This is a genomic window from Cupriavidus consociatus (genome assembly GCF_017814975.1).
Classification (GTDB): Bacteria; Pseudomonadota; Gammaproteobacteria; order Burkholderiales; family Burkholderiaceae; genus Cupriavidus; species Cupriavidus consociatus.
Genome location: NZ_JAGIQA010000001.1, coordinates 57,672 through 172,609, shown reverse-complemented (window position 1 = coordinate 172,609; position 114,938 = coordinate 57,672). Strand labels below are relative to the sequence as shown.

Sequence of the window (114,938 nt, the reverse complement as noted above, 5' to 3'; positions counted from 1 at the left end):
GGGTGGCCAATGTGCGGGATATCCTGCCGCAGCTGCCTGTGCCGCCGGCTTATATCACCGCGGCGGCAGGCGGCGAAGGGTTCGCGGAAATGGCGCAGCGGCTGGTGCAGGCGCGCGGCTGAGCACCACCCAAGGCAGAACGCAAAAAGCGCAAGAAGGCAAGACGGCCGGGCATTGCCCGGCCGTCTTGTTGTTGCCTTTCGGCCGCTCAGTCGAATCCCAATTCCTGCAGCTTGCGGGTAATGGTATTGCGCCCGATGCCCAGCCGGGTCGCGGCCTCGACCCGGCGCCCGCGCGTGACACCGAGCGCGGCCTCCAGCACCGCCTTCTCGAACCGGCGCGTCAGCACATCCATGACCTCCGGCTGCCCGGCCTCGAGCATGGCGCGCGCTTCGCCGGCCAGCAGGTGTTCCCAGCCGGCGGTGGTGCCGGCCGGCGCGGCGCTGACAGCCGGCGCCGGCCGCACCACGGTCGCCGTATCCGCCTCCGCCACCGGCATCGCAAAGCCGCCGTAGTCGGCCAGCTCATGACCCGTTTCGTACTCGGCGGCACGCGTCTCGACCACGCGCTCGGGCCGCGGCGCATTGATCGGCTCGCTGGTGCCGGCCTCCAGCATCTCGCGCGGCAGGTCCTTGACCTCGATGGTCTGCGCCGGCGCCATCACCGTGAGCCAGTTGCACAGGTTCTCGAGCTGGCGCACGTTGCCGGGGAACGGCAGCGTGCTGACATAGGCCAGCGCTTCGTCCGACATGCGCTTGGGCTCGACACCCAGCTCCTTGGCGCTCTTCTGCAGGAAATGGCGCGCCAGCAGCGTGATGTCCTCGGGCCGCTCGCGCAGCGGCGGCAGGCGCAGCCGGATCACGTTCAGGCGGTGGAACAAGTCCTCGCGGAACAGGCCTTCCTTGACGCGCAGCTCCAGGTTCTGGTGCGTGGCGGCGATGACCCGCACATTGGCGCGCAACGGGTTGTGGCCGCCGACGCGATAGAAGTTGCCGTCGGACAGCACGCGCAGCAGGCGGGTCTGCAGGTCGAACGGCATGTCGCCGATTTCGTCGAGGAACAGCGTGCCGCCCTCGGCCTGCTCGAAGCGGCCGCGGCGCATGGTCTGCGCGCCGGTGAAGGCGCCGCGCTCGTGGCCGAACAGTTCGGACTCGAGCAGGTCCTTGGGAATGGCCGCGGTGTTGAGCGCGATGAACGGGCCGTTGGCACGCGGGCTGTGCTTGTGCAGCGCACACGCCACCAGCTCCTTGCCGGTGCCGGACTCGCCGGTGATCATCACCGTCACGTTCGACTGCGACAGCCGGCCGATGGCGCGGAACACGTCCTGCATCGCCGGCGCCTGGCCGAGGATCTCCGGTGCGTCGACCAGCCGGTCGTCCATCTCCTCTTCGCGCAGGCTTTCTTCCAGCGCGCGGCGGATCAGCTCGACCGCCTTGTCGACATCGAACGGCTTGGCCAGGTATTCGAAGGCACCGCCCTGGAACGCCGCCACCGCGCTGTCCAGGTCCGAGTAAGCCGTCATCACGATGACCGGCAAACCCGGATGCCGCGCCTTGATGGCCTGCAGCAGGTCCAGCCCGGAACCGCCGGGCATGCGGATATCGGAAATCAGCACCTGCGGCTGGTCTTCCTCCAGCGCGGCCAGCACGTCTCGCACATTGGTGAAGCTGCGCGAGAGCAGGCTTTCACGGGCAAGGGCCTTTTCCAGGACCCAGCGGATTGATTGATCGTCGTCGACTATCCAGATCGGCTTCATGTGCGTCGCTTGTCTGCTCGGTGTCATTTGGTCTTCCGCATGCCCGGCACTGCAGCGCGATCGCTCGCGGACAGCTAGTGCAATGGCAGCAGGATGCGGAAGTCGGTACAGCCCGGCCGGCTCTCGCATTCGATCAAGCCCTCGTGCTGCTGCACGAAGGTTTGAGCGAGTGTGAGACCGAGACCGCTGCCGCCATCCCTACCCGATACCAGCGGATAGAAGATGCGCTCGCGAATGTCTTCGGGGATTCCCGGGCCGTTGTCGATCACATGCAAGTCCAATGCCAGCTTGAACAGGCGCTTGGCGATGGTGACCTGGCGCGCCACGCGCGTGCGCAGCACGATCTGCGCATCGCCGCGCGCAATGCGATCGGCCAGCGCCTGCGCGGCGTTGTGCACGATGTTGAGCACCGCCTGGATCAGTTGCTCCATGTCGCCTTGCAGCTCGGGCAGGCTGGCGTCGTAGTCGCGCACGATCTCCAGGCCGTTGGGAAACTCGGCCAGCACCACCGAGCGCACGCGCTCGAGCACCTCGTGGATATTCAGGCTCGACACGATATGCGGATGGCGGTGCGGCTCGAGCAGCCGATCCACCAGCGTCTGCAGCCGGTCCGACTCCTTGATGATGACCTGCGTGTATTCGCGCAGCGAACGCTCCGGCAGCTCGAACTCCAGCAGCTGCGCGGCGCCGCGGATGCCGCCGAGCGGGTTCTTGATCTCGTGCGCCAGGTTGCGGATCAGTTCCTTGTTGGCCGAGGTCAGGTCGAGGATGCGCTCCTCGCGGTCGCTGCGCACCTTCTGCTCGTTGGGGAGGATCTCCACCACGACAGTGTCGCCGGACGCGTCCAATGCAGCAATCACTACGTGCGCATGGATGGGTTCCTGCAGCGGCGGCTGCAGCACCAGGTCCTGCCGGCGCACGTCGAACTGGCGCGCGACCACGGTGTCGAGCATGTTGTGCAGCTCGTCCGAGTGGCCGAACAGGTCCGGCAGCGACAGCTCCACCATGCCCCGGCGCGACACACCGAAGGTCGCCTCGGCGGCGGGATTGGCGTAGACCACGCGCAGGCCGGGCTGCCGCACCAGCAGCACCGGGTTGGCGACCACGTCGAGACCGGCATGGCAGCCCACCACACCCATGGGCAACACCTGGGCGCCGCCGCCCGATTGCACGAGGTCCGGTGCGGAGGTCTCGCCACGGTCACTGTCGGCACCGCCGACCTTGCGCGACACACCGCGAATCAGGCGACGCATAAGACTTAGTCCTTCAGGTTGCCAAGCTCGCGCCGCAGCGATGCCGCGTTGGCCTCGCTGCGCGCGATGTCGTCGCGCAGCGCCGCGGTGCGATCGAGGTATTTCTGATAGTTGCGCTCGTTGCCCTGGCGCTCGGGCTGACCGTTGTTGTATTCGGCGCGCAGCGCCTGCAGCTTGGCCTCTTCGGCCTGCAGTTCCTGCGTGAGCACGGTCCGGCGCTCGCTGTCGCGGCTGCGCTGCGTGGCACTGTCCACGCGCGGGAAGCTGGTGTTGCTGGCCGTTGCCGCACCGCCCTTGGCCGGCGCCGGTGCGATACGTCCGCCAGGCACGGTCACCACGTCCGGCAGGTTGAGCTTCTTGCACCCCTTGCCGGCATTGCCATTGCGATATTCGGGAACGCCGTTGGGTCCGGTGCAAACGTAGACGTCGGAAGACGACTGCGCCTGCGACGGCACGACCCAGGCACCCAGCGTCAATGCCACGGCACTCACCAGAACAGGGAAGCGAACACGAAATTGGTGCAGCGGCGCGGCCTGGCTGGCCTTGCGCGAAGAAGCGTCCATGGACATGGCGTCAGGTGTGAACAGGGATGGATCGGGATGGAATCGGATTCCCCATTCTAGCGAGCAAAGCAAAAAGGGACAGCCGAAGCCGCCCCTTTCTGGTGCAACTGTTGCCCGGTCACAACCTGCGTCATTTCCGGGCAAGGGCCGCTTACAGCGAGTAGTACATTTCGAACTCGACCGGGTGCGTGGTCATGCGGAAACGCGTGACTTCTTCCATCTTCAGTTCGATGTACGCATCGATCATCGAGTTCGAGAACACGCCGCCGCGGGTCAGGAACTCGCGGTCGTTGTCCAGGTACTCCAGCGACTGATCCAGGCTCGAGCAGACGGTCGGGATCTTTGCATCCTCTTCCGGCGGCAGGTCATACAGGTTCTTGTCGGCAGCTTCGCCCGGGTGGATCTTGTTCATCACGCCGTCCAGGCCGGCCATCAGCAGCGCCGAGAAGCCCAGGTACGGGTTCATCAGCGGATCCGGGAAGCGGGTCTCGATGCGGCGGCCCTTCGGGTTGGCCACATACGGGATACGGATCGAAGCCGAACGGTTGCGGGCCGAGTAGGCCAGCTTGACCGGAGCCTCAAAGCCCGGCACCAGGCGCTTGTACGAGTTCGTGCCCGGGTTGGTGATGGCATTCAGCGCGCGGGCGTGCTTGATGATGCCGCCGATGTAGTACAGCGCGAATTCCGACAGGCCGGCATAGCCGTTGCCAGCGAACAGGTTCTGGCCGTCCTTCCACACGGACTGGTGCACGTGCATGCCCGAGCCGTTGTCGCCAACGACCGGCTTCGGCATGAACGTAGCGGTCTTGCCGTAGGTGTGGGCAACGTTCTGGATCACGTACTTCTGCAACTGGGTCCAGTCGGCGCGCTGCACCAGCGTGCTGAACTTGGTGCCGATTTCGTTCTGGCCCTGGCCAGCCACTTCGTGGTGGTGGACTTCAACGGGAATGCCCAGCGATTCCAGGATCAGGCACATTTCCGAACGCATGTCCTGGAAGGTGTCGATCGGGGCAACCGGGAAATAGCCGCCCTTCTTGCCCGGACGGTGGCCGGCGTTGCCGTGCTCGAACTCCTTGCCCGACGACCACGGGGCTTCTTCGGAATGGATCTTCACGAAGCAGCCTTGCATGTCGACGTTCCAGGTCACGCCGTCGAAGATGAAGAATTCGGGTTCCGGACCGAAGAAGGCGGTGTCGCCCAGGCCGGTGCTCTTCAGGTAGGCTTCGGCGCGCTTGGCGATCGAACGCGGGTCGCGGTCATAGCCCTTGCCATCCGACGGCTCGATCACGTCGCACGACAGCACCAGCGTCGGCTCTTCATAGAACGGGTCGATGTGAGCCGTGTTCGAATCCGGCATCAGCAGCATGTCCGAAGCTTCGATACCCTTCCAGCCGGCGATCGACGAGCCGTCGAAAGCGTGGCCGCTTTCGAACTTGTCTTCATCGAAGTGCGACACGGGCACGGACACGTGTTGCTCCTTGCCTTTGGTATCGGTGAAACGGAAGTCGACGAACTTGACGTCGTTTTCCTTCACCAGCTTCATCACGTCTGCAACGCTGTGGGCCATGCCAATCTCCTGGGTATTCGGCAAATGTCTGAGAAAGCCAATTCTTGGGCCTGTCGCCGGCGGCGCCGCTGCATGTCGCCGCGCTTGCCGACCTCGCCACGAAAGGACGGAGGAATGTTAGCAGAAAGCGTGCCAAGCAAACGCCCCACTGCTTCCCCCGGCCCGAAAAATGTGCAACTCCGGCGAACCGCGCACCGTCGCGGGGTGGGCGCGATCCGGATCGTCGCGCCACAGCGAGCCCGAGTGGCGCACCATAGACATGCACGTTCACAGACTGCCCACCAATAAAACACCACAATGGTGCAATGAGCAAGCAATCGCACCGCATTAGTGCGTCAGCACCAAAAACGGTCCTTTCTTGCCCGGGCGTGGCGCCAACCAGCCAGCGCTGGCGCGTGTTGCGGCCGCCGGGTTGCCGTGGCGCTATAGAATACCGGGTTACGGCCTTTGCGCCCCTATTTCACCCATTTCATTTGTCACGCAGATGACCACCCGAGACGATCTCCTCCAGGCCGCCCAGCAGCGCCAGCAACAGAACCAGCTCCCGTACTTCGGTGCGCTGTCGCCGCAGGAAGCCTTTGCCCTGCTGCAGAACGATCCCGCGGCGGTGCTGGTCGACGTGCGCACGCAGGCCGAGCTGGACTGGGTCGGCGGCGTCGATGTGCCCGACGCGCAGTTCGCCCATGTCGAATGGATGTCCTATCCCGGCGGCGCGCAGAACGCCCGCTTCATCGAGGAACTGAAGGCGCGCGTGCCGGCCGATGTGCCGGTGCTGTTCCTGTGCCGCAGCGCGGCCCGCTCCAAGCACGCCGCGCGCGTGGCGACCGATGCCGGCTACCACTTCGCCATGGACGTGCTGGAAGGCTTCGAGGGCAACCGCGACGAGCATCATCACCGCAAGACGGTCGAGGGCTGGTGCGTGCGCGGACTGCCGTGGCACGGCGCCTGAGCGTCGCCGCGCCAGCATGACGAAGGGGCAGCCTGGCTGCCCCTTTTTGCTTGTGTACTGCCGCCGCGAACGCTCAGGCCTGCGCGGACTCCCGCGCCGGCTGCTCGACAACCTCAAACCCCATCGCGCGCACCCCCTCCAGCAGCATGGCGTAGGCGGGAGCTACCAGATCGGCCGGGCCCTTGACGCCCAGGTCGATATGCCGGCGTGCAAAGCGGTCGCCGCGCTGCACGTCGCCGACCGAAGGCAGGCTGAACACGCGGATACCGTCAAAGGCGGCTTCGACCTTCTCCATCAGCGGGGTCAGCGTGGACTCGGGTGCCTCGAACACATAGAAGGCGCGTTCCTGATGCTGCACCTGGTGGAACAGGTGCGCATACTCATGGTCGAGCACCCACTCCATCATCGGCCATGCCATCACCGGGAAGCCGGGCATGAAGTGGTGATGCCCCACGGAAAAGCCCGGGATGCGGTTGTAGCTGTTGGGGATGATGCGCGCGCCTTCGGGGAACTCGCCCATCTTGAATCGGTGCTGGTTTTCCGGCTGGTTCAGGTCGGCCTTGACGGGATCGCCGCCTGCGGTCTCGGCAATGCGCAGTGCGATCTGCTCGCGCGCCTCGGGATGCAGTTGCAGCGGCACGCCGAGCGCCGCGGCCGCGCACTGGCGTGTATGGTCGTCGGGCGTTGCACCGATGCCTCCGGTGCAGAACACCACGTCTGTTCCGGCAAAGGTGCGCTTGAGCGTGGCGGTGATGCGGCCGCGGTCGTCGCCGACATACTGCGCCCAGTCCAGCGCAAGGCCGCGCGTGCCCAGCAGTTCAATGGTGCGGCGCAGATGCTTGTCTTCGCGTCGCCCCGACAGAATCTCGTCGCCAATGATGATCAGGCCGAAACCCATGTTGCCCTCGCTTCAGGAATGTTCGATGCGCCGCACATCGGAGGGCGCCAGGTCGATGATGTCGCCACCCGCGGACGGGCCGGCTGGCTGCGGTGCCGGCGGTGGTGCGGCACGCTCGGCGCGCAGCTGCGCCAGCGCGCGCAGGCAGAAGTGGCCGAACCACAGCGCCGAAAAGATAAAGATCAGCACATACAGCCACAGCGTGCCTGCCAGCACGAACGGGAACAGGAAGATCACCGCCGCGGACGACACCCACAGCAGAGTCGGCGCCGAGCCCAGCAGGCCGACCGCCACGCCGATCACCAGCAGCGGCGTGCGGTGGCGCCGCATCAGCGTCTTGCGCTCTTCCGCGCTGGCATGGTCGGACAGCGCGTCATAGGTCATCACCCTGTAGGTGAGCCAGCCCCACAGCACCGGGGGGATCAGTGCGAAGAACGGCGGCACCAGCCACAGCGGCAGTGTCACCAGCACCAGCAACAGGAACACGACAGTGCTGCCCAGGGACTGGAACACGCTGCCGAGCACGCTGCCGCCGTGGGCCTTGGACAAGTCCGGGTAGTTGCGCTCCAGGTGGCGCACCACGGCCGGCACCGAGAACACGCCGATAAACATCAGCATCGATGCGATCACCAGCGGCACCGCCAGCGCGGCGACGAACAGCGGCGCCACCACGGCCCGCATCGACTGCAGGCTGAGCCAGTCCAGTGCGCTGTAGATCCAGCTGGTCAGCACCGAGGTCTCGAGAAAACCGCGCGTGGCGGTCATGATGGGATCCCAGCCCCACCAGAGCAGCCCGCCCCAGAAGAGCGTGGCCAGGACGAAAGGCAGCACGGTCAGCAGCAGCATGCGGGGATGCAGCTGGCTGACGAGCGCGCGGCCAAACGAGCGGAAGATATCGTTCATGCAGCGTGGGTCCGAGCGTGGACTCGGCGGTTATGCGGTGGAAGGCGATTACAGCCGGCGTTGAAGCCGGCGCCGGCGGCAAACCGGAACACTAGCATACGCCACTTGCCGCCGCCCGCGGGCCGCGGCGCCACGCGGTAGGGCTTCGCTTCAGCGCAGCCGCAGCAGGCGCTTGATGCCGTACCACTGGTGGGCGAGAAAGCCGGAGCCGTAGTCGTGGCCCTTGCCCAGCGGCGGCGGCAGCTGGTCGCGGATACCAGTGGGGTGGTAGGACTCGGTGAAGACCGCGGTGCCGAACAGCATGTCCCACCAGGGAAAGATCACGCCGTAGTTGCAGCCGCCCAGCCGCGCCGGGGCGCCGTCGGCTTCATGGCCGATGCCGACGGCATGGTGGGTGCGGTGGAAGCGCGGCGAGATCAGCAGGCGTTCGCCGAGGGTGCCGAAATGCAACCGCACGTTGGCATGCTGCAGGCTTTGCAGCAATTGCGACAGGGCCACCAGCAGCACATATTGCGATGGCTCGACGCCCACGCCCAGCGCCACCAGCGCAAACACCAGGTCGCGCAGCATGTCGTCCAGCAGGTGATTGCGGTTGTCGCTCCACAGCGTCATCTGGCGCTGGCTGTGGTGCACCGCGTGCAAGTGCCACCACCAGCGGAACGTATGCGACAGGCGGTGGTACCAGTAGTCCAGCAGGTCGAACAGCAGCAGGTAGACGAAGAAGCTGACCAGCGGCACCGAGGTCACGCCCGGCCACCAGTCCTCGACATTGATCCGCTGCCAGCCCATCAGGTGCAGATGTCCTTCGAGCGAGTCCGTCAGCGGCGCCAGCAGGAAGAACATGGCGAGGCGGAACAGCCCGAGGCGATGGATCGCCGTATAGAGCATGTCGGTGCGGATCGCCGCGCGGTCGGCCACCGGCTCGACCGGACGCCATTTTTCCAGCGGCCCCAGGATCAGGAACATCACCGCGATCTGCACCAGCCCTACCAGCAGCCACTCGGTGCCGGTGAAGGCCTCTTCGGCATAGCGGCCAAACCCGAGGTCATAGACCACCGGCAGCACCACGTCCTGGAACAGCGCGCCTTCGATCTGTCCGATCCAGCCGTTGAGCGTATCAAACATTACCGCCTGCCCTCCTGTTGTCCGATGGCATGCCGGGCGATCCAGTCGCGGTAGGCCGGATGCTCGCGCAGCGTCGCGAAGCAGAAGCCCTTGCGCTCCAGCCCGGACAGCAGCGGCTCCAGCACGCCCGGCGCCCACGGGTCCTTGCGCGACCAGATGCCCAGGTGCGCCATGGTGATGTCGCCATCGCGCAGCTTGTCGAGCGCGCGCTCCAGCAGCATCGCATTCGGGTAGCGATCCGACGCCAACTCATCGCCCAGGAAGCCGGCCGGCGTCCAGCCGACGTGGCGGAAGCCGCACTGCTCGGCCCATTGCAGCGTCTGCGGCGCGGTGCGGCCGCCCGGGGCGCGCCAGAGCGGCACCATCTCGGCACCGGTCATGCCGCGGAAGGCGTCGGCGCTGCGGCGCAGTTCGCGGCAGAAGCCGGCAGCATCCATCACCGTGTCCTTGCCGGCCTGCGCGCCGAACTGCGGCCGCATGGTTACCTGGCCGGCGCGCACGCCGCGCAGGTAGACATGGTCGAAGGTATGCGTGCCGAAGGCATGGCCATCAGCGGCCAACGTCTTCCAGTACGGCGCCCAGGACGGGTCGAGCGAGCTGTCCTGCCGCACCGTGGGTTCATTGGCCAGGAAGAAGGTCGCGCGGATCCTGTGGCGGCGCAGCATGTCGGCGATCAGCTGGGCCTGGCTCATGCTGCCGGTATCGAAGGTCAGGTAGAGCGTGCCGGCCGGGCAGGCTTTTGCCGCGACCGGGGTTGGATCGGCCGCTTGCAGCGCGGAGGGCAAGGCGCATGCAAGCGCGGCCCCCACCAGCATCCTGCCGAATCGTCCGAATCGTCCGAATCGTCTGGAAAGTGTAGCCTTGGTACCGCGCATGATCCTGCCCCGACCCGTTTAATACAGCGGCGCGCGCGTGCGGAAGTAGATGCCGTGCGGCGAGCGGCCGACGCGCACGGTCTTGACCAGCTTGCGGCTCGGCACGTCGATCAGCCCGACCGAGCGCGCCCAGCGGAACGTCACCCACAACGTCTTGCCGTCGGCGGTCAGCTCCATGTCGTCCGGCCCGGGCGGCAGGCCCGTGATGTCGCCGATCTTGGCGAGCGTCTGCTGGTCGATGATGCTGATGCTTCCGGTCACGCGATTGCTCAGGAACAGGTGGCGCTTGTCTCCCACCGCGCGGAAGTTATGCGCGCCCTTGCCGGTCTGGATCTGCTTGACCACGGTGCGGGTGCGCCAGTCGATCACGGCAATATAGTCCGCCCCCGTCATGCCGACCAGCAGGTATTTCTGGTCCGGCGTCACCCAGATGCCGGCCGGCGCGGAGCCGGCCTCCATGCGCCACAACACGTTCTGCGTGATCAGGTCGATCGCGGTGACCTCATTGGAGTCCTGCAGCGTGATAAAGGCGATGCGGCTGTCTGCGGTAAAGGCGATATGGCTGGGCGTCTTGGCCAGCGGATATTGCTTGGCCAATTTCAGCGCCTTGCCGTCCCAGCGGTAGACATCGACGCGGTCAAGCCGGTTGCCGGTGGCGACGAACCACTTCTGGTCGGGCGAGAAGCCGATCTGGTAAGGGTCGTCGATATTGGGAACGCGCTGCTGCACCTTGCCGGTGACCGGGTCCAGGAACACGAGGTCGTTGCCGACCGCGTTGGCGACGATCAGCGACTTGTCGTCGGGGGTCGCGATGAGGTGGTGCGGCTCCTTCCCGATCGGGAAAGTCTCAAGCACCTTTTGCGTGTCCTTGTCGATCAGCGTGACGGTTGCATCACCCGAATTGAGGATCACCACCACTTCCGCCGATGCCGGCGCGGCCATCAGGCCCAGCGCGAGCGCGCCCACCGTAATCCCACCAGTCACCGACCGACGCACCCACCGACGCAATGCGAACATAAGACCCGCTACAAGAAGAACTGAATCGGCGATTCTAACGTTTGGCCGGCTAATTCCGCTGACGTCTCGGCTTACGGCGGACAAGAATTTGGCAGATTGTTGCGCCGGCACGACCATTTGCGGCCGTCCCGGCGCCCCAGCCTCAGCGCTGCATCGATTCCCACACCTTCTGCAGCCGCTTCACCGACATCGGCACGGGCGTGCGCAGCTCCTGCGCGAACAGCGCAATGCGCAGTTCTTCCAGCATCCAGCGGAACTCTTCCAGCCGCGCATCCTCGCCGCCACGGCCTTGCGTGCGCAATTGCTTTTCGGCGCGCTGCCATTGCTGCAGCAGCGGCGCCATCTCCTGAATGCGCTGGGTATCGCGCGCCGGGTCGCCCTTGAGCTTGTCGATGCGCATGGCGATGCCCTTCAGGTAGCGCGGGAAGTGGACCAGCTGCGTGTATGGGGTCTCGTCGATAAAGCGCTTGCCCATCAGCCTGCCGAGCTGGGCTTCCATGTCGGCGTAGGCTGCGGCGAACGGCTTGGCCTGCAGCAGCTTGCGCGGCAGCCCGGCATATTCGGCAAGGATCGCGCCGGCCAGCCGTGCGATCTCCTGCGCCAGCAGCGACAGCCGCGTGCGGCCTTCGTCCTTGCGGGCGTTGAACTCGGCCTCGTTGCGCGGCAGCGGCGGCTGCATGCAGGCGCGTTCCAGCGCCAGCATCACGATCTGGTCGCGCAGCATTTCCTGCGTACCAAGCGTCATGTACTGCATTGCCATCTGCTGCAGGCCGGCTATGTTCTTTTCGATGAACTTGACCTGCTCGCGCAGTTGCAGCGCGAACAGCCGGCGCAGCCCGAGGTGGTGGATGCGCGCGGCTTCCTGCGGATCGTCGAAGACCTCGACGTCGCAGTGCGTGCCGCGGTCGACCAGCGCCGGGTAGCCGAACAGCGTCTGGCTGCCCTTGCGGATCTCCAGCAGCTCGGGCAGTTCGCCGAAGGTCCAGCCAGTCAGGTTTTCGTACTGGCCGGGCTCGGCGGCTGGCAATTGCGCGGCCTGGTCCGGCGACCCGGCCTGCGCGGCCGCCTGCGCGGCAACGCGCTGGAACGACTGCTGCGCCTGGCCGCCCAGCTCGGCGCGCAGTTGCGCCAGGTTGCGGCCCATGTCGAGCTGGCGGCCGTGCTCGTCGATGACCTTGAAGTTCATGGCATGGTGCGCCGGCAGCGTTTCCAGCTTGAAGTCGGCGCGCTTGACCATGGTGCCGGTCTCTGCGCGGATATCGGCGATCAGCACGTCCAGCAGTTCGCCCTCGCCGAACGGCTGGCGCGAGACAAAGCCGGCGGCGAAGTCCGGCAACGGCACGCAATGGCGGCGCAGCTTCTGCGGCAGCGACTTCAGCAGCAGGTGAACCTTTTCCTTGATCATGCCCGGCACCAGCCAGTCGGCACGTTCCTGTCGCACCTGGTTGAGCGCGTACAGCGGCACGGTCAGCGTCACGCCGTCGCGGTGGCTGCCCGGCTCGAAGTGGTAGGTCAGCCCCATCTCCACCCCGGCCACGTTCATGGTCTTGGGGAACAGGTCCGTGGTGATGCCGGCCGCCTCGTGCCGCATCAGCTCATCGCGGTTGAGGTAGAGCAGCTTGCGGTCCTTGGCGCTGTCGGCCTGGTACCACTGCTCGAAGGTGGTCTGCTGGTTGATCTCCGCCGGGATGGCGCGATCGTAAAAAGCGTAGATCAGCTCGTCGTCGACCAGCACGTCCTGCCGGCGCGACTTGTGCTCCAGGTTTTCGATTTCCCGCACCAGGCGCTGGTTGTGCGCGAAGAACGGCAGGCGCGTATCGAATTCGCCCTCGACCAGCGCGCGCCGGATAAAGAGCTCGCGCGCTTCCTGCGGGTTCATCGGACCGTAGTGGACGCGGCGGTGCTGGTAGACCACCAGGCCGTACAGCGTGGCCCGCTCGAGCGCCAGCACCTGGCCGGCCTTCTTTTCCCAGTGCGGATCGCTCCAGCTCACCTTGAGCAGGTGGCCGCCGATCTGCTCCAGCCACTCCGGCTCGATCCGCGCCAGCGTGCGCGCGAACAGGCGGCTGGTCTCGACCAGCTCGGCCGCCACGATCCAGCGGCCGACCTTGCGCGCGATCAGCGAGCCCGGCCACAGGTGGAACTTGATGCCGCGCGCGCCCAGGTACTCGCGGCCCTTGCCGTCGCCATCCTCGATGCGCACGCCGACGTTGCCGAGCAGGCCTGTCAGCAGCGCCTTGTGTACCTGCTCGTAGGTCGGCTCGCTCTCGTTCAGGCGCCAGCCTTGCTCGGCCACCGTGGTCAGCAGCTGCGAATGGACGTCGCGCCATTCGCGCAGGCGCAGGTGCGACAGGAAGCTGGCGCGGCACTGGTCCTGCAACTGGCGGTTCGACTTCTTGTGCGCGACCGCGTCCTCGAACCACTTCCACAGCTTGACCCAGCCCAGGAACTCGGACCTCTCGTCCATGAACTTGCGGTGCGCCTGGTCTGCGGCCTCCTGCGCCTCCTGCGGGCGGTCGCGCGGGTCCTGCACCGACAGCGCGCTGGCGATGATCAGCACCTCGCGCAGGCACTGGTGCTCGCGCGCGGCCAGGATCATGCGGCCCACGCGCGGGTCGAGCGGCAGCTTGGACAGCTGCCGCCCCGTCGGCGTGAGCTGGTTGGCGTCGTCGACCGCGCCCAGCTCCTGCAGCAACTGGTAGCCGTCGGCAACGGCGCGGCCCAGCGGCGGCTCGATAAACGGGAACGATTCGATATCGGTCAGGCGCAGCGCCTTCATGCGCAGGATCACCGCCGCCAGCGACGAGCGCAGGATTTCCGGATCGGTGAAGCGCGGCCGACCGGTGAAATCCGACTCTTCGTATAGCCGGATGCACACGCCATTGGCCACGCGGCCGCAACGGCCGGCGCGCTGGTTGGCCGCGGCCTGCGAGATCGACTCGACCTGCAACTGCTCGACCTTGTTGCGGTACGAGTAGCGCTTGACGCGCGCCATCCCGGTATCGACCACGTAGCGGATGCCCGGCACCGTCAGCGAGGTCTCGGCGACGTTGGTCGCCAGCACGATGCGGCGGGTGTTGGACGGCTTGAACACCCGCTCCTGCTCCTGCACCGACAGCCGCGCGAACAGCGGCAGGATCTCGGTATGCGGCGGATGGTGCTTGCGCAGCGCCTCGGCGGCCTCGCGGATCTCGCGCTCGCCCGGCAGGAACACCAGCACGTCGCCCGGGCCCACGCGGCACAACTCATCGACGGCATCGACGATGCCGTCGTACAGGTCGCGCTCGCGCGCCTGCGCGCTGCGTGGCGCGGCGCCCGGTGGCGCGTCATCGGTGATCGGGCGGTAGCGCACTTCCACCGGGTACAGCCGGCCGCTGACCTCGATTACCGGCGCGGGCTTGCCGTTGAGCGTGAAATGCGCGGCAAAGCGCTGCGCATCGATGGTGGCCGAGGTGATGATCACCTTCAGGTCGGGCCGCTTCGGCAGGATCTGGCGCAGGTAGCCGATCAGGAAGTCGATGTTCAGGCTGCGCTCGTGCGCCTCGTCGATAATGAGGGTGTCGTAGGCGCGCAGCAGCGGGTCGTTCTGCGTCTCGGCCAGCAGGATGCCGTCGGTCATCAGCTTGACCGACGCGCCCGCCGACATGGTGTCATTGAAGCGCACCTGATAGCCGACATGCTCGCCCACCGGCGACCCCAGCTCCTGCGCGATGCGCTTGGCGGTGGAGGTGGCGGCAATGCGGCGCGGCTGGGTGTGGCCGATCAGCCCCCCGCCCTCGCGGCCCGGGCCGCGCCCGATCGTCAGGCAGATCTTGGGCAGCTGCGTGGTCTTGCCCGAGCCGGTCTCGCCCGACACGATCACCACCTGGCTGGCCAGCAGCGCCGCGGCGATCTCGTCGCGGCGGGCCGAGACCGGCAGCGCCTCGGGGAACGTGATCGGCGGCAGCGGATTGACCGCCCGTGGCGGCCGCGGCGGGCGCTCCTGGCGCGGACCTCGCGGCGGGCGCTGGCCGGATTCGCCGGCTGGACGGGCGACCGCGGGCTCCGGGCGTCCGGCGGGCGGCCGGGCCGGACGCTGGGCCTGTCCTCGGGTCTGCCCCGGGGCCTGGCCCGGGGTCTGCCCTTTGGGCGGCCGGGACGGATGGGATGGCGTGGACTGGCCGGCACCGGCCGGCGTCTGCGGGGCGGCGGGTTGACCTGGCCTGACGGGCTTTGCAGCCTTGAAGGGGCGTTGTTCTGACATTGGCCGGGATTATAATCCGCGGGATGAACGCCAGAACCGATACGCCCCAGCCGGCAACCACTACCGACACGGCCGCAGCCGCCGCGGCGGAGCCGCCCGCCACGGCTGAACTCCCTCCGCCTGCCCCGACTTCCATCGAGCCTGCGACCGCGCCGGGGCCGGCAGCCGCCGATGCCATCGAACGCGGCGGCCCCGACCACCAGCAGTTCGTCGACTGGCTGCGCATGGTGGCGCCGTATATCCACGCCTTCCGCGGCAAGACCTTCGTGATCGCGTTCGCGGGCGAACTGGTCAAGTCGGGCGTGCTCAATGCGCTGGTCAATGACGTGGCGCTGCTGCATGCGATGGGCATGCAGATCGTGCTGGTGCACGGTTCGCGCCCGCAGGTGGAAGAGCAACTGGCGCTGCGCCATGTCGAGTCGCAATTCGTCGACGGCGTGCGCATTACCGACAACGCCGCGCTCGAATGCGCCAAGGAAGCCGCCGGCGAACTGCGCCTGGACATCGAGGCCGCATTCAGCCAGGGACTGCCCAATACGCCGATGGCCGGCGCGCAGCTGTCAGTGATTTCCGGCAACTTCGTCACTGCGCGCCCGGTCGGCATCGTCAACGGCACCGACTACCAGCACACCGGGCTGGTGCGCAAGATCGATGCCGAGTCGGTGCGCATGTCGCTGTCGCACGGCAAGGTGGTGCTGCTGTCGCCGCTGGGCTTCTCGCCGACCGGCCAGGCCTTCAACCTGTCGATGGAAGACGTGGCCAGCGCCACCGCCACCGCGCTCAAGGCCGACAAGCTGATCTTCATTACCGAAGTGCCGGGCGTGCCTGACCCGGTCGGCAAGCTGATGCCGGAAATGTCGCTGCGCACGGCCGTGGAGCGCCTGCAGAACAATCACCTGCCGCATGACGTGGCGGACTACCTGCACCACCTGGTGAAGGCGCTCAAGGGCGGCGTGCCGCGTGCGCACCTGATCCCCTATGCGCTGGACGGGTCGGTATTGCTGGAACTGTTCCTGCACGATGGCGTCGGCACCATGCTGTCCGACACCGACCTCGAAAGCCTGCGCGAGGCCACGCTGGACGACGTCGGCGGCATCCTGCAACTGATCGCGCCGCTTGAAGCCGACGGCACGCTGGTGCCGCGCGGACGCCACCTGATCGAGCGCGATATCGCCAATTTCTCGGTGATCGAGCACGATGGCGTGCTGTTCGGCTGCGCCGCGCTCTATGACTACCCGCGCGAGAACATGGGCGAAATGGCCTGCCTGACGGTCTCCGCTGAAGCTCAGGGTACCGGCGACGGCGAACGCCTGCTCAAGCGCATCGAGCGCCGCGCCCGCGCGCTCGGCCTGGAGCGCCTGTTCGTGCTCACCACGCGCACCGAGCACTGGTTCCTCAAGCGCGGCTTCGTCCACGCCAACGTGGACGACCTCCCGGAAGACAAGCGCAAACTCTATAACTGGCAGCGCAAGTCGATGGTGCTGATGAAAAAGCTGTGACGGCGTAGGGTCAATGGCCGCCGCGCCGCGGCCTGCCGCCCTGCTTGGCTACAATAGCGCCAGCGCCCTGAGCCCAGTCTAACGAACGAACAAGGAGTCCCCCATGGCCCGCATGGTCCATTGCATCAAGCTGAACAAGGAAGCCGAAGGCCTCGACTTCCCGCCGCTGCCCGGCGAACTGGGCAAGAAGATCTGGCAGAGCGTGTCGAAGGAAGCATGGGCCGGCTGGCTCAAGCACCAGACCATGCTGATCAACGAGAACCGCCTGAATATGGCCGACGCGCGCGCGCGCCAGTACCTGATCAAGCAGACCGAAAAGTACTTCTTCGGGGAAGGCGCCGACCAGGCGCAGGGCTACGTGCCGCCGCAGTCCTGATCCCGGACCGCGTCCCATCGAAAAAGGGGTGCCCGAGGCACCCCTTTTTGCTACCGGCCGATTAACGGCGGATTGACGACCGATTAACGACCGATGCGTCGGATCAGTAGTCCGTGCGCTGCACACCGTCACCGGTGCCAAGCAGCAGCACGTCCGCGCCACGCAGCGCGAACAGGCCCACGGTCACCACGCCCGGCACCTGGTTGACGGTTTGCTCCAGCCCGCGCGGGTCGTCGATCTTCAGGCCGGCGACATCCAGGATCACATTGCCGTTGTCGGTCTTGTAGATGCCGCCTTCCTTGGTCATGCGCAGCTTCGGCTGGCCGCCCAGCGCCTGCAGCTTGCGCGCGACCGCTGCGCGTGCCATCGGGATCACCTCGACCGGCAGCGGGAAGGCGCCCATGGTGCCGACCAGCTTGCTGCCGTCGGCGATGCAGACAAAGCGCTTCGCCACCGAGGCAACGATCTTCTCGCGCGTCAGCGCGCCGCCGCCGCCCTTGATCATGGCGCCGCTGGCATCGATCTCGTCGGCGCCATCGACGTACACCGGAATCTCGTCGACTTCGTTCAGGTCCAGCACCTTGAACCCGTGCTGCTGCAGGCGGCGCGTGGAAGCCTCGGAGCTGGACACGGCACCCGCGAAGCGCTCCTTGAACGCCGCCACGGCATCAATGAAGAGGTTGGCGGTGGAGCCGGTGCCCACGCCCAGCACGGCGCCTTCGGGAACTTCCTGCTTCACATAGTCGGCGGCGGCCTGCGCCACCAACGCCTTGAGTTCATCCTGAGTCATGACAACAGCCAGATTGCGTTGGGGGAAACGCATAGTGTAGCGGATTGAGCGGCATACCCCGCCACCGGCGGTACAATGGATCGGCCGGGCCGGCGCTTGCCGCCCCGCCACCGCAAACCGAATCGCCAACGATTCAGCGCCAATTCAGCGCCAACGACTAAGCGACATGAACCAGCTCGAACAACTCAGGCAGTTCACCACGGTAGTGGCCGATACCGGCGACTTCCAGCTGATGAAGCAATACACCCCGCAGGACGCGACCACCAACCCCTCGCTGATCCTGAAGGCCGTGCAGAAGCCCGAATACCGGCACCTGCTGGAGAAGGCGGTGCAGGATCACCATGGCAACGGCGGCGTCGATGCGGTGATGGACGAAGTGCTGATCGCCTTCGGCTGCGAGATCCTGGCGATCGTGCCGGGCCGCGTCTCGACCGAAGTCGACGCGCGCCTGTCCTTTGACACCACCGCCACCGTCAACAAGGCCCGCCACCTGATCCAGCTGTATGAGCAGCGCGGCATCGCGCGCGAGCGCGTGCTGATCAAGATTGCGTCGACCTGGGAAGGCATCCGCGCGGCGGAGATCCTCCAGCGCGACGGCATCCGCTGCAATATGACGCTGCTGTTCTCGCTGGTGCAGGCAGTGGCGTGCGCCGAAGCCGGCGCGCAGCTGATCTCGCCCTTCGTCGGCCGCATCTTCGACTGGTACAAGAAGCAGGCCGGCGAGCAGTGGGACCCCGTCGCCAACGGCGGCGACAACGATCCTGGCGTGCGCTCGGTGCGCCAGATCTATGACTACTACAAGAAATTCGGCTATCCGACCGAGGTGATGGGCGCCAGCTTCCGCAGCACCGCGCAGATCCTGTCGCTGGCCGGCTGCGACCTGCTGACCATCAGTCCCGAGCTGCTGGAGCAACTGGCCGCCGGCCAGGGTACGTCCGAGCGCAAGCTGTCGGTCGACCAGGCCCAGGCCGCCAATATCGCCCGCATCACGGCGGACGAGCCGGCATTCCGCTGGCAGCTGAATGAAGACGCGATGGCCACCGAAAAGCTGGCCGAAGGCATCCGCCTGTTCGCGGCGGATGCAGTCAAACTGGAAAAGCTGATCGGCGAGATCGCCAGATAGGCGCCAGATCAAAGCCAGATAAGCGCCAAGTAAGCCGGCAGTGCCGGCTTATCTGGCTCAGTCTGGCTCGACGCCCGGCTGCGGCCACAGCAGCGGCAGGCAGGCGCCTGCTGCTGCCTTCACCACGAGGTCCGCGGTCTGGTCCAGCGCGGACGGCAGCGGGTTGATCACGATGACGGGCGCGCCGTGCTCCTTTGCCAGCCCCGGCAGCGCCGCAGCGGGATAGACCAATCCCGATGTCCCCACCACCAGGCACAAGTCGGAAGTCTCCGCCGCATGCTCGGCGCGAAAGCGCGCCACGCGTGGCAGGTCTTCACCGAACCACACCACGCCAGGACGCATCAGCGCCCCGCACAAATGGCAGCGCGGCGGCATGCCGGGCAGCGCGCTGGCTTCCTCGCAGCGCCCGCAGCCATCCAGCCATTTGTTGGCGAACAGATTGCCATGCAGTTCGATCACATGCTGGCTGCCGGCACGCTGGTGCAGGCCGTCGACGTTCTGCGTCACCAGGGCGACGGTCTTCTGCGCGGCCAGCGCCACCAGCGCGTGGTGCGCGGGATTGGGATGGGCGGCCGCGACCAGCGCGCGCCGGTGCAGGTACCATTCCCACACCAGTTCTGGCTGGCGCCGGTAAGCCTCTTCGCTGGCCAGCTCCTCCGGATTGAACCGTTCCCACAGGCCCGTCATCGCATCGCGGAAGGTCGGCACGCCCGACTCGGCCGATATGCCGGCACCGGTCAGCACGAAGATGCTGCGCGCCTGCACGATCAGCCGACGCGCCTCTTCCATCCCGGGCCAGGGCTCAGAGGTGGGGCGTAGCGGATCGGCCACCATGGCGTCAGCGCGGCAGGCGCCGCTGGCGCACCGCTTCGTACAGGCAGACGCCGCTGGCCACCGAGACGTTGAGGCTCTCGACACCGCCGGCCATCGGGATGCCGACCAGTTCGTCACAGGTCTCGCGCGTCAGGCGGCGCATGCCCTCGCCTTCGGCGCCCATCACGATCGCGGTCGGGCCCTTGAAGTCGATGTCGTAGAGGGACTTCTCGGTACCGTCGGCGGTGCCGATCACCCAGATGCCACGTTCCTGCAGCTCGCGCAGCGTGCGCGCCAGGTTGGTCACGGTGATATACGGCACGGTCTCGGCCGCGCCGCTGGCCACCTTGGCCACGGTTGCATTGAGGCCGACGCTGCGGTCCTTGGGCGCGATCACCGCGTGCGCGCCGGCGCCGTCGGCCACGCGCAGGCAGGCACCCAGGTTGTGGGGATCGGTGACGCCGTCGAGCACCAGCAGCAGCGGCGTGCCTTCGATGCCATCCAGCAGCTCGTCCAGGTTCAGCGCGAGGGCAACGTCTTCGGCCCGTGCCACCACGCCCTGGTGCCGGTCGGTGCCGGCCATGCCGCGCAGGCGCTCGGCGTCGACCGGATGCAGGCGCACGCCCAGGCTTTCGGCCAGGCGGACGAAGTCTTGCATGCGCCGGTCGCGGCGGGCGGATTCGATGTAGATATCCGACACGCCCTTGGGATCTTGCCGCAGGCGCGCGGTCACGGCGTGAAAGCCGATCAGGAGTTTTTGTTTAGCCATGGGCGCGATTGTACTCGCCCGGGCGCCGCCCCCGCGCAGGCGGGGACGGCGGCTGGCCTTGGCGTGCCTTGATAACGCGCCTTAACTCGCCTTAGCGCTTGCGCGGGGTGCGCTTGGCAGCAGACTTGCCGGCCGTCTTGGCAGGACGCGGCTTCGGGGCCGGCTTGCGCGGCTTCTCCAGGTGCGCGGGCTTGGGCTTGGCCGCGCGCTTGGCCGGCTTGCCGCCGGTCCTGACGTGCGGCTTGAGCGGCGTGATCACCGCTTCGAACACCGGCTGCTCCTCGATCACGCGGTCGAGCGTCTCGTCGAATGACTCTTCCGGCTTGGAGGAACCGCCCAGCAGCGCCGCCAGCTGGCGCCCCTTCTTGCGTGCCGGCACCGCGTGGGCTGCCGGGACGCGCGGCTGCGTGTCGGTGCCGGTTGCGCGCGCGCGCAATGTCCTCGCCGACGGTTCCTGCACCAGGCGGAAGTCGATCTTGCGTGCATCGAGGTCCACACGCGAGACCTGCACGCGCACGCGGTCAGTCAGGCGATAGCGGATGCCGGTGCGCTCGCCGCGCAGTTCGTTGCGGGCCTCGTCATACTGGAAGTAATCGCTGCCCAGTTCGGTCACGTGCACCAGCCCTTCGACATACAGTTCGTCGAGCTGCACGAAGATGCCGAACGACGTCACGGCGCTGACGGTGCCGGCAAAATCGCTGCCCAGCTTGTCGCGCATGAAGTAGCACTTGAGCCAGGCTTCGACATCGCGCGACGCCTCGTCGGCACGGCGCTCGTTGGCCGAGCAATGCAGGCCAAGCTCGTCCCAGATCGCCTCGTTGCGCTTTGCGCGCGCGGCCGCCAGCTCCGCCTTCTGCTCGGCGTCCTTGGCCTGCAGGCGGCGCGCCTTGGGCGAGATCGCGGTGTTCAGCTCGGTGCCGTGGGCGAATGCGGGCTGGTACTTGGTATGCGCCAGCACCGCCTTGATCGCGCGGTGCACCAGCAAGTCGGGATAGCGGCGGATCGGGCTGGTGAAATGCGCGTAGGCACCGTACGCCAGGCCAAAGTGGCCGATATTGTCGGGGCTGTACACCGCCTGCTGCATCGAGCGCAGCAGCATGGTCTGCAGCATCGGCGCATCGGGGCGGGACTTGATCTTGTCCATCACCTCGGCATAGTCGGACGCCTGCGGCTTGTCGCCGCCGCCCAGCGACAGGCCGGCGGTCTTCAGGAACTCGCGCAGGTTCTTCAGCTTTTCTTCGCTGGGGCCGGCGTGGATGCGGTACAGCGCCGGGTGCTTGAAGCGCTCGAGGAAATCCGCCGCGCACACGTTGGCGGTCAGCATGCATTCCTCGATCAGCCGGTGAGCATCGTTGCGGGTGCGCGGCAGGATCTGTTCGATCTTGCCCTGCGCATTGCAGACGATATAGGTCTCGGTGGTGTCGAAGTCGATCGCGCCGCGCTCGCGCCGCGCCTTCAGCAGGACCTGGAACAGCTCGTACAGGTTCTGCAGGTGCGGCACCAGCTCGGCGCGCTTGTGCGCCTCGGGACCCTTGGTGTTGGACAGGACCGACCAGACCTCGTTGTAGGTCAGGCGCGCGGTCGAGTGCATTACCGCGGGATAGAACTGGTAGCCCTTGAGTTCGCCCTTGGCGGTGAGCACCGCATCGCAGACCATGCACAGCCGGTCGACGCTGGGATTGAGCGAGCACAGTCCGTTGGACAGCTTCTCCGGCAGCATCGGAATCACGCGGCGGGGGAAGTAGACAGAAGTGGCGCGGTCCAGCGCATCGGCATCCAGCGGCGTGCCGGGGCGCACGTAATGCGATACATCGGCGATCGCCACGATCAGGCGCCAGCCTTTGGCACGCCCGATCTTGACCGGCTCGCAGTAAACCGCATCGTCGAAGTCGCGCGCGTCTTCGCCGTCGATGGTCACCAGCGGGATGTCGCGCAGGTCGATACGGTGGTCCAGGTCGGCCTGACGCACCTCGTCCGGCAAGGCGGCGGCTTCCTTGGCCGCCGCCGGGGAGAAGGCATGCGGCACGCCATACTTGCGCACCGCAATCTCGATCTCCATGCCGGGATCGTCGATCTCGCCGAGGATCTCCACCACGCGGCCCACCGGCTGCACATAGCGGTCGGGATACTCGATCAGCTCCACGCTGACCACCTGCCCCACGCGCGCCGTGCCCTGCGCCTTGGGCGGGATCAGGATGTCCTGGCTGATGCGCTTGTCTTCGGGCGCGACCACCAGCACGCCGCCCTCGCTGAGCAGCCGCCCGATCACGAAGCGGTTGGCGCGCTCGATGATCTCGACGATCTGGCCCTCGGGCCGGCCGCGGCGGTCGTAGCCCACCACGCGCACTTGCGCGCGGTCGTTGTGCATGGCCTTTTGCAGCTCGCGCTCGGGCAGGAAGATATCGTCTTCGCCATCGTCGCGAATCAGGAAGCCGAAGCCGTCGCGGTGGCCCTGCACGCGGCCGGTGACGAAGTTGGGCTGGTGGGCCAGTTCATAGCGGCCCTTGCGGTTCAGTTCGATCTGGCCGTCGCGTTCCATCGCCGCCAGGCGCTTCTGGAAGCCGTCATGCTCCTTGCGCGTGACCGACAGGGCCTTGGCGATATCGCCTGCCGACTGTGGAGATCCCGACGTTCTCAGCACGCCCAGGATTTCTTCCCGGCTGGGGATCGGATAGTTGTTCTGATTCAATTTTTTCTGGAAACTATTTGACAAAATTCTCGCGCTCTCTATAATGAGCGCTTCGGTTGTTTCGACACCTGCCCAGGTGGCGGAATTGGTAGACGCACTAGGTTCAGGTCCTAGCGGTGGCAACACTGTGGAGGTTCGAGTCCTCTCCTGGGCACCAGATCACCGAGAAACCCGCAGCGCTTTCGAGCCCTGCGGGTTTTTTGTTTTCGGCGCTTTGTTGGCGTACCAGATCCGGCAACTTCCACTCCTTGGTTGGCGGCAACCTGCCGCGGTGTCATACGTGAGCGTACGGGGTTTTTCCCGTCCTTGAAACCGCAGGCAATGCCTTGCGCGGCAACCAAACCACATTGGCCCGGCAATGTCGAGGAGTGTAACAGCTTCAGTGGCGATTCCGGCATTCCGACGACCACCATATCGCGGCCCCCGCCCCTGCCATCGCGTTCTGCGTTGACAGCAGCCATCATATGTAACTATCATGGTTTCATATTATCCCCGACACCATGAGCACGAGCAGCCGGTTCGCCGTAGCGGTCCACATCCTTACCCTGCTGGCCAGTTCCGAGGAACCGGTGCCGTCATCGATGATCGCCGGCAGCGTCGGCACCAACCCCGCCCTGATCCGGCGGCTGGTGGGCCAGCTTGCCGAAGCGGGCCTGGTCAGCACCACCATGGGCAGCACCGGCGGCGCCGCGCTGGCACGCCCGGCGACATCGATCACGCTGCTTGAAGTGTTCCGCGCCGTGGAAACCACTGCGCTGATCACGCTGCACCAGAGCGCGCCGAACCCGGCCTGCATGGTCGGCCGCGAAATCACCGGCGCGCTGCGCAAGGTTGCCGACCGCGCCCAGGCGGCCATGGATGATACGCTGACCGGCATCACCATTGCCGGGATGCTTGCCGATGTCAAAGGCGCCGCGGCAGGTGCCGCTCAGCGCCGCAAGCGCTGCAAGCGCTGATTTTTTTAACCCAATATGTAACCAATCTGGTTTCATATCGAATCTCTGCCACCCAGTAAAGAAGGAGTGACCATGCATATCGCAATCATCGGCGCCACCGGGCGCGTCGGCACGCGCCTGATCGACGAAGCCTTGCGCCGCGGCCACCAGGTGACCGCCATCTCGCGCCAGGCGAGCGGGCTGCCGGCTCGCGCCGGCCTGACCACCAAGGACGTGGATGGCACAGATAGTGCCGCGCTCGCGGCGGCGCTGGCAGGCAATGACGTCGTCATCAGCACGGCACGCTTCGCGCAACTGAACGCGCAGCAGGTCACCTCGGCGGTGCGCCAGGCCGGCGTGCCTCGCCTGCTGGTGGTGGGCGGCGCCGGCAGCCTCCATGTCGCACCGGATGTGCAACTGGTGGATACGCCGACCTTTCCCGAGGCGTACAAGACCGAAGCCCTGTCGGGCCGCGACTTCCTCAATGCGCTGCGTGGCGAGCAACAGATCGACTGGACCTTCCTGTCGCCGTCGGCGCTGTTCGAGCCGGGCGAGCGCACCGGCAAATTCCGTATCGGCGAGGAAACCCTGCTGAGCGATGCCGCGGGCAAGAGCTGGATCTCGATGGAGGACTACGCGATTGCGATGCTCGACGAGATCGAAAAGCCGGCACATTCGCGCCAGCGTTACACGGTCGGCTACTGAGGCCATCCGTGCCAGTGCCGCGCGGCGGGTGCCGCCGGCACAGGTGCTGCCGAGCCGCGCTCAGGCGCTCGCGTCGTCGTCGAGCAGGCTGGCGCGCTTGCCGCGCTTGAGCCAGGCGCCCAGGTTGTGCGGGCGCAGCGTGTCGTACTCTTCGAACGGCTGGTGGATCCAGGGGTTCGACGGCAGGAAGGTCACGTGATAGTCCGGCTCGACCTTCGAGCAGGCCTTGTACCACAGCACCGCCGAGCGCACCTCGGTCACCGCCGGGTAGCGTTCCTTCAGGTGGCGGCCCACGCGTTCCAGCGTGATGCCCGAATCGACCAGGTCGTCGACCAGCAGGATCTTGCCCGACAGCTCGCCGCGCGTCATGGTGATGTACTGCGCGATGTCCAGGTCGCCCTGCTGCGTGCCGGCCGCTTCTCGATAGCTGCTGGTGGCCAGGATCGCCAGGGGCACGTCGAAGATGCGCGACATCTGGTCGCCCACGCGCAGGCCGCCGCGCGCCAGGCACAGGATCTTGTCGAACTTCCAGCCCGACTCATGCACGTTCAGCGACAGGCGTGCGATCAGGCGGTGGTATTCGTCCCACGAGACCCACAGGTTCTCTTCATCGTTGGTTGGCAGGTTCATCGTTTTGCTGTGGTTATCTTCGTGGCCGGTTGGCCCGGATGGCCAATAAGGATCGGCCCGCTTGTGCGGGCCGATGGTCTGTTGCAGGCCGCGGCGTTCGTGGCGCCGCGGCACTACGTCGTGCTTGTGCTTGCCGGGTCAGGCCTTGTACGGGTGACGCAGCAGGATGGTCTCGTCGCGGTCCGGACCGGTCGAGATCATGTCGATCGGGATGCCGACCACTTCTTCCACGCGCTTCAGGTAGACGCGGGCCGCCTCGGGCAGCGCGTCCCACGACTTCACTCCGAAGGTCGACTCGTTCCAGCCCGGGAACTCTTCATAGACCGGCTCGCACCGCGCCACGGCATCGGAGCCGCGCGGCAGGATATCGACCGTCGTGCCGTCGAGCGTGTAGCCAACGCACAGCTTGATGCTGTCCAGGCCATCCAGCACATCCAGCTTGGTCAGGCACAGGCCCGACACGCCATTGATCTGCACCGAGCGCTTGAGCGCGGCGGCATCGAGCCAGCCGGTGCGGCGCGGACGGCCGGTGACCGAACCAAATTCCTTGCCGACGTTGGCCAGGCGCACGCCGACCTGGTCCTGGCGCTGCGGGTTGTCGTTGTCGTACAGCTCGCTCGGGAACGGGCCCGAGCCCACGCGCGTGCAGTAAGCCTTGGTGATGCCCAGGATGTAGTTCAGACGGCCCGGACCGACGCCGGCACCCGCGGCGGCCGCACCGGCCACGCAGTTGCTCGAGGTCACGAACGGATAGGTGCCGTGGTCGACGTCGAGCAGCGTGCCTTGCGCGCCTTCGAACATCAGGTTGCCACCGGCGGCGTTGACCGCGTACAGCTCGGCCGAGACGTCGGCCACCATCGGGGCCAGGCGCGGCGCGAACGCCAGCGCGTCGTCCAGCGTCTGCTGAAAATCCACGGCTTCCGCGCCCAGGTACTGGGTCAGCATGAAGTTGTGGTAGTCCAGGTTCTCGCGCAGGCGCTCGGCAAACAGCTCGGGATCAAACAGGTCTTGCACGCGCAGCGCGCGGCGGGCAACCTTGTCTTCATACGCCGGGCCAATGCCGCGGCCGGTGGTGCCGATCTTGGCCGCGCCGCGACGGGCTTCGCGCGCCTTGTCGATGGCAACGTGGTACGGCAGGATCAGCGTCGCCGCCTCGGAAATGCGCAGGCGGCTCTGCACCTGCAGGCCGGCGGCTTCGAGTTCTTCGATTTCACGGAACAGCGCCTCGGGCGACAGCACCACACCGTTGCCGATGTAGCAGATCGTGCCTTCGCGCATGATGCCCGACGGGATCAGGCGGAGAATGGTCTTCTTGCCGCCGATGATCAGGGTGTGGCCGGCGTTGTGGCCACCCTGGAACCGCACCACGCCCTTTGCATGGTCGGTAAGCCAATCGACGATTTTTCCCTTGCCTTCGTCACCCCACTGGGTGCCGATCACGACGACATTGCGTCCCTGGCCTACTGCGGATGCGGACATATTGCTTTGGTCAATAGGTTAAAAACGTATTCTACTCTTGTTGCAGGGCGATTCCCGATTTTTGGCCGGGATTGCTCGCCCGGCGTCAGCGCGGCACCACGGCCCAGCCGGAATCCTCGCGCACCAGCTGGCGATCGCAGTTGAATTCGTCCAGCTCGTGGGTATGGCCAGGCAACGACTGGATCACGATCTCACCGGCGGCGCGCAGTGCGGAAATCGCGGCGCGCAGTGCCGGGTCCGCATCCCAGGGCGCGAAAATCGCCTGGGCGCGCACTTCCACCGGTGACAGCGACGCCACTTCGCGCAGGTCGAGCGAAAAACCCGTTGCCGGACGGGCGCGGCCGAAGGCTTCGCCCACCTTGTCGTAACGTCCGCCGCGGGCCACGTAGTTGGGCAGGCCCGCCACGTAGGCGGCGAACATCACGCCACTGTGATAGTGATAACCGCGCAGGTCCGACAGGTCGATGTTGACGCTGGCGCCGCGCACCTGCACCGCCAGCGCGGCCAGTTCGTCCAGCGCGCGGCCGATCGCCGGGCTCGCCGGCAGCGTGGCGCGGGCGCGCTCCAGCACTTCCACCCCGCCGTACAGCGTCGGCAGCGCGAGCAGGGCATCGCGTTCGGTCTGCGGCATGCCCACGGTCAGCTCGCGCAGCGCCGGCACGTCCTTGGTCTCGAGCGCGGCAAAGAGCGCGTCCTCGATCTTGCGGATCGACGGCAGCCCGGCAAGCAGCGCTTCCAGGATGCCGGCGTGGCACAGGTCGATGCGGATCTCCGACAGCCCTGCGGCCTGCAGCGCAGCCAGCATCAGCTCCTGGATCTCGACGTCGGCTTCGAGGCCGGCGTGGCCGTAGATTTCGGCGCCGATCTGGATCGGCTCGCGCGTGGCATGGAAGCCGGCCGGCCGCGCATGCAGCACGTTGCCGGCATAGCACAGGCGCGTCACGCCGGGCCGGTTCAGCAGGTGGGCGTCGATGCGCGCGACCTGCGGCGTGATATCGGCGCGCAGGCCCATGGTGCGGCCGGACAACTGGTCCACCAGCTTGAGCGTGCGCAGGTCCAGGTCATGGCCGGTGCCGGTCAGCAGCGACTCCAGGTATTCCAGCATCGGCGGCATCACCAGCTCGTAGCCGTAGGTGCGGAACAGGTCCAGCATGCGGCGGCGCAGTTCTTCGATCTTGCGCGCTTCCGACGGCAGCACGTCGGCAATGTTTTCTGGCAGCAGCCAATGGTTGGACATGGTGAATCTCTTCTCGGTCATTCGGTTACCCCGCGGGCTCGGCGCCCGCGGTGCCGGGCCACGCCCGGCACATTATTGCCGCGGTCTTGCCTCCCCGCGCGCCCGGTCCATCACTCGGCAATGATGGCTCCAGCCGGACAAAACCCCGGCAAGCCGGGGTTTCGTCAATTCGCCACGCGGACAAGCGGACGTTCTAGCGCTTGCCTCCGGACCCGCCGGACGCGGCCGCCGCGGCGCCGCCGCTGGAACGCATATAGCGGAAAAACTCGGAATTGGGCTCCAGCACCAGCACGTCCCGCTTGTCGCGGAAGGTGTTGCGATACGCTTCCATGCTGCGCCAGAACTGCGCGAACTGCGGGTCGCGGCCAAAGGCATCGCCATAGATCTGCGACGCCTTGGCATCGCCATTGCCCTTGATCACCTGGGCATCGCGATAGGCCTCGGCCAGCACCACTTCTCGCTGGCGGTCGGCGTCGGCGCGGATCTTTTCGCCCTCGGCTGCGCCGGTCGAGCGCAGTTCGTTGGCCACGCGCTTGCGCTCGGCCTCCATGCGGCGGTACACCGATTCGCTGATCGCAGGCAGCAGGTCGACGCGCTTCAGGCGCACGTCCAGGATCTCTACGCCCACCGATTTGGCGTATTCGACCATGCCGTTGCGGATAGCCTGCATCACCTGTTCGCGCTCGCCCGCGACCACATCGGCCACGGTGCGCCTGCCGAACTCCTCGCGTGCCACGGCGTCGATACGCTGGGTCATGCGGTCCTGGGCGCCGCGCAGGTTGCCGCCGAAGGCGACGAAGAACTTGCGCGGATCGGTGATGCGCCATTTGACGAACCAGTCCACCACCATGCTCTTCTTCTCGGCGGTCAGGAAGCGCTCGTTGGCGGCCACGTCGATGGTCTGCAGGCGACGGTCCATGAAGACCACGTTCTGGAACGGCGGCGGCAGCTTGAAATGCAGGCCGGGCTCGCGCACCACCTGCTTGATCTCGCCGAAGGCGAACACCACGGCGTACTGGCGCTGGTCGACCACGAACAGCATCGACGACAGCACGGCCAGCAGGATGAAAAAGCCGATCGCGAAGGAAATCAGTCGGTTCATGACGGGTCTCCTCAGCGCGAGTCGCGGTCACGGTTGCGCAGCGATTCGCGCGACCGGGTATCCGGCGAAGTCTCCGGCGCCGGCGCCGGCGTGCCGGCACTGCCCGGTTGGCCAGGAGCAGCCGCACGGCCATCGCCGCCTTGCGCCATCAGCTTGTCCAGCGGCAGGTAGAGAAGGTTGTTGCCCTGGCGCGCGTCCACCAGCACCTTGGTCGAATTGGTGTAGATCTGCTGCATGGTTTCGAGATAGATCCGGTCGCGCGTCACCTGCGGCGCCTTGGCGTATTCGGCCTGCACCGAGCGGAAGCGCGAGGCATCGCCCTCGGCCTGCGCCACCACGCGGGAGCGGTAGGCCTCGGCCTCTTCCTTCAGGCGCGCCGCGGTACCCTTGGCGCGGGGGATGATGTCATTGGCATAGGCCTGGCCTTCGCTGATCGCACGCTCGCGGTCCTGGCTGGCCTTGTTGACGTCATCGAACGCGGCCTGCACCTGCTCGGGCGGCTGCACGCTCTGCACGTTGACCGACAGCACGCGGATGCCGGTCTTATACGCCGACAGGATGGCCTGGATCGACTTGGCCAGCCCCTGCGCGATCTGCTCGCGGTTCTCGTACAGCACCGCGTCCATCTTGTTGCGGCCGACGATCTCGCGCACCGAGGTCTCGGCGGCCTGCGTCACCAGTTCCTCGTCGCCGCCGCGGTCGGTCTTGTTGAAGAACAGGAACTCGGTCGCGTCCTGGATGACGTACTGCACGGTGAAGCGCACGTCGATGATGTTCTCGTCCTGCGTGAGCATCGACGAGTCTTTCAGGTTGCTGTCCTTGATCGACGTGGACCGGCCCACTTCGACCGAGCGCACCGCCGACAGGTTGACGATCTCGGCCGACTGGATCGGCCAGGGCAGCCGCCAGTTGATGCCGGGACCGGTCGAATACTTGAACTTGCCGAACTGCAGGATCACCGCGGTCTGGCCTTCCTGCACCATGAAGAAGCCGCTGGCCAGCCAGATGCCGACCACCGCGGCCGCGATCACGCCGGCGCCCACGCCCGAGCCCTTGCCCGGGGTGCGCGGACCGCCGAACCCCTGGTTGCCGCCACCGCCGTTTTCCTTGCGGCCGAGCAGGCCATTCAGGCGGCGGTTGAAGTCGCGCCACAGTTCGTCCAGATCCGGTGGGCCGCCATCCTGCTGCGGGCGCTGGTTCTGCTGGCGGTTGTCGTCGCGGCCGTCCTTCTTGTCGTCGTCGTCACCGTTGCGACCCCAGCGCGGATCGTTCAGCGAGAAGATGGCGCGCAGGCGCTGCCACCCCGCGCGTGGCGCGAAGCGGCCGCCTGGTGTCAGGCTCGAATCAGCATTCCGGGGAAACTGGGGCATGAAGTGCACGGGTCCGGGGAAGTTTGTAACAGGGGGATTCTAGCAGTCATCTGCGCCACATTTGCCCAAATCGCGACCAATCCGTGGAAAGGCGCGCCGAACCCTGGCCGCAGAAGCACTGCCGCGGCATCCAGGCCGCGCGAAAGGCCGCGCTGGCCCGGCTCAGGACCTTACCCCCGACTGGGCGCCATCGGCGCCATCGCCTGCCAGATCGTCGCTGTCGCTACCGTCCTCATACAGATGGGCGTCGCCCAGCCGCTGATCGTAGGGCGCGGGCTCCGGCGGGCGGCTGGCCAGCCACTGGGCCACCTCCACCACCGCTTCGCGCAGCGCATCCAGGCCGATCCCTTCGCGGGCGCTCAGGAACACCCGCGTGGGAATGCCGTCTTCATCGCGCTCGATGCGCGGGCCCTGGTCCAGCAGTTCGGGCGCCGCATCGATCTTGTTCATCACCACGATCTGCGGGATGTCGGACGCATCGATCTCGGCCAGCACGCGGTTGACCTGTTCGATCTGCTCATGGCGCACCGGGCTGGAGGCATCGACCACATGGAGCAGCAGGTCGGCATGGACGGTTTCCTCGAGCGTGGCACGGAACGCCGCCACCAGTTGCGTGGGCAGGTCGCGGATGAATCCGACCGTGTCGGACAGCACCACGTTGCCCAGCCCATCCAGGAACAGCCGCCGCGAAGTGGTATCCAGCGTGGCGAACAACTGGTCGGCGGCATAGGCGCGCGCCTTGGTCAGCGCATTGAACAGCGTCGACTTGCCGGCATTGGTATAGCCCACCAGCGAAATGCTGAGCGTATCGTTGCGCGCGCGTGCACGCCGCTGCGTACTGTGCTGGCGCTGCAGCCGCGACAGGTCCGCCCTGAGCCGCTTGGCACGGTCGTCCAGCATGCGCCGGTCCAGCTCGAGCTGGCGCTCGCCGGGGCCGCCGCGCATGCCGATACCGCCCTTCTGCCGCTCCAGGTGGCTCCATGCGCGCACCAGTCGCGAGGCGCGGTACGTCACCTGCGCCAGCTCGACCTGCACCTTGCCAACGTGGCTCTGCGCCCGCTGCCCGAAGATATCCAGGATCAGGCCGGTACGGTCGATCACGTGGCGGTTCAGGAAGCGCTCGAGGTTACGCTGCTGCGCCGGGCTGAGCGCGTGGTTGAACACGACCACGTCGGCGTCGAGCGCGTCGGCTGCTTCTTTCAGTTCCTCGGCCTTGCCCGAGCCGATGAACAGGGCCGGGTCCGGCCGCGAGCGGCGGCCCGTCAGCGTATGCACCGGCAGCGAGCCGGCGGTGGAGGTCAGCAAGGCGAGCTCGCTCAGGCTTTCCTCGAAATCATGCTTGCCGAAATCGACGCCGACGAGGATGGCGCGCGACGGGGCAGTGTTGGAAGTAGCTCTGGGATCCAAGGGGTGGCGCGAATGCGCTGGGAATTAGGAATAGCGAAATGCTATCCGATGGTTTCAGGGGGATGGCCGACGGAAGTCCCGCCCTGCCCTGTCCCCGGCCGGGACGGCTCCCCGCGTCGGGCGGGAAGCCACGGCGGCGAGACGCGCCGCCATTCCGGCAGGCACCGGCCGCGCTGGCGCACCGGTACCGGGCATCGGTGCAACCCCGCGGGGCGCCAGGCCGATGCCTTGGGTCGGCGACCGCGGATTTCGGCGGCCGCGAGGCAGATCAGTTCTCGGAGGAATCATCCACGCGGAAGTTGACCGCGCGCGCCGGAACGACGGTGGAAATCGCATGCTTGTAGACCATCTGCGTCACGGTGTTACGCAGCAGCACGACGTACTGATCGAACGATTCGATATTGCCTTGCAGCTTGATGCCATTGACGAGGTAGATGGACACCGGCACGTGCTCTTTGCGCAGCGCGTTCAGGAACGGGTCTTGTAGCAGTTGCCCTTTGTTGCTCATGGCACACTCCAAATTTATAGGTTTAGTGGTGAATGATGGGGATGGAAATCCCCGGTTCAAGTCAAGCGGCGCAAAAACGCGCCAGAAAAAAGATCAAAAAACGGTACCAAGTCGGCGTCAATGCACAGGGAACCCCCTGCTACCGTGAATTTAGCCGCAGTTCCAAACGAACGCAAACGAAAACTGGCCCCGCCAAGGATCCGATTCCGGACTCAATCCTTCGAGTCCGCATACGGATTTTTGTTCGTACGGAATTCGATGCGCAGGGGGGTGCCCTTGAGCTTGAAGGCCGCACGGAAACGGTTTTCCAGATAGCGCCGATAGGTCTCCGCAACCCCCGACAGCGCGTTGCCATGGATCACAATGATTGGCGGGTTCGAGCCACCCTGGTGCGCATAGCGCAGCTTGGGACGCGACGCGCCGACGCGCTTGGGCTGCTGGAATTCCACGGCTTCCTGCAGCACGCGCGTCAGCTGCGGCGTCGGCAGCTTGACCATGGCCGCGGCATAGGCGTCGTCGACGGAACGCATCAGCGCGCCGATGCCGGTGCGCTCGCGCGCCGACACAAAGTGGACATTCGCAAAACTCAGGAATTGCAGCTTGCGCTCCAGGTCGTGCTTGATGCGGTCGCGGGTATGGCCATCCAGCCCGTCCCATTTATTGACGCCGACCACCAGAGCGCGTCCGGATTCAACGATAAAGCCGGCAATATGCGCGTCCTGGTCGGAAATGTCTTGTTGCGCATCGAGCAGCAGGATCACGACGTTGGCATCGGCGATCGATTGCAGCGTCTTGACCACTGAAAATTTTTCAATCGCCTCGAACACCTTGCCGCGCCGGCGCAGGCCCGCCGTGTCGATCAGCGTATAAGGCTTGCCGCCGCGTTCAAATTCGACGTAGATGGCGTCGCGGGTGGTGCCCGGCATGTCGAACGCGATCACGCGCTCTTCGCCGATCAGCGTGTTGACCAGCGTGGATTTCCCCACATTGGGGCGCCCGACGATGGCGATCTTGACGCCCTTGCCGTCCGCGGGCTCTTCCGCGGCGAGTTCCGGGCGCTCCTGCACGGCCAGCTCGATCGCTTCATCGACCAGCTCGCGCACGCCGTCGCCGTGGGCAGCGGAGATCGCGTACGGATCGCCCATGCCCAGCTCGTAGAAATCCGCGGCGACCGAGGTGTACTTCATGCCCTCGGCCTTGTTGACCGCCAGCATGATGCGCCGGCCGGTCTTGCGCAGGTAGTCCGCAATGGCGCGGTCCTGCGGCGCCAGGCCCAGGCGGCCGTCGACGATGAAGATCACCACGTCGGCCTCGACCACCGCCTGCTTGGTCTGCTTGGCCATCTCGGCGACGATGCCTTCCTTGACCACCGGCTCGAAGCCGCCGGTATCGATGGCGATGAACGGACGCTCGCCGACGCGGCCCTCGCCATAGTGGCGGTCGCGGGTCAGGCCCGGCAGGTCGGCGACGAGGGCGTCGCGCGAGCGGGTCATGCGGTTGAATAGCGTCGACTTCCCCACATTGGGGCGGCCGACAAGTGCGATAACTGGTTTCATGCAATAAACGGAAACGGGGGCCGGCACCTGCCGCCCCCCGGTTACTCCGGAGTCAATGGATCCGACGGCACGCGCACCCGGTGGGCGCGCCTTGCCGCTTGTCCTGTCGGGGCGCGGCGCCGGTCAGCGACCCGCTGCGCAAATTGCCGCACGACCAGGGATCATGCTACCGGATTCGGCGCGCACCGTACCGACAGGTGTACGGCAGCGCGCAGTGCTTGCTGGTCAGCCCGGCTGGAACCCGAAGACGTCGCCGTCGCGGGTCTGGATCACCAGCGTCTGCCCCGCCACCACAGGCGCGGCAGTGATGGCGCTGCCATCGGTCTTCATGCGGGCGACGACCTGGCCGTCCTCGCGCGACAGGAAGTGGACATAGCCTTCAAAGTCGCCCATCACCACCGAGCGCCCCAGTGCCAGCGGCGCACCCAGGCGGCGATTGCGCATCTGGTCGTTCTTCCAGCGCTCGCTGCCGTTCTGGCGGTCGAAGGCGTGCACGACCGACTGCTCGTCGCTGGCATAGATGGCATTGTCATCCTGCGCGGGGCCGCTCGGCGACGAAAAATCCTTGCCCCACTGCGGCTGGCCGGTGGCCAGCTCGAGGCAGGCCACACGCCCCTGGAAGGTGGTGGCGCAGACCTGGCGGCCGCTGATCATCGGCTGGCCGGTGACATCGTTCAGGCGCTCGATCTCGGACACGCCCTTGGGATAGGAGATCGTGCTTTCCCAACGCAGCACACCGTTGCCCGGCGTCAGCACGCCCAGCTTGCCGCCGGGAAAGCCCATCACAATGCCGTCACCGGCAAACACCATGCCCATCGCGGCGCGCAGGTTCAGCGGCGTCTGCGAGCGCTGGTAGATCCAGCGGCGCTCGCCGGTCTCGGCGTCGAGGCCGAACACGCGCGTGTCGGTCGTGCGCACCACCACCAGGCCGTTGCCGACCAGCGGCGCGGACAGCACCTCGCCATTGACCTGCTTCTTCCAGATCTGCTTGCCGCTGGCGTCGAAGGCATAGATCGCGCCCTTCTCGCCGGCGACCGCGGTCACCGAGCCATCGCTGCCCGGGCCGGAGGTCAGGTCCAGATCGGTCTTGGCCTTCCACAGCACGCGCCCCGAAGCGCCTTCCAGCGCCATCACGTTGCCGTTCTTGGACGACACATAGACATTGTTACCTGCCGCGGCGGGCTGCATCGAATACGGGCCGCTCTTGCCCACATCGGCCTTCCACGCCTGGCGTACCGTCAGCGTGGCCGAGACGGGCTTGAGTTCTGCGGGCGGGTGCTTGTTTTCCTTGCTGAACAGCGAGCAGCCGCCCAGCGCGGCCAGGCAGGCGGCTGCCACCAGCGCACGGGTGACGGCGCGGGCGGGCTGGCGATGTACGGCACGGGAAAGCACTGACGTCATAAGGTTACGGTCCTGGTTTTGCGTGATGCCACAAAGCGCGTGCGGTCGCATCAGGCTGCGCCCAGCGCATCGAGCTTGAACTGGATGATCTGGCGCGTGGCCGGCTCGGCCTCTCCCAGCTTGTCCAGCGCCTTGCGATAGGCCGCGCGCGCGTCGTCGCGCTTGTCCTGCGCGGCGAGCAGGTCGCCGCGGCGGTCGTTATATAGCGACGCGAACGCTGCCGGCGGTTCGTCCTTCAGCAGCGCCAGGCCTTTGTCATAGGCCTTTTCGTCCAGCAGCACGCCGGCCAGGCGCACCTTGGCCAGATGTGCGTATTCTTCGTCGCCGTGGTCGATGGCCCACTGCAGCTGGGTTTTGGCCGCGGCGAGGTCGCCCGCGTCATACAACACGCGGCCGGCGACCAGCGCGCTCATCTGGCCATAGGCGGTACGCCCGAACTTGTTTTCCAGATCGGTGGCGGCGCGCTTGATGCGTTCGACGTCGCGCGCTTCGGCGGCCTTGAGCACCTGCTCGTAGAGCACCGCGGCCTCGCCGGCCTGCTTGCGCTCCCAGTACTTCCAGCCGTTCCAGCCGGCAAACGCCAGCAGTGCGGCGATGAGCACCCAGGTCAGCGCATTGCCGTACTGGCGCCACCAGGCCTTCAGATTCTCAAGCTGTTCCTGTTCTTCTAGATCGTAAGCCATGTCGAGGCAATCACCTGCGTTGGTTGGATACGGGCGTCTTGGATGACGTTGCGGCCGAGGTGCGCTTACTCCGCGCTTACTCCGCGCTTATTCGCTGGCACCGACCATGGCGTCGATCAGGTAGTCGACCAGGCCCTCGGCCTGTACGGTGGCCTGTTGCCCACCGCCTTCGGCCTGGTCGCGCTGGCGAAGTTCCTTGACCTGGACCACGCCAGCGGCCACTTCGTCGTCGCCAATGATAACGGCATAGGCCGCGCCGCTTGCGTCGGCGCGCTTCATCTGCGACTTGAAGCTGCCGCCCTTGCCATCGGCGCTGGCGTGCAGCACCACTTCCAGGCCGGCGTCGCGCAGCCGCTCGGCCGCAATCATGGCCTGCTGCGCGGCGGCTTCGCCCTGGTGCACGAGGTAGACATCGCAACCCGCGGCGTCGGGCACCACGCCCTCTTCGCGGATCAGCTCGATGATGCGCTCGACGCCCATGGCCCAGCCGCAAGCCGGTGCCGGCTTGCCGCCCATCTGCGCGATCAACGGGTCATAGCGGCCACCGCCGGCGATGGTGCCCTGCGCGCCGAGCTTGTCGGTGATCCACTCGAACACCGTCAGGTTGTAGTAGTCCAGCCCGCGCACCAGGCGCGGATTGATCTTGTACGGGATGTTGTTGGCCTTTAGCAGGCGCTGCACGCCCTCGAAGTGAGCCAGCGACTCTTCGCCCAGGAAGTCGATCAGCTTGGGCGCGTTGGCGGCCATTTCCTGCAGTGCCGGATTCTTGGTATCCAGCACGCGCAGCGGGTTGGTGTACAGGCGGCGCTTGCTGTCCTCGTCCAGAATGTCCTGGAAGCCTTCCAGGTACTTGATCAACTCCTCCCGGTGGGCGGCACGCTCATTGGCCTGCCCCAGCGAATTGATCTCCAGGCGCACGCCGGTCAGGCCCAGGTCGTCCCACAGGCGCTGGCACATCAGGATGATCTCGGCATCGACGTCCGGACCGGCGAAGCCCAGCGCCTCGGCGCCTAGCTGGTGGAACTGGCGATAGCGGCCGCGCTGCGGGCGCTCGTGGCGGAACATCGGGCCGGTGTACCACAGGCGCTTGGGGCCGTCGTACAGAAGGTTGTGCTCGATGGTCGCGCGTACGGCGGCGGCGGTGCCTTCGGGACGCAACGTCAGCTGCTCGCCGTTGAGCGCATCGGTGAAGGAGTACATCTCCTTCTCGACGATGTCGGTCACCTCGCCGATACCGCGCACGAACAGCTGCGTGTGCTCGACGATCGGCGTGCGCAGCTGCTGGTACCCGTAAGCGCGCAGCATGGCGCGCGCGGCATTCTCGAAATGCTCCCACAGCGGCGCGTCGGCCGGCAGCATGTCGTTCATGCCCTTCACGCCCTGCAGCGCCTTGGCGGCCTTCACCTTCTGCTCGGCCTTCAGTTCGGCCTTCTGCTCGGCTTTCGGTTCAGTCTTGGCAGCGCCGGCGGCGGCTGCGTTGTCGGATTGCGTCATTCTGTTCTTGTCAGCTTCTCGGGCCTGGCCGGTAGGGCTCAGGCTGCCACTTCCTTATCGGCCCGTGCAGCGCCCGGACCGTAATGCGTGCGAACGTACTCGTCGACGATCGCCTGGAATTCCTCGGCGATGCGCTCGCCGCGCAGCGTCTTCACCTTGACGCCGTCGACGAACACCGGCGCCGCCGGCGACTCGCCAGAGCCCGGCAGCGAAATGCCGATATTGGCGTGCTTGCTCTCGCCCGGGCCGTTGACGATGCAGCCCATCACGGCCACATCCATTTCCTCGACGCCCGGATAGGCGGTTTTCCAATGCGGCATCTGCTCGCGCAGGTACGTCTGGATGCTTGCCGCAAGCTCCTGGAACACCGTGCTGGTGGTTCGGCCGCATCCCGGGCAGGCAATCACCATCGGCGTGAAATTGCGCAGGCCCATGGTCTGCAGGATTTCCTGCCCCACATACACTTCCTTCTCGCGCGGCGCGCCGGGTTCCGGCGTCAGCGAGATGCGGATCGTGTCGCCGATGCCTTCCTGCAGCAGCACCGACAGCGCCGCGGTGGAGGCGACGATGCCCTTGCTGCCCATGCCGGCCTCTGTCAGGCCCAGGTGCAACGCATAGTCGCAGCGGCGCGCCAGTTCGCGGTAGACCGCGATCAGCTCCTGCACCTGCGACACCTTGCACGACAGGATGATCTGGCTGCCCGGCAGGCCGATCTCTTCGGCCTTCCTTGCCGAATCGATCGCCGAGGTGATCAGCGCCTCGATCATCACGCTCTGCGCGGGCCAGGGCTCGGCGCGCGACGCGTTCTCGTCCATGATGCGCGCCAGCAGGTCCTGGTCCAGGCTGCCCCAGTTCACGCCGATGCGCACCGGCTTGTTGTAGCGGCACGCCATCTCGATCATCTGCGCGAACTGCGTGTCGCGCTTGGCGCCCTGCCCCACGTTGCCGGGGTTGATGCGGTACTTGGACAGTGCCTCGGCGCAGGCCGGATAGTCCTGCAGCAGCTTGTGGCCGTTGTAGTGGAAGTCGCCCACCAGCGGCACATCGATGCCCATGCGGTCGAGTTGCTCGCGAATCGACGGCACCGCGGCAGCGGCCTCGGGCGTGTTCACCGTGATGCGCACGATTTCCGAACCCGCGCGCGCCAGGTCCTTGACCTGGATCGCCGTGCCGATGGCGTCGACCGTGTCCGTGTTGGTCATCGACTGCACGCGCACGGGCGCGTCGCCGCCGATGGTCACCACGTTATCGCCCCATACGACGCGCGCCTGGCGCGTCTGGCGGCGCGGCAGCGAGCCGGGGAGGACCGGAAGACAGAGCTGTTGGTTCATAGCATTACCACCTTGCAAAGACGCACTGCGCCGCACCTTTCGCCAGCCCGGATCAGGGCAGCGTCAGGCGCGCCACGTTGTTGCGGTTGGCTGCCTTCAGGTCAACCGGCTCGCCATTGCGCGTCATCGACTCGACACCCTTGACGTTGCCGATCACCACCTTGTACGGAGCCTTGCCGCTACCGGCCACGGCCTGGCCGGCCTTGGCCGTGCCGCCCAGCACGGCCTTGCCGCTGCTGTCGCGGACTTCATACCAGGTGTCGCCGGCAAAACGGATCTGCAGCTCTCCCTCGCCTGCGGGCGCCGCGGGCGCCGGTGCAGGTGTTGCCACGGCCGGCACAGCGGCAGGCACAGCAGCGGGCACGGCCGCCGCAGCCGATGCCGGCGCGGCAGTCGCGCCAACGGCGCTGGCCGGTGTGGTTTCAGCCGAGGGCGCCGGCGAGTCGGCGGCGGCCATGACCGGCGGCAACGCTGCCGTCACCGTGCCGGGCTCGGTCGATTGCGCGGCGGCATGTTCTTCCGTCGTGGCAGTCTCGGTCGCGCTGCCGCGGGTCTCGATCCACTGGCGGATATGATCCAGGCCGAACCAGCCACCGGCGGCCAGCACCACCGCCACCAGCGCCAGCCAGACCCAGCGCCCGCCGGCTCCGCCGGTGCGGAAGCGATTGCGGTCGTCGAACGCCGCATTGAGGCTACCCTCGCGCTGGCGTGCAATTTCGGTGACCGGTGCCACCGGAGGCTGAAAGCGCGCCAGCAGCGCGTCGATATCGACATGCAGCATGCGCGCGTAGGCCCGCATCACGCCCTTGGCGAAAGTGACGTCGGGCAGCGCCTGCAGGTCGCCGGATTCGATCGCGCGCAGCTTCGGCGCCGCCACTTTCAGGCGTGCGCTGACGTCTTCCACCGACATCCGCTGCGCTTCGCGCTCGCGCGCCAGAGCCGCGCCAATCTCGCGCGCTGCGGCTTCGCGGTCTCCCTCGTGCGCGCCACCGCCGACGTATTGCGTCGGTACGGCCTGGCCTGCGGCGCGGTCGTGCTCACTCATCCCATGCTCCTTGTTCGTAGGCGGTCAACTCACGCGAATCGGGGAAGCGGCTGCGCAGCTGCGCCACCAGCGCATCCTGCGTGCGGCCATCGCCCTGGCGGTGTGCAATGCGCGCTCCCAGCCAGAGGGATTGCGCACTGGCAAATTGGCTGCTGTTGACGCGCTGGGCATACTGCCTGGCCTGCGCGAAATCGCCGCGCCGGTAGTAGACCAGCGCCAGATTGGTGTTCGCCACCGGATTGTTGCGGTCGTAGCCGAGTGCGGCTTTCAGATTCTTTTCCGCCTCGGCGCTGTTGCCGCGACGCAGCTCGCACGCACCCAGGCTGATCAGCGGCTTCACCGGGCCGCCCGCCGACGGTGCCGACACGGCACGCTGAAACATCGGCACGGCCTCGCCATAGCGGCCCGACTGGCACAGGAACCAGCCATAGTTGTTGAGCAGGTCGCCGTCGTTGCCGCGCATCGACACCGCGGTGCGGAAGCTGTCGTCGGCCAGCGCCTGCTCGTTCATGTTCATATAGATCAGCGCGCGCACATGGTAGGCATCAGCGAGCGACGGATCGATGGCGATCGCCTGCTTGATCTCGTCAAGCGCGACCGCATTCTGGCCGGCCTCGAGATAGTTGGTGGCCAACTGCAGCCGGATGCCGGCGCGGCGCCTTGCATCGGTCTGGTCGGAAGCGGTCTGGAGATCCTGCGCCGGCGAGTGCGGCAGCTGGCAGCCGGACAACATCAGCAGCCCGAACAGGGCCGCAGCGATCAGACGGATCATGCAGGGCGAGCCTCCCGAGGCTGGCTGGCGCTGTTGACCGGCACCAGTGGCGTGATCTTGCCGAACTTGCCGCGCTCGGCCAGTCGGGTACGGTCCTTCACTTCCCCGGCCAGCTGGCCGCAGGCGGCGTCGATGTCGTCGCCGCGCGTCTTGCGGATGGTGGTCACGATGCCCGCGTCCATCAGCACTTGCGCGAAGCGCCGGATCTGCTCGTTGTTGGAACGCTTCAGGCCCGACTCGGGGAACGGGTTGAACGGGATCAGGTTGAACTTGCACGGCACGTCGGCGACAAGCTTCAGCAGTTCCCGCGCATGCTCGACACCGTCGTTGACGCCGTCCAGCATGCAGTATTCGAAAGTAATGAAATCGCGCGGCGCGAATTCCAGGTAGCGGCGGCATGCCGCCATCAGCTCGGCCAGCGGGTACTTCTTGTTCAGCGGCACCAGCACATCACGCAGCGCGTCGTTGGAGGCGTGCAGCGACACGGCAAGGGCCACCGGCAGGTCCTTCGACAGCCGGTCCATCATCGGCACCACGCCCGAGGTGGACAGTGTCACGCGGCGGCGCGACAGGCCGTAGGCGTTGTCGTCCAGCATCAGCCGCATGGCCGGCACCACGGCATCGTAGTTCAGCAGCGGCTCGCCCATGCCCATCATCACCACGTTGGAGATGACGCGGTCGTCCTTGGGGCCACGGCCAAGTTGCTCGCGCATGGCGAACTCCGCCATCCACAGCTGGCCAATGATCTCGCCCGTGGTCAGGTTGCGAGAGAAGCCCTGCTTGCCGGTCGAGCAGAAGCGGCAGTTGACCGCGCAGCCCGCCTGCGAGGAGACGCACAGCGTGCCGCGCGTTTCCTCGGGGATGTACACCGTTTCCACCGCGTTGCCCTGGCCGACGTCGAGCAGCCACTTGCGCGTGCCGTCGGACGACAGGTTGTCGGTGATGGCCGCAGGCGCGCGGATCTCGGCCCGGGTCGAGAGCTTTTCGCGCAGCGACTTGGCGAGATCCGACATGGCGTCGAAGCGGCTGGCACCGTAGTGGTGGATCCAGCGTTGCAGTTGCCGCGCACGGAACGGCTTCTCGCCGAGCTCGCCGCAATAAGCAGTGAGCGCGTCCGCGTCGAGGTCGAGCAGGTTGACGAGATCGTTCATGACGGCAAACTCAGCTTCAGTTCAGTCAGCAGCCAATCAGCGGCTGTAGACGTTCATGCCCGGGAAGAAGAAGGCGATTTCGACGGCAGCGGTTTCCGCGGCGTCCGAGCCGTGCACGGCGTTGGCGTCGATGCTGTCGGCGAAGTCGGCGCGGATGGTGCCCTTGTCGGCCTTCTTCGGGTCGGTGGCGCCCATCAGGTCACGGTGCTTGGCGATAGCGTTTTCGCCTTCCAGGGCCTGGATGATGACCGGGCCCGAGACCATGAAGTCGACCAGGTCCTTGAAGAACGGGCGCTCCTTGTGGACCGCATAGAATTGCTCGGCTTCGCCGCGCGACAGGTGCACCATCTTGGCAGCAACGATCTTCAGGCCGGCGGCCTCGAAACGGGCGTAGATCTGGCCAATGACGTTCTTGGCCACGGCATCCGGCTTGATAATCGACAGGGTGCGTTCGATCGCCATGAAAAACTCCGAAAAATGAAGGGGTTACAAATGGATTAAACGTGCAATTCTAGCACGAAGACGATGACCCTTTCGAGGGTCTGGGCCGCTCTGGCGCGGGTGTAACCGGTCGAACGGCACATCCTGGCCGCAAGTAGCACGGGCCGCACATTACATCCTCGTCATGTCTGGAACGTGGCGCCCCCGCGTCCGTCAAACGAAGGCAGCGCTGAACGGGCTGAAACAGGGGCTGGGGTGCCTGCGGGATTACCCCGCCCTTGCAATTCGGCCAACCAGATGCCACATTGACGATGGTTCCGTCCGCGGTCGATCCGAAAATTCTCCTTATTTCGGACAGGCCCGGCGCCTCACCGTTTCGAGACAGGAGTCACCATGGATAACAAGCTGAATACCTACGGTTTCGGCAACAGTGCGACGACCGTCACTGACGTCGTCGTTCGCAACCGGGTCTTGCGCAACACTTACTGGCTGCTGGCCCTTTCAATGATCCCCACCGTGCTCGGTGCGTGGGTCGGCGTGGCCACCGGTTTCAGCTTCATGGCAGGCAGCCCGGGCCTGTCGCTGATCCTGTTCCTGGCCATTGCGTTCGGGTTCTTCTTCGCCATCGAGAAAACCAAGAACAGCAGCATGGGCGTGGTGCTGTTGCTGGCGTTCACGTTCTTCATGGGACTGATGCTGTCGCGCCTGATCAGCGCAACGCTGGCATTTTCCAACGGACCGGCGTTGATCATGTACGCCTTTGGCGGCACGGCGGCAGTGTTCGGCGCGATGGCCACCATCGCCACCGTCAGCAAGCGCGATTTTTCCGGTCTGGGCAAGTTCCTGTTCGTCGGCGTGATCCTGCTGATCCTGGCCAGCGTTGCCAACATCTGGCTGCAACTGCCGTCGCTGATGATCACGGTGTCGGTGATCGCGATCGGTATCTTCTCGGCGTACATCCTGTTCGATGTACAGCGCGTAGTGAACGGCGGCGAGACCAACTACATCACGGCCACGCTGGCGATCTACCTCGACGTGTACAACGTCTTCGCCAACCTGCTGGCGCTGCTGGGCATCTTCGGCGGCAACCGGGAATGACGGACGCCGCGGCATGAAAAAGCCGGCCTTCTGGCCGGCTTTTTTACTGTTGGCACACGCAGCGGTCAGTCGCGGTCGAACACCGCGATCGACTCCACGTGCGACGTGTGCGGGAACATGTTGACCACACCGGCCCCGCTCAGGCGGTAGCCCGCCTCGTGCACCAGCAGGCCGGCATCACGCGCCAGCGTGGCCGGACTGCATGACACATAGACGATGCGCCGCGGCAGCACGTCGCTGCCTTGCTGCGCCAGTTCGCCCAGCGCCTTGCTCACCGCGAGCGCGCCTTCGCGCGGCGGATCGACCAGCCAGCGATCGAAGCGGCCCAGCGCGGCGATGTCGTCGGCCGTGACTTCGAACAGGTTGCGGCATGCAAACCCGGTCCTGTCGGCCAGCCCGTTGTATTCCGCATTAGCCAGGGCGCGCGTGGTCAGCGCCTCGCTGCCCTCGATGCCCATCACAGACTTGCCTTGCGTGGCCAGCGGCAGCGTGAAATTGCCGATGCCGCAGAACAGGTCGAGCAGGCGGTCCCCCGGTTGCGCATCGAGCAGGCGCAGCGCGCGGCCGATCAGCACGCGGTTGATCTGGTGGTTCACCTGCGTGAAGTCGGTCGGCTTGAACGGCATGCGGATGCCGAATTCCGGCAGCGTATAGGCCAGCTCGACATCGGTCGGATAGAACGGGTAGACCGTGTCCGGCCCCTTCGGCTGCAGCCAGAACTGCACCTTGTACTCATCGGCGAACGCGCGCAGCAGATCCTTGTCGGCGTCGGTCAGCGGCTCGAGGATGCGCAGCACCAGCGCCGTCACTTCGTGCCCGACGGCCAGTTCGATCTGCGGCATGCGGTCGCGGATCGACAGCCCCGCCACCAGTTCGCGCAGCGGCACCAGCATCGCCGAGACATGCGGCGGCAGGATTTCACACCGCGTCATGTCGGCGACGTAACTGCTCTTGCGCTCATGGAAGCCCACCAGCACGCCACCCTTCTTCACCACGTGGCGCACGGTCAGGCGCGCGCGGTAGCGGTAGCCCCAGTCCGGGCCGGCAATCGGCCGGAACACCACATCCGGCTTCACCTTGGACAGGTGCCACAGGTTGTCTTCCAGCACGCGCTGCTTGATCGCAAGCTGCGCGCGAGAATCCAGATGCTGCATCGAGCACCCGCCGCAGACGCCGAAATGCTGGCAGCCCGGCTTCACGCGCATCACCGATTCCTGCAGGACTTCGCCAAGATGCGCCTGCTCAAAGCTTGGCTTGCGCCGATAGCTGCGATAGCTGACGGTCTCGCCCGGCAACGCGCCTTCGACGAAGATGACCTTGCCAGGTGTGCCGTCCTCGTTTACCAGGCGGCCGACCCCTCGCGCCTCCATGTCGAGGCTGTCGATCGACACCACGGGGTCGGCGCCGGGGGCATTGCCATTGCTGGCATTGCGACGGCCACGAGCCTCTTTTGCGGCGGGAACAGCACCCGGTGCGGCGGATTCGGGCGCGACGGTGGACGTTTCTTGTGGGGAGGACACGGCTTGGGACACCAGATAAAACCTGACGTATTGTTTTACGAAAGCGCGATTGTATGCCAGACCGGTCCGATCAATGACGGAGGCTTCGTATGGAACTGATTTCCTGGAACATCCAATGGGGTCGCGGTGCCGACGGGCGCGTGGACCTGGCGCGGCAGGTGGACACGCTGCGCACGATGGCCGATGCCGACGTAATCTGCCTGCAGGAAGTCACCCGCGGCTTCGGCGAACTGCGCGGCGAACCGGCCGACGATCAGGTGGCCGAGCTGACAGCGTTGCTGCCAGGCTATCACTTGCTGTTTGCGTCAGGCGTCGACCGTCGCGACCGCAACGGCGTGCACAAGCAGTTCGGCAACCTGATTGCCACAAGGCTACCGGTACGCGAGGTATTCCGGCACGCATTGCCCTGGCCGGCGGACCCGCAAGTGGCGTCGATGCCGCGCGTGGCACTGGAGGTCACTGTCGAGGCCGGCACGCAGCCGCTGCGGGTGATCTGCACGCACCTGGAGTATTACTCAAAACTCCAGCGCGCTGCCCAGGCCGAGGCGCTGCGCGACTGGCATGTCCAGGCTTGCGACCACGCGCGACGTCCGGGCCGCAGCGAGAAGTGGCCCGGGCCGTTCACGCCGGAAACGCGACCCGCCGAAGCCATCCTGTGCGGCGACTTCAACAGCAAACCCGACGACGTCGCCTATCGCCGCATGCTGGAACCGTTCGACGATGCCACCACGCCGTGGCGCGACGCCTGGCTGCACACGCATCCCGGCCAGCCGCATGCGCCAACTTGCGCCATCCATGACAAGGAGCAATGGCCCGAGCCACCGTTCGCCTGCGACTTCATGTTCGTCACCGAGAATCTTGCCGCGCGCGTCCGGCGTTGCGAGGTCAACGCCGATACCGCCGACTCGGACCACCAGCCGATCCTGCTGTCGCTGGACCTTTAAGGCTGCCGTGGCCCACACCGGCGGGCGCCGGCGCGATCAGTCCTCGAAGTCGTCGGCTTCGGGCGTAAGGCGCTGCAGGCGGAAGGCCTGCAGGTATTCCATCCACTGTTCGCCGGGCAGTTCCGCCAGCGATTCCTGGACGAGCGCCATCTCCATGTCAAACTCGCGCGGCGACATGCCGCCGCGCATCAGCTGGAACCGGCAGTACATCAGGTAGGTGTTGACGACGTCGGTCTCGCAATAGGCGCGGATCTCGTCGAGATGGCCAGCCTGGTAAGCGTGCCAGACCTTGCTGCCATCCATCCCCATCTTGCCCGGGAAACCGCACAGCTTGGCGAGGTCATCCAGCGGCGCGCTGGCGCGCGGCTGGTACATCGCCAGCAGGTCCATCAGGTCCAGGTGCCGCATGTGATAGCGGCTGATGTAGTTGTTCCACTTGAAGTCACGGCTGTCTTCGTCGCGGCCCTCGCCCATCTCCCAGTAGCGTGGCGCGGTGACGCCGTTGACCAGGCCGCGGTAATGCAGCACAGGGAGATCGAATCCGCCACCGTTCCATGAAACCAGTTGCGGGCTGTAGCGGGAGATCAGTTCGTAGAACTTCTGGATCAGCGTGGCTTCGTTGTCCTCGGTGGTACCGAGCGAGCCCACGTGGAACACCGCCGAGCCATCGCGGTGCGTGCGCCGCAGCACGCAGGAAATCGCGGCGACGCGCTGCAGGTAGTGCGGCAGGAAATCGCTGCCGGTTTTTTCGCGGCGGGCGGCGAAGGCGTGTTCGGCGACTTCGCCGTCGCTCATCGCATCGGGGTGGTCATGCAAACGGCGCAGGCCGGCGACATCGGGAATGGTCTCGATGTCGAATACCAGCACAGGGGTCATAAAACGGCGTCCTTCCTGACACCTTGCGAAGCGAAATGCCGCTTGAGCTTGACCAGCGCCTCCTGCTGGATCTGGCGTACGCGCTCGCGCGTGAGGCCCATCTCCTCGGCGAGCTCTTCCAGCGTGGCGGGCTCGATATGGTTGAGGCCGAAGCGGCGCTCCACCACATAGCGATGCTTTTCCGACAGGCGCGCCAGCCAGAGCTTCATCAGCCCTTCCAGCTCGCGGTGCGCCACTTCCTGGTCGGGGGCGGCGTTGTGCTCGTCGGAGAGGAAATCCAGGAGGCTCGAGCCGGGATCGAGGTCGAACGGCGTATCGAGCGAGGTGGTATGTTCGTTGAGTGCCAGGACGTCCTGCACTTCGTCCGGCGTCTTGCCCAGCAGGTGGGCGATGTCTTCCAGGCTGGCGTCGCGCCCGTCGGTGCCGCCCTTCTCCAGATGGCGCTTGGCGCGCAGCACCTGGTTCAGTTCGCGGATCACGTGCACCGGCAGGCGAACGGTGCGGGCCTGGTTCATGATGGCGCGCTCGATGCTCTGGCGGATCCACCACGTTGCATAGGTCGAGAAGCGGAACCCGCGCGACGGATCGAATTTCTCGATCGCGTGCATCAGGCCCAGGTTGCCTTCCTCGATCAGATCGAGCAGCGGCACGCCGCGATTGAGGTAACCCTTGGCGATGCTGACCACCAGCCGCAGGTTGCGCTCGATCATGACCTGGCGCGCGGCAAAGTCGCCGTCCTTGGCCAGCGTGGAGAAATGCAATTCCTCCGGCGCGGACAGCAGCGGCTTGATGCTGATGCGGTTCAGGTAATGCTGGACGGTGTCCGCGGCCAGTTCGGTATGCAGCACCGTGCGGAAATCATCGTGCTCGGCCGCTGCGCCGTCGCTGCCGTTCTCGCCTTCGCTGTCTTCCTCGTCCTCGGACTCGTCATCGTCGTCATCGCGCAGATGGCGGTCGTTGTCGTCGGCGAGCAGATCCGCCTCGCGCAGACCCACCGAAGTGGTAGTGGCGATCGGCTCGTCAGTCGCGGGAATCAGGTCGGCAGCGAGATCCGGCTCGAACGCTTGCGCGTCGGCGTGCTCGTCGGGATGTGCCACACCAGCCTTCACTTCCGGCTGCTTGGGACGGCGAGCCCTGCTGACAGTTGTTCCGGAGGAGACAGTTTTCTGGCGTGGCATGAACCCTCACTGTGGCGGCAGGTACCGCATCGGATCAACCGGTTTTCCGTTCTTGCGAACTTCGAAGTGAAGCTTCACCCGGTCGGTATCACTGTTGCCCATCTCCGCAATCTTCTGGCCCTTGCGGACCGCGGATTGCTCTGCCACGAGCACCTTTTCGTTGTGCCCGTACGCAGTAAGAAATGTCTCGTTGTGTTTGATGATGACAAGATTCCCGTAGCCGCGCAAGGGGCCAACGTGAATCACTCGGCCATCGTCGGCAGCCAGCACCGCATCGCCCTTCTTGCCCGCAATATCGATGCCTTTATTGCCCTTGTCATCGAATTTACCGACCATCTGGCCGGTTGCCGGCCAGGCCAGCTTGATCGCGCCGTCGGCGACCGGCGCGGCCGGGGTGGCGGCCGCTGCCGCAGGCGCTGCCGGCGTTGCGGCGGCAGCCGGCGGCGCAGGCGTGCCCACCGGGCGCGCCTGGTCGATCGGCTGGGACTGCACCGTGGCCGGGGCGATCGGCGTAGTGGAAACCCCGGGCGCCGCGTTGACATCGGCGCCCGGAGGCACGATGCGCAACAACTGGCCGACTTCGATCTGGTTCACATTGGACAGGTTGTTCCAGGTCGCGACATCACGATACGACTGGCCGTTTTCCAGGGCGATTCGATAAAGCGTATCGCCTCGCTTGACCCGATAGTATCCCGGGGGTGCCGGTTCCATCGACGCGGCGGCGGCGCCCGAGGTAGACGTGCGGTCAACGACTGGGGCCGGCATCGGCGAATTAGCGCAGGCGGCCAGCAGGGCCGTCAGCGCAGAAGCCGTAAAAAGTTGACCGGCGCGTGCGAAATATTGCGATTTCACGATGTTGTGCATAGTTCGACTCAGATGGTGCCCGATTTTAAGGGCACAAAGAAAACGGCTTCAAGCGCGGTTCGGTGAAAGCGATGGCGGTTGCGCCGCTCGATCAGCAGCAGCTGTTGCGTCACCGTCTGGCCGGGCCCGCCCGCCGGCGGCACCACGGCCACCGGGGCGATCAGCCGCCCGCCTACCTCCAGCTGTTCCAGCAGCGCCTGTGGCACTTCCATGCCGGCGGCGGCCAGGATGATGGCCGAGAACGGGGCCGCCTGCGGCAGCCCGAGCATGCCGTCGCCATAGTGCAGACGCAGGTTGGGCACGCGCAGCGGGCGCAGGTTCGCCTTGGCCTGTTCGTGCAGCGGCCGGATACGCTCGATCGAGAAAACTTCGCGCGCCACCTGGCTCAGCACCGCGGCCTGGTAGCCGCAGCCGGTGCCGATCTCCAGCACGCGCTCCAGCGGCGTGTCGGCGGCCAGGCCGTCGCGCAGCAACTCGATCATGCGCGCCACCACCGATGGCTTGGAAATGGTCTGCTGGTGGCCGATCGGCAGCGCGGCGTCTTCATACGCCTGCGATGCCAGCCCCGGCTCGACGAACAGGTGGCGCGGCACCGTGGCGATGGCCGACAGCACGCGTTCGTCGCGGATGCCGCCGGTGCGCAGCCGGGCCGCCAGCGCGGCGCGCGCACGCGCGGACGCCATGCCGCCGCCGCCGGCCGTGGCCGCCGAGGCGCGCTGCTCCACGGCGCTCGCGGGCGCGGGCGTGGGGGCAGGCGCCGGCGCGGCGGTACGCGGCAGCCTTGGCTTGGCCGGCACGGGCGGTACGGTCGGCGACGCGGCCGTACCCGTGCGCCGCGCGTCGACGGCAGGCATGCCGGCGGTGCGGGCCGGTGCGGGCTTGCGTTCGACGACCGCGTCCAGCGGCAGGGGGAACTTGTTGCGTCGGGGCGTGGAACTCATCGGGGGCGCGACACTGCGAAGCGGCTGCCTATTTCAGCCACTGGTCGAGCGCGTCGAGCTGCCCGCGATGGGTCAGGTCGAGCTGCAACGGCGTCAGCGAGACATAACCGGCGGCAGTGGCATGGAAGTCCGTGCCTTCGCTGGCATCGCGCGCATCGCCGGCCGGGCCGATCCAGTAGTTGGTGTCGCCGCGCGGATTCACCTGCGTGATCACTGGCTGCGAAGGATGGCGCTTGCCCAGGCGCGTGGCACGATAGCCCTTGATGTGTTCGAACGGCAGGGTCGGGATATTGACGTTGAGCAGGAATGGTTCGGCGGGCGGCTGGCTGATGATGCGCTCGATCACGGTGCGCGCGACGCGCGCGGCCGCATCGAGATGCTCCCAGCCCTTGTCGACCTGCGAGAAGGCCACCGACGGGATGCCGAGCAGATAGCCTTCGATGGCGGCGGCGACGGTGCCGGAATACAGCACGTCCTCGCCCATGTTCTGTCCCTGGTTGATGCCGGACACCACCAGGTCGGGCTTCTCTTCCAGCAGCCCGGTCAGGGCGATGTGCACGCAGTCGGTCGGCGTGCCGTTGACGAAGCGGAATCCCTTCTGCACGCCTTCGCGCGCTTCGTAGATCGACAGCGGGCGCTGCAGCGTCAGGGAGTTGGAAGCGCCGCTGTGGTTCTGCTCGGGCGCAATGACCGTGATCCGGCCCAGCGGGGCGAGCGCCGCATGCAGAACGGCCAGTCCCGGCGCGAGATAACCGTCATCGTTGGCAAGGAGGATATGCATGGCGCGATTGTACCTGAGCGCGCGCCGCACAAGCGCCCCGTGCGCCGCGCCGGAATCGCGTTCACGTGCATGCCGCGGCCCGGTATGCAGGGCGCAAATAGCCATTCCCGCAGCTTCGGCATGGAACAGAACGACCGTGCTATTTGTAGGCTACACTTGCCCTGCCCGCCCGCATAAGCTTGACTGGCGCGGAATGCCACACATATCGAACGGAGACAAGATGAAAGCCGTACTGTGCAAAGCCTGGGGCCCCCCTGATTCGCTGACCGTGGAAACCCTGCCTGACCTGGTGCCGGGCGCCGGCGAAGTGGTCATCGACGTGAAGGCGGCCGCCGTCAACTTCCCGGATGTGCTCATCATCCAGAACAAATACCAGGCCAAGCCTGCCCTGCCGTTCAGCCCCGGCTCCGAACTGGCCGGCGTGGTCAATGCGGTGGGCGAAGGCGTCACCCACGTCAAGCCGGGCGACAAGGTCATCGCCTACCTCGGCAACGGCGCGTTTGCCACGCAGGCCAAGGCGCCCGCCGCCTCGGTGGTGCCGATGCCGCCGGGGATCGACTTCGAGACCGCCGCGGCCTTCACGCTGACCTACGGCACTTCCCACCATGCGGTGATCGACCGCGGCGAGCTGAAGGCGGGCCAGACCATGCTCGTGCTGGGCGCGGCCGGGGGCGTGGGCATCGCGGCGATCGAGATCGGCAAGGCCATCGGCGCACGCGTGATCGCCGCCGCATCGACCGACGAAAAGCTGGCGGTGTGCAAGGAGCATGGTGCCGATGCGCTGATCAACTACAGCACCGAAGACCTGCGCGAGCGCGTCAAGGCGCTGACCGACGGCAAGGGCCCGGATGTCGTCTACGACCCGGTAGGCGGCATCTATGCCGAGCCGGCGTTCCGCTCGATCGGCTGGCGCGGCCGCTACCTGGTGGTGGGATTTGCCAATGGCGAGATCCCGAGGCTGCCGCTGAACCTGGCGCTGCTCAAGGGCGCATCGCTGGTGGGCGTGTTCTGGGGCGACTTCGTGCGCCGCGAGCCCAAGGCCAACCAGGCCAACATGGCGCAGATGCTGGGCTGGATGAAAGAAGGCAAGATCCGCCCGCATATCTCGGCGCGTTATCCGCTGGAACAGGCACCGCAGGCACTGAAGGACATGGAAGCGCGCAAGGTGACCGGCAAGATCGTGATCGTGCCATGATCGTGTCATGCGTGCCGTGAAGCACGCATCAGGCGGCGGGCGCCCTGCCGGCCGCCAATAAAAGAAGGGCGCAGGACGTGCGGCAACGCCCTGCGCCCGCTGAGGCAACGCGCCTCAAGCTGCCTGCCGTCCTTGTCGGCGTACACCCCTACGCCAGGGCGGCAGGCAGTTCCCAATCGTCAGCCGGCAAGTCTCTCCCGTCAGAAGCGGTGCTGCAGGCCAGCCATCACGCCGGTCTGGTTGCTGGCATAGCCGACCAGGTCGCGCGACACGCTGACGTTCTGCCCATTGCGGGCCTCCGCATAGCCGACCGACAGGTAGGCCAGCGTGCGCTTGGACAGTGCGTACTGGCCGCGCAGCGAGAACAGGATCGGGTCGGCATTGTTGCCGCCCTTGATGTTCTGCTTGTAGACCGCGCCGTACAGCGTGAACGCCGGCGTGAAGTCGTAGCTCGCGCCGCCCCAGTACATGTCGCTGCGGTCGTCCGGCGCGCCGGTGGTAAAGGTACGCTTGTAGTTGCGGTAGCCGGCGAACAGCTTGAGGTCGCCGAAGGCATAGCTGGCGCCGGCGTGGATGCCCTGGATGTAGTCGGTGCTGTCGGCCGGCGTGGTGCTGGTGCCGGCACCGTTCTGGCGGTCCCATGTCGCCGCCGCGGCGAACTTGCCGGCGTTGTAGCCGACGCCGAGCGCGTACTTTGACGAACTCTTGAAATCGCCCGCCACTTCGCCCAGCGCGACGGTCGCGCCCAGCTTCAGGCCGCCGAAGCTGCCGTCATAGCGGATCGCATTGGACGCGCGCGAGAACAGGCCGTCCTTGCGGCCGCCGGTGGCGGTCGACGACGTGGCCCACGAATAGGCCGGCGCATAGCCCATCGGGTCGAACGGCAGCATGAAGTCGTAGGTGGTGGTGAAGGTGCGGCCCAGCACCACCTGGCCATACCGGCTCGACAGCCCCACGGTGGCGCGGCGGTCGAACAGCGTGTTGTCGCTATCCAGCCGGCCGGTATCGATGGCGATGCCGCTTTCCAGGTTGAAGATGGCCTTGAGCCCGCCGCCCAGGTCTTCGCTGCCGCGGATACCCCAGCGCGACGTGTTCTTGCCGCCCGAGGTCAGCTTCACCGCCGACCCGTCCGGGCCGGCATGGCTGACGTATTCGATGCCGGCGTCCACCAGCCCGTACAGGGTCACGCTCGACTGGGCGGATGCCGACCCGGCTGCAGCCAGTCCCATCGTCGCGATTGCCATGGCCGTACGCTTCATGCTGTCTCCTTCGTTTGAGTGCTTGTTGTGGTCTTGATGCTGGAACGGGGCGGATGGTAGGCGACGCGCACTTTCAGTTCGCTTTCGGAGTCGGGGCGATTCGCGCGTGCCGGCCTCGGCCGGGGTTGGGGGTTTCCCTAGCTTCTAAGGCGCAGCGGATCGATGTATCAGTCTGGCCTTGGCCATCCGGCCGGATAGCCGTGCCGTCTTGCCAATCTCTTCGCCCTATTCCAGTTCCACCCGTTCCATGCGTATCCTGCTTGCCGAAGACAATGTGATGCTGGCCAACTCGCTGAACCAGGCTCTGGGCCAGGCCGGCTTCACGGTCGACTGCATGCACGACGGCCGCAGCGCGGACAGCCTGCTGTGCACCCAGGACTACGCCCTGCTGATCCTGGACCTCGGCCTGCCCGGACTCGACGGGCTGGAGGTGCTGCGCCGCCTGCGCCAGCGCCGCAACCCGCTGCCGGTGCTGATCCTGACCGCGCATGGCTCGGTGGAGGACCGCGTGCGCGGCCTCGACCTTGGCGCCGACGACTACCTGGCCAAGCCGTTCGACCTGTCCGAACTGGAGGCGCGCGCCCGTGCGCTGATCCGCCGCAGCCACGGGCATGACAGCACGCAGCTGGCGTTCGGCCCGCTCCACTACGACAGCATCAGCCGCGCCTTCACGCTGCACGGCGAACTGCTGGCCCTGACCGGGCGCGAGCGCGCCGTGCTGGAAGTGCTGATGCTGCGCGACGGTCGCGCGGTCAACAAGGCGGCGCTGTCGGAGAAGATCTATGGCATCGACGAATCGGTGAACCCGGACGCGATCGAGATCTACGTGCACCGGCTGCGCAAGAAGCTCGACGGCAGCGGCGTGGCCATCATCACGCTGCGCGGACTTGGCTACCTGCTCGAGTCGCGGCCGACGTCGGCCTGATCGGCCCGGGATCCGCCACGATGAAGATCCTGCGCCAGCCGCCCAGCCTGCGGCTGCAGCTGTCGCTGTGGCTGCTGGTGCCGCTGATGGGCCTGCTCGCCTTCGATGCGTGGCTGACGTACCAGCGCGCCATGTCGGCCGCGCATACCGCCTTCGACCGCACGCTGGAAGCCTCGCTGCGCGCCATGCGCGAAGGCATCCGTCTGCGCGAGGGGCGGCTCGACGTGGACCTGCCCAACCTCGCGCTGGAACTGTTCGACGACCAGGCCGGCCCGCACATCTACTACCGCGTCCGCGACGAAGACGGCGCCACCGTGACCGGCTACGAGGACCTGCCGATGCCCGCCAGGGCACCGCTGCAGCTCTACCGCACCGTGTTCTACGACACCGTGTTCCGCGAACAGCCGCTGCGCATGGCGGCGCAGCCCCTGCCGGTCCACGACATCAGCACGGCACGCACGCGGCTGGTGTGGGTGCTGGTCGGCGAAACCATCGAGCCGCGCCAGCTGCTGGCGCGCGACATCCTGATCGGCTCGCTGCTGCAGGAGCTGATGCTGGTGACGCTGGCGCTGGCCATCGTCTGGTTCGGCGTGCGGCGCGGGCTGCGGCCGCTGCACCAGCTCTCCGACGCGGTCGCCCGCCGCGGCACGCAGCTCGATCCGATCGAGCAGAAGGACCTGCCTGCCGAGATGAAGCCGCTGGTGCAGGCGCTCAACCAGTACATGGCGCGGCTATACCGCATGGTACAGGCGCGCAAGCGCTTCTTTGCCGATGCCGCGCACCAGCTCAAGACACCGCTGGCGATCATCCAGGCGCAATCTGAACTGGCATTGCGCGAACGCGATGGCGAACGCGTGCGCGAGCACATGCGGCTGCTGCACGGCACCGTGCGGCATGCGTCCAAGGGCGTGCAGCAGCTGTTGTCCCTATCGCGGCTGGAGCCGGACGCGGGCTACGCGCCGGCGCTGCGGCCGGTGCGGCTCGATACATTGGCCCAGGCCGTAGCGCTGGAGTGGGCACCGGTGGCGCGCGGCGGCGAGGTCGACCTGGGATTCGAGCAGAACGGACCGGTGCAGCTCGACGGACAGGCCGAGCTGCTGCAGGAGCTGACCGGCAACCTGATCGACAATGCGATCCGCTATGCGGGCCGTGGCGCGGTGGTCACGGTGCGCGTTGCACTGACGGCCGGCGCGCCGGTGCTGCAGGTGGTGGACAACGGTCCAGGCATTGCGACTGCCGAGCGGGATGCGGTGTTCCGCCGCTTTTATCGCGGCGAGAGCGGACAGTCCGCGGAAGGCACCGGACTGGGCCTGCCGATCGTGCGCGAAATCGCCCGGCTGCACGGCGCCAGCGTGGCGCTGTCAGAGACGCCAGGTGGCGGGCTGACCGCCTCGGTCTGCTTCGGCGTGGCGGAGGACCAAAACGAGGACCAAAACGAGGACGAGGGCGAGGCCGGCCCGCTTACAGCTTCTCCGTCTCCCCGCTCCTCGGCTGCCACTTCATCAGCCGCTTCTCGCCGATGCCGACCATCCAGTCCAGCATCAGCGCAAACGCCGTCAGCACCACGATGCCGGCGAACACCGTGTTGATGTCGAAGGTGCCCTCGGCCTGCAGGATCAGGTAGCCCACGCCGCGCGCCGAGCCCAGGTACTCGCCCACCACCGCACCGACAAAGGCCAGTCCCACCGAGGTGTGCAGCGACGAAAACACCCAGCTGGTCGCGCTCGGCAGGTACACATGGCGCAGCAGCTGATGCTGGTTGGCGCCCAGCATGCGCGCGTTGGCGAGCACCACCGGGCTCACTTCCTTGACGCCCTGGTAGACATTGAAGAAGACGATAAAGAACACCAGCGTCACCGCCAGCGCCACCTTCGACCAGATCCCCAGGCCGAACCACACCGCGAAGATCGGCGCCAGAATCACGCGCGGCATCGAGTTCATCGCCTTGACGTAGGGATCCAGGATTGCCGACGTCATCGGGCTCAGCGCCAGCCACAAGCCCACGCCGAGGCCCGCCAGCGTGCCGATGCCGAAGGCCAGCACAGTCTCGAGCAGCGTCACGCCCAGGTGCAGGTAGATATCGCGCTCGATGAAGAACCAGTTCCAGATCCGCTGCGCGACCATCAGCGGTTCGCCGAAGAAGAAGGCAACCTGCTGCGAGCGCGTGGCGATGTGCCAGACGCCCAGGATCACCACCAGCACCAGCAGCTGCCAGACGCGCAGCATACCTTTGGAGTCGTTACGGAATGCCATCGGGATTGGTTGTCGTTGTGATGACGTTGCAATGGGCGGGCTCAGGCCACCTTGCGCTGCTGCGCATAGCCCTTGAGCACTTCCTCGCGCAGCACGTCCCAGATCGCGGCGTGCAGTTGGACGAAGCGCGGATGGTTGCGGATCTCGGCCACGTCGCGCGGCCGCGGCAGGTCGATGGCGAACTCGCCGATGGGATGCGTGGCCGGGCCTGCCGACAACACCACCACGCGGTCGCTCATGGCGATGGCCTCGTCGAGGTCGTGCGTGATGAACAGCACGGCCTTGCGCCTGGCGGCCCACAGGTCCAGCACCTCGTTCTCCATCAGCTGCCGCGTCTGGATATCGAGCGCCGAGAACGGTTCGTCCATCAGGATGATGTCCGGGTCCAGCACCAGCGTCTGCGCCAGCGCCACGCGCTTGCGCATGCCCCCGGAAAGCTGATGCGGATAACGGTCGCCGAAGCCGCCCAGGCCCACACGGCGCAGCCAGTCCTCGCCCTGCCGCACGGCCTCGGCGCGCGCCACGCCGCGGAACTCGAGCCCGGCGACGACGTTGTCGAGCGCGCTGCGCCACGGCATCAGCGCCTCGGTCTGGAACATGTAGCCAGCGCGCCGGTTGATGCCGCGCAGCGGCTCGCCGAACACCCGTATCTCGCCGCTGGAAGGCTCCAGCAGGCCGGCGCCGACGTTCAGCAGCGTCGACTTGCCGCAGCCAGTGGGGCCGACCACCGAGACGAACTCGCCCGGCTGGATCGACAGCGTGACGTCCTTGACCGCGGTATAGCGCTGGCTGCGGTCATCGCGCGAGACAAAGGTGCAGGTGACCTTGTCGAGGGAAAGTGCGGGAATACTCATGATGCACCGTGTCGTTCGCCGTCCGTGCCGCCGGCGAGTGATAAGGAAATGTCTGCCGCTGCCGCAAAGCAAAGGCCCGCTGCGGGCAGCGGGCCGATGTCGTCGGCGATGCGGTCTTACTTGTACTTGGCGTTGGCCTTCTGCACGAAGGCGTTGGTATAGGTCTCTTCCAGCTTGACCGGCTTGCCCTTGAGTTCGGCGTCGAACTGCTGCAGCGTGTTCAGCGCGGTGCGCGGACCATCGGCCGGCATGGTGCCGTCCGGCGAGATCGCTTCCTTGACCTTGTCCCACGCGGCCAGGTACAGCGCGCGATCGCCCAGCAGGTAGCTTTCCGGCACGGTCTTGACGATGTCCGACGGGCCCGCCTTCTGCAGCCACTTCAGCGCGCGCACCATGGCATTGGTCAGCGCCTGCGTGGTATTGGGGTTCTGCTGGATAAAGGCCTGCGACGCATACAGGCAGCCCGACGGCATGTTGCCGCCGAACACCGCCTGCGTGTCCTTGAGCGTGCGCGTATCCGAAACGACGCGCACCTCGTTCTTCTGCGTCAGCATCGAGATCACCGGGTCGAGGTTGGCCATCGCATCGATCTGGCCCGAACGCATCGCAGCCACGGCGCCGGCGCTGGCGCCCACGCCGATGAACGACACGTCGGACGGCTTCAGGCCGTGCTTGGCCAGCACGAAGTTGGCCATCATGTTGGTCGACGACCCGGGCGCGGTCACGCCGATCTTCTTGCCCTTCAGGTCGGCAATCGACTTGAAGTTGGGCATGGTCTTGTTCGACACCACCAGCACGATCTGCGGCGCCCGGCCTTGCAGCACGAATTCCTGGTAGCGCTGGCCCTTGGCCTGCAGGTTGATGGTGTGCTCGTAGGCGCCCGAGACCACGTCGGCGCTGCCGCCCACCACGGCCTGAAGCGCCTTGGCGCCGCCGGCGAAGTCGACGATCTCGACGTCCAGGCCTTCGTCCTTGAAGTAGCCCTGGCGCTCGGCGATGGTCAGCGGCAGGTAGTAGAACAGGTTCTTGCCGCCGACCGCGATGGTGACCTTGGCCTTCTCTGGCTTGCCCTGCGCCTGCGCATGGCCGAAGGTGAACCAGCCGGCCAGGAACAGCGCCAGCGCGATCAGGAACTGCTTCCAGAATTTCTTGTTATACATGCTTGTCTCCTACCCGTTTCCAGTCCGTTTACTGTCCGTTTGGATCCGGACGGCGATGCGCGAAAACACGGCGTGCCGCCGTGCGGCAAGTTGCGATGCTACCGGGTGGATGGAGGGTCCGCATCGGTATCTATACCTAGGCTGGCTGCCGGTGTGCTCCCCTCTCCCATAAATGGGAGAGGGGAGACGACATTGGCAGCTTGGACTTGTCAGCGACCCGAGACGTCGCTTATTCGGCGTGGATATCGGCGGACTTGATCACCTTGCCCCAGCGCGCCAGTTCCGCCTTCTGGTACTGCGCCAGCTGCTGCGGGTTCATGTACTTCGCCTCCGCGCCCAGTTCCTCCGCCTTCTTGCGGAAGGCTTCGGTACGCATGACCTTCTCGATCTCGCCGGTGAGCTTGTCGACCACGGCCTTGGGCGTGCCCGCCGGCGCATACATCGCGAACCACGATGACACGTCGAGGTCGGGGTAGCCAGCCTCGGGCGCCGACGGCACGTCCTTCAGGCTGGGCAGGCGCGTCTTGCTGGTCACCACCAGCGGCCGCAGCTTGCCCGCGGCAATATGGCCCATCAGCGGCGGCGGCGTGGTCATGGTCAGGTCAACCGTGCCGCCCAGCAGGTCGGTGATGGCCGGCCCGGTGCCCTTGTACGGAACGTGCGCGATCTTTGTACCGGCCATCTGGTTCAGCAGCTCGGTCGAGACGTGCTGCAGCGAACCGTTGCCCGACGACGCGTAGTTGAGCTTGTCCGGGTTGGCCTTGGCATACGCGACCAGTTCCTTCAGCGACTTGACCGGCAGGCTCTGGCGCACCACCAGCACCTGCGGGGCCGACAGGATATTGGCCACCGGCGCGAAGTCCTTGACCGGGTCCCACGACAGGTTCTTCATCAGCAGCGGCGTGATCACGTGGAAGCCCGAGTACTGCAGCATCAGCGTGTAGCCGTCCGGCTTGGCGCGCGCCACCAGTTGCGCGGCGATGCCACCGTTGCCGCCGGGCTTGTTGTCGACCACAACCGGCTGGCCGAGCGCCTTGGACAGCGGCTCCGAAATCATCCGTGCCGCGATGTCGGTGGTGCCGCCTGCCGCGGCGGATACCACCAGCGTGACCGGGCGGCTGGGATAGGCGTCCTGCGCCAGCGCGGAAGGTGCCAGCCATGCGGCACCGAGAGCCGCCAGCGTGGCGGCGACGGCCTTGCGCCGGCTAGCAAAAGTGGTGGTGGCGGGCCTGGCGGCGTTGCGTTGAATGGCTTGCTTCATGAGGGTCTCCATTTGTATTGCCAATGTCTTGTTGTTGTCCGGGTGCGGCACTAGGCGTGCGCCGCGAAATGCTCCGCCATCCATGCCGGCGGCTGGTGCGTGCGCAGGCGCGGGCCGGCGCTGAGCAACTGGCTGTGGATGTCGCGGCCGACCAGGGCGGGCAGGCCTGCCACCGCGTCGAGCAGCGCACCGAGGCTGACTCCGGTCTGCACACCCATGCAGTCGAACATGTGGACCAGGTCCTCGGTGCTGACGTTGCCGCTGGCACCGGGAGCGTACGGGCAGCCGCCGAGGCCGCCGGCAGCCGCGTCGAAGCGGGTCACGCCGGTCTCCCATGCCGCCAGCGCATTGGCCAGGCCCATGCCGCGCGTGTTGTGCAGGTGGATGGTCAGGCCGGTGCCTGGCAGCGTCGCCTGGAACCGCTCGCACAGCGCGGCCACTTGCGTGGGATAGGCCATGCCGGTGGTGTCGCACAGCGTGATGCCCGCCGCGCCGGCTTCGGCGAAGCTCGTGGCCAGCGCCATCACTGCGTCGGCCTCGACCTCGCCCTCGAAGGGGCAGCCGAACACCGTCGACAGCGAGATGTTGACCGGCACGCCGGCCGTGTTGGCGGCGTCGATCATCGCCAGCAACTGCGCCTGCGATTGCTCGCGCGTCATGCGCAGATTGGCGCGGTTGTGCGTCTCGCTGGCCGACATCACCAGGTTGACCTCGTCCGGCCGGCACGACAGCGCGCGTTCCAGGCCACGCAGGTTGGGCACCAGCACGGTGTAGCGCACGCCGGGGAAGCGCTGGATCTGGTGCATCACCGCTTCGGCATCTGCCAGCGCGGGGATGGCGCGTGCCGACGTGAACGAAGTGGCTTCGATGCGGGCGAAGCCGCACGCCGACAGCGCGTCGACGAAGGCAACCTTGCCGTCGGTAGGCACCACCACCGGCTCGATCTGCAGGCCGTCGCGCGGCGCGACTTCATTGATTTCGACGCGGACCGGGCCGCGCAGCCGGGCGGCGGCGCTCATGCGATCACCTTGCGCACGCGCAGGTCGGCAATGGCGGCATCGTCGAAGCCCGCCTGCTTCAGCACTGCATCGGTATGCTCGCCCAGCGTGGGCGCACGGTCATGGATGCCGCCCGGACTGGCCGACAGCCTGGGCACCACGCCCGGCACTTCCACGGTCAGGCCGCCGGCCGAGGTCACCGACTCGATCACGCCGCGGGCGCGGTAGTGCGGGTCTTCGGCAATGTCCTTGACGGTATAGATGCGGCCCGACGGCACTTGCGCCTCGCGCAGCACGGCCAGCACCGATTCCACCGTCTGCGTGCGGGTCCAGTCGGCGATGGCGGCATCGATCTCGTCGACGCGTTTCACGCGGCCGTCGTTCTGGGCCAGCGCCGGGTCATCCGCCAGGTCGGGCCGGCCAATGGCCAGCATCATGCGCCTGAAGATGGCATCGCCGTTAGCCGCCACCAGCACGTATTCGCCGCTGCTGCAGGGGTAGGCATTGGACGGGGCGATGCCGGGCAGCGCCCCGCCGGCGGGCTGGCGCACCGCGCCGAAGGCGGAGTATTCCGGCAGCAGGCTTTCGCTCAGGTTGAACAGCGACTCATACAGGGCCACGTCGATCACCTGGCCTTCGCCGCCGCGCGCATCGCGCTGGTACAGCGCCAGCAGCACGCCCATGGCGCCGTGCAGCCCGGCGATGGTGTCGCCCAGGGACAATCCGGCGCGCACCGGCGCGCGGCCCGGCTCGCCGGTCAGGTGACGCAGTCCCGCCATGGCCTCGGCCACCGCGGCAAAGCCCGGCTCGTCCTTCTTGGGGCCGGTCTGGCCGTAGCCCGACACACGCAGCATGATCAGGCGCGGGTTGTCGGCATGCAGCACGTCCCAGCCCAGGCCCCACTTTTCCATGGTGCCGGGGCGGAAGTTCTCGATCAGCACATCGGCCTCGGCGGCCAGCTTGCGCACCAGCGCCTGCCCTTCCGGCTGGCGCAGGTCGATGCAGATCGATTCCTTGTTGCGCGATTGAGCCTCCCACCACACCGACGTGCCCTCATGCAGCATGCGCCATTTGCGCAGCGGATCGCCCTGCCCGGGCGGCTCTACCTTGATGATGTGGGCGCCGAAATCGGCCAGGGTCTTCGCGGCAAAGGGTCCGGCGATAAGTTGTCCAAGTTCGAGGACGCGGATGCCCTCGAGGATCTGTTGCGCCATGGCGTGTCTCCGTGCAATGCGGGGGATTTGTTGCGCTGCGAAATTTCGATCCATGGGATCGATACCGCCGCGTCTGTCATTGGCACGGAGTGTGCCCCAGCCAGGGGCGAGCCGGAATCGGCAATCGGAGAAGCGGGTTTTCTCGGAACGCGAAAGGCTCCGGGGGGCCTGGCGCCCGAGGCGTCAGAACGGCGCCCTATCCCCGCACAAATGGGTGATCAGCAGCCGCGCCGACACCGTCAGGCCCGCCGGATCGCGCAGGCCGATCAGCAGCGAGCGGCGCGCCCACGCATCCTGCAGCGACACCAGCGACAAACCCATCGACTTGACGTGCGGCTCGGCGGCGATGCGCGGCAGCACACCCACGCCGAGACCGGCCATCACCATGCGGCACATGGCGTCGAAGCTGCGCACCTGGATGCGCAGCCGGAAGGGCCGGTCGAGCCGGCTGCTTTCCTCGAGCAACCGCGCCGCCAGCGAGGTTTCCTGCGGCAGGCTGACGAAATCGAATTCGAGCGTATCGGCGTAGCGCACCGGGCCGCGCGCCGCCAGCGGATGGTTGGGCGGCGTGATGATGACCAGCTCGTCCTGCCGGTACTCGACCGTCATCAGCCCCGCCGCCGGCGTGCGGTCGGCAAAGATGCCGACATCGGCGCGGTTCTCCACCAGCGCGGCGACGATGTCGCGGCTGTTCTGTTCTTCCAGCTCGATGCGGATGGTGGGATGGCGCTGCATGAACGACGCCAGGTCGTCCGGCAGGAACTGCGTGATCGCCGACGTGTTGGCGCAGACGCGCACCTGCCCGCGCACGCCGGAGGCATAGTCGGACATCACGCCGGCCATGCGCTCCACGTCCTGCAGGATGGTCAGCGCATGGTGGAAGCAGGCCTGCCCGGCTTCGGTCAGCTGCACCCCGGCGGCATGGCGGAAAAACAGCGGCGCGCCCACGGCGGTCTCAAGGTCCGAGATGCGCTTGCTGGCGGCCGCCACGGCCAGGTGCGACTGGCGCGCGCCGGCCGAGATGCTGCCCTGCCGTGCCACGGCGACGAACAAGCCAAGCGTGACGAGATCGAAGCGGGCCAGGTTCATGGGGCAGGCAGGGACGCGGAAGAATCCGGGAAGCGGGGCGCGGGCGTGCCGCCCCGCGCGGCCGGGATCAGAGGTTGCGGCGGTCCATCACCGCGCGCGCGATGGTGCCGGCATCAACATATTCCAGCTCGCCGCCGACCGGCACGCCGCGCGCCAGGCGCGACACCTTGAGGCCGCGCGCCTTCAGCATTTCGCCGATGTAGTGGGCGGTGGCCTCGCCCTCGCTGGTGAAGTTGGTGGCGACGATGACTTCGCCGACCGGCCCGCCCAGCTCCGGCTCGGTGGCGCGTGCCAGCAGCCGGTCCAGGTGGATTTCGCGCGGACCGATACCGTCCAGCGGAGACAGCCGGCCCATGAGCACGAAGTACTTGCCGCGGTAAGTCAGCGTCTGCTCGATCATGACCTGGTCGGCCGGCGTTTCCACCACGCACAGCAGCGCGGCGTCGCGGCGGTCATCCAGGCAGGTCTCGCAGATTTCCTGCTCGGTGAAGGTGTTGCAGCGCTGGCAGTGGCGGATATGGTCGGCCGCGCCGCGCAGCGCGTCGCCCAGCTTGCGCGCGCCCTCGCGGTCGTGCTGCAGCAGGTGGTACGCCATGCGCTGGGCCGACTTCGGCCCGACGCCCGGCAGCACCCGCAGCGCCTCGACCAGTGCCTGCAGCGAAGTCGGCGCGGAACCCTTCACACCCGCTTTCACGCTTGCCTTCAGAACGGCAGCTTGAAGCCCGGGGGCAGCGGCAGGCCCGAGGTCATCGAGCCCATCTTTTCCTGCGTGGTGGCTTCGGCCTTGCGCACGGCGTCGTTGAAGGCGGCGGCAACCAGGTCTTCCAGCAGGTCCTTGTCCTCGCCCTCGGCCAGCAGGCTGGGGTCGATGGTGACGCGCTTGACGTCGTTCTTGCAGGTCATGACCACCTTGACGAGACCGGCGCCGGACTGGCCCTCGACCTCGATCTGGGCCAGCTGCTCCTGCATCTTCTTCATGTTTTCCTGCATCTGCTGGGCTTGCTTCATCAGCCCGGCGAGTTGACCTTTCATCATGATGGAACGCTCCTGGATTCGGTAAGAAATTCGGTGGTGGAAATTCGTGGCTGGCCGTGGCGGGTCGTGGCGTCAAGCCGCGCGCGGCTGGATCGAGCCCGGCACGATCTGGCCGCCAAAGTCGCGCAGCAGCCCTTGCACAAAGGGGTCGGCCTCGATCGCGGCCTCGGCTTCGCGCTGGCGCTCGGCACGAGCCTGGGCATCGGCCGCCGCGGCGGTGACCGCGACCGCGCCGACTTCGCACAGCACGCGCACGGGCTGGCCGAAGTGGTCGCACAGCACTTGCTGCAGGCGTTCGGCGACGCCGTTCTCGCCGAGGGCGGCCACCGGGATGCGCAGGTTGAAGGTCTTGCCGACCACCTGCGTCAGTTCGCTCTGGTAGGCCAGCTGTTGCGCCAGGCCCTTGAGCGGCAGGCCGGCAGCCAGCGCCGGCCAGTCGCCGGTGAAGACCGGCGGCGAACCGTCTTCACCCGCTGCGGGCGGGCGCGGGGCGACGTACCTGGCGCCCTCGGCAGGAGCGGCTGGCGCGGCGGCCTCGCGCGCGGGCTCCGCTTCGCGCACCGGCGCGCCGGCGGGCCTGGGCGCAGCGTCGCGCGTGCCGTTGTTTGCGTGGTTGCCAGCGCGGTTGCCAGATTTGGCACGCGCCGGCGGCTCGCCGAAACCGTTGTCGCTGAAACCGTTGTCACGCTCATCTGCACGGAAACCCGGGTCGCTGTCATAGGGGCCGATGACCGGCAAGTCCGGCGGCAGGTCTTCCCATGGCGGCACATCGCTGCCGCCGGAGATCTCCCACGGCGGCACCGATTCCGGTTCAGGCTGGCGCGCGGCCGGGGCCGGCCTGGCGGGCGCTGCCTGGGGCTGCGGCACGGCCCGCTGCGCCGGTGCCTGGGCTTGCGCGGGCGGCTGCGGGACCGGCCGGGACGGCGCCGCGGCGGGACGGCTCGCGGCAGCCGCAGCGGGCGCGCGCAAGGGCTGTGCCGGCGGGCGCTGCGCGGGGGCCGCTGCAGCGGCGGGCGCGGCAGGCGGCGGAGCATTGCGCGCGCCGCCGCGCGCAGAGGCGGCACGTGCGGCCGCCAGCGCGGCACGCGCCGGCGACATGGCAGCGTTCGGCGCCGGCCGCGCAGGGGCGGCGGCAGTCGGTGCCGTCGGTGCAGCGGGCTCGGCCACTGGTTCGGATACCGGTGCCGGGGTGGCCGGCATTGCCGTCTCCGGCATCGGCACCGCAACCGCGGCGGGCGCAGCCGGTGCTGCCGGCGCAGCCGCCACGGCGGCATGCCGGGACGTGGCCGGATCGGCGGCCAGCGCTGCACTGCGCGGCCGCGACGGCGCGGCACCGCCGCCCTGCCCTTGCGCCACGGTCGGGGGCGTCGGCTCCGGCGACGCCGACGGCCGGAACGCCAGCATCCGCAGCAGCGTCATGGTGAAGCCGGCGTACTCGTCCGGCGCCAGCGCCAGCTCATTGCGGCCGAGGTTGGCAATCTGGTAAAACAGCTGCACTTCCTGCGCGTCGAACACGCCCGCGAGGCGGCGCACATCGTCCGCCTCCGGCCATTCGTCCTGCACCGAAGCCGGCACGGCCTGCGCCAGCGCCACCTTGTGCAGCAGCGAAGCCAGGTCCTGCAGCGCGCCGGCAAACGACAGGCTGCGGTCGGCCATGGCATCGGCGATACCCAGCATGGCAGCGCCATCCTCGGCGGCGAGCGCATCGAGCAACTGCACCAGGTAGCCCTGGTCGATCGCGCCCAGCATGCCGCGCACCGCTTCCTCGGAGACCTGTCCCGCGCTGTAGGCGATAGCCTGGTCGGTCAGCGACAGCGCGTCGCGCATCGAGCCGTGCGCGGCCTGCGCCAGCAGCCGCAGCGCATTGCCGTCGTGGGCAATGCCTTCCTGCGCCAGGATATGGTCCAGATGCGAGACGATATGCCCCGGCGGCATCTGCTTGAGGTTGAACTGCAGGCAGCGCGACAGCACCGTGACCGGGATCTTCTGCGGATCGGTGGTGGCGAGGATGAACTTGACGTGCCCGGGCGGCTCTTCCAGCGTCTTCAGCATGGCGTTGAAGGCGTGGTTGGTGAGCATGTGCACTTCGTCGATCATGTAGACCTTGAAGCGCCCGGTGCCCGGCGCGTAGACCGCCTTGTCGAGCAGCTGCGCCATCTCGTCGACGCCGCGGTTGGAGGCGGCGTCCATCTCGATGTAGTCGACGAAGCGGCCGCTGTCGATCTCGGTGCAGGCCTTGCACACCCCGCATGGCTGGGCGGTGATCCCGCCGTTGCCGTCAGCGCCGGTGCAATTCAGGGCCTTGGCCAGGATCCGCGAGAGCGTGGTCTTGCCGACCCCGCGCGTGCCGGTGAACAGGTAGGCATGGTGCAGCCGCTGCTGTTCCAGCGCGTGCGTGAGCGCGCGGACCACGTGCTCCTGGCCGACCAGCGTGGTGAAATCCCTGGGGCGCCATTTGCGCGCTAGAACTTGATAACTCATGGCGGCGATTGTAGCAAATGGCGACCGCCCGCAACCCGCGGCTGGGCCGGAGTTTGCGGCCTGGAGCGCAGGCCTGCCAGCGGCGCCGCGCCGCTGGCGGGTTTCAGGCGCGGGACGGCTTCAACCGCACTCGCCCACGTAGCCGCAATTCGCGCATTTCGCACAGCCGTCGACCTTGTGCAGGGCGTGCGCGCCACACTCCGGGCAAGGCTTGCCGGTGCCCACGCCGGGGCCGGCCACGCCAGCGCCGGCCTGGACGGCGGATCCGGCATCCGCGGCCGTCGCAGCCCCGCCGCTGTCGCGCTGCGCCAGCCGGGCTGCCAGCGCCGCCACCGGCACCTGCCCGCCTTCCGCATCGAGGAAGCCGCGCTTGATCAGAATGCGCTGCAGCGCGTAGCCGAGCGCCGCGACTTCCGAGTCATGGAAACGCGGCACCTCGGTGCCATCCTGCCTCACCAGCGAGCCATAGCGCACGGTGCCCTTGTCCCACACCACGTTACGCATGTCGGCCAGCGCCTTGGCGACCGAACCACCCGAGCGCGCCACCATCGACAGCAGCCGCATGGTGGAGGTGATCCACTGCTGGCCCTCGCTGCGCTGCCCCGCCGGCATGAAGAACTCCACCGGCCGCTCGATCGCCACAGGCTTGCCGTCGGCGATGCCTGCCACGCGCATGAAGTTGACGGTCAGGTAGACCGTCTTGTGGCCTTCGTAGGTCAGGTATTCGACCTTGGACGTCACGCCTTCCAGGTCGCCGACCGGCCGGCTGTTGAATGGGCGCACCAGCGGGTTGTCGTCGGCCACCGCCGCAAGCACTGCCGCCGGGGCATCGACCGACAGCACCGCGCCAAGCACCGAATTGGGACGATAGGTCGCCAGCCCCTTCAGCCCCGCCTGCCAGGCCTCCAGGTACAGGTGGCGGAAGGCCTCGTAAGGATAGTCCTCCGGCACGTTGACGGTCTTGCTGATGCTGGTGTCGATATACGGCTGCACCGCTTCCAGCATGCGCATATGATCCAGCGCCGACATCTGCAGCGCCGTGACAAAGCTGTCCGGCAGCTGTGTCATGTCAGCGCCCATGTGACGGTAGAGGCGCCAGGCGTGGTCCGCCACCTCGAACGAGCGGTAGCTGTTGTCCGGCATCCGCTTGCGGCGGTTGTAGGTCCAGGAGAAGGCCGGCTCGATGCCGTTGGAGGCATTGTCGGCAAAGGCCAGCGTGATCGTTCCGGTCGGCGCGATCGACAGCAGGTGCGAATTGCGCAGGCCATTGCGCGCAATGGCATCGCGCACGGCCTGCGGCAACCGGCTGGCAAAGCCGCTCTGCAGGTAGGCGCCGACATCCAGCAGCGGAAAGGCACCCTTTTGCGCCGCCAGTTCGGTCGAGGCCAGGTAGGCCTGGTCGCGCATGCGTTCGGCAATTCGCGCCGCCAGTTGCCGCGCCGGCTCGGTGTCATAGCGCAGGCCCAGCATCACCAGCGCGCTGCCCAGCCCCAGGAAACCCAGGCCGACGCGGCGCTTGGCGTGGGCCTCGGCCTGCTGCTCGGGCAACGGCCAGAAGGTCACGTCGAGCACGTTGTCGAGCATGCGCGTGGCCACGCGCACCACCTCGGCAAAGGCATCGAAGTCGAATTCAGCCTGCGGCGAGAACGGCTGCCGCACGAAGCGCGTCAGGTTGATCGAACCCAGGCAGCAGCAGCCATACGGCGGCAGCGGCTGCTCGGCGCAGGGATTGGTGGCCTCGATGCGCTCGCAGTAATAGAGATTGTTGTCGGCATTGATGCGCGACAGGAACAGGATGCCGGGCTCGGCGTGGTCGTAGGTGGCCTGCATCACCTGGTCCCACAGCTGCCGCGCCGGAAGGCGGCGGTACACCCATTGGTCGTCGTCGCGGCGGTAGGCGCCGGCGGCGATCACGTCGGCGCCGGGCTCGGCTTCATGGATCAGTTCGACCTCGCCATCGGCCTGCACCGCCCGCATGAACTCGTCGGTGACGCCGATCGAGATATTGAAATTGGTGAGATCGCCCTTGTCCTTGGCGTGGATAAAGCTCTCAATGTCCGGATGGTCGCAGCGCAGCACGCCCATCTGCGCGCCGCGGCGCGCGCCGGCAGATTCCACCGTCGCGCACGAGGCATCGAATACCTTCATGAAGGACACCGGCCCCGACGCGCGCGAATGCGTCGCGCGCACCAGCGCGCCCGCCGGACGGATTGCCGAGAAGTCGTAGCCGACGCCGCCGCCCCGGCGCATGGTCTCGGCCGCCTGCGCCACCGCGCTGTAAATGCTGGGCCGCCCGTCGCGCGCTTCCGACACCGAGTCGCCCACCGGCTGCACGAAGCAGTTGATCAGCGTGGCCTGGATGCCGGTGCCGGCGGCGGAATTGATGCGCCCGGCCGGCACGAAGCCATTTTCCTGCGCCCACAGGAAGCGCGCGCTCCAGGCCTCGCGCTCGTCCTCCGGCTCTGCCTGCGCCAGCGCCAGCGCCACACGCTGCCTGACGTCGGCAATGCTGGCTTCCTCGCCCTTGGCGTATTTTTCGATCAGGACTTCGGTGGAGATTTCCTGCGGCGCCATGGCACCGTGAATGATCTGGTCGTTTGCGTTCATGTCTGGGCTCACCACGCTCCGAGGTTGGGTGAATCGGTGGATCCGGGACGCGCGTCGCCGGCGCGCCGCGCCGCTGATAGTGCGGCGGCCTGTCATGGTCGGGCCAGCGCGGCCCGCACTGCCTGCGCCAGATCAAGCCGGCGCCTTGCCGCATGCAATGACCCGTGGCAGACAAGGCAATTCGACGCAATGCCGCGGACTGGGTTACAATGCCGCCTGGACGGGCCTCCTCGCATGGTGGCGCGGTCAACCTGGTCAGGTCGGGAACGAAGCAGCCACAGCCGTTTTCCACCAGTGCCGAGGGTCAGGCTCGTCCACCTCTACGCCCTTCGTCGCGCCCTTCCGCGCCCCTCCGGCTTTCCCCTTCCAACGCTTCACCACGCTCCCGCGAACAGCTTTTCGCATCGGCATGCCCGCGCCGCTTGCAGCGCCGTCCCTGTCACTTTAGTACAGCATGCCGGCTGGCGTGCGCCGGAGACGGCGCACCCTCGGCCCATTCTGCGCCGATTTCCCGAAGCTGTCCGGCGCTCCGCTCAGAACAGCGAACCCTGCTGCGTCAGCATTGGCGGCGCGAGCCGCTCGGCGGCAATCCACTCGCCGTCCGCGGTGGCCACGCCGGCCTCGATGCGCTTGCCCGGGAACAGCGGCGCAACTGCCGCCACGTAGCGCCCCAGCTGCGCGCGATAGGCCGCGTGCTCCTGCGGCAGCAACCGCAGCTTGTAGTCGACGATGACGATGCGGTCGTCGAATTCCACCAGCCGGTCGATGCGCAGCAGCCGGCCGCGCGCGTCATACAGCTCGACTTCGTTGCGCGCGCTGCCGGCCCCCTCCGGCGACAGCAGCGGCGCCAGCCCCGGCGCGCCCAGCATCACGCGCACCGCCGCGAGCGCTTCATCGACCTGCTCGCGCCACGCCTGGCGCGCCTCGGGCGTATGCGCGCCGGTGAGCGGGAACCAGCGCAGCACCGTGTCGATGTCCGGAATGCCGGCAAAGGCTTCCGGATAGCGCGTCAGCCGCTCCAGCAGGGCGTGCACCAGTTCGCCGTGGCGGGCTGCCGCGGCATTGAAGACGATGCCATCATCTTCCGGCGGCTCCTCGCCAGCCTGCGCATCGTCCTCGAACGATGGCACCGCCCCGGCGTCGCGGTAGCGCAGGCGGAAGTCGGTGAAGCGCACCGGCTCGCTCAGGCGTGCCGGCATGGTCGCCGCGCTGTCGCCCGCTTGCGCTGGTTGCCCGGGATACGCGGGCAACATCTCGCCCACGCCAGCACCCTGCAGCCGCACATACCAGCTGCCGGCGATCTCCGCGTTGTTCTCGCCGGCGCCGGCGCGGCTGGTGCGGCCCTTCACGCCGCTGACCAGCAGGCCTTGCTGCGCCCGCGTCATGGCGACGTACAGCAGGTTCCAGTTCTCCCGCTCGCCCAGCGCCAGTTCCGCCTCGAACATCGGCGCACGCGCCAGGCCGCGTTCGCTGCGCTTGCCATACGCCGAGAAATGCCGCGGCACCGGCGACGACGGCGGCCAGTCGACCAGGATCCCACCCTTGTCCGCGGCGGATTCGCTGTGGTTGGCATCGAGCAGCACCACGAACGGTGCCTCCAGGCCCTTGGCCGCGTGCACGGTCAGGATGTGAACCGCATCGAGCCCGGCAAAGGCGGCATCGTCCTCCGCCGGCTCGGCGTCTTCAGCGTTGTCGCCCATGCCGCCTTCGTCGGGGCTCTCGCCCTCGTCGCCACGGCGGATTTCCTGCAGCTCGTCGATGAACTTGGGCAGGCTCGGGTAACGGCCGCCGTCCAGATCCAGCGACAGTTTCAGGAAGGCGTCGAGATTGGCCAGCACCTGCTCGCGGATATCCGGCGGCGCGGCTTCGGCATAACGGCGCCGGACTTCGCCGCCGTGGAAGATCTGGTCGATCAGGTCGTGCACCGGCTGGTGCGGCGCGATGCGCAGCCACTGGCGCAGCCGCGGCACGCCTTCGCGCAACGCGTCCGAGACGTGCCCGGGCAGGCCGTTGGCTTCGATGCGCGCCCACCAGCCGCCATCGCCTTCCAGCTGCGCCAGGGCCAGCAGATCCTCGTCGGTCGCGCCGACCAGCGGGCTCTTGAGCACATGGGCGAGATCGAGGTCGGACTCCGGTGTCATCAGGAAGGCCAGCAAGGCCGACAGGTCCAGCGCTTCCAGCGTGGCGAGCAGGCCGCCGCGGCGCGGGCTCAGGCACGGGATTCCCGCCTCGCGCAATGCGCGCTCGTAGTCCGCGAGATGGGTCTTGCGGCGCACCAGCAGGTGCATGTCGCTCCAGCGCGCGGGGCGCGTGCCGCCGTTCTCGTGGACCGGCACGGTGTCGCGCACATGGCGAAGCCACGCGGCCACGCGCCGGCCTTCCTCCAGGCGCAGCGAATCGCCGGCCTGCCGGCGCGGCTGCAGCAGCGTGTCGCGGTGCGTGGCGTCTTCCCCGTCCTGCGCTTCCGGCTCGTTCGCTTCGCTGTCGCCCGCCTTGTCATCGGACCTATCCTTCGCCTCTGCTTTGGCCTTGTCTTCAGCCTTGTCTTCAGTCTTGTCCTCGGCCTCTACCAGCGGCAGCAGCCACACCGGACCACCGCCTTCGGCAAGCGCCGAGGTCTGCGTCTCGTACAGCGGGTAGCGCCCCTCGGCGCGCGCCGCGTCGAACACGGCATTGACCCAGTCCAGCACCTCGGCGCGATTGCGCCGCGTGCGGTTGGTACGCAGCACCGTCGCCCCGAACGCATCGCGCAGCATCTCGCCGGCAGCGCCGAACAAGCGCGCATCGGCGCGGCGGAAGCGGTAGATCGACTGCTTGGGATCGCCCACCAGGAACACGGTCGGGCGCTCGCCCAGGCCCGCGTATCCAGCCAGCCAACCCTGCAGGATGCGCCACTGCAGCGGGTTGGTGTCCTGGAACTCGTCGAGCAGCAAATGGCGGTAGCGCGCATCGAGCCGCACCTGCAGGTAAGTCGCGGTCTCTTCGTCGGACATCAGCTGCGCGGCCTGCCATTCCAGGTCGGCGAAGTCCATCGCTCGCTGTTCCTGCTTGTGCTGCTGGTAGCGCGTCAGCAACGCGTCGCCGATGCAGAACAGCGCCTGGTTGATGGCGAGCACCGCGGCCTCGCAGCAGCGGGCGCTGATCTCGTCGAGCATCGCGCAGATGGACGCGTGCTGGTCGAGCAGCGTATCGACCATGCCCTCGCCTCCCGCGGCCTTGACGAGGGCGTTGGTCCGGCGCAGCGAGCGCGGCTCGCCGGTGGTGGTGAAGAACGCCGTGCGCAGTTGCGCGAACACGCGTTCGGCGGCCTTGCCCGGCGCCGCGCCGGCTTCGCGCCAGGCGGTGACGGCCATCAGCGCGTCGGTGATGCGCGTGGCATGGGTCTGCTCGGTCTTGCCGCCGGCGCCCAGGCGCAGCGCCAGCGTCTCGCAAGCATCGCGCCAGCCTTCGTCGGCCAGCGCCTGCAGCAGGACATCGCCCTGGGCATCTTCGCCAAGGCAGTCGCACAATGCCTGCCGCGGGTCGCCGCCTTCCTGCATTGCCCACCATTCGCTGCGGGCATGGAACATGGCGTCGAGCAGCGCGCGCGCCTGGAAGTCGCCCATGGTATCGACCAGGGTTTCCCATGCGGCGCGCAGGTCTTCGTACTGCGGCGTGGCCAGCGCGCGCCAGACCGGCGCCCATGCTTCACGCTTCATGCGCAAGGCATCTTCGCGCAGCGACGCGCCTGGCACGATGCCCGACGCCAGCGGCGCGCCGCGCAGCAGCGTGCCGAACCAGCCGTGGAAGGTGTCGATCGCCATGCGCCCGGGCGCGGCCAGCACCTGCGCATGCAGGCGCCGCGCGCGCGGCAGCGCGTCACGGGCAGCCTCAGGGCTCAGGCCGCGTTGCACCAGGGCGGCGATGACGTCGTCGTCGGGGTCGCGCGACAGCTGTGCCAGCACTTCCAGCAGGCGGTCGCGCATTTCTTCGGCGGCCTTGCGCGTGAAGGTGATCGCGAGGATCTCATGCGGCGCGGCCCCGGCCAGCAGCAGGCGCACCAGGCGCGCCACCAGCAGCCAGGTCTTGCCGCTGCCGGCGCAGGCCTCGACCACGACGGAGCGCGCGGGATCGCAGGCCGCGCGGGTGAACTCGGTCTCCGAGACGGGCTGGCCATCGCGCTGGTAGGGCTGGACCTGGGTATTGAGCGGATCGTGGACCATCATGTTGTCAGCACCGGCACGGCGGTGGATTCCCAGAAGCCCTTGCGGCACAGGCCGCGGGCGGTGCAATACACACAGGCCGAGGCATCGCCAAATGCTGGCAGCCTGGCTCCCTCGCGCAGCCGCATCACGTCATGGCGCATCTGCCGCTCGAGCCGGGTGACCGCGGCCTGAAAGTCGGGCAGGCCGATCTCGCGTTGCGCCGACGCCGAGGTGTCGCGCGCGCTCTCCTTCGCGCCTTCCAGCGATACCCAGCTGCCGTCCACCGCATCGGCCCGCAACAGCCCGTAGAACGGCAGCTGGCAATCTTCCTCGACCTCGGCCAGCTTGCGCTTGAGCCGCGTGGCACTCTGCGTCTTGTAGTCGAGCACCGCATGCGCGCCGTCCGGCCCCTGGTCGAGTCGGTCGATGCGCCCGGTCAGCCGCAGCGGCTGGCCATCTGGCATGGGCAGGTCGATGCCGGCATCGAGCTCGCCGCCGCGCCAGAACCAGCCCTCGGCCTCGCGCGCCGACTGCCACGCGACATACGAGGGCAGCACCTCGCACCAGCGTCGGTAATAGGCGATGGCATTGCCGTCCTCGGCCATCAGCGCGCCGAACACATCGTCCGAAATCTCGCGCAGCCGCGCCAGGCGCTGGTCTTGCGACAGCGTTTCGCCGCGCTCGCGGCGTGCGTGCAGGTCCTTGTGGTAGCGCAGCAGGACGCGGTGCAGGTGCTCGCCGATCTCGCGCTTTTCCAGTTCGTCGCTGACTATCTCCAGTCCGGCCAGGCCGAGCATGCGGCCGGCGAAGAACTGGTACGGGCAGCGGCGCAGCATGTTGTACGCCTGCGCGCTCCAGCGCTGTGGCACCAGCTCCGGCAACGCGGACGGCGCGGGCATGCCTTGCGGTTCGGCGAAGGTCTCGAAGGCCTGCGGCACGGCGTTGCCGTCGATGATGACGCCGCTGCGCGCACAGCATGCCGCCAGCCGCTCGATCCAGCCCGATACGTGGTGCGGTTCGCCGCGGCCACCGAAGCGCTGCCAGGTCATCACCACGTCGGCGTTGTTCAGCAGCACCTCCGCCAGGTCGCGCGCCTGCTGGGCGAAGCGCGCCTCGCGGTCTTCGAGGTCCAGCTCGCGGCGCATCTGGTTGGAGAAGAACATCAGCTCGGCCGCGCTTGAAGGCAATTGCGCATCGTCGCAACCCACGATTACCACACCCTCGAAACGGCGCATGCGCGCGCCGTTCAGCGGCAGGATGGTGATGCGCGCCGGGCCGCTGGCGGACGGCACCTTGTAGGCCACGGATTCGAGCAGCGCCGCCAGCATGGCGCGGAACTCGCCCTGCGATAGCGTGGCGTGGCCGCCGGTTTCGTCCTGCGGCAGATCTTGCAGACGCGCCAGCGCATCGAGCAACTGGCTGCCGGCCTCGTCGGCCGCCAGTGCGGCGCGCATGCCAAGACCGTCAAGCATGCCGTCGAGCCGCGCCAGCCACATTGCCAGCGGATGCTGCGCAAGGCCGCGCGGCCAGCGTGCCGCCTCGTCGGCCAGCACCGCAAGCAGCGCCCGTGCGGCGCGGCGCGGCGCTTCGGCTGCCTGGCCCTCGTCGCTGCCAGGCTCCGGCTCGCTTGTCGGTGCGGTACCGAACAACTGCCGCAGGCGCGGCCAGCCGCCGGTAATGCCCTCGCGCCGCACCTGGCGCTCCAGCAGCGCGATGGCCGGGCCGCGCCCGGCGAAATCGGGCAGGCAGAACGGGCTTTTCAGCAGGTCGAGCAGCGCCGAGGTATCGCCGTCGCGCACCAGCAGGTCGAACCAGCGCATCAGCGCGGCGGCCGCGCGCGTGGTCGACAGCTTCCAGCCGGTCTCGTCGCGCACCGGTGCGCCGGCACGCGCCAGCAGCGCGCGCGCGCGCCGCGCCACCACACGGTCGTGGGCCACCAGCGCGACCTGACGGCGGCCTTCGTTGAGCCATTGCACCAGCTGCGCCGCTGCGGCCGCGGCTTCGTCCTCGAAGCGCGCGCTGCCGATCACGCGGATGGCCGGACGTTGTTCAGGCAGTACCGGCATGGCGGGTGTCGGCGCAATGGCGTCTCCCTCCCCGGCGATGCGTGCCTCGGGCCACAGCGACAGCAGCATCCGGTACCAGTCGGCATCGGCGTCCGCATCGGTGTCCGCATCGGTGTCCGCATCGGAGTCGGAATCCATTCCGCCCTGCCCCGCCCAGTCGTACCCGACCTGCAGCACCGGCACCAGTTCGGCGGCATCGCGCAGGAACGCGGCTTCGAGCGGCGCAGGGGGTGTCGGCGCGATCCACACCACCGGGCCACGCAGTTGCTGCGACAGTTCGCGCAACGCGCGGCGCCGCGCCGGCAGCGGGTCGTCGGGCCCGGACAGCGCCTGCCAGAACGCCAGCACGATGCGGGCCTCTTCGCCGAGGAAACGTTCCGACAGGTGCGAGTAGGTGCGTTCCAGCGCGCCCTGCAGCAGCGCGGCGCGGTCGTCGCCGTCGATGTCGTCGTCATCGCGGATGGCGGCGTCCTCGAGCCAGCGCGCATTCAATTCATCGCAAATCGCCAGCAGCGTCTGCGACAGGCCCCACGCCGCGGTCTCGTTCTGCGCGCCGAAGGCGCGGCGCAGCCACTCTTGCCCGCGCACGGCCTGCTGCACCGCCAGCAGCCGCGCCGCATGGCTGCGCACCGGCGTGCCATCGGGCGGCAGGTCGAGCAGCCAGTGGCCCAGCGTCAGCACCCGCGGCAACAGGCGCGGCCGCCCGGCCGCACGCGCGGCGGCGTCGAGCGCCTCGCGCACGCCGGGAATCTGCGCGGCGGTCGGCACCACCACGTGCGCGCCGGCTTCGGGCGCGCCACAGCGGTCCAGGAAAAACCAGGCAGCAGTGGCCGCCTGCTCGAGGAAATCAGGGCCAGGGCGAAAACTCAGCGACGTCATGGGCTCGTGGGCCGCAGCGCGGCATGGCTGCGATAACTGCGTCGATCGGGGAAGACGTCAGGGGACAAGGCAAAGAGAATACCGGACGCCGCCGGCCAGCACGGCGGGCGGCGATCCATGAAAGGGCTCCGGTACGCGGAGCTGTTTGCGCTCGGGCGGGCCGCTCAGTGCGTGCCGCCCTCCAGCCGGGCGCGGATCTCGCGCGCGGTCTCGAGCAGGCCCTCGTAGCCGGAGCGCGCATGCTCGGGAAGGTCGGGGTCGCCCACCAGCGTGCCCAGCGTTTCGATGATGCTGTAGACCAGGCCCTTGGCGGCGCCGCTGGCAATGCTGTTGGTCTCGACTGCGCTGCTGATATGGTCCAGCGCATCGCTCAGGTGGTCCACATCCGGCGCCTGGCCGGATTCGGGCTGGGTAGGCTTGCGGGGATCGGTGTTCATATCGATGACCTTGTCGATGGCCTTCTCGGGAGAGCAGGGTTCGTGAGGATCGGCCGGCCGGTGCGCGGCCCGCGGACCGCTTTCTATTCTACGCGCACGCGACGCGGATCCGGCACTGTGCCGAGGCTGCATGTGCACGCCATGGCACCCGCGCCGATTGGCTGAATCTCTTGGCGCCATTGAAAATAAGCATTTCTACTAATCACCCGATTGCAGCAGAATCATTACCGTTGCCGGCGACGTTTTCAGCCGCACACCGGTGCCGGTCTTGAAAATCGGCAAACTGGTAACATATCGGCAGCAATGGTTGCGCGGCTGCGGCCGCCAGAGCCAGCCGGCAGGCGGCAAGGGCGTCTTCGGCGGGTCCGCGCAATCTCGTGTAAGGTTACGGTTCTGTCCTATCCAGTTTCCCAGCCTTCAACATAAACAGAGCGAAACCAGAGGTTTTCCGCCATGAGCGAACAAATCAAGTATGTGAGCGACGCCTCCTTCGACGCCGACGTCCTCCAGTCCGACAAGCCCGTCCTGCTCGACTTCTGGGCGGAATGGTGCGGCCCCTGCAAGATGATCGCCCCGATCCTGGACGAAGTCGCCAAGGACTATGGCGACAAGCTGCAGGTCGCCAAGATCAACGTCGATGAAAACCAGCAGGTCCCGGCCAAGTTCGGCATCCGCGGCATCCCGACGCTGATCCTGTTCAAGAACGGCGCAGTCGCGGCCCAGAAGGTCGGCGCGCTGTCCAAGTCGCAACTGACTGCCTTCCTCGACGGCAACCTGTAAGCTGCGCGCCGGAGCGAGACCAGCCGCTCCGGTTTTGTCACGATCCGACGTGCGTGCGCCACACCCTGGCGCACCGGTCGGATTGTGCTAAGATGCCACCAACAACTCCCCGAGCGTTCGCTCATTTTTCCCCCTTCTCTTTCAGTCTCGCCCGTCCGGGCAAATCTGTACCCCTCGTCTATGCACCTGACAGAACTCAAATCGCTTCACGTGTCTGCGCTTCTCGAAATGGCGGCAACGCTCGAGATCGACAACGCACAGCGGATGCGCAAACAGGAACTGATGTTTGCGATTCTGAAGAAGCGCGCCAAGATGGGCGAAACCATCTTCGGAGACGGCACGCTGGAAGTTCTGCCCGACGGCTTCGGCTTCCTGCGCTCGCCGGAAACTTCGTACCTGGCCAGCACGGACGATATCTACATCAGCCCGTCGCAGATCCGCCGCTTCAACCTGCATACCGGCGACTCGATCGAAGGTGAAGTGCGCACGCCCAAGGACGGCGAGCGCTACTTTGCGCTGGTGAAGGTGGACAAGGTCAACGGGCAGCCTCCCGAAGCGGTGAAGAACCGCATCATGTTCGAGAACCTGACGCCGCTGCACCCGAACCGGCCGCTCACGCTCGAACGCGACATCAAGGCGGAAGAGAACATCACCGGCCGCATCATCGACATGATCGCGCCGATCGGCCGCGGCCAGCGCGCGCTGCTGGTGGCTTCGCCCAAGTCCGGCAAGACCGTGATGCTGCAGCACATTGCGCACGCAATCGCGAACAATCATCCGGAAGCCGACCTGTTCGTGCTGCTGATCGACGAGCGCCCGGAAGAAGTGACCGAGATGCAGCGTTCGGTGCGCGGCGAAGTGGTGGCCTCCACCTTCGACGAACCCGCCATCCGCCACGTCCAGGTCGCCGAAATGGTGATCGAGAAGGCCAAGCGCCTGGTCGAACTGAAGCGCGACGTAGTGATCCTGCTGGACTCGATCACCCGCCTGGCGCGAGCCTACAATACGGTGGTTCCAGCCTCGGGCAAGGTGCTGACCGGCGGTGTCGACGCCAACGCGCTGCAGCGTCCGAAGCGCTTCTTCGGCGCCGCGCGCAACCTGGAAGAAGGCGGTTCGCTGACCATCATCGCTACCGCGCTGATCGAAACCGGCAGCCGCATGGACGACGTGATCTATGAAGAGTTCAAGGGCACCGGCAACATGGAAGTGCACCTGGAACGCCGCCTGGCCGAGAAGCGCGTCTACCCGTCGATCAACCTGAACAAGTCTGGCACGCGCCGCGAAGAACTGCTGATCAAGCCGGAAATCCTGCAGAAGATCTGGGTGCTGCGCAAGTTCATCTCCGACATGGATGAAGTGCAGGCCATGGAGTTCATCATGGACAAGATGAAGGCCACGAAGAACAACGCAGAGTTTTTCGATATGATGCGCAGAGGCGGCTAAGCCTCGCTGCGGCGTACCATTCAGGGACGCGCCGCAAGGCGAACAAAAAGGCGTGCCACGGCACGCCTTTTTGTTGTCCGATGGGTTTCCTATGCTGGGCAAACTGACTGCATTCCTGCGCACCCGCTCCAGGGCACGCAAGCTGGAGCACTACGCGATCCCCGACGACCTGTGGGAGAGCACTATCGCCACGCTGCCGTTCGTGCAGCGCTATGGCAGCGAAGACCTGGCCGCGCTGCGCGAGCTGGCCACGTTGTTCATTGCGGAGAAGGAATACTCCACCGCGCATGAGCTGCCGCTGGCCGACGACATGGTCGTCAGCGTCGCCGTGCAAGCGTGCGTGCCGATCCTGAAGCTGGGGCTGGCGTGGTACCGCGGCTGGCACGGCATCGTGCTGTATCCCGGTGAATTCATCATCCGCCGCACCGTGCAGGATGAGATCGGCCTGGTGCACGGCGTGGTAGAGGAAGCCAGCGGCGAAGCCTGGGAACACGGCCCGGTGATCCTGTCCTGGCAGGACGTGTATACGCCAGGCGCCGGCATCGACAGCGAACACGAACTGCCGGCGGACGCCTACAACGTCGTCATCCATGAATTTGCCCACAAGCTGGACATGCTCGACGGCGAGCCGGACGGCGTGCCGCCCTTCTCGCGCGTGCTGCATCCGGATATCGATGCTGAAGCGTGGGCGGAAACCTTCCTCACCGAGTACGACCGCTTTGCCGAGGCATGGGAGGCACGCAAGGAATCGGACTGGGAGCATCCCGAACGGCTGCCGCCGGCGCTGCGCATCATCGATCCGTACGGTTGCGAGACACCCGGCGAATTCTTTGCGGTGACGTCGGAAGCATTTTTTGTCGAGCCCGGTGGACTGTCACGGCATTGGCCGGTTGTCTACCAGTCGCTAGCCTCCTTTTATCGCCAGAACCCCGCCGCAATGTGAGCACAAAGGCATATCCAGCCCTCCAGCCAAGGCAGCGCGCGATATGCCACTTCCTCTTCCCCAAGTCATTGTTTTTCTGCCATAATTCCGGTTTGCCCGTTACCGGCAAGTGGTTCGTTCGTCGACGCGTCGTGTTTTCAGCGGTGAATTCAGCAGTAAAGCGCGGATCGCAACGGACTGGCTACCCAACCAGAAAGGACTCATCATGAAAGAAGGCATTCACCCGAATTACCGCGAAGTCGTGTTCCAGGACATGTCCAGCGACTTCAGCTTCATCACCCGCTCGACCATCCAGACCAAGGACACGATCGTGAAGGACGGCAAGGAATACCCGCTGGCCAAGATCGAAGTCTCGTCGGAATCGCACCCGTTCTACACCGGCACCCAGAAGATCATGGACACGGCCGGCCGCGTCGAGAAGTTCCGCCAGAAGTTCGGCAACAAGCTGGGCAAGGCTGCGAAGTAATCGCTTTCGGCGAACCCCGCTTCGCGCGGCCGCGGACAGATGCTCCGGGCCGGCGCGAACCAGCAAAGAGGCAGCATCGGCTGCCTCTTTTCTTTTGTGCCTGCCGTTTGATGCCTGCCGTTTGCGTGCACCCGGCCAGCCGGCGCCGGCACTGTTGTATCCACCGGAATCCCTCACCTGCGTGAGGCTTCTACGGCATGTCACGGCCCTCACGGCCGCCGCATGCGCGATACTGTGGCCTTCGCACCATTGCGCCACGGCCCGACCTGAGCATCGATGCGTCAAGCCAATACCTCACCCGTCCAGTTGACCGCTGCCGCGACCGGCGCCCTGCCGCGCGCCCTGCTGCTGGCGATCTGCATCATCTATGGCCTGGTCGGCCTGTTCGGCCGCGATCCGTGGAAGAACGAGGACGCTGCCGGCTTCGGCGTGATGTGGCAACTGGCCACCGGCGGCCTGCATGACTGGCTGATGCCCAACATCGTCGGCCGGCCGTTCACGGAGGACGGTCCGCTGGTGTTCTGGATCGGCGCGCTGATGATCCGCGGCTTCGGCAGCTGGCTGGGTCCCACCGACGCCGCGCGCCTTGCCACCGCCCTGTTCTTCTTCTCGACCTGCGCCTGCATCTGGTACAGCACCTACCTGCTGGGCCGGCGCGACGAGGTCCAGCCGTTCGCCTATGCGTTCGGCGGCCAGCCCAATGCGCGCGACTATGGCCGCACGCTGGCCGACGGCGCGCTGCTGATCTTCCTGGCGTGCGTCGGCCTGGCCATGCGCGGGCACGAAACCACCCCGCAGGTCGGCCAGGTGGCCTTTATCGCGCTGGCGCTGTACGCGCTGGTGCGCAGCCTCGACAAGCCGCTGATGGGCAGCCTGGTCTATGGTGCCGCCTTCGGCGGGCTGGCGCTGGCCAGCGGCCCTATCCTGCCGCTGGCGCTGCTGTTCGGGACCGTCGTCTGCGCGCTGGTGTGCAAGCCGCTGCCGTGGCAGCGGCTCGCCGCCATCGGCATCCCGCTGGCGTTGCTGATCGTCGCGGCGTGGCTGGCCGCGGCATATTTCGGCGCGGCGGACCGAACCGAGGCGGTCACCTTTATCCGCGAATGGGCGCGCTACGACCGACGCAACTATGGTTCGCCGAACATGCAGACGTTCGGCTTCAACATGCGCAACCTGTTCCTGTACACGTGGCCGGTCTGGCCGATCGCGGCATGGGCATGGGTTGCATGGGCCGGCATGCGCCGCGCCGCCCATGTGGCAATGCCGCTGGCGGTGCTGTTGCCGGTTGTGGTGCTGCTGTTCCTGCAACGCAGCGGCGGCGACGTGCAGTTCATTTTGCTGCTGCCGCCGATGGCGGTGCTGGCAGCCTTCGCGCTGCCCACGCTGGCGCGCGGCGTGATCAACGCGATCGACTGGTTCGCGCTGCTGTTCTTCACCATCTTCGGCGGCACGGTCTGGTTCATGTGGATCGCCAAGACCACCGGCTGGCCGCCGCGCGTCGCGCGCAACGTGTTCCGCCAGCTGCCGGGCTACCAGCATGAGTTCACGATCACCGCGGTGCTGATCGCGCTGGCGGCGACCATTGCCTGGGTGCTGATCGTGCGCTGGCGCCTGTCGCGCGCGCCCAAGCAGATCTGGCGGCCGGTGGTGATCTCGGCCGCCGGCACCACGCTGATGTGGGTGATGGCGATGACGCTGTGGCTGCCGTCGATCAACTATGGCAAGACCTACCGTGACGTGGCCCAGGCCGCGGCGATGGCGCTGCCGCCCGCATACCGTTGCGTGCAGCCGATCCGGATGGGCGATGCACAGCTGGCGTCGTTCGCCTACTTCGGTCATATCCGCTTTGGCGGGCCTGGCGACGGCTGCGACGTGCTGCTGCGCCACGATGCGGTGGACTATGGCGAGCCCGGCAATATCTCGCATTTCGAATGGCGGCTGGTGTGGGAAGGCCGCCGCCCCGCGGACCGCGACGAGCGCTTCCGCATGTACCGGCTGGTCGATACCGCGCGCGCCGTGCACCCGCGCCCCGACCTGCCGCGCCGCCGCCTGCCGCGGCAGCCCTGATCTCACCGGCACGAGCCCTTCGCCGCGCACTGCAGCGCCATCGATCCATTCCGGCCTCAGGCGGCTGCGGGGCATCGTGCCCGGTCAACGCCCCTGACATCGCCTCCTGAGGCCCGAATGACTCTGTTCCAAGACCTTCGTCGCATCTTCAGCCTGGCCGCGCCGGTACTGGCCGGCCAGCTGGCGGTGATCGCCTTCGGTGTCATCGACACCGTGATGGCCGGCCGTGCCTCCGCCACCGACCTCGCCGCCGTCGGCCTGGGAGGTTCGATCTACGTCACCATCTATATCAGCCTGATGGGCGTGCTGCAGGCGCTGGCGCCCGTCGCGGGCCAGCTCTATGGCGCCGGCCGCGTCGAGGCGATCGGTGCGGAAGTTCGGCAGGCGGCGTGGCTGGGTGCGGCGCTCGCGATCCCCGGCGTGCTGCTGCTGGCTTTCCCGGCGCCGCTGCTGGCCTTTGCCAAGGCGCCGCCCGAGCTGGTCGACAAGGCTACCGCCTACCTGCATTTCGGCGCGTTCGGGCTGCCCGCGGCGCTCGCCTTCCGCATCTATTCGGCGCTCAACAATGCGATGTCGCGGCCGATCATGGTCACCGTGCTGCAGGTCGGCGGCCTGGCGCTGAAGATTCCGCTCAATGCCTGGTTTATCCACGGCGGCGTGGGTGTGCCCGCCATGGGCGGGCCCGGCTGCGGGCTGGCCTCGACGCTGATCAGCTGGGCATGGTGCATCGCCGGGCTGCTGATCCTGCGCTATGGCACTGCCTACCAGCCGCTGCGTATCTTTGCCACATGGAGCTGGCCCGCCGCGGCGCCATTACGCGCGCTGCTGCGCCTGGGCGTGCCGATGGGGCTGACCTACCTGATCGAGATCACGTCGTTCACGCTGATGTCGATCTTTATCACTCGGCTGGGCACGGTCACGCTGGCGGGGCACCAGATCATCGCCAACCTGGGCGCCGTGGCCTACATGCTGCCGCTGTCGCTGGGCATCGCCACCTCGACGCTGGTCGCGCAGCATATCGGCGCACGCGATCTCGCCGGAGCAAGCCGCATTGCCTGGCGCGGCATCCGCGCGGCCGTGGCACTGGCCATGCTGACCGGCGCGCTGCTGTGGCTGCTGCGCGAGCCCATCCTGCACGCCTATGCGAGCGATCGCACCGTGGTGGCGGCCGCGCTGCCGCTGGTGCTGTTCGTAGCCTTCTACCAGGCATTCGATGCCGTGCAGGTAATGACGGCGTTTATCCTGCGGGCTTACAAGATCGCGGTGATTCCGACGCTGATCTATGCAGGGTCGCTGTGGGGCATCGGGCTGGGTGGCGGCTATTTGCTGGGGTTCGGACTGATCGAAGGCCTGCCGTCGTTCACGCACGGGGCGAGCGGGTTCTGGCTGGCCAACAGCATAAGCCTCGCTATTGCCGGTGGTTTGCTGGTGCGATATTTCGCGAAGGTGAGCGCCGACCTCAAGCACTGAGCCGGGCGCAGGCTTCGATGACGCGCCTGTGCTTGCCGCAGGCGCACCTGCAGGTCGAGGCGTGGGAAATCTGGAGCTCAAAAGAAAAACGCCCGCTTGCGCGGGCGTTTAATTTGGCGGAGTGGACGGGACTCGAACCCGCGACCCCCGGCGTGACAGGCCGGTATTCTAACCGACTGAACTACCACTCCTTAGTCGGCGCCGTCTCAAGCATATTGCTTTAGACAGCTGCTGGACGTCTGATTACGCCCGGCTGTTTTGGCGTCCCCTAGGGGATTCGAACCCCTGTACTCACCGTGAAAGGGTGATGTCCTAGGCCTCTAGACGAAGGGGACAGAAACTTGTTTTTCAACGCGTTTTCTGTCGCGCGCTGGAAAGTCCATCATTCTAACAGACTTTCTCGCGTCTGGGAAGCATCTTTTTTTATGCTTCCCGCATCCTTGGTGGAGCTAAGCGGGATCGAACCGCTGACCTCTTGCATGCCATGCAAGCGCTCTCCCAGCTGAGCTATAGCCCCATACGGGTACTGCCTGATACTGCGTTCGCGGCCTTCACAAACTGCTGTGTTTGCAGCGAAGTTGAGATTATATATCGATTTCCGCAACGATTGCAACATTTTTCACTGTTGCCGCAGTGATTATCAATATAATCCCTCACCCTAAAAGAAAAACCCGCATGGCGATTAACCATGCGGGTTTAGTTTTGGCGGAGTGGACGGGACTCGAACCCGCGACCCCCGGCGTGACAGGCCGGTATTCTAACCGACTGAACTACCACTCCTTAGTCGGCGCCGTCTCAAGCATATTGCTTTAGACAGCTGCTGGACGTCTGATTACGCCCGGCTGTTTTGGCGTCCCCTAGGGGATTCGAACCCCTGTACTCACCGTGAAAGGGTGATGTCCTAGGCCTCTAGACGAAGGGGACAGAAACTTGTTTTTCAACACGTTCCGTCTGGCGCCATCCGATACTGACTGGATGCCGCCTGAATCTTGGTGGAGCTAAGCGGGATCGAACCGCTGACCTCTTGCATGCCATGCAAGCGCTCTCCCAGCTGAGCTATAGCCCCATGGTACTGCCATTTACTGCGACTTGCGTTATTTTCGCTTGATTTAACTGCCGTTTCAAGCGAAGCCAAGATTATATATCAACTACTAATCTTTGCAAGCTCCCATTTTAACTTTTTTCGCTTTTTCTCTTTGCTTTCTAAAAGTGCGGAGATCGCGTGGATCCTTTCAGATCCGTCAGCCCGCTTGGTCAGGGACCGCGCTGCAGGGAGAACGAGATTATGCGCAACTCTGGCCCGGAGCGCAAGCCCCCGGCACGGACTTTTGCGACATTTTTTTTACGCGGCGATACCGGCGCCCAGGCGGCGCAACACCGTGTCGCGGCCGAACAGTTCGAGCACCGCGTCAATGCTCGGCGTTTGCAGTTGGCCCGCTACCAGCAGGCGCACCGGCATGGCCAGCTTGGGCATCTTCAGGCCGAATTCGGCCAGCACCGCCTTGAAGGTCGCGCTGATGGCCGCGCGCGTCCACTCAGGCAGCGCGGCCAGCTGGCCGGACAGCGCGGCCAGCGCGGGCTGGATCTCCGGCGTCAGGTGCTCGGCCTTGAGCGCGGCATCCGCCTGCGGCTCGCCGCGATAGAACAGCAGCGCGGCCTGTGCGACTTCCTTCAGCGTGTTGGCGCGATCTTTCACCAGAGCCACCACGCCGACCAGATCGGCACCTTCCACCTTGCCACCCAGCGCTTCGATAAACGACCGCGTCAATTCGGCCAGGCGCTGGTTATCGCCGACCTTGATGTAGTGGTTATTCAGCCAGGCCAGCTTTTCCGGGTTGTACTGCGCCGGCGACTTGCCCAGGTGCTCCAGGTCGAACCACTCGATGAACTGCTCGCGCGAGAAAATCTCGGCATCGCCGTGGGCCCAGCCCAGTCGGGCCAGGTAGTTCAGCACGGCTTCCGGCAGGTAGCCTTCGTCGCGGTAGCCGGTTACGGCCATGGCACCGTGGCGCTTGCTCATCTTCTCGCCCTGCTCGTTCAGCACGGTCGGCAGGTGCGCGTAGACCGGCGCGGTGCCGCCGAGCGCGCGGATGATGTTGATCTGGCGCGGGGTGTTGTTGACGTGGTCGTCGCCGCGGATCACGTGCGTGATCTTCATGTCGAGGTCGTCCACCACCACGCAGAAGTTGTACGTGGGCGTGCCGTCCGGGCGCGCGATCACCAGGTCATCGAGTTCGTCGTTGGAAATCTCGATGCGGCCCTTGACCGCGTCGTCCCACACCACGCTGCCGCCGATCGGGTTCCTGAAGCGGATCACCGGGTCCACGCCGGCCGGCGGCTCGGGCAGGACTTTGCCCTCTTCCGGGCGCCAGAAGCCGTTGTAGCGAGGCTTCTCGCCGCGCTCGCGCTGGGCCTCGCGCAGTGCGTCGAGTTCCGCGGTGCTCATGTAGCAGCGGTAGGCCAGGCCGGCATCGACCATCTGCGCCACGACCTCCCGATAGCGGTCCATGCGCTGCATCTGGTAGAACGGGCCTTCGTCGATGTCCATGTCCAGCCAGGCCATGCTCTCCAGGATCACGTCGACCGCTTCCTGCGACGAACGCTCGACGTCGGTGTCTTCGATGCGCAGGATGAAGTCGCCCTTCATGCGGCGGGCGAAGGCCCAGGGATAGAGCGCGGAGCGGATATTGCCGAGGTGGATGAAGCCAGTCGGGCTCGGCGCAAAGCGGGTGCGGACGCGTTGGGTCATGGTCAGGGGCAGAAACAAGAAAGCCCGCGCGCAGCGGCGCGCGCGGGCTGGTATGTGCAGGCTTTGCATTATACAAGCACGCTCCGCCGCCTTCCGCATGGCGCCGGTCGTGCGCGGAATCATTTATGCTTGCGCCGGTCTGAGATCGTGCCGGTCGACAGGCATGCCGACGCAAGCCGCGTCATACAACATCAAGCATCGTCGACATCACATGTCACCTTACCGGCCACCCCTGATTTACTGATCCCGCTTCATGCAACGACGTCAATTCCTCGGCCTCTCCGCGGCCACCCTGCTGGCGGGCTGCGCCTTCGGCCCGCGCACAGCGCCGCCGGTGGCAACCACGCCCGCCGTCCCGCCCACTCCCCGCCCGATCAAGATCGGCCTGGCACTTGGCGGCGGCGCCGCGCGCGGCTTTGCCCATATCGGGGTGATCAAGGCGCTCGAGGCGCAGGGGATCCACGCCGACCTGGTGACCGGCACCAGCGCCGGCGCGGTCGTGGCCGCGCTGTACGCGAGCGGCCTGGACGGCTTCCGGCTGAACAAGCTGGCGCTGACCATGGACGAGGCCTCGATCGCCGACTGGGCCCTGCCTTTCGGCACCCGCTTCGGCGGCTGGCTCAAGGGCGAGGCACTGCAGAACTACGTCAACCGCCAGGTGCAGAACCGGCCGATCGAAGCGATGAAGCTGCCGCTGGGCATCGTCGCCACCGACCTGAAGACCGGCGAGAAGATCCTGTTCCGCCGCGGCAATACCGGGCAGGCGGTGCGTGCGTCGAGCAGCGTGCCGGGCGTGTTCCAGCCGGTATCGATCCAGGGGCACGACTACGTCGACGGCGGGCTGGTCGAGCCGGTGCCGGTCGACTCGGCGCGCGCCATGGGCGCCGACTTCGTCATCGCGGTTAATATCTCCGCCGACCCGTCGGCGCAGAAGAACGCCGGCCAGAGCGGCGTGCTGCTGCAGACCACCGCGATCATGGGCCAGTCGATCAACAAGATGGCGCTGTCGCGCGCCGACGTGGTGATCCGCCCCGAGCTGCCCGACATGAGCGGCAGCGACTTTAACGCCCGCAACCGCGCGGTGCTGGCGGGCGAACAGGCGACCGCCGCGGCAATGGCCACGCTGCGGCAGAAGCTGGAGCAGGCGCGGCTGCAGCCGGCCAGCACGGTGGCGACGCATTAGCGGCGCCGGACGCGGGCAAACGAAAAGGACTGCCGCGGCAGTCCTTTTTGTTGGTGGCGTTGCGATGAAGCTCAGCCGCCGTACATGGTGGCGCGTACGGCCTTGGGATCGTAGCGCTTGAGCGTCTCGACCATATCGCCGAGGCTTTCGCTGCGGCGGTTGCCATCGTCCTCGATACGGCGTGCACCGTTGTAGCGCGTCACCCAGTACGCGGCGCGCATGTCGTCGACACGGATCTTGCTGCCTGTCGAGGGGGCGTGCACGAACTTGTTGTCGCCAATATAGATGCCGACGTGCGAGAAGGTCTGGCGCATGGTGTTGAAAAACACCAGGTCGCCCGGACGCAGGTCGCTGCTCGCCACATTGGTGCCGACACGGCTGATTTCGACAGAGCGGCGCGGCAGCATGAAGCCGAAGGTGTCCTGGAACACGTAGCGGACAAAGCCGCTGCAGTCCAGGCCGGATTCGGGGCTGTTGCCGCCGAAGCGGTAACGCACGCCGATCAGGCCCAGCGCGTTCATGACGAGGTCGCCAGCCTTGCTGGCAACGTTGCTGGTGGAATTCACCATCGACGACAGCAAGCCACGCTTGCCTTCCGCATGCGAGTCGGCGGCCGAGGCCGTGGCATCGATACGGGCGTCGGCGTCCTTGAACACCGTGTCCGCCAGCACTCCATTCGACACAGTCGCACCGCAGGCAATGGCAATTCCGACGGCGGCGCGCGCCAGGGAATGTAGTACCGATCGCTGCATTGGTTCTCCCGTTGATCGTTTCCAAAGCAAGCCCCGGCACAAAGTCCGGGGCTGCTGGGGTATCTGTGTACGGCGTGTGCACCACGCCGGCACTACAGGGGGACGCTACGCAACATCCGCGCCCGGCTGGAAGGACGCTATTGCGCCCCGGTTTGCCCGGACGATGCACCATCAACGTGCAGTGCACGATTCAATGCGCAGGAGACACCACCCCCAAAAGTAGTACTCGCGGGATGGTAAAGGGTTGTCATTCACATGTCAAAGTTCGTTACAAATTCGCCGGATTTGACTTGCGAATCAACGATATAGGCCGAATTTCGCATCCTGTTTATCGGATTGCGCATATCAAAACGCCGCCAGGGCGGCGGCGTGAAAAGCGATGCTGCAGGGCACAGCGGTCAGGCGGCACCAACCTGCGCAGCGGCCATCAGCTTGCAGGTATAGGGATGCTGCGGTGCACCGAGCACCGCCTCGGTTTCCCCCGTCTCGACCACCTCCCCCGCCTTCATCACGATCACCCGGTGCGCCATGGCCCGGATCACCGCGAGGTCGTGGCTGATAAACAGGTAGCTGAGGTTGTACTTGTGCTGCAACTGCGACAGCAGCGCCAGCACCTGCTGCTGGATCGAGACGTCCAGCGCCGAGGTTGGCTCGTCCAGTACCAGCACCTGGGGCTTGAGTATCAGCACGCGCGCGATCGCGATGCGCTGGCGCTGTCCACCGGAGAACTCGTGCGGATAGCGCCCCAGCGCGGTGCGGTCGAGCCCGACTTCGCGCAGGGCGTCGATCACGCGCTCGCGCGTGGCCTCGCGCGACAAGCCTGGCTGGTGCAGCGCCAGTCCCTCGCCGACGATCTGCTCGATCGTCATGCGCGGCGACAGCGAGCCGAACGGGTCCTGGAACACCACCTGCATGCGCGAGCGCAGTTGGCAGCGGTCCTTGCGCGTGGCGTCGTCGAAGCTGCGGCCCAGGAAATGGATGGTGCCAGCGCCCTTGCGCTGCAGCGCCAGCACCGTATGGGCCAGCGTGGTCTTGCCCGACCCGGATTCGCCAACGATGCCGATGGTCTCGCCTTCGCGCAGCTGGAAATCGACATCCTTGACCGCCGCGAACTGGTCCTTGCCGAACCAGCCAGCGAGGCCGCGGCGCTTGCGCGCGTAGTTGACGCTGAGGTTGCGCGCCTCCAGCAGCACCGGCGCCAGCGGCACCAGCGGCAGTACCTCGCGCTTCGGACGGCTGTCGATCAGCTTGCGCGTGTACGGGTGCTGGGGGGCGGCAAACACCTGGGCGGTTTCGCCGGTCTCGACCAGCACGCCCTTCTCCATCACGCCCACGCGCTGGGCAAAGGAACGCACCAGGTTCAGGTCGTGGGTAATCAGCATCACCGCCATGCCGAATTCGGCCTGCAGGTCGCGCAGCAGGTCCATGATCTGGGCGCGGATGGTCACATCCAGCGCCGTGGTGGGCTCGTCGGCCAGCAGCAGCTTGGGCCGGCACGCCAGCGCCATGGCGATCATGGCACGCTGGCGCTGGCCGCCGGACAGCTGGTGCGGGAAGCTATCGAAACGGTGGGCGGCGTCGGTGATGCCGGTGCGCTCCAGCAACGCGATGGCACGCTCGCGCGCGGCGCGGCGGTCCAGGCCTTCGTGCAGCGCCAGTGTTTCGACGATCTGGTTGCCGATGGTGTATAGCGGGTTCAGCGCCGTCATCGGTTCCTGGAAGATCATCGCGATCTCGGCACCGCGGATTGCCCGCATCTCGCGGTCGGAAACGTCGAGCAGGTTCTTGCCTTCGAAGCGAATTGCACCGTCGTAGTAGGCATCTTCCACCAGACGCAGCATGGCCAGCGCGGTCACGGTCTTGCCCGAGCCGGATTCGCCGACCAGCGCGTAGCGCTCGCCGGCGCGCAGGTCGAAACTGACCTCGCGCACCGCGCGGGTGGCATGTTCGCCATGGCCGAAGGTGACAGACAGCTTGTCCACGCACATCAGCGTAGAGCCAGGCGCCGGCGCTGCTGCCAGCGCGGCCGCGGCTCCGGCCTGGAGGACTGGCGCGACTGACGAAAACGCGCTCATGGCGTCACCCCCGGTGCGGTCCCCGTCGGCGCGCCGGCCGGGACCTTGGGTTCAACCCGGCCACGCAGCGCGGCCAGGCCCAGGCGGGTGTCGAAGGCATCGCGCAGCGCGTCGCCCATGAAGGTCAGCAGCATCAGCGTCACCACCAGCACGGTGAAGGTCGACAGCGAAATCCACCAGGCATCGAGGTTGCCCTTGCCCTGCGCCAGCAGTTCGCCCAGGCTGGGCGTGGTCGGCGGCACGCCCAGGCCGAGGAAGTCCAGGCTGGTCAGTGCCAGGATGGCTGCGCTCATGCGGAACGGCAGGAACGTGATCACCGGGGTCAAGCTGTTGGGCAGGATATGGCGCCACATGATCTGCACATTGGACAAGCCCAACGCCCGCGCCGCCTTGACGTAGTCCAGCGAGCGGTTGCGGTAGAACTCGGCACGCACGTAGTCGGACAGCCCCATCCAGCCGAACAGCGAGAGCAGGATGATCAGCAGCGCCAGGCTGGGCTCGAAGATCGATGCGAAGATAATCAGCAGGTACAGCTCAGGCATCGAGCTCCAGATCTCGATGGCACGCTGCGAAAACAGGTCGAAGCGGCCGCCAAAGAAGCCCATCAGCGCCCCGGTCAGCGTGCCGATCACCACGCCGATCACGGTCAGCGCCAGGCTGAACAGCACCGACACGCGGAAGCCGTACAGCAGCCGCGCCAGGATGTCGCGGCCGCGGTCGTCGGTGCCGAGCCAGTTCTCGGCCGAGGGCGGCGCCGGGTTGGGCTCCTTGGCGAAGTAGTTCAACGAGTCATACGAATACCGGTTCAGCGGGAAGACCGCAAAGTTGTCCTCAGAGGTGATGCGGTCGCGGATAAACGGATCGAGATAATCGGCCGGCGTAGGGAAGTCGCCGCCGAAGGTCGTCTCCGGATAGGTCTTGACGATCGGGAAGTAGTAGTCACCCTTGTAGCGCACCATCAGCGGGCGATTGCTGGACAATACCTCGGCGCCCAGGCTCAGCACGAAGATGGCGACGAAGATCACCAGGCTCCAGTAGCCGCGGCGATTGCGCCGGAAACGCTGCCAGGCGCGCTGGCGCGGCGAGGGCGAATGCGGCAGGCCGTTGGGCACCGCGTGCGAGAACGGTTTCATCGGTGCAGGCCCTCGAAATGGATGCGGGGATCGACCAGCACGTAGCAGACGTCGGAGATCAGGCGCGTGACCAGCCCGATCAGCGTGAACAGGTAGAGCGTGCCGAGCACCACCGGGTAGTCGCGCCGCAGCACGGCCTCATACGACAGCAAGCCCAGCCCGTCGAGTGAGAACAGCGTCTCGATCAGCAGCGAGCCGGTGAAGAAGGCGCCGATAAAGGCCGCCGGAAAGCCGGTCACCAGCGGGATCAGCGCGTTGCGGAACACGTGCTTCCATAGCACGCGGCGCTCGCCCAGGCCCTTGGCCCGGGCGGTCAGCACATACTGCTTGCGGATTTCCTCCAGGAAGGCGTTCTTGGTCAGCATGGTCACCACGGCGAAGCTGCCCACCACCGAGGCGGTGATCGGCAGCACCAGGTGCCACAGGTAGTCCATCACCTTGCCCATCAGCGATAGCTGTTCCCAGTTGTCCGAGGTCAGCCCGCGCAGCGGGAACCACTGCACGAAGGTGCCGCCGCCGAACAGCACCAGCAGCAGCACGCCCAGCACGAAGCCCGGAATCGCATAGCCGACCAGCACGACGATGCTGGTGACCACGTCGAAACGGCTGCCCGCCCGGATCGCCTTGGAGATGCCAAGCGGCACCGATATCAGGTAGGTCAGGAAAAACGTCCACAAACCCAGGCTGACCGACACCGGCAGCTTGGACTTGACCAGCTCCCACACGCTGCGGTGCTGGAAATAGCTCTGGCCCAGGTCGAACTGGGCAAAGCGCTTGAGCATCAGGAAGTAGCGCTCCAGCGGCGGCTTGTCGAAGCCGTACAGGGCCTGGATCTCCTTGATCTTCTCCGGGTCGACGCCGCGGCGGCCGCGGTATTCGGCGCCGCCACCGCTGGCTTCGCCGGCACCGCCCCGCCCTTTCAGTTCCATCATCATCTGCTCGACCGGGCCGCCCGGGACGAACTGGATGACGACAAAGGTCAGCGTGATGACGCCGATCAGCGTCGGGATCATCAGCAGGATGCGCTTGAGCAGGTAGGCAAGCATCGGCCGGTCCTTGTTTCTTTAGCTAATCTGCACTGAACGCGTCAGCGCGCTTGCGGCTGGACGTCCTTGCGCCACCACTGGCTCAGGATCCAGCCTTCGGCCGTATAGAAATAGGGAAGCCGCTCCGGATACGCCAGCTCCTTGCGGTACGAGACCCGGTGCGACGCACTGTACCAGTTGGGCACGATGTAGTAGCCGTGCATCAGCACCCGGTCGAGCGCGCGCCCGGCCGTGATCAGCTCCTGGCGGGTGTGGGCATGCAGCAGGTTGTCGACCAGCTTGTCGACGACCGGCGACTTCAGGCCGAACAGGTTGTCCGAGCCCGGCGTGGTGGCGGCCTCGCTGGCAAAGCGGTCGCGCAGCTCATTGCCGGGACTCTGCGAATCGGGGAAGCGGATCGACACCATGTCGAAATCGAAGTCTTCCAGCCGCTTCTGGTACAGCGCAAAGTCGGTGGTGCGCTGGTGCACCTGGATGCCGAGCTTCTCCAGGTTGCGCACATAGGTGGTGATGACCCGGCTCATGGCGCCGCCATCGTCGAGGAACTCGAATACCAGCGGTTCGCCCTTGGCGTTGCGCAGCGCGCCGTCGGTATAGGTCCAGCCGGCCTGTGCCAGCAGGCGCCGCGCCAGGCGCAGGTTGTCGCGCAGCGACCGGGGCGATGCGGTGCTGGGCTGCACCACGTCGGGGCCGAAAACCTCGGGCGGCAGCTCGGCGCGCAGCGGTTCCAGCAGCGCCATCTCGCCGGGGCCGGGCCGGCCGTCGAACGTGGCGCTGGCGGCCAGCTCGCTGTTGGAGAACCAGCTGTCCAGCCGCTTGTAAGCGCCGTAGAACAGCTGCCGGTTCAGCCATTCGAAGTCCAGCGCCAGGATCAGCGCCTGGCGCACCCGCACGTCCTGGAACACCGGCTTGCGCATGTTCATCACGAACCCCTGCATGCCGGCGCCGTTGCGGTGCGGGAATTCGGTCTTGATCAGTTCGCCATTGCGGAAGCGCGTGCCCTGGTAGCTCTTGGCCCAGTTCTTGGCGCGGTACTCGACGATGGCATCGAACTCGCCGGCCTTGTAGGCCTCCAGCTTGGCGGTCTCGTCCTTGTACAGGCGGTAGACCACGCGCGCGAAATTGAAGGTGCCGCGGCGCACCGCCAGATCCTTGCCCCAGTACTTGGGATCACGCTTGAAGATGATGCCGCGGCCGGCGTCGTAGCGCTCGATCAGGTAGGGTCCGCTGGTGATGGGCGCCTCGAAGGTCAGCTTCTCGAACGGCACCTTGGCGGTCCACTTCTTCGAGAACACGGGCAGCGCGCCGACGATCAGCGGCAGTTCGCGGTTGCGCTGCTTGAAGTCGTAGCGCAGCGTGCGCTCGCCGGTCACCACCACCGCCTTCACGTCGGTGCACATGCTGCGGTAGCCGGGGCTCGACGCCTTGCTCATCAGCATGTCATAAGAATGTTTGACATCCGATGCCAGCACCGGGTCGCCGTTGGCGAAGCGCGCCTGCGGGCGGATGCGGAAGGTGACCGACAGCTCGTCCGGCGCGACCGTGACGTCCTCGGCCAGCAGGCCGTAGGCGCTGGCGGTCTCGTCGGCGCTGCTGACCAGCAGCGATTCGAACATCAGCGCATTGAGCCCCGGCGCAGAAGTACCCTTCAGCGTAAACGGGTTGAACTTGTCGAAGCTGGTGCGCCGGTCCGGATTGGCGAGCGTGAGCGTGCCGCCAGCCGGTGCGTTGGGGTTGACATAGTCGAAGTGCGGAAAATTCTCGGCGTACTTCAGGTCGCCGTGCAGCGCGAATCCATGCGCCGCCATGGCCGGAGCAGAGACCAGGGAGACCAGGGAGATCCCCGCCGCCAGCCTGGCCGCCCTCCCGAACCGCAGTACCGCATCCCGCCGGAAGCACTGCCATGCCGCCTGAAGCGGCCAACGTGCTTGAATAGGCATCCCGTTGGATTCCTCCACTATGACCTCTGGGGTCCCGGCGTTCTGCGGCCGGGCCAAGTATGAGACAATTTTACATGCGTCCGGGGTGGCGCCAGCCATCCGGACATTCCCTCTGCGCGGCGCAATAAAACGGCCGCAGAACATCCAGGGCACGCGCACGGCCGCACGGCGGACGCAGGAAGCGTGCCTGATACACCACCTTGGAGAACTTATGGGATTTCTGGCAGGTAAGCGGATCCTTATCACGGGCTTGCTTTCGAACCGCTCGATCGCCTATGGCATTGCGTCCGCGTGCAAGCGCGAAGGCGCCGAACTCGCCTTCACCTATGTCGGCGAACGGTTCAAGGACCGGATCAGCGAGTTTGCCAAGGAATTCGGTACGGACATGGTGTTCGAGTGCGACGTCGGCAGCGATGAGCAGATCGCCGCGACCTTCGCCGCGCTGGGCCAGCGCTGGGAGAAGTTCGACGGGCTGGTGCACTCCATCGGCTTCGCGCCGCGCGAAGCCATCGCCGGCGATTTCCTCGAAGGCCTGTCGCGCGAAGGCTTCCGCATCGCCCATGACATTTCCGCCTACAGCTTCCCGGCGCTGGCCAAGGCCGCGCTGCCGCTGCTGTCGGACAAGGCCTCGCTGCTGACGCTGACCTACCTGGGCGCCGAGCGCGTGGTTCCCAACTACAACACCATGGGCCTGGCCAAGGCCGCGCTGGAAGCCAGCGTGCGCTACCTGGCTTCGTCGGTCGGCCCGCGCGGCATCCGCGCCAACGGCATCTCGGCCGGCCCGATCAAGACGCTGGCCGCCTCGGGCATCAAGGATTTCGGCAAGCTGCTGGGGCACTTCGAGCAGGCCGCCCCGCTGCGCCGCAACGTGACCATCGACGAAGTCGGCAACGTGGCCGCCTTCCTGCTGTCCGACCTGGCCAGCGGCGTGACGGGTGAGATCACCTACGTCGACGGCGGCTTCAATATCGTCGGCGCGAGCGTCGCGGACGCCTGACGGCAGGACTGCCGGCCGCGGCGCCGGCATCGACAGGGGCGCCAGCGATGGCGCCCTTTTTTCTTGGCGGGTTTTCCAACCTCGCGCGCCGGGGGCATGTCCAGCCGTTGACTGTGCCCATGGCCAAGACACGTCAGGCCGTTGCGGTAACCCCGCGGCGGTCCATGTCGAGCACCGACCAGGCATAGATCGCCAGGCCGCCCAGCGCCAGCAGCAGCCCGACCCAGCCGGTCGAGGTCCAGCCATAGCCGGCGGCGATGGTCACGCCGCCAAGCCATGCGCCGAGCGCATTGGCCAGGTTGAACGCCGAGTGGTTGAGCGCGGCCGCCAGTGCCTGCGCATCGCCGGCCACGTCCATCAGCCGGATCTGCAGCGCCGGCCCCAGTGCCACCACGGTGCCGACCAGCAGCACATTGGCCGCGGCGAGCCACGCATGCGGCGCGGTGAAGGTGAAGGCGCCCAGCACCAGCGCGGTCCATGCCAGCACGCCGCCGATGGTCGGCATCAGCGCCTTGTCGGCCAGCCGCGCGCCGGCGAGATTGCCCACTACCATGCCGACGCCGAACAGCGCCAGCACCACCGGGATGCCGGCGGCCGGCATGTGCGCCAGTTCGAGCATGGTCGGCTTGATGTAGCTGAACACCGAGAACATGCCGCCAAACCCGATCGCGCCGATGCCCAGCGTCAGCCACACCTGCTTGCGCCTGAGCGCCGACAGCTCGCGCAGTGGACTGGCATGCCGGTCGGCCGGCGCGAACGGCACGCAACGCCACACCAGCAGCGCCGTCAGCGCGCCGAGCGCGCCCACGATCACGAAGGCCGATCGCCAGCCGAGCCAGGTGCCGACCGTGGCGGCGACCGGCACGCCGACCAGCGTCGCGCTGGTCAGCCCCAGCATCACCAGCCCTACCGCCTGCGCGCGCCGCTCGCGCGGGACCAGCCCCGCGGCGACCAGCGCGGCCACGCCGAAGTAGGTGCCGTGCGGAAAGCCGGTCAGCAGCCGTGCTACCAGCATCGACAGGTAGGACGGCGCCATCGCGCTGGCGAGATTGCCCGCCGCGAACACCGCCATCAGCGCCACCAGCAGGTTGCGCCGCGGCCAGCGTGCGCCCAGCACCGCCAGCAGCGGCGCACCGATGACCACGCCCAGCGCATAGGCGCTGATCAGGTGGCCGGCTTCGGGGATGGAGATGGCGAGGTCGCGCGCGGCATCGGGCAGCAGGCCCATGATGACGAATTCGCCGGTGCCGATGGCGAAGCTGCCGACGCCCAGCGCGAGCAGCGCGAGCCGGCCGGAACTTGCCGGCGGCCTGGCGGATACGGGGTTGGCAGAAGGATTCGGCGTGCTCGCATCGCGCGAGGCGCCGGAAGGCGAAATGCCGCGGACGGCGTCCGCGGCGGCGTGTGCATGTGGGGCGGCCATGTACAGGATTGCAGAGGGTTCTACGGAATGCCGCCCGCTGCCGGGCGGGTCGATGACCCCGCCTCTGGTGATCCAGCGTGCTCCTGTGCGGCGCGCAAGGCGTTATTGTGCGGCAAAACGCGGAAACGTGCCGGCACGCCGCCGCGCTTCGCCCGCGCCCAGGCCTGAACTCAGGCCTGGAGCTGGTAGCGCTCCAGCCAATGCGCGTAAGGTGCCGGCAGCACCCACGACGGCTTCTGCACCTGCAGGCGCTGGGCGGCGTGGTAAGGCCAGTGCGGGTTGGCCAGCAGCGCGCGGCCGACCATGACGAGGTCCATCTCTCCCGCGGCGACGGCACGGTCAGCCAGCATGGGGTTGTCGATGCCCCATGACGAAGCGACCGGTAGCTTCGCCTCGCTGCGCACGCGCCCGGCGATCGGCGCGAGGAAGGCCGGCCCCCATGGAATCTTTGCGTCGGGCGTGGAAAAGCCGACGCTGACGTTGAGCAGGTCGAGGCCGCCCTCGCGCATCGCGCGCGCCAGTTCGATCGAATCGGCCAGCGTTTCCTGGTCGTGACCGTCGAACTCGACCACGCCGAAGCGCGCGGTCAGCGGCAGGTTGGCAGGCCACACTTCGCGCACCGCGGCCAGCGTCTCCAGCAGGAAACGGCTGCGGCCGGCCAGGTCGCCACCGTAAGCATCGTCGCGCTGGTTGGCGTGGCGCGAGAAGAAGCTCTGCGCCAGGTAGCCATGCGCGAAATGCAGTTCGAGCCATTCGAAGCCGGCATCGCGCGCACGGCGGGCGGCGGCGACGAAATCGCGCTGGACGCGCGCGATGTCGTCCAGCGTCATGGCGCTGGGCACCTTGGGCAGGTGCGCGCCGAACGGCACCGCCGACGGCGACAGCGTCTGCCAGCCGCGCGGATCGTCCGCGGCGATATGGTCATCGCCTTCCCACGGCCGGTTGGCGCTGGCCTTGCGCCCGGCGTGGGCGATCTGGATGCCGGGCACCGCGCCGCCGGCCTTGATCGCCGCGGCGATGCGCGCCATGCCAGCTTGCTGCGCGTCGTTCCACAGTCCGGTGCAGCCCGGGGTGATGCGGCCTTCGGGCGACACGGCGGTCGCCTCGACGATCACGAGGCCGGCGCCGCCACGGGCCAGGCCGGTGTAATGCGCCTGGTGCCAGTCATTGACCATGCCGTCGACGGCGCTGTACTGGCACATCGGCGGAATCGCGACGCGGTTGCGCAGCGTGACATCTTTCAGTTCAAACGGAGAAAACAGGGCAGACATGCTGGTTGGGTTCCTGCGTCATTGCATGAATCCAGATGGTAGGCGCGCCCCGCTATAATGAAAACAACGTACCGATTATTGAATCAATAAATATTCATTATGGTGAACCCGCAGTGGCTTCGCTCTTTCGTCACCCTGTCTGAGCTAGGCAGCTTTACCCGCACCGCCGACCGCCTCGACCTGACCCAGGCCGCCGTCAGCCAGCATGTGCGCCACCTGGAAGGCCAGTTCGGCCCGCTTCTGATCCGCCGGCCGCGCGCCATCGAACTGACCCCCGCCGGCCGTGCCCTGCTCGACTACTGTCGCGAGATGGACAAGGCCGGCGAGCGGCTGAACGCGCGGCTGTCCTATGCCGACAGTACCAACGGCGAGGTCTCGCTGATCACGCCGGGCAGCATCGGTCTGTACTTGTACCCGATCCTGCTGGCCTTCCAGCAGGCCAATCGCGGGCTGATCGTGCGCCATCGCTTCGCACCGGACCATGAGGTCGTGGAAGCCGTGCTGCAGAACCACTATGAGCTTGGACTGGTCACGCTGAAGCCGGACGATGCACGGCTTGCGGCAAGCCCGTTTATCGAAGAGCGCCTGGAACTGGTCGTGCCCGCGCACGAAGACGTGCACACGTGGCAGGACCTGGAACGCATCGGCTTTATCGACCATCCCGATGGCAAGGCGATGGCAAGCCGCTTGTTCGGCAGGCGCTTTCCGGGCAACCCTGGCGTGCGCAGCCTGCCCTGCCGCGGCTTCAGCAACCAGGTCGGCCTGATCCTGGAACCGGTGGCACGCGGACTGGGCTTCACGGTGATCCACCAGTACGCGCGCAAGGCCTTCGCGCATGCGGAGGCAGTCAAGGTAGTCGACTGCGGCCCGCCGGCGGTCGATACGCTATGGCTGGTCCATCGTGCCGAGTGGCCACTGTCGCCACGCGCCGCGCGGGTGCTGGAGCACCTGCGACAGGAAGTCGCGCGCTGACGGGCTGCCGGGCGGACAAGGCATGGCGTGGCATCCGGTAGAAGGTCCTATGCCCTAGCGGTCCTTCCGTTCGCGCCACGCCTCATAGAGGTCCGGGCCTTCATCGCGCGCCGGCAGGTAGACCAGCTTCATATCGCGCTGTTCGACAGGCCGCGCCAGTTCGACATAGCCGCGTTCCGCGGACAGGTCGTAGGGCGCGCCGTCTTCGTTGGAATACGCGTAGTAGACCGATTCGACGCCGGCCAGGTACATCGCGGTCAGGCACATCGGGCACGGGTAGCCGCTGGCGTAGACCGTGCAGCCGCTCAGGTCGGGCTTGCCCAGTGCCCGGCTCGCGGCGCGCACTGCCTGCATTTCGGCGTGCGCGCTGGGATCGCAGGTGGCCTCCACCTCGTTGACCGCGCGCGCCACCACCTTGCCATCCTTGACCACCACGGCGCCGAAGGGCCAGGTGTTGCGCTCCCGCACGTTTTCCATGGCGAGGCGGATGGAATCGATCAGATAGGTTTCGGTGGTCGACACGCGTTATCTCCTGTGAGGGCCCGGCCCCCGATGGGCCGATGAGGTGGCTGGCTGACAGACTATAGGCCAGCGTGCGCGCTCGGCGTGCAGCAAGTTGTTATACGGCGTATTTGAATCCAGCCCCTGCAGGTGCCGAGCCGCAACGCGACGTGCATCGCGGCCACCTTGTCGCGGTCATCGTTACTTGCGCAAGTCCACCACAGAGGGCTTGCCGTCGATGGTGTCAAACGTCACCGATACCTGGTCTCCTTCCTTCAGTCCCTTGAGCATGGCCGCATCCCTGACCGGGAAAGCCATGGTCATGGCAGACATGCCCAGGTTGGCAATCGGTCCGTGTTTCAGCGTGATCTTTCCGTTTGCCGCATCGATCTTGCGAACCTCGGCCGGTACCGGCTGAGGTGCCTTCGTTGTGCCGCTGGCAGGTTTCATGTCCATGCCGTCCATGTTCGCGGCCCTGGCCGGGAGCGTCATGCCCATTGCCACGACTAGCGCTGCCGCGCCCAGAGTGGTGTTAAGGAACTTCTTCATGCTTTCTCCTTGAAAATGGTGGATTGGGATACATCGGTAAATGTCGTTGTCTGCCGGCGACGCATCAGCAGATACACGGCCGGTACGACGAACAGGGATAGCAGCGGCGCCGTGACCATGCCACCAACCATTGGCGCCGCGATGCGTTGCATGACTTCGGAGCCTGTGCCGTGTGACCACATGATCGGGATCAGCCCGGCCAGGATCACGGCCACGGTCATCGCCTTGGGGCGTACGCGTTGCACGGCGCCTTCCTGGATGGCCGCCAGCAGCGCGGCGCTATCCGTTTCGCCGTGTGCCTCGCGGTATTGCCAGGCGTGCTTGAGGTAGAGCAGCATGATGACGCCAAACTCCGCGGACACGCCCGCCAGCGCGATAAAACCGACCACGCCTGCCACGGAGAGGTTGTACCCCAGCAGGTAAAGAAGCCAGAAGCCACCGATCAGCGCAAGCGGCAGCGTCCCCATGATCAGGAGCGCCTCATCGAAGCGGCCAAAGATCAGGTAAAGCAGCACAAAGATGATCAGCAGCGTGAACGGCACCACCACCTTCAGCTTCGCACTGGCGCGCTCCAGGTATTCGAACTGCCCGGACCAGCTCAGCGAATAGCCGGCGGGCATCGGCACTGCCTTTGCCACGGCCGCCTGCATCTCGCGCACGGCGGAGCGCAGGTCGCGCCCGCGGATGTCGACGTAGATCCATCCCGACAGCCGCGCGTTTTCACTGCGCAGCATGGGCGGTCCTTGCGCGACCTGGATCCGCGCCACATCGGACAGCGCGATCTGCTGGCCGCGGTCGGTGACGATGGGCAGGTTGCGCAGTGTTTCGACCGAATCGCGATAGTCGCGCGGGTACCGCACGTTGATCGGGAAGCGAGCCAGACCATCGACAACCTCGCCAACGTTGTCGCCGCCGATGGCCGAGGAGACGATGCTCTGCACCTCGTCAACATTGAGCCCGTAGCGGCCGGCGACCACGCGATCGATGTCGACATCGATATAGCGCCCGCCGGTCAGGCGTTCTGCCAGCGCCGACGTGACACCGGGCACGGTCTTCACGGCCTGCTCGATTGCCGTGGCGATCCGGTCGATCTCCTTCAGGTCCGCGCCGGCCACCTTGATCCCCACCGGGCTCTTGATGCCGGTGGCCAGCATGTCGATGCGATTGCGGATCGGGGGCACCCAGATGTTGGACAGGCCCGGCATCTTCACGACGCGATCGAGTTCCTCGACCAGCTTGTCGGGCGTCATGCCGGCACGCCACTGCTCGCGCGGCTTGAACTGGATCGTGGTCTCGAACATCTCGAGCGGAGCCGGGTCGGTGGCCGAGTCCGCACGCCCCGCCTTGCCATGGACGGTGGCCACTTCGGGCACCGACTTGATCAGCCGGTCGGTCTGCTGCAGCAATTGCGCCGCCTTGCCCACCGACAGGCCAGGCAAGGCGGACGGCATATAGAGCAGGTCTCCCTCATCGAGCGGCGGCATGAACTCCCCCCCGGTCCGCAGGATCGGCCATGCCGTAGCCGCAAGCAGGATGGCTGCTACCAGAATGGTCGCGCGCGGATACGCAAGCACCTTCGCCAGCATGGGTTGATAGAGGCGGATCAGCCAGCGATTGAGCGGGTTCGCCGCTTCCGCCGGAATGCGTCCGCGAATCATGAAGCCCATCAGCACGGGGACCAGCGTGATCGACAGCCCGGCCGCAGCGGCCATCGAGTACGTCTTGGTAAAGGCCAGCGGCGAGAACAGGCGGCCCTCCTGCGCTTCAAGCGTGAACACCGGCACGAAGGAGAGCGTGATGATCAGCAGGGAGAAGAACAATGCGGGGCCCACTTCGGCCGCGGAGTGTCCGATCACGCGCCAGCGCTCCGCCCCGGCCAATGACTCGCCGGGGTGCCGGGCCTGCCAGTGCTCCAGGTGCTTGTGCGCATTCTCGATCATGACCACCGCCGCGTCCACCATCGCACCGATCGCAATGGCGATGCCGCCAAGCGACATGATGTTGGCATTGACGCCCTGGTAGCGCATGACCAGAAACGCCGCGAGCACGCCAAGCGGCAGCGACACGACGGCCACCAGCGCCGAACGCAGATGGAACAGGAAGACCAGGCAAACCAGCGCCACGACGATGAATTCCTCGACAAGCTTGTGGCTGAGGTTGTCCACGGCGCGGTGAATCAGTGCGGAGCGATCGTAGGTGGTCACGATCTCGACGCCGGCAGGCAGGCTCTTCCTGAGCGTCTCCAGCTTCGTCTTGACGGCATCGATGGTTTCCAGCGCGTTCTTGCCCGAGCGCATGACGATGACGCCGCCCGCCACCTCTCCCTCGCCATTGAAATCGGACAGGCCGCGCCGCGTCTCGGGGCCGAGCTGGATCGTGGCGAAATCGCCCAACCGTACCGGGATGCCCGCGCCGCTGGTTTCGATCGGAATCTGCCGGAAGTCGTCGAGCGTCTTCAGATAGCCGGATGCCCTGACCATGTATTCCGCTTCGCCGAGTTCCAGCACCGATCCGCCCGCCTCCTGGTTGGCGCCGCGAAGCGCCGCAAGCACCTTCGCTTGCGACAGGTTGTAGGCGCGCATTCGATCCGGCATCAGCACGATCTGGTACTGCCGCACCATGCCGCCCAGCGATGCGACTTCCGCCACATTGGGCAGGGACTTCAGTTCGAAGCGAAGGAACCAGTCCTGCAACGCGCGCAACTGGCCGAGGTCGTGCCGGCCGGTGCGATCCACCAGGGCGTACTCGTAGATCCAGCCCACGCCGGTGGCATCGGGGCCCAGCGCGGGCCTGGCCGCCGCCGGCAGGCGCGATTGCACCTGGTTCAGGTATTCCAGCACGCGCGAGCGCGCCCAGTACGGGTCGGTCCCGTCCTCGAACAGCACGTAGACAAAGGAATCGCCGAAGAACGAGTAACCGCGCACCGTCTTCGCACCGGGGACCGACAGCATCGCGGTGGTCAGCGGATACGTGACCTGGTTCTCCACCAGCTGCGGCGCCTGCCCCGGAAATGGCGTGCGGATGATGACCTGGGGGTCGGACAGATCCGGTAATGCATCGAGCGGCGTGTTTCCCACCGCCCACAGCCCCCAGGCCGTCAGCATGACCGTAGCCAGCAGCACAAGGAAGCGGTTGCGTATCGACGCCAGGATGATATGCGCGATCATCGCTTGCCTCCGTCTGTGGCTGCCGGCTCCACGCCTGATAGCGTCGCCACGCCATCCTGGTCCAGGCGGAAATGGAAGCGGATATGGTCGCCCGGCTTCAGCCCCTTGAGCAACGACGCATCCTGCGTTGCGAAGTCCATCGTCATCGCGCCCCATTGCGCCGAGGAAACCGGCCCATGGGAGATGGTCAGTCCGTCCGCGTTCACCGACTCGATGCGGCCCGTGCCCTCGTGCTCCGTTGCGGCGGCGACAGGCGCCGATGCATCGCTGGCTGGTGTCATACGCCCCAGCGTGCCGCGCAGGCTGGCATCCGAGTCGATCAGGAACTGGCCCGAGGCCACGACCCGCTGTCCGGCACGCAGCCCCGCAATGACCTCGACCATGCCGCCGGATTCGCGACCGGTGCGGACCTCCGTGGGTACATAGCCCTGTGGTCCCGCGTCGACCATGACCATACTGCGCTGGCCTGCATGGATCACGGCTTCGGACGGAATCTGCAGCACGTCCTGGCGATCCGCGCTGTCGAAACGGACACTGGCGAACATGCCCGGCACCAGCCGGCGCTCCTTGTTGGGCAGGACGATGCGGACTTTGATGGTGCGCGTGGCGGCATTGACGTCGGGCAGGATGGCATCGACCTTTCCGGCCACCGGCTCCGGCGCGGCAGGTGTCGACACCGCGACGGCCACGCCGGGCACGACATGCCGCGACTGTGCTTCGGGCACCTCCGCGATCACCCACACCTGGCTGAGATCGGCCAGACGGAAAAGCGTCATGCCGGGCGACACCGTCATGCCCTCGCGCACGGCGATCTCGGTCACGACGCCATCGAGCGGACTGGGTATGCCCTGCGCCGGCTGCACCTTGCCCGAACGGGCCACGGCATCGGCCTGTGCCGGTGTCATGCCCGCCTGCAGCATGCGCGCTCTTGCCGCACCGGCAAGTTCACCCTGCACGGCTGATGGCAGGCGCGATACCGCCAGATACTCCTCCTGCGCCGCCACCCAGTCCGGCGAATACAGGCTGACGAGGGTCTGGCCGCGCCGCACCGGATCCAGCGTCGCGCGTACGCCGACATGCTGCACGAAGCCTGTCGTGCGTGCCTGGATCACCCGGATGCTGCGCTCATCGATCGATACGCTCCCGGGTGCTTCCAGCACGGCGCCGATGCGCCCGGCCTTTACTTCTGCAGTGCGGATACCCAGGTTCTGGGCCACGCGGCTGTCGATCGTGACGCCGCTATGGCTACCGCCGTCGCCGTCGGCATAGACGGGCACCAGTTGCATGTCCATGAACGGAGATTTGCCGGGCTTGTCGAAGCGCTGGCCCGGCACCATCGGGTCATGCCAGTACAGGACCCTTCTACCGGTTTGCGGATCGATATTGCCGGCCTTGGCCGCCGTTTCGGCTTGCGGCGATGCCGTCATCGGCTGCGAGGCGCCCAGGCGGTAGCCGGCATAGCCCGCCGCGCCGACCATGACCAGGCACGCCGCTGCGATCTTGAGTCGGGAGTTCATCTGGAGTCCTTGTTGGTCGATACCGTTTGCGCGGTCGGCAACGGCACCAGGTAGGTCAGGTCGGCCCAGATTTTGGCCGTACGCTGCTCGAGGGCCACTCGCTGCAGCGCGGTGTCGATGGCCCGATGGTTGGCTTCCGCGACGGCAAGCAACGACCCGGTATTGGCGCGATAGGCCGTCAGCGCGGCTTCGGCCTGGGCATTGGCCAATGGCAAGGTGGCCTCGTCATAGCGCTTGAGGCGTTCCAGGTTGCGCCGCAGTTCCGCCACGCGCGCACCTACCAGCGCATCGGTATTGCGCTGGACGACTTCCGCCTTGGCGCGCGCCGCGTCGGCCTGCGCCAGCCGCGCGGCCACTTCGCGGTCCTGCCGGTTGGCGCGGTCCCACGGCAGCGGAAAGCTCACGTTGACCGAAGCCATGTTCGAATAGGCCGACCCGCGCTGGCTGTACATCAGCTCGACCGTGACATCCTGCCTGCGCGCTTCATCGGCCATGCGCACCTCGCTCTCCGCGAGCGTGACCTCGCGCCGGGCGGCGGCGATTTCCGGCACGCCGTCGTAACGGGTGCCGACAAGTTGCTGAACGCGGTCCGGCACCGACAACGCCGGGGGTGCCCCCAATGCCCGCGCGGCATCGGCGCCGATCCAGCGCGAGAGATTGACGTTGGCGGCGTCGAGCGCGGCCTGGTTCTCGCTCTCGCGGTCACGCAGCTTCTGGATTTCGAGCTGGGCCGAAAGCACGTCCGCGCGCGTGCCTCGCCCACCGCGATAGGCTGCGTTCGCCGCTTCGAGCGTCAGGGCCAGGGGATGACTGTGATGGCCGAGCAAGGTGGCAGCCTGCTCGGCGTACCAGCGGTCGATCCAGGCCGCAACGGCGTTGCGCTGGACATTGGTCACGCCAAGCACGCGCTGGGCATCGGCCGATGCGGCCTCGGCCTCGAAGCGGGCGATGCGCGCGCGGCGCTTATCGGCGCGGGTGAACTCCTGCATGACGCTGATGGAGCGCATGGTCATCGAGTCGCGGCTCAGCGAAAACTTGTCCGGACCATCTGTCGGGACGTTGTTCAGGCCGAATTTCAGTACCGGATCGGGCAACTTGCCGGCCGCGACGGCCATCTGCACGGCAGATTCGACGGCACCGTGCGTGTTCTCGGCATCGCGGGCGCGCGCCGTGGCGAGTGTAGCGGCTTCTTCAATGGACAAGGCAGGGGCGGCATGCAATGGCGCGGCAAGCGACATCAACATGCCAAGGGTGGACGCGCATTGCAGCGTCCACCTCAGGCAAGGCGGCAACGACATAAAGCCTCCGTAAGCGACGACCACCGCTCCCGCGATCGCGGGAGCGACAAGAAAGTGGCGTGGCTGCGGAGGCTAGGTGCGGAAACAGCAGTGAAGTATGGCGTGCGGCGGTGGTGGAGCGCGCGGCTGCGCATTGGCGCGCATGGCGAGAAGCGGCGCCGGCAGCTCCACGGGTGGCTCGACGACGATATTGACAAGAACCGGGATGAACGCAGGAACCTGCGGTGCAGGGTGATCGGCGTGCTTGGTATCGGCCTGGCAGTGGCCCATGCAAAGCGCCTTCTCGCCATTGAATTGCCTGGCGTCCTGGTCGGGCGTGCTGGCCATGTCGGGACAGCGCCCCATCCCTTCCATTCCCGCCATCGTTAGCTGCTGCGATGTGTCCTCGAGCGCCCGCGTGCCTGCCATGCAGGCATAGGCGGCCGTTGCCAGCTGGACTGACAGGAACACTGCCAGAAGCAGGCCGGCAAACCATGAATGCCGGCGGACCAGGTATCGCACGATGGATAAGGGTATCGGAACAGCGGTGAGGATATCCGCTTTTCATCCCGTTTTCAAAAGCGACCAGCAAGCAGGCCCGCGACAGTTCCTCAAACAGCCAAGCGAAATGGTGGCGTCAGGATCCCGGTGTGGCGTTGGAATGCCTTCTTACGATCATCAATGACCCAATATGCTGCCTCTGGCGGCCATGTAGAAACCGCACAACGGTTCCGTTTCCTACTGCTCTCTCGCGCGTCGGTGGCAAGTTCGGCATGAACGTTCCCGCGCGCAACGGATAGCGGCGACGGTATGCAGCCTCGGCTGCAAGGTGGTCTGATGAAGATGTGCTGCGGGCGTTGCGGTGCTTGCGACTCTCGGCTACTTCGGGAATGGATGATGCAGTTCACCATGCAGTCACCTACAGGAGCAGCGCGATGGACGGAATGTTCTACACCGCAGAGGACCGGGCAAGAGAGCGGCGGGATGCCATGATAGAACGGGAGATCACCCCGGTGGATGACCGTATCCGTAGACTACGCGAGGAGATTCGCGCACAAATCAGGCACATGCGAGCTGTAAAAGCCAGGCAATTCCCGATGGAGCAGCCTACGTGGTTTTTGATTCTGATGTGCCGTACCCTGGCGGTTGAGAGACAGTATCGAAAAGCACTGCATGCCAGGATCTCTGCCTATGAGTTAGCTGCAAACTATTCGCAAACCCTTGACTGGCGCGTCCTAGAGGACTCGAACCTCTGACCGCTCGCTTAGAAGGCGAGTGCTCTATCCAACTGAGCTAAGGACGCAAAGGCGTGCATTCTACCGCAGCGCCGGCCCGCAGTGCGGATCGGCGGCGTTCAGGATGCCAGGCGCTCGTTCTCGCGGGTGACGTAGCGGCCGGCCGCCGGCGCATGATTGCCGGCAACCGGGTTCATCGATACACCGTTGCGGCCTTTGAGCTTGGCGTCATACAGGGCGCGGTCGGCGCGGCGCATCAGCGCGTCGGCGCCCTCCCCGGGGTTGCGCGTGGCCAGACCGATGCTTACCGTGTAGGCAATTGCATCGGGCTCGGAAGGACAAGGGCTCGCGCGCACGGCGGTCGCCAGCCGCATGCAGGCCAGCCGGCCATTTTCCATCCCGGTATCGGGCATGACGATGGCAAATTCTTCGCCGCCCAGTCGTCCGAGTACGTCGTGCGGGCCGCTGGTACGCCGCAGCAGCCCGGCGAAGTGCCGCAGCACGCTGTCGCCCGCCAGGTGGCCATAGACATCGTTGATCGCCTTGAAGTGGTCCAGGTCCACAAAGGCCACGGTCAACGTCTTGCGCTGGCGCTCGGCCTGCAGGCAGGCTTGTTCGAGCGCTTCCCAGAAGGCGCTGCGCAACAGCACGTCGGTCAGGTCGTCATGCCGCGCGCGCCGCTCCAGCATGCGCCGGAGCCGGTCGTGCGCCATCAACGCAAAGCTGACAGAGAGACCGACCAGCGTGAAGACGTTGAGCATGGCCAGTTCGCCGTCCCAGGGCAATGGCCGCGGCCAGGCCCCGTCCTGCACCAGCGCGGCAACCGGCAAGGCCATGGTCCAGGCGTTGGTCGCGGCCACGGCAACGGCGATCAGCACCAGCGAAGCGGCGGCCAGGCGCCCGATGCCGCGGGAGGTGCGCGCCGATGGGCTGATGCTGCGGGCCACATCGAGCAGCAAGCCGATATGGCATGCCGTCAGCAGCGGCGCCATCTGCAGCCCTGCCAGCGGCGCCTCGGGAATGCCGGGTGCCACGACCTGCCATGCCACGCCGACCGCGCCAGCCAGGCAGGTCCCCAGCAGCAAGCCGCTCTTGCCGGAGCGGCCGGCAAAATGACGGGCACCGATCGCCATCAAGGCGAGCGCAGCCAGCAACGCGAGATCGGTTGCGTCCGGCACCAGCCACGCGGGGCGCGCGTCCTGCACCGCAGCCAGCACCGAGGCGATTGCCGCGGCGACATTGCCCAGCGCCCACGACGTCAGGCCACTGCGGCCCATGCCCGCGGATCGACGCAATACGACGCAAACCACCGCCATCTGCAAGGCAAAAAGCCCTGCGATGAGCACCACAATATGCGACTGAAACATCTTCATTCCCGTCCAAGGCGACAAACGGTGCCCCGCCAGGCGCCGCCTTTACCCTTCTTATGCCGGTCCTGTGCCGGACCGTTGTCATCGATTGCCGCATACCCTGTGTCGGGCCGCCGTGGCATTGCCACCGGCAAAACCAACGCGCCGAGGCGCTCGCCAGGACAGGGAGCGCCGTTCTTGTTATGGTGATCAGGCCAGTCCGGAAGGAATCTGCAAACCAGCATTCCCAACATCACGCCGGTCGGACTAAAGCGGTGTGCGGATTATCGCAGCGCGCAAACCCAAGTCAAGCCAAAGTGCCCCCCCGCCAAAAGGGGGAGCGTGCCCGTGGACCGCACGCGCGCCGCCATGTGCCGCGCTCGCCAGATTGACCGGCCCCGCCAGTACGCGCTACAATCGCCGGCTTCGGGGCGTAGCGCAGCCTGGTAGCGCATCTGATTTGGGATCAGAGGGTCGCATGTTCGAATCATGTCGCCCCGACCAGTTTTAAGTTTGGCTTCAAGGAACACGGCCTGGACAGCGATGTCCGGGCCGTTTTTCTTTTCTGCCCGCCCATGCTGCCTGACTGCGTCGGGCCAGCTCACCACCGCGGCATCATGTCGGGCCAGAGCAGCGCGGCCGCGGTCAGCACCAGCAGCACGGCGGCCAGCACGAGGCCGCGGCTGGCACCGTCGTGTTGCTGGTCGACCTGCGGCAGCCAGCCAGGACCACCGTCTCGTGGTGGCGTTACGGGCGCTGGCGGCGCCACATTAGCCGGGAACGCCGCCGCGCCCTGCACGGCAGTCCGCGGCACATAGTCCGGCTGGGCCAGCAGGAAGCCCATCGGCGTGGCCTGGCCTACCGCCCCCATCTGCTGGAACAGGAGCTTGGACAGCGCCAGGCAATCGTCCAGCGCGATCTGCGGCCGGGGCCGGAAAATGCGCAGGTGTTCGCACAGCGTATCGAGCTTGTGGTTGGGTGCATGGAAATATTGGGACCAGCGCACCTGGCGCACCGAGCAGCGCCAGTGCTTGCGCTGTATCTCGGGGACCACTTTTTCCAGCATGCGGACATTGAACTCGGCCCCATGGGCGACCAGCACGTCGGCATCCTCGACGATGGCACGAATTGCGCCGACATCGAAACGCTGCCCGCGCAACATCTCTGCGGTCAGGCCATGCATGCCGGTAGCAGCCTCGCTGATCGGCACGGTGGGCTCCTGCGAACCGTAGTAGTCAGTGATTTCGCGCACGAGACTGCCCGCCCTCGGCGCTACTTCGACAAGCAGCAGGCCGATGCTGACAGGCTCGTCCACTGGCGTGAGCCCGGTTGTCTCGGTACTGACGATTGCGACCCGCATGGGCACTCCGGTGTGGCCGTCCACAAGGCACGTTGGCGGCGGCCGCTATGGTCGTTTGCCTCTAGCGTAGTGCGGGGGCGCCAAACGTCATATCAACCAGATGGGCTAGCTGAAGGCGCCGGCCGGTTGGAGACGGCCGGCGCATCGGCACCAGACAGGCCTTCTCAGGCCTGCTGCGGGCCGGCGGTGTCGCCGCGGCGCCGCTCGAGATTGACGTACACATCCGCCGCGACCAGCCCGAACAGTGCGTGGGCGAACAGGCTTTCCCACCCGCGCGCCTCGTCGAACCAGTTGAAATAGCGGCCGAACACATAGAAATTGATCAGGTAGACCACCACGCCGAACACGATGCCGACCAGCGACGCCAGCCCCATGCTGGAATCGAGCCGGAATGACGACAGGATCATCGCCAGCACTGCCGAAAGTATGATCGACAGTGCGAAATGAACGGTGCCCGCCGACAGCACTACGGTCCAGTTGAAGGCATCGGCGGAGAGCGCTTCTCGACCGAGGATAATGGCCGCCACCATTTTCACCGTGCCCCAGGCGCCCTGGTACATCAGGAAGCGCGCCGTCAGCAGTTCAAGCACCATGTAGACTGCGCCGGCGATCAGCCCGGCCACCACCGCGGCCCGCCAGTCCGGCGTGCAGCGGACGTAGCGGTGCGAATCCAGATGGAGTTCCATGGCAGTCTCCTTGCGAGATTCCGGCCCAGCTGACTGCAGGCGGCCGTACGAGTTAGTTCTAGCTCATACGGGGCAAATACCAAGGCATGCCGGACACACCAGGTGATTCACGCGTCACCAGACATCCCACGGACCGTGCACTGCACAAGGCGCCATTGCCTCACCGGCTGCCTGTGTTCGCGGGGGCAATGCTGCAACTGCGTACGTGATACAATACCGGAGCAAGTAGCCCCGGGGTGTCCGTGCATCCCTGTAACCGGGCGTTCTCACCAGCGCGCTCTTGCGAGCGCTCAGCAGCAAGCCGGCGCGGCCATCCGCGGCGACACCAGAACTGGCGAACCACCGGGTACACCTGCCCGCCCTGCTCCGCGTAGCGAACGGCCACCCAGGCCGTCACCGGCAGTGTCCACGCCAGGCAATCCGCGCCCGCCTGGCCGAGGCGCGACCGGCATGGATCGAGTATCTGGCGCCACGCGTGGCGCCGCGCGGGAGTCCGCGTGCGCCTGCCCCGAACGACTTCAATGGCGCGGTTCGCCAGCCTGGCGAATGTGCGCTGGTTCGCGCCGTGCCCTCGGCCCGGCCGAACCGGACCGGAATTTTTGATAACGCAACCATGCAGCCTTCGCGGGCTGCCGAAAAGGAAAGCAGATTGGCTAAGGAAGAACTCATTGAATTTGGCGGCGTGGTGTCGGAAGCCCTGCCTGACAACCGCTATCGTGTCACGCTGGAAAACGGCGTGGAAATCTGGGCATACGCTTCGGGCAAGATGCAGAAGCACCGCATCCGCATCCTGGCCGGCGACCGCGTGACCCTGGAAATGTCGCCCTACGACCTGACCAAGGGCCGCATCAACTTCCGCCACAAGTCCTGAGTCTTCGCACGGCCGGAGCCCGCCGCTCCCGCCGTCACAAGTGGATTCCGGGGCGTTGCAGACGCGCTGCCATGGAACTGGCACCGCGCCCGGATACACTTGCGGGCTGCCCCACGGGCAGCCCGATTTCGTTTACGGCCATTCGTGGCGCCGGCCATCCGCTTGCGCTGGCCGGGCGGCTTCACCATACTCGAAGCTTCACCATCGCCACGTCCGACATGAACCTGATCCTATGGCGCCATGCCGAAGCCGAAGACCTCCCTGACGCGCTCAGCCTGAGCCGCCACGCTGACATGCAGCGGCCCCTGACGCGTCGCGGCCGCAAGCAGGCGGAGGCGTCCGCCAAATGGCTGCGTGCGCACCTGCCGTCGGATACGCGCGTGCTGTGCAGTCCCTCCGTACGCACCCGCGAAACCGCGGCGGCTCTGACGGGCGACGCGCAGATCGTCGAGGCGCTGGCCCCCGGCGCCGACGTGAGTTCGGTGCTGGCCGCGGTCCAGTGGCCCGAACGCACCGAGCACGTGGTGGTGGTCGGGCACCAACCGTGGATTGGCCGCGTCGCCAGCCTGCTTCTGGCCGGCAGCGAGATGGACTGGAGCGTGCGCAAGGCAGGCATCTGGTGGCTGACCGGACGGACCCGCGAAAGCGAGGCGCAGACCGTGCTGCGCGCCGTCATCAATCCCGAATTTCTCTGACGAAGTCCGGATATTTCCAAATTCGCAACCCCAGCCGGCCCGAAAAAGCCGGCTGCGGCCTCTGGCATATCCGGCCTGGTCGCGCCCGGCAAAATCTGAAATAGCTGATGGCAGCCGGATTCTCCGCTCCCTAGAGTCGCTACGGCGCCGCCCCCTGGCCGCGCCGCCCTCGCCGTGCCAGGCATGGGCTTCGACCGCAGGTGACTCGGAGATTTCCCATGGATTGCCCGCCGGACCCCCATCGTCCCCGCCAAGGCGCCAGCGCGCCGGCAGACCCTTCCCCCGAAGCCGCCCGGCCGTGCAACGGCGCTACCGGCAACGCTACCAGCGGCGCGCCCGACGTCACGGAAGCGTCATCGCCGGGTCACGGCACTGTCACCGCGGCTCACTACATTGCATCGCAACAGTTTCGTCACCAAAAGGACATACTGATGCGAGACCTCCCCACGCCGACCCAGCCGCTTTTCGACTCTTTGCCCAATGGCCTTGCCGGCCAGACGGCGCGGAGCCGTCTTCATCGCCAATCGGATAAGGCAAGTGAGTCGCCTGCTCTCAGCGTGGCGTGGGCGCGCCACCAGGACGAAGTAGTCGAGGCACAGCGCCTGCGTTACAAGGTGTTCGCCGAAGAGATGGGCGCACGCCTGACGTCGTCGGTGCCCGAGCTGGACATCGACATGTTCGATGGCTACTGCGACCACCTGATCGTACGCGACATGGCCACGCTGCGCGTGGTCGGCACCTACCGCGTGCTGCCGCCGCACCAGGCCAAGCGCCTGGGCTGCCTGTACGCGGAATCGGAATTCGACCTGGTTCGCCTTTCCCACCTGCGCCCCAAGATGCTGGAACTGGGCCGCTCCTGCGTGCACCGCGACTATCGCTCGGGCAGCGTCATCATGGCGCTGTGGGGCGGGCTGGGCGAGTATCTGCAGCGCTGGGGCATCGAGTCGATGCTGGGCTGCGCCAGCGTGCCGATGAGCGACGGCGGCCACTATGCGGCCAGCCTGCACCGGCTGTTCAGCGAGCGTTTCCTGGCACCGATCGAATACCATGCCTTTCCGCGTCTGCCGCTGCCGGTGGAAGACCTGAACCAGCAGCTCGAGGTCGACCCGCCCGCGCTGATCAAGGGCTACCTGCGCCTCGGGGCAAAGATCTGCGGCCAGCCGGCGTGGGATCCGGATTTCAACGTGGCCGATTTCCTGACACTGCTGCGCGTGAACGACATGAACCCGCGCTACGCCCGCCACTTCCTCGGCCTGAACCAGGCCGTATGATCCGGGCCGCCCGAGCGGCGGCCCCCTCCTTCACGCTCAGTCGTTCGTCAGTCGTAGACGACCTTGTAGCGCTTGCCGATCCGCTGCCATTCGTCGGCCTCCTGCGCGAGGCTGTATTCGATCAGCGGATTGGCCTCGATCCACATCTTGGGCAGGCGCACCTCGAAGCCCTCGTCGAGCGCCTCGGACAGCTGGCTGACGCGGATATCGGGCGAGCCGACATCCGAACGGCGCCGGCACAGCACGAAGGCAAGGCGCAGGCTGAACAGCATGCGCCAGTCGACGAACTTGCCGCTGCCCGACAGCTTGCCAAGCTTGCCCGCATGTCCCAGCAGCAACGTGGCCAGCCGCGCCTGGTCGGTCTTGGAGAAGCCCGGCATGTCCGCATGCGTGGCGATATACGCCGAATGCTTGTGGTAGCCGCTGTGCGAGATCGACATGCCGATCTCATGCAAACTCGCGGCCCAGCCCAGCAGCGCCAGGTTGTCATCGCGCCGTTCGTTGGCGGGATCCGGGAACTGTGCCAGCAGCGCCTGCGAGGTACCGCGTACGCGCCCTGCCTGGGCACGGTCAACGCCATAGCGGCGCATGAACTGGTCGACCGTGACGGTGCGCATGTCCTCATGGTGGCTGCGCCCCAGCAGGTCGTAGAGCACACCCAGGCGCAACGCGCCGTCGGTGACGTCCATGCGGTCGATGTCGAGTTCGGCGAACACGCCCAGCATGATCGACAACCCGCCCGGCAGCACCGGGATGCGGTCCGCCTTCAGCCCGGTAAGCTTGACGCGGTTGGTGTTTTCGGCCTTGATCAGCGCGCGCTTGAGGCGCTCCAGTCCTTCGCGCGTGATGCCGTGGTCAGCCGGGTTGTCGTTCATGCCGTTGAGCTCGATCAGCTCGGCCAGCGCGCGCGCGGTGCCGGACGAACCTACCGCCTGCTCCCAGCCGGCGGCGCGGTACTGGCGCACCAGCACCTGGATCTCGCGGCGCGCGGCCAGCTCGGCCTGCTTCATCGCGTATTCGTCGACATTGCCGCTGGGGAAGAACTGCCGGCTATGCGATACGCAGCCGATGTACAGGCTTTCCATCAGCTTGGACTGGTAGCCGCTGCCGATGATGAATTCAGTCGAGCCGCCGCCGATGTCCACCACCAGCCGGTTGCCCTGGCAGGCCGGCGCATCGTGCGAAGCGCCCAGATAGAT

General features: G+C 66.6%; 92 protein-coding genes, 9 tRNA genes, 1 other RNA gene and 3 pseudogenes (2 of these 105 cut by a window edge). 28 read left to right on the top strand and 77 right to left on the bottom strand.

Going from position 1 to position 114,938, the window contains the following annotated elements:
- Positions 1–122 carry the final stretch of an HAD-IIB family hydrolase gene (locus J8I82_RS00780; protein ID WP_209753826.1) on the top strand. The gene continues 670 nt to the left of window position 1, outside the view, so only the last 122 of its 792 coding nucleotides appear in the window; the start codon falls outside the window, past its left edge; the stop codon is at positions 120–122.
- An 86-nt stretch (positions 123–208) separates the two neighbouring features.
- Here the strand turns inward: J8I82_RS00780 and J8I82_RS39965 are convergent.
- The 5 genes and pseudogenes from J8I82_RS39965 to J8I82_RS00760 form a co-directional block, all read right to left on the bottom strand.
- Positions 209–451: pseudogene (locus J8I82_RS39965) on the bottom strand (helix-turn-helix domain-containing protein); the annotation flags it as partial.
- A 167-nt stretch (positions 452–618) separates the two neighbouring features.
- Positions 619–1,756, bottom strand: a pseudogene (ntrC, locus tag J8I82_RS00775) (nitrogen regulation protein NR(I)); the annotation flags it as partial.
- Between the two features lie 74 nt (positions 1,757–1,830).
- Positions 1,831–3,009, bottom strand: coding sequence for a nitrogen regulation protein NR(II) (gene glnL, locus J8I82_RS00770; RefSeq protein WP_209753824.1), 1,179 nt, complete (start codon positions 3,007–3,009; stop codon positions 1,831–1,833).
- Positions 3,010–3,014: 5 nt separating this feature from the next.
- Complete coding sequence (locus J8I82_RS00765) at positions 3,015–3,572, bottom strand: DUF4124 domain-containing protein (RefSeq protein WP_209753823.1); 558 nt, start codon at positions 3,570–3,572, stop codon at positions 3,015–3,017.
- A gap of 151 nt (positions 3,573–3,723) precedes the next feature.
- Entirely contained in the window at positions 3,724–5,139 is a 1,416-nt protein-coding gene (locus J8I82_RS00760; RefSeq protein WP_063238097.1) for a 3-hydroxylaminophenol mutase, read from the bottom strand.
- A gap of 484 nt (positions 5,140–5,623) precedes the next feature.
- Between J8I82_RS00760 and J8I82_RS00755 the strand changes: the two genes are divergently transcribed.
- Positions 5,624–6,088, top strand: a complete 465-nt coding sequence (locus tag J8I82_RS00755; protein ID WP_209753822.1) for a rhodanese-like domain-containing protein — start codon at positions 5,624–5,626, stop codon at positions 6,086–6,088.
- Between the two features lie 73 nt (positions 6,089–6,161).
- Here the strand turns inward: J8I82_RS00755 and J8I82_RS00750 are convergent, their stop codons facing one another.
- The 6 genes from J8I82_RS00750 to hrpA all read right to left on the bottom strand — a co-directional run bounded on the left by J8I82_RS00750 (position 6,162) and on the right by hrpA (position 15,149).
- Positions 6,162–6,986 carry a competence/damage-inducible protein A gene (locus J8I82_RS00750; RefSeq protein WP_209753821.1) on the bottom strand — a complete coding sequence of 275 codons (825 nt, stop codon included), beginning with the start codon at positions 6,984–6,986 and terminating at the stop codon, positions 6,162–6,164.
- A gap of 12 nt (positions 6,987–6,998) precedes the next feature.
- Entirely contained in the window at positions 6,999–7,889 is an 891-nt protein-coding gene (locus J8I82_RS00745; protein ID WP_209753820.1) for an EI24 domain-containing protein, read from the bottom strand.
- Between the two features lie 150 nt (positions 7,890–8,039).
- Positions 8,040–9,014, bottom strand: a complete 975-nt coding sequence (locus J8I82_RS00740) for a sterol desaturase family protein (RefSeq protein WP_209753819.1) — start codon at positions 9,012–9,014, stop codon at positions 8,040–8,042.
- Positions 9,014–9,889, bottom strand: a complete 876-nt coding sequence (locus J8I82_RS00735) for a polysaccharide deacetylase family protein (protein ID WP_245179270.1) — start codon at positions 9,887–9,889, stop codon at positions 9,014–9,016. Before J8I82_RS00735 ends, J8I82_RS00740 begins: the two co-directional genes overlap by 1 nt.
- An 18-nt stretch (positions 9,890–9,907) precedes the next feature.
- Positions 9,908–10,906 (bottom strand): YVTN family beta-propeller repeat protein, encoded by a 999-nt coding sequence (locus J8I82_RS00730; RefSeq protein WP_209753818.1) that lies wholly within the window; start codon positions 10,904–10,906, stop codon positions 9,908–9,910.
- A 142-nt stretch (positions 10,907–11,048) separates the two neighbouring features.
- Positions 11,049–15,149, bottom strand: a complete 4,101-nt coding sequence (gene hrpA / locus J8I82_RS00725; protein WP_209753817.1) for an ATP-dependent RNA helicase HrpA — start codon at positions 15,147–15,149, stop codon at positions 11,049–11,051.
- A gap of 23 nt (positions 15,150–15,172) precedes the next feature.
- Between hrpA and argA the strand changes: the two genes are divergently transcribed.
- Together argA and J8I82_RS00715 are read left to right on the top strand one after the other, a co-directional pair.
- Positions 15,173–16,648, top strand: coding sequence for an amino-acid N-acetyltransferase (gene argA, locus J8I82_RS00720; RefSeq protein ID WP_245179269.1), 1,476 nt, complete (start codon positions 15,173–15,175; stop codon positions 16,646–16,648).
- Positions 16,649–16,751: 103 nt separating this feature from the next.
- On the top strand, positions 16,752–17,024 hold the full coding sequence (locus tag J8I82_RS00715; protein WP_209753816.1) for an oxidative damage protection protein: 273 nt from the start codon (positions 16,752–16,754) through the stop codon (positions 17,022–17,024).
- Positions 17,025–17,127: 103 nt separating this feature from the next.
- On the opposite strand, the gene rpiA is transcribed toward J8I82_RS00715, so the two are convergent.
- Complete coding sequence (gene rpiA, locus J8I82_RS00710; protein ID WP_029046162.1) at positions 17,128–17,814, bottom strand: ribose-5-phosphate isomerase RpiA; 687 nt, start codon at positions 17,812–17,814, stop codon at positions 17,128–17,130.
- A 166-nt stretch (positions 17,815–17,980) separates the two neighbouring features.
- Between rpiA and tal the strand changes: the two genes are divergently transcribed.
- Positions 17,981–18,937, top strand: coding sequence for a transaldolase (gene tal, locus J8I82_RS00705; protein ID WP_209753815.1), 957 nt, complete (start codon positions 17,981–17,983; stop codon positions 18,935–18,937).
- Positions 18,938–18,994: 57 nt separating this feature from the next.
- On the opposite strand, the gene J8I82_RS00700 is transcribed toward tal, so the two are convergent.
- From J8I82_RS00700 to rnr, 3 genes are all read right to left on the bottom strand, one after another.
- On the bottom strand, positions 18,995–19,726 hold the full coding sequence (locus J8I82_RS00700) for an SIR2 family NAD-dependent protein deacylase (RefSeq protein ID WP_245179268.1): 732 nt from the start codon (positions 19,724–19,726) through the stop codon (positions 18,995–18,997).
- Positions 19,727–19,775: 49 nt separating this feature from the next.
- Positions 19,776–20,519: a 23S rRNA (guanosine(2251)-2'-O)-methyltransferase RlmB gene (gene rlmB / locus J8I82_RS00695; RefSeq protein WP_012353149.1), complete on the bottom strand. Its 744-nt coding sequence runs from the start codon at positions 20,517–20,519 to the stop codon at positions 19,776–19,778.
- A gap of 91 nt (positions 20,520–20,610) precedes the next feature.
- Positions 20,611–23,208, bottom strand: a complete 2,598-nt coding sequence (gene rnr / locus J8I82_RS00690; RefSeq protein WP_209753813.1) for a ribonuclease R — start codon at positions 23,206–23,208, stop codon at positions 20,611–20,613.
- A 70-nt stretch (positions 23,209–23,278) separates the two neighbouring features.
- Between rnr and J8I82_RS00685 the strand changes: the two genes are divergently transcribed.
- The 3 genes from J8I82_RS00685 (at position 23,279) to J8I82_RS00675 (ending at position 24,848) form a co-directional block, all read left to right on the top strand.
- Positions 23,279–23,365, top strand: a tRNA-Leu gene (locus tag J8I82_RS00685).
- A gap of 343 nt (positions 23,366–23,708) precedes the next feature.
- Positions 23,709–24,164 carry an Rrf2 family transcriptional regulator gene (locus tag J8I82_RS00680; protein WP_209753812.1) on the top strand — a complete coding sequence of 152 codons (456 nt, stop codon included), beginning with the start codon at positions 23,709–23,711 and terminating at the stop codon, positions 24,162–24,164.
- 72 nt (positions 24,165–24,236) lie between these two features.
- Positions 24,237–24,848, top strand: coding sequence for an NAD(P)-dependent oxidoreductase (locus tag J8I82_RS00675; protein ID WP_209753811.1), 612 nt, complete (start codon positions 24,237–24,239; stop codon positions 24,846–24,848).
- 60 nt (positions 24,849–24,908) lie between these two features.
- Here the strand turns inward: J8I82_RS00675 and J8I82_RS00670 are convergent, their stop codons facing one another.
- The 16 genes from J8I82_RS00670 to ndk form a co-directional block, all read right to left on the bottom strand.
- Complete coding sequence (locus tag J8I82_RS00670; protein ID WP_209753810.1) at positions 24,909–25,478, bottom strand: phosphoribosyltransferase; 570 nt, start codon at positions 25,476–25,478, stop codon at positions 24,909–24,911.
- Between the two features lie 138 nt (positions 25,479–25,616).
- The gene (locus J8I82_RS00665) at positions 25,617–26,957 is read right to left on the bottom strand and encodes an adenylosuccinate synthase (RefSeq protein WP_209753809.1); all 1,341 of its coding nucleotides are present in this window, start codon (positions 26,955–26,957) and stop codon (positions 25,617–25,619) included.
- An 85-nt stretch (positions 26,958–27,042) separates the two neighbouring features.
- Positions 27,043–28,194 (bottom strand): ATP phosphoribosyltransferase regulatory subunit, encoded by a 1,152-nt coding sequence (locus tag J8I82_RS00660; RefSeq protein ID WP_209753808.1) that lies wholly within the window; start codon positions 28,192–28,194, stop codon positions 27,043–27,045.
- A gap of 193 nt (positions 28,195–28,387) precedes the next feature.
- Complete coding sequence (gene hflC, locus J8I82_RS00655) at positions 28,388–29,296, bottom strand: protease modulator HflC (RefSeq protein ID WP_209753807.1); 909 nt, start codon at positions 29,294–29,296, stop codon at positions 28,388–28,390.
- An 11-nt stretch (positions 29,297–29,307) separates the two neighbouring features.
- A complete protein-coding gene (gene hflK, locus J8I82_RS00650; protein WP_209753806.1) occupies positions 29,308–30,666 on the bottom strand; it encodes an FtsH protease activity modulator HflK in 1,359 nt (452 codons plus the stop codon).
- Between the two features lie 162 nt (positions 30,667–30,828).
- The gene (hflX, locus tag J8I82_RS00645; RefSeq protein ID WP_209753805.1) at positions 30,829–32,073 is read right to left on the bottom strand and encodes a GTPase HflX; all 1,245 of its coding nucleotides are present in this window, start codon (positions 32,071–32,073) and stop codon (positions 30,829–30,831) included.
- A 268-nt stretch (positions 32,074–32,341) separates the two neighbouring features.
- A complete protein-coding gene (hfq, locus tag J8I82_RS00640) occupies positions 32,342–32,581 on the bottom strand; it encodes an RNA chaperone Hfq (RefSeq protein ID WP_029046151.1) in 240 nt (79 codons plus the stop codon).
- Positions 32,582–32,793: 212 nt separating this feature from the next.
- Entirely contained in the window at positions 32,794–34,137 is a 1,344-nt protein-coding gene (gene der / locus J8I82_RS00635; RefSeq protein ID WP_209753804.1) for a ribosome biogenesis GTPase Der, read from the bottom strand.
- Positions 34,138–34,362: 225 nt separating this feature from the next.
- Positions 34,363–35,538 (bottom strand): outer membrane protein assembly factor BamB, encoded by a 1,176-nt coding sequence (gene bamB / locus J8I82_RS00630; protein WP_209753803.1) that lies wholly within the window; start codon positions 35,536–35,538, stop codon positions 34,363–34,365.
- A gap of 50 nt (positions 35,539–35,588) precedes the next feature.
- A complete protein-coding gene (locus tag J8I82_RS00625) occupies positions 35,589–36,221 on the bottom strand; it encodes a YfgM family protein (protein WP_209753802.1) in 633 nt (210 codons plus the stop codon).
- An 87-nt stretch (positions 36,222–36,308) separates the two neighbouring features.
- A complete protein-coding gene (gene hisS / locus J8I82_RS00620; protein WP_209753801.1) occupies positions 36,309–37,715 on the bottom strand; it encodes a histidine--tRNA ligase in 1,407 nt (468 codons plus the stop codon).
- Between the two features lie 38 nt (positions 37,716–37,753).
- Entirely contained in the window at positions 37,754–39,046 is a 1,293-nt protein-coding gene (gene ispG / locus J8I82_RS00615; protein ID WP_209753800.1) for a flavodoxin-dependent (E)-4-hydroxy-3-methylbut-2-enyl-diphosphate synthase, read from the bottom strand.
- A gap of 52 nt (positions 39,047–39,098) precedes the next feature.
- Positions 39,099–40,091 (bottom strand): RodZ domain-containing protein, encoded by a 993-nt coding sequence (locus J8I82_RS00610; RefSeq protein WP_209753799.1) that lies wholly within the window; start codon positions 40,089–40,091, stop codon positions 39,099–39,101.
- The gene (gene pilW / locus J8I82_RS00605; RefSeq protein WP_209753798.1) at positions 40,084–40,863 is read right to left on the bottom strand and encodes a type IV pilus biogenesis/stability protein PilW; all 780 of its coding nucleotides are present in this window, start codon (positions 40,861–40,863) and stop codon (positions 40,084–40,086) included. Before pilW ends, J8I82_RS00610 begins: the two co-directional genes overlap by 8 nt.
- Entirely contained in the window at positions 40,860–42,014 is a 1,155-nt protein-coding gene (gene rlmN / locus J8I82_RS00600; protein ID WP_209753797.1) for a dual-specificity RNA methyltransferase RlmN, read from the bottom strand. The genes pilW and rlmN overlap by 4 nt, the downstream gene beginning before the upstream one ends.
- Positions 42,015–42,050: 36 nt before the next feature.
- The gene (gene ndk / locus J8I82_RS00595) at positions 42,051–42,476 is read right to left on the bottom strand and encodes a nucleoside-diphosphate kinase (RefSeq protein ID WP_116320384.1); all 426 of its coding nucleotides are present in this window, start codon (positions 42,474–42,476) and stop codon (positions 42,051–42,053) included.
- Positions 42,477–42,848: 372 nt separating this feature from the next.
- Here ndk and J8I82_RS00590 point away from each other — a divergent pair, with 372 nt between their 5' ends.
- Positions 42,849–43,553, top strand: a complete 705-nt coding sequence (locus J8I82_RS00590; protein WP_209753796.1) for a Bax inhibitor-1/YccA family protein — start codon at positions 42,849–42,851, stop codon at positions 43,551–43,553.
- A gap of 65 nt (positions 43,554–43,618) precedes the next feature.
- On the opposite strand, the gene rlmD is transcribed toward J8I82_RS00590, so the two are convergent.
- Positions 43,619–44,923: a 23S rRNA (uracil(1939)-C(5))-methyltransferase RlmD gene (gene rlmD, locus J8I82_RS00585; protein WP_245179333.1), complete on the bottom strand. Its 1,305-nt coding sequence runs from the start codon at positions 44,921–44,923 to the stop codon at positions 43,619–43,621.
- Positions 44,924–45,162: 239 nt separating this feature from the next.
- Between rlmD and J8I82_RS00580 the strand changes: the two genes are divergently transcribed.
- Positions 45,163–46,017 carry an endonuclease/exonuclease/phosphatase family protein gene (locus tag J8I82_RS00580; protein WP_209753795.1) on the top strand — a complete coding sequence of 285 codons (855 nt, stop codon included), beginning with the start codon at positions 45,163–45,165 and terminating at the stop codon, positions 46,015–46,017.
- A gap of 36 nt (positions 46,018–46,053) precedes the next feature.
- On the opposite strand, the gene J8I82_RS00575 is transcribed toward J8I82_RS00580, so the two are convergent.
- The 5 genes from J8I82_RS00575 to surE are packed head-to-tail and all read right to left on the bottom strand — an operon-like array spanning position 46,054 to position 50,657.
- On the bottom strand, positions 46,054–46,893 hold the full coding sequence (locus J8I82_RS00575; protein WP_209753794.1) for a 3'-5' exonuclease: 840 nt from the start codon (positions 46,891–46,893) through the stop codon (positions 46,054–46,056).
- Complete coding sequence (rpoS, locus tag J8I82_RS00570) at positions 46,890–48,071, bottom strand: RNA polymerase sigma factor RpoS (RefSeq protein ID WP_209753793.1); 1,182 nt, start codon at positions 48,069–48,071, stop codon at positions 46,890–46,892. Before rpoS ends, J8I82_RS00575 begins: the two co-directional genes overlap by 4 nt.
- Positions 48,072–48,077: 6 nt before the next feature.
- A complete protein-coding gene (locus J8I82_RS00565; protein WP_209753792.1) occupies positions 48,078–48,935 on the bottom strand; it encodes a peptidoglycan DD-metalloendopeptidase family protein in 858 nt (285 codons plus the stop codon).
- Between the two features lie 8 nt (positions 48,936–48,943).
- Positions 48,944–49,876, bottom strand: a complete 933-nt coding sequence (locus J8I82_RS00560) for a protein-L-isoaspartate(D-aspartate) O-methyltransferase (RefSeq protein WP_209753791.1) — start codon at positions 49,874–49,876, stop codon at positions 48,944–48,946.
- 28 nt (positions 49,877–49,904) lie between these two features.
- Positions 49,905–50,657: a 5'/3'-nucleotidase SurE gene (gene surE / locus J8I82_RS00555; protein WP_209753790.1), complete on the bottom strand. Its 753-nt coding sequence runs from the start codon at positions 50,655–50,657 to the stop codon at positions 49,905–49,907.
- 220 nt (positions 50,658–50,877) lie between these two features.
- On the opposite strand from surE, the gene J8I82_RS00550 reads away from it, so the two are divergent.
- Entirely contained in the window at positions 50,878–51,852 is a 975-nt protein-coding gene (locus J8I82_RS00550) for an NADPH:quinone oxidoreductase family protein (RefSeq protein ID WP_063238131.1), read from the top strand.
- A 200-nt stretch (positions 51,853–52,052) separates the two neighbouring features.
- Here the strand turns inward: J8I82_RS00550 and J8I82_RS00545 are convergent, their stop codons facing one another.
- Positions 52,053–53,111: a porin gene (locus J8I82_RS00545; protein WP_209753789.1), complete on the bottom strand. Its 1,059-nt coding sequence runs from the start codon at positions 53,109–53,111 to the stop codon at positions 52,053–52,055.
- 247 nt (positions 53,112–53,358) lie between these two features.
- Between J8I82_RS00545 and J8I82_RS00540 the strand changes: the two genes are divergently transcribed.
- The gene (locus J8I82_RS00540) at positions 53,359–54,036 is read left to right on the top strand and encodes a response regulator (protein ID WP_209753788.1); all 678 of its coding nucleotides are present in this window, start codon (positions 53,359–53,361) and stop codon (positions 54,034–54,036) included.
- A gap of 20 nt (positions 54,037–54,056) precedes the next feature.
- Positions 54,057–55,427, top strand: a pseudogene (locus J8I82_RS39325) (sensor histidine kinase); the annotation flags it as partial.
- A 70-nt stretch (positions 55,428–55,497) separates the two neighbouring features.
- On the opposite strand, the gene J8I82_RS00530 reads toward J8I82_RS39325, so the two are convergent.
- The 11 genes from J8I82_RS00530 to J8I82_RS00480 form a co-directional block, all read right to left on the bottom strand.
- The gene (locus J8I82_RS00530; protein ID WP_209753787.1) at positions 55,498–56,289 is read right to left on the bottom strand and encodes an ABC transporter permease; all 792 of its coding nucleotides are present in this window, start codon (positions 56,287–56,289) and stop codon (positions 55,498–55,500) included.
- A gap of 41 nt (positions 56,290–56,330) precedes the next feature.
- Entirely contained in the window at positions 56,331–57,143 is an 813-nt protein-coding gene (locus J8I82_RS00525) for an ABC transporter ATP-binding protein (protein ID WP_209753786.1), read from the bottom strand.
- A 116-nt stretch (positions 57,144–57,259) separates the two neighbouring features.
- Complete coding sequence (locus J8I82_RS00520) at positions 57,260–58,303, bottom strand: ABC transporter substrate-binding protein (RefSeq protein WP_209753785.1); 1,044 nt, start codon at positions 58,301–58,303, stop codon at positions 57,260–57,262.
- Between the two features lie 229 nt (positions 58,304–58,532).
- A complete protein-coding gene (locus tag J8I82_RS00515) occupies positions 58,533–59,564 on the bottom strand; it encodes a Bug family tripartite tricarboxylate transporter substrate binding protein (RefSeq protein WP_209753784.1) in 1,032 nt (343 codons plus the stop codon).
- 50 nt (positions 59,565–59,614) lie between these two features.
- On the bottom strand, positions 59,615–60,583 hold the full coding sequence (locus J8I82_RS00510) for a hydroxymethylglutaryl-CoA lyase (RefSeq protein WP_209753783.1): 969 nt from the start codon (positions 60,581–60,583) through the stop codon (positions 59,615–59,617).
- Positions 60,580–61,776, bottom strand: coding sequence for a CaiB/BaiF CoA transferase family protein (locus J8I82_RS00505; RefSeq protein ID WP_209753782.1), 1,197 nt, complete (start codon positions 61,774–61,776; stop codon positions 60,580–60,582). Before J8I82_RS00505 ends, J8I82_RS00510 begins: the two co-directional genes overlap by 4 nt.
- 183 nt (positions 61,777–61,959) lie before the next feature.
- Positions 61,960–62,865 carry a LysR family transcriptional regulator gene (locus tag J8I82_RS00500; protein WP_209753781.1) on the bottom strand — a complete coding sequence of 302 codons (906 nt, stop codon included), beginning with the start codon at positions 62,863–62,865 and terminating at the stop codon, positions 61,960–61,962.
- A 67-nt stretch (positions 62,866–62,932) separates the two neighbouring features.
- The gene (gene recR / locus J8I82_RS00495; RefSeq protein ID WP_116322039.1) at positions 62,933–63,547 is read right to left on the bottom strand and encodes a recombination mediator RecR; all 615 of its coding nucleotides are present in this window, start codon (positions 63,545–63,547) and stop codon (positions 62,933–62,935) included.
- Positions 63,548–63,567: 20 nt separating this feature from the next.
- Positions 63,568–63,900: a YbaB/EbfC family nucleoid-associated protein gene (locus J8I82_RS00490; RefSeq protein WP_012353187.1), complete on the bottom strand. Its 333-nt coding sequence runs from the start codon at positions 63,898–63,900 to the stop codon at positions 63,568–63,570.
- Between the two features lie 72 nt (positions 63,901–63,972).
- Positions 63,973–66,381, bottom strand: a complete 2,409-nt coding sequence (locus J8I82_RS00485) for a DNA polymerase III subunit gamma/tau (protein ID WP_209753780.1) — start codon at positions 66,379–66,381, stop codon at positions 63,973–63,975.
- Between the two features lie 120 nt (positions 66,382–66,501).
- Positions 66,502–68,988: an adenosylcobalamin-dependent ribonucleoside-diphosphate reductase gene (locus tag J8I82_RS00480; RefSeq protein WP_209753779.1), complete on the bottom strand. Its 2,487-nt coding sequence runs from the start codon at positions 68,986–68,988 to the stop codon at positions 66,502–66,504.
- Between the two features lie 219 nt (positions 68,989–69,207).
- On the opposite strand from J8I82_RS00480, the gene ffs reads away from it, so the two are divergent.
- An RNA gene (ffs, locus tag J8I82_RS00475) (signal recognition particle sRNA small type) lies at positions 69,208–69,306 on the top strand.
- A 215-nt stretch (positions 69,307–69,521) separates the two neighbouring features.
- Here ffs and J8I82_RS00470 read toward each other — a convergent pair.
- The 3 genes from J8I82_RS00470 to J8I82_RS00460 all read right to left on the bottom strand — a co-directional run bounded on the left by J8I82_RS00470 (position 69,522) and on the right by J8I82_RS00460 (position 76,554).
- Entirely contained in the window at positions 69,522–73,193 is a 3,672-nt protein-coding gene (locus tag J8I82_RS00470; protein WP_245179267.1) for a UvrD-helicase domain-containing protein, read from the bottom strand.
- Positions 73,190–76,117, bottom strand: coding sequence for a PD-(D/E)XK nuclease family protein (locus J8I82_RS00465; protein WP_209753778.1), 2,928 nt, complete (start codon positions 76,115–76,117; stop codon positions 73,190–73,192). Before J8I82_RS00465 ends, J8I82_RS00470 begins: the two co-directional genes overlap by 4 nt.
- Before the next feature lie 164 nt (positions 76,118–76,281).
- Positions 76,282–76,554 carry a hypothetical protein gene (locus tag J8I82_RS00460; protein ID WP_116322035.1) on the bottom strand — a complete coding sequence of 91 codons (273 nt, stop codon included), beginning with the start codon at positions 76,552–76,554 and terminating at the stop codon, positions 76,282–76,284.
- Between the two features lie 453 nt (positions 76,555–77,007).
- On the opposite strand from J8I82_RS00460, the gene trxA reads away from it, so the two are divergent.
- The 6 genes from trxA (at position 77,008) to J8I82_RS00430 (ending at position 83,720) form a co-directional block, all read left to right on the top strand.
- Positions 77,008–77,334: a thioredoxin TrxA gene (trxA, locus tag J8I82_RS00455; protein WP_029046118.1), complete on the top strand. Its 327-nt coding sequence runs from the start codon at positions 77,008–77,010 to the stop codon at positions 77,332–77,334.
- Between the two features lie 180 nt (positions 77,335–77,514).
- Positions 77,515–78,777, top strand: coding sequence for a transcription termination factor Rho (gene rho / locus J8I82_RS00450; RefSeq protein WP_042886485.1), 1,263 nt, complete (start codon positions 77,515–77,517; stop codon positions 78,775–78,777).
- 91 nt (positions 78,778–78,868) lie between these two features.
- Positions 78,869–79,720, top strand: a complete 852-nt coding sequence (locus J8I82_RS00445) for a M90 family metallopeptidase (RefSeq protein ID WP_209753777.1) — start codon at positions 78,869–78,871, stop codon at positions 79,718–79,720.
- A gap of 205 nt (positions 79,721–79,925) precedes the next feature.
- The gene (locus tag J8I82_RS00440; RefSeq protein WP_012353195.1) at positions 79,926–80,186 is read left to right on the top strand and encodes a type B 50S ribosomal protein L31; all 261 of its coding nucleotides are present in this window, start codon (positions 79,926–79,928) and stop codon (positions 80,184–80,186) included.
- Positions 80,187–80,462: 276 nt separating this feature from the next.
- Positions 80,463–82,250, top strand: a complete 1,788-nt coding sequence (locus tag J8I82_RS00435; protein WP_209753776.1) for an ArnT family glycosyltransferase — start codon at positions 80,463–80,465, stop codon at positions 82,248–82,250.
- 117 nt (positions 82,251–82,367) lie between these two features.
- On the top strand, positions 82,368–83,720 hold the full coding sequence (locus J8I82_RS00430; RefSeq protein ID WP_209753775.1) for an MATE family efflux transporter: 1,353 nt from the start codon (positions 82,368–82,370) through the stop codon (positions 83,718–83,720).
- A 114-nt stretch (positions 83,721–83,834) separates the two neighbouring features.
- On the opposite strand, the gene J8I82_RS00425 is transcribed toward J8I82_RS00430, so the two are convergent.
- The 7 genes from J8I82_RS00425 to gltX form a co-directional block, all read right to left on the bottom strand.
- Positions 83,835–83,911: transfer RNA gene (locus tag J8I82_RS00425), tRNA-Asp, on the bottom strand.
- A gap of 68 nt (positions 83,912–83,979) precedes the next feature.
- A tRNA-Glu gene (locus J8I82_RS00420) sits at positions 83,980–84,055 on the bottom strand.
- A gap of 106 nt (positions 84,056–84,161) precedes the next feature.
- Positions 84,162–84,237: transfer RNA gene (locus J8I82_RS00415), tRNA-Ala, on the bottom strand.
- A gap of 186 nt (positions 84,238–84,423) precedes the next feature.
- A tRNA-Asp gene (locus J8I82_RS00410) sits at positions 84,424–84,500 on the bottom strand.
- 68 nt (positions 84,501–84,568) lie between these two features.
- Positions 84,569–84,644: transfer RNA gene (locus tag J8I82_RS00405), tRNA-Glu, on the bottom strand.
- Positions 84,645–84,710: 66 nt separating this feature from the next.
- Positions 84,711–84,786 (bottom strand) — tRNA-Ala (locus tag J8I82_RS00400).
- 276 nt (positions 84,787–85,062) lie between these two features.
- Positions 85,063–86,469, bottom strand: coding sequence for a glutamate--tRNA ligase (gene gltX, locus J8I82_RS00395; protein WP_209753774.1), 1,407 nt, complete (start codon positions 86,467–86,469; stop codon positions 85,063–85,065).
- A gap of 253 nt (positions 86,470–86,722) precedes the next feature.
- Between gltX and J8I82_RS00390 the strand changes: the two genes are divergently transcribed.
- Positions 86,723–87,652, top strand: coding sequence for a patatin-like phospholipase family protein (locus J8I82_RS00390; protein WP_209753773.1), 930 nt, complete (start codon positions 86,723–86,725; stop codon positions 87,650–87,652).
- Between the two features lie 71 nt (positions 87,653–87,723).
- Here the strand turns inward: J8I82_RS00390 and J8I82_RS00385 are convergent, their stop codons facing one another.
- The 5 genes from J8I82_RS00385 to J8I82_RS00365 all read right to left on the bottom strand — a co-directional run bounded on the left by J8I82_RS00385 (position 87,724) and on the right by J8I82_RS00365 (position 94,598).
- Positions 87,724–88,404, bottom strand: a complete 681-nt coding sequence (locus J8I82_RS00385) for a C40 family peptidase (RefSeq protein ID WP_209753772.1) — start codon at positions 88,402–88,404, stop codon at positions 87,724–87,726.
- Positions 88,405–88,802: 398 nt separating this feature from the next.
- Positions 88,803–90,392 carry an ABC transporter ATP-binding protein gene (locus J8I82_RS00380; protein WP_209754386.1) on the bottom strand — a complete coding sequence of 530 codons (1,590 nt, stop codon included), beginning with the start codon at positions 90,390–90,392 and terminating at the stop codon, positions 88,803–88,805.
- Between the two features lie 83 nt (positions 90,393–90,475).
- On the bottom strand, positions 90,476–91,612 hold the full coding sequence (locus tag J8I82_RS00375; protein WP_209753771.1) for an ABC transporter permease: 1,137 nt from the start codon (positions 91,610–91,612) through the stop codon (positions 90,476–90,478).
- Positions 91,609–92,658 carry a microcin C ABC transporter permease YejB gene (locus J8I82_RS00370; RefSeq protein WP_133096116.1) on the bottom strand — a complete coding sequence of 350 codons (1,050 nt, stop codon included), beginning with the start codon at positions 92,656–92,658 and terminating at the stop codon, positions 91,609–91,611. Before J8I82_RS00370 ends, J8I82_RS00375 begins: the two co-directional genes overlap by 4 nt.
- A 41-nt stretch (positions 92,659–92,699) precedes the next feature.
- Entirely contained in the window at positions 92,700–94,598 is a 1,899-nt protein-coding gene (locus tag J8I82_RS00365) for an extracellular solute-binding protein (RefSeq protein ID WP_209753770.1), read from the bottom strand.
- A 211-nt stretch (positions 94,599–94,809) separates the two neighbouring features.
- Between J8I82_RS00365 and fabI the strand changes: the two genes are divergently transcribed.
- The gene (gene fabI / locus J8I82_RS00360) at positions 94,810–95,595 is read left to right on the top strand and encodes an enoyl-ACP reductase FabI (protein ID WP_133096114.1); all 786 of its coding nucleotides are present in this window, start codon (positions 94,810–94,812) and stop codon (positions 95,593–95,595) included.
- Between the two features lie 133 nt (positions 95,596–95,728).
- Here the strand turns inward: fabI and J8I82_RS00355 are convergent, their stop codons facing one another.
- Both J8I82_RS00355 and J8I82_RS00350 read right to left on the bottom strand, forming a co-directional pair.
- The gene (locus J8I82_RS00355; protein WP_209753769.1) at positions 95,729–97,018 is read right to left on the bottom strand and encodes an MFS transporter; all 1,290 of its coding nucleotides are present in this window, start codon (positions 97,016–97,018) and stop codon (positions 95,729–95,731) included.
- 170 nt (positions 97,019–97,188) lie between these two features.
- A complete protein-coding gene (locus J8I82_RS00350) occupies positions 97,189–98,289 on the bottom strand; it encodes an NADH:flavin oxidoreductase/NADH oxidase (protein ID WP_209753768.1) in 1,101 nt (366 codons plus the stop codon).
- A 99-nt stretch (positions 98,290–98,388) separates the two neighbouring features.
- Here J8I82_RS00350 and J8I82_RS00345 point away from each other — a divergent pair, with 99 nt between their 5' ends.
- Positions 98,389–99,261: a LysR family transcriptional regulator gene (locus J8I82_RS00345; RefSeq protein WP_209753767.1), complete on the top strand. Its 873-nt coding sequence runs from the start codon at positions 98,389–98,391 to the stop codon at positions 99,259–99,261.
- 54 nt (positions 99,262–99,315) lie between these two features.
- Here the strand turns inward: J8I82_RS00345 and J8I82_RS00340 are convergent, their stop codons facing one another.
- The 6 genes from J8I82_RS00340 to J8I82_RS39550 all read right to left on the bottom strand — a co-directional run bounded on the left by J8I82_RS00340 (position 99,316) and on the right by J8I82_RS39550 (position 106,794).
- Complete coding sequence (locus tag J8I82_RS00340) at positions 99,316–99,783, bottom strand: nucleoside deaminase (RefSeq protein WP_209753766.1); 468 nt, start codon at positions 99,781–99,783, stop codon at positions 99,316–99,318.
- A 180-nt stretch (positions 99,784–99,963) separates the two neighbouring features.
- On the bottom strand, positions 99,964–100,311 hold the full coding sequence (locus J8I82_RS00335) for a copper-binding protein (RefSeq protein ID WP_431831518.1): 348 nt from the start codon (positions 100,309–100,311) through the stop codon (positions 99,964–99,966).
- Positions 100,308–103,478, bottom strand: coding sequence for an efflux RND transporter permease subunit (locus J8I82_RS00330; RefSeq protein WP_209753765.1), 3,171 nt, complete (start codon positions 103,476–103,478; stop codon positions 100,308–100,310). Before J8I82_RS00330 ends, J8I82_RS00335 begins: the two co-directional genes overlap by 4 nt.
- On the bottom strand, positions 103,475–104,995 hold the full coding sequence (locus tag J8I82_RS00325) for an efflux RND transporter periplasmic adaptor subunit (RefSeq protein ID WP_209753764.1): 1,521 nt from the start codon (positions 104,993–104,995) through the stop codon (positions 103,475–103,477). The genes J8I82_RS00330 and J8I82_RS00325 overlap by 4 nt, the downstream gene beginning before the upstream one ends.
- Entirely contained in the window at positions 104,992–106,293 is a 1,302-nt protein-coding gene (locus J8I82_RS00320) for a TolC family protein (RefSeq protein ID WP_431831517.1), read from the bottom strand. Before J8I82_RS00320 ends, J8I82_RS00325 begins: the two co-directional genes overlap by 4 nt.
- A 72-nt stretch (positions 106,294–106,365) precedes the next feature.
- A complete protein-coding gene (locus tag J8I82_RS39550; RefSeq protein ID WP_209753762.1) occupies positions 106,366–106,794 on the bottom strand; it encodes a copper resistance protein in 429 nt (142 codons plus the stop codon).
- A 413-nt stretch (positions 106,795–107,207) separates the two neighbouring features.
- Between J8I82_RS39550 and J8I82_RS00310 the strand changes: the two genes are divergently transcribed.
- Positions 107,208–107,528 carry a hypothetical protein gene (locus tag J8I82_RS00310; RefSeq protein WP_209753761.1) on the top strand — a complete coding sequence of 107 codons (321 nt, stop codon included), beginning with the start codon at positions 107,208–107,210 and terminating at the stop codon, positions 107,526–107,528.
- Here J8I82_RS00310 and J8I82_RS00305 read toward each other — a convergent pair.
- Positions 107,499–107,575: transfer RNA gene (locus J8I82_RS00305), tRNA-Arg, on the bottom strand. The genes J8I82_RS00310 and J8I82_RS00305 overlap by 30 nt on opposite strands.
- Before the next feature lie 51 nt (positions 107,576–107,626).
- Complete coding sequence (locus tag J8I82_RS00300) at positions 107,627–108,874, bottom strand: GGDEF domain-containing protein (RefSeq protein WP_209753760.1); 1,248 nt, start codon at positions 108,872–108,874, stop codon at positions 107,627–107,629.
- Positions 108,875–109,283: 409 nt separating this feature from the next.
- On the opposite strand from J8I82_RS00300, the gene J8I82_RS00295 reads away from it, so the two are divergent.
- Positions 109,284–109,360 (top strand) — tRNA-Pro (locus J8I82_RS00295).
- 97 nt (positions 109,361–109,457) lie between these two features.
- Here the strand turns inward: J8I82_RS00295 and J8I82_RS00290 are convergent.
- Positions 109,458–110,216 carry an exonuclease domain-containing protein gene (locus J8I82_RS00290; protein ID WP_209753759.1) on the bottom strand — a complete coding sequence of 253 codons (759 nt, stop codon included), beginning with the start codon at positions 110,214–110,216 and terminating at the stop codon, positions 109,458–109,460.
- A gap of 164 nt (positions 110,217–110,380) precedes the next feature.
- Positions 110,381–110,902 (bottom strand): hypothetical protein, encoded by a 522-nt coding sequence (locus J8I82_RS00285; protein WP_209753758.1) that lies wholly within the window; start codon positions 110,900–110,902, stop codon positions 110,381–110,383.
- Positions 110,903–111,551: 649 nt separating this feature from the next.
- Between J8I82_RS00285 and infA the strand changes: the two genes are divergently transcribed.
- The 3 genes from infA (at position 111,552) to J8I82_RS00270 (ending at position 113,739) form a co-directional block, all read left to right on the top strand.
- Positions 111,552–111,773, top strand: a complete 222-nt coding sequence (gene infA / locus J8I82_RS00280) for a translation initiation factor IF-1 (RefSeq protein WP_008641674.1) — start codon at positions 111,552–111,554, stop codon at positions 111,771–111,773.
- Between the two features lie 218 nt (positions 111,774–111,991).
- Positions 111,992–112,468 (top strand): SixA phosphatase family protein, encoded by a 477-nt coding sequence (locus J8I82_RS00275; RefSeq protein WP_209754384.1) that lies wholly within the window; start codon positions 111,992–111,994, stop codon positions 112,466–112,468.
- Between the two features lie 431 nt (positions 112,469–112,899).
- Positions 112,900–113,739, top strand: a complete 840-nt coding sequence (locus J8I82_RS00270; protein ID WP_209753757.1) for a GNAT family N-acetyltransferase — start codon at positions 112,900–112,902, stop codon at positions 113,737–113,739.
- Between the two features lie 47 nt (positions 113,740–113,786).
- Here the strand turns inward: J8I82_RS00270 and ppx are convergent, their stop codons facing one another.
- Positions 113,787–114,938, bottom strand: the 3' portion of a protein-coding gene (ppx, locus tag J8I82_RS00265; protein WP_209753756.1) for an exopolyphosphatase. 381 nt of this gene lie beyond the right edge of the window; the window shows 1,152 of its 1,533 coding nt (coding positions 382–1,533); the start codon falls outside the window, past its right edge; the stop codon is at positions 113,787–113,789.

Excerpts from the sequence above, each read along its gene's own strand:
- glnL (WP_209753824.1), bottom strand. The coding sequence starts at position 3,009 with ATGCGTCGCCTGATTCGCGGTGTGTCGCGCAAGGTCGGCGGTGCCGAC.
- J8I82_RS00765 (WP_209753823.1), bottom strand. The coding sequence starts at position 3,572 with ATGGACGCTTCTTCGCGCAAGGCCAGCCAGGCCGCGCCGCTGCACCAA.
- J8I82_RS00760 (WP_063238097.1), bottom strand. The coding sequence starts at position 5,139 with ATGGCCCACAGCGTTGCAGACGTGATGAAGCTGGTGAAGGAAAACGAC.
- J8I82_RS00755 (WP_209753822.1), top strand. The coding sequence starts at position 5,624 with ATGACCACCCGAGACGATCTCCTCCAGGCCGCCCAGCAGCGCCAGCAA.
- J8I82_RS00750 (WP_209753821.1), bottom strand. The coding sequence starts at position 6,986 with ATGGGTTTCGGCCTGATCATCATTGGCGACGAGATTCTGTCGGGGCGA.
- J8I82_RS00745 (WP_209753820.1), bottom strand. The coding sequence starts at position 7,889 with ATGAACGATATCTTCCGCTCGTTTGGCCGCGCGCTCGTCAGCCAGCTG.
- J8I82_RS00740 (WP_209753819.1), bottom strand. The coding sequence starts at position 9,014 with ATGTTTGATACGCTCAACGGCTGGATCGGACAGATCGAAGGCGCGCTG.
- J8I82_RS00735 (WP_245179270.1), bottom strand. The coding sequence starts at position 9,889 with ATGCGCGGTACCAAGGCTACACTTTCCAGACGATTCGGACGATTCGGA.
- J8I82_RS00730 (WP_209753818.1), bottom strand. The coding sequence starts at position 10,906 with ATGTTCGCATTGCGTCGGTGGGTGCGTCGGTCGGTGACTGGTGGGATT.
- hrpA (WP_209753817.1), bottom strand. The coding sequence starts at position 15,149 with ATGTCAGAACAACGCCCCTTCAAGGCTGCAAAGCCCGTCAGGCCAGGT.
- argA (WP_245179269.1), top strand. The coding sequence starts at position 15,173 with ATGAACGCCAGAACCGATACGCCCCAGCCGGCAACCACTACCGACACG.
- J8I82_RS00715 (WP_209753816.1), top strand. The coding sequence starts at position 16,752 with ATGGCCCGCATGGTCCATTGCATCAAGCTGAACAAGGAAGCCGAAGGC.
- rpiA (WP_029046162.1), bottom strand. The coding sequence starts at position 17,814 with ATGACTCAGGATGAACTCAAGGCGTTGGTGGCGCAGGCCGCCGCCGAC.
- tal (WP_209753815.1), top strand. The coding sequence starts at position 17,981 with ATGAACCAGCTCGAACAACTCAGGCAGTTCACCACGGTAGTGGCCGAT.
- J8I82_RS00700 (WP_245179268.1), bottom strand. The coding sequence starts at position 19,726 with ATGGAAGAGGCGCGTCGGCTGATCGTGCAGGCGCGCAGCATCTTCGTG.
- rlmB (WP_012353149.1), bottom strand. The coding sequence starts at position 20,519 with ATGGCTAAACAAAAACTCCTGATCGGCTTTCACGCCGTGACCGCGCGC.
- J8I82_RS00680 (WP_209753812.1), top strand. The coding sequence starts at position 23,709 with ATGAGCACGAGCAGCCGGTTCGCCGTAGCGGTCCACATCCTTACCCTG.
- J8I82_RS00675 (WP_209753811.1), top strand. The coding sequence starts at position 24,237 with ATGCATATCGCAATCATCGGCGCCACCGGGCGCGTCGGCACGCGCCTG.
- J8I82_RS00670 (WP_209753810.1), bottom strand. The coding sequence starts at position 25,478 with ATGAACCTGCCAACCAACGATGAAGAGAACCTGTGGGTCTCGTGGGAC.
- J8I82_RS00665 (WP_209753809.1), bottom strand. The coding sequence starts at position 26,957 with ATGTCCGCATCCGCAGTAGGCCAGGGACGCAATGTCGTCGTGATCGGC.
- J8I82_RS00660 (WP_209753808.1), bottom strand. The coding sequence starts at position 28,194 with ATGTCCAACCATTGGCTGCTGCCAGAAAACATTGCCGACGTGCTGCCG.
- hflC (WP_209753807.1), bottom strand. The coding sequence starts at position 29,296 with ATGAACCGACTGATTTCCTTCGCGATCGGCTTTTTCATCCTGCTGGCC.
- hflK (WP_209753806.1), bottom strand. The coding sequence starts at position 30,666 with ATGCCCCAGTTTCCCCGGAATGCTGATTCGAGCCTGACACCAGGCGGC.
- hfq (WP_029046151.1), bottom strand. The coding sequence starts at position 32,581 with ATGAGCAACAAAGGGCAACTGCTACAAGACCCGTTCCTGAACGCGCTG.
- der (WP_209753804.1), bottom strand. The coding sequence starts at position 34,137 with ATGAAACCAGTTATCGCACTTGTCGGCCGCCCCAATGTGGGGAAGTCG.
- bamB (WP_209753803.1), bottom strand. The coding sequence starts at position 35,538 with ATGACGTCAGTGCTTTCCCGTGCCGTACATCGCCAGCCCGCCCGCGCC.
- J8I82_RS00625 (WP_209753802.1), bottom strand. The coding sequence starts at position 36,221 with ATGGCTTACGATCTAGAAGAACAGGAACAGCTTGAGAATCTGAAGGCC.
- hisS (WP_209753801.1), bottom strand. The coding sequence starts at position 37,715 with ATGACGCAATCCGACAACGCAGCCGCCGCCGGCGCTGCCAAGACTGAA.
- ispG (WP_209753800.1), bottom strand. The coding sequence starts at position 39,046 with ATGAACCAACAGCTCTGTCTTCCGGTCCTCCCCGGCTCGCTGCCGCGC.
- J8I82_RS00610 (WP_209753799.1), bottom strand. The coding sequence starts at position 40,091 with ATGAGTGAGCACGACCGCGCCGCAGGCCAGGCCGTACCGACGCAATAC.
- pilW (WP_209753798.1), bottom strand. The coding sequence starts at position 40,863 with ATGATCCGTCTGATCGCTGCGGCCCTGTTCGGGCTGCTGATGTTGTCC.
- rlmN (WP_209753797.1), bottom strand. The coding sequence starts at position 42,014 with ATGAACGATCTCGTCAACCTGCTCGACCTCGACGCGGACGCGCTCACT.
- ndk (WP_116320384.1), bottom strand. The coding sequence starts at position 42,476 with ATGGCGATCGAACGCACCCTGTCGATTATCAAGCCGGATGCCGTGGCC.
- J8I82_RS00590 (WP_209753796.1), top strand. The coding sequence starts at position 42,849 with ATGGATAACAAGCTGAATACCTACGGTTTCGGCAACAGTGCGACGACC.
- rlmD (WP_245179333.1), bottom strand. The coding sequence starts at position 44,923 with ATGGAGGCGCGAGGGGTCGGCCGCCTGGTAAACGAGGACGGCACACCT.
- J8I82_RS00580 (WP_209753795.1), top strand. The coding sequence starts at position 45,163 with ATGGAACTGATTTCCTGGAACATCCAATGGGGTCGCGGTGCCGACGGG.
- J8I82_RS00575 (WP_209753794.1), bottom strand. The coding sequence starts at position 46,893 with ATGACCCCTGTGCTGGTATTCGACATCGAGACCATTCCCGATGTCGCC.
- rpoS (WP_209753793.1), bottom strand. The coding sequence starts at position 48,071 with ATGCCACGCCAGAAAACTGTCTCCTCCGGAACAACTGTCAGCAGGGCT.
- J8I82_RS00565 (WP_209753792.1), bottom strand. The coding sequence starts at position 48,935 with ATGCACAACATCGTGAAATCGCAATATTTCGCACGCGCCGGTCAACTT.
- J8I82_RS00560 (WP_209753791.1), bottom strand. The coding sequence starts at position 49,876 with ATGAGTTCCACGCCCCGACGCAACAAGTTCCCCCTGCCGCTGGACGCG.
- surE (WP_209753790.1), bottom strand. The coding sequence starts at position 50,657 with ATGCATATCCTCCTTGCCAACGATGACGGTTATCTCGCGCCGGGACTG.
- J8I82_RS00550 (WP_063238131.1), top strand. The coding sequence starts at position 50,878 with ATGAAAGCCGTACTGTGCAAAGCCTGGGGCCCCCCTGATTCGCTGACC.
- J8I82_RS00545 (WP_209753789.1), bottom strand. The coding sequence starts at position 53,111 with ATGAAGCGTACGGCCATGGCAATCGCGACGATGGGACTGGCTGCAGCC.
- J8I82_RS00540 (WP_209753788.1), top strand. The coding sequence starts at position 53,359 with ATGCGTATCCTGCTTGCCGAAGACAATGTGATGCTGGCCAACTCGCTG.
- J8I82_RS00530 (WP_209753787.1), bottom strand. The coding sequence starts at position 56,289 with ATGGCATTCCGTAACGACTCCAAAGGTATGCTGCGCGTCTGGCAGCTG.
- J8I82_RS00525 (WP_209753786.1), bottom strand. The coding sequence starts at position 57,143 with ATGAGTATTCCCGCACTTTCCCTCGACAAGGTCACCTGCACCTTTGTC.
- J8I82_RS00520 (WP_209753785.1), bottom strand. The coding sequence starts at position 58,303 with ATGTATAACAAGAAATTCTGGAAGCAGTTCCTGATCGCGCTGGCGCTG.
- J8I82_RS00515 (WP_209753784.1), bottom strand. The coding sequence starts at position 59,564 with ATGAAGCAAGCCATTCAACGCAACGCCGCCAGGCCCGCCACCACCACT.
- J8I82_RS00510 (WP_209753783.1), bottom strand. The coding sequence starts at position 60,583 with ATGAGCGCCGCCGCCCGGCTGCGCGGCCCGGTCCGCGTCGAAATCAAT.
- J8I82_RS00505 (WP_209753782.1), bottom strand. The coding sequence starts at position 61,776 with ATGGCGCAACAGATCCTCGAGGGCATCCGCGTCCTCGAACTTGGACAA.
- J8I82_RS00500 (WP_209753781.1), bottom strand. The coding sequence starts at position 62,865 with ATGAACCTGGCCCGCTTCGATCTCGTCACGCTTGGCTTGTTCGTCGCC.
- J8I82_RS00490 (WP_012353187.1), bottom strand. The coding sequence starts at position 63,900 with ATGATGAAAGGTCAACTCGCCGGGCTGATGAAGCAAGCCCAGCAGATG.
- J8I82_RS00485 (WP_209753780.1), bottom strand. The coding sequence starts at position 66,381 with ATGAGTTATCAAGTTCTAGCGCGCAAATGGCGCCCCAGGGATTTCACC.
- J8I82_RS00480 (WP_209753779.1), bottom strand. The coding sequence starts at position 68,988 with ATGAACGCAAACGACCAGATCATTCACGGTGCCATGGCGCCGCAGGAA.
- J8I82_RS00470 (WP_245179267.1), bottom strand. The coding sequence starts at position 73,193 with ATGATGGTCCACGATCCGCTCAATACCCAGGTCCAGCCCTACCAGCGC.
- J8I82_RS00465 (WP_209753778.1), bottom strand. The coding sequence starts at position 76,117 with ATGACGTCGCTGAGTTTTCGCCCTGGCCCTGATTTCCTCGAGCAGGCG.
- J8I82_RS00460 (WP_116322035.1), bottom strand. The coding sequence starts at position 76,554 with ATGAACACCGATCCCCGCAAGCCTACCCAGCCCGAATCCGGCCAGGCG.
- trxA (WP_029046118.1), top strand. The coding sequence starts at position 77,008 with ATGAGCGAACAAATCAAGTATGTGAGCGACGCCTCCTTCGACGCCGAC.
- rho (WP_042886485.1), top strand. The coding sequence starts at position 77,515 with ATGCACCTGACAGAACTCAAATCGCTTCACGTGTCTGCGCTTCTCGAA.
- J8I82_RS00445 (WP_209753777.1), top strand. The coding sequence starts at position 78,869 with ATGCTGGGCAAACTGACTGCATTCCTGCGCACCCGCTCCAGGGCACGC.
- J8I82_RS00440 (WP_012353195.1), top strand. The coding sequence starts at position 79,926 with ATGAAAGAAGGCATTCACCCGAATTACCGCGAAGTCGTGTTCCAGGAC.
- J8I82_RS00435 (WP_209753776.1), top strand. The coding sequence starts at position 80,463 with ATGCGTCAAGCCAATACCTCACCCGTCCAGTTGACCGCTGCCGCGACC.
- J8I82_RS00430 (WP_209753775.1), top strand. The coding sequence starts at position 82,368 with ATGACTCTGTTCCAAGACCTTCGTCGCATCTTCAGCCTGGCCGCGCCG.
- gltX (WP_209753774.1), bottom strand. The coding sequence starts at position 86,469 with ATGACCCAACGCGTCCGCACCCGCTTTGCGCCGAGCCCGACTGGCTTC.
- J8I82_RS00390 (WP_209753773.1), top strand. The coding sequence starts at position 86,723 with ATGCAACGACGTCAATTCCTCGGCCTCTCCGCGGCCACCCTGCTGGCG.
- J8I82_RS00385 (WP_209753772.1), bottom strand. The coding sequence starts at position 88,404 with ATGCAGCGATCGGTACTACATTCCCTGGCGCGCGCCGCCGTCGGAATT.
- J8I82_RS00380 (WP_209754386.1), bottom strand. The coding sequence starts at position 90,392 with ATGTGCGTGGACAAGCTGTCTGTCACCTTCGGCCATGGCGAACATGCC.
- J8I82_RS00375 (WP_209753771.1), bottom strand. The coding sequence starts at position 91,612 with ATGAAACCGTTCTCGCACGCGGTGCCCAACGGCCTGCCGCATTCGCCC.
- J8I82_RS00370 (WP_133096116.1), bottom strand. The coding sequence starts at position 92,658 with ATGCTTGCCTACCTGCTCAAGCGCATCCTGCTGATGATCCCGACGCTG.
- J8I82_RS00365 (WP_209753770.1), bottom strand. The coding sequence starts at position 94,598 with ATGCCTATTCAAGCACGTTGGCCGCTTCAGGCGGCATGGCAGTGCTTC.
- fabI (WP_133096114.1), top strand. The coding sequence starts at position 94,810 with ATGGGATTTCTGGCAGGTAAGCGGATCCTTATCACGGGCTTGCTTTCG.
- J8I82_RS00355 (WP_209753769.1), bottom strand. The coding sequence starts at position 97,018 with ATGGCCGCCCCACATGCACACGCCGCCGCGGACGCCGTCCGCGGCATT.
- J8I82_RS00350 (WP_209753768.1), bottom strand. The coding sequence starts at position 98,289 with ATGTCTGCCCTGTTTTCTCCGTTTGAACTGAAAGATGTCACGCTGCGC.
- J8I82_RS00345 (WP_209753767.1), top strand. The coding sequence starts at position 98,389 with ATGGTGAACCCGCAGTGGCTTCGCTCTTTCGTCACCCTGTCTGAGCTA.
- J8I82_RS00335 (WP_431831518.1), bottom strand. The coding sequence starts at position 100,311 with ATGAAGAAGTTCCTTAACACCACTCTGGGCGCGGCAGCGCTAGTCGTG.
- J8I82_RS00330 (WP_209753765.1), bottom strand. The coding sequence starts at position 103,478 with ATGATCGCGCATATCATCCTGGCGTCGATACGCAACCGCTTCCTTGTG.
- J8I82_RS00325 (WP_209753764.1), bottom strand. The coding sequence starts at position 104,995 with ATGAACTCCCGACTCAAGATCGCAGCGGCGTGCCTGGTCATGGTCGGC.
- J8I82_RS00320 (WP_431831517.1), bottom strand. The coding sequence starts at position 106,293 with ATGTCGTTGCCGCCTTGCCTGAGGTGGACGCTGCAATGCGCGTCCACC.
- J8I82_RS00310 (WP_209753761.1), top strand. The coding sequence starts at position 107,208 with ATGGACGGAATGTTCTACACCGCAGAGGACCGGGCAAGAGAGCGGCGG.
- J8I82_RS00300 (WP_209753760.1), bottom strand. The coding sequence starts at position 108,874 with ATGTTTCAGTCGCATATTGTGGTGCTCATCGCAGGGCTTTTTGCCTTG.
- J8I82_RS00290 (WP_209753759.1), bottom strand. The coding sequence starts at position 110,216 with ATGCGGGTCGCAATCGTCAGTACCGAGACAACCGGGCTCACGCCAGTG.
- J8I82_RS00285 (WP_209753758.1), bottom strand. The coding sequence starts at position 110,902 with ATGGAACTCCATCTGGATTCGCACCGCTACGTCCGCTGCACGCCGGAC.
- J8I82_RS00275 (WP_209754384.1), top strand. The coding sequence starts at position 111,992 with ATGAACCTGATCCTATGGCGCCATGCCGAAGCCGAAGACCTCCCTGAC.
- J8I82_RS00270 (WP_209753757.1), top strand. The coding sequence starts at position 112,900 with ATGCGAGACCTCCCCACGCCGACCCAGCCGCTTTTCGACTCTTTGCCC.